98 protein-coding genes and 1 other RNA gene (1 of these 99 running past the window's edge) are annotated in these 114444 nt (G+C 67.3%); 41 read left to right on the top strand and 58 right to left on the bottom strand.

Annotation, left to right across the window (positions count from 1 at the left end; genetic code table 11):
- Positions 1–29: 29 nt before the first annotated feature.
- The 3 genes from ssrA (at position 30) to ETR14_RS10035 (ending at position 1276) form a co-directional block, all read left to right on the top strand.
- Positions 30–437: a transfer-messenger RNA gene (gene ssrA / locus ETR14_RS10045) on the top strand.
- A gap of 55 nt (positions 438–492) precedes the next feature.
- On the top strand, positions 493–960 hold the full coding sequence (locus ETR14_RS10040) for a GreA/GreB family elongation factor (RefSeq protein WP_129384477.1): 468 nt from the start codon (positions 493–495) through the stop codon (positions 958–960).
- A gap of 58 nt (positions 961–1018) precedes the next feature.
- Positions 1019–1276, top strand: a complete 258-nt coding sequence (locus ETR14_RS10035) for a hypothetical protein (protein WP_129384476.1) — start codon at positions 1019–1021, stop codon at positions 1274–1276.
- Positions 1277–1499: 223 nt separating this feature from the next.
- Here the strand turns inward: ETR14_RS10035 and pnp are convergent, their stop codons facing one another.
- The 11 genes from pnp to rimP form a co-directional block, all read right to left on the bottom strand.
- On the bottom strand, positions 1500–3866 hold the full coding sequence (gene pnp / locus ETR14_RS10030; protein WP_129384475.1) for a polyribonucleotide nucleotidyltransferase: 2367 nt from the start codon (positions 3864–3866) through the stop codon (positions 1500–1502).
- Between the two features lie 175 nt (positions 3867–4041).
- Positions 4042–4311, bottom strand: a complete 270-nt coding sequence (gene rpsO / locus ETR14_RS10025; RefSeq protein ID WP_129384474.1) for a 30S ribosomal protein S15 — start codon at positions 4309–4311, stop codon at positions 4042–4044.
- Positions 4312–4327: 16 nt separating this feature from the next.
- Positions 4328–5329, bottom strand: coding sequence for a tRNA pseudouridine(55) synthase TruB (gene truB, locus ETR14_RS10020; RefSeq protein WP_129384473.1), 1002 nt, complete (start codon positions 5327–5329; stop codon positions 4328–4330).
- Between the two features lie 4 nt (positions 5330–5333).
- Positions 5334–5975, bottom strand: coding sequence for a thymidine kinase (locus ETR14_RS10015; RefSeq protein WP_129384472.1), 642 nt, complete (start codon positions 5973–5975; stop codon positions 5334–5336).
- 44 nt (positions 5976–6019) lie between these two features.
- Positions 6020–6700 (bottom strand): site-2 protease family protein, encoded by a 681-nt coding sequence (locus ETR14_RS10010; protein WP_129384471.1) that lies wholly within the window; start codon positions 6698–6700, stop codon positions 6020–6022.
- The gene (locus ETR14_RS10005) at positions 6687–7232 is read right to left on the bottom strand and encodes a GNAT family N-acetyltransferase (protein ID WP_243455843.1); all 546 of its coding nucleotides are present in this window, start codon (positions 7230–7232) and stop codon (positions 6687–6689) included. The genes ETR14_RS10010 and ETR14_RS10005 overlap by 14 nt, the downstream gene beginning before the upstream one ends.
- On the bottom strand, positions 7229–7627 hold the full coding sequence (rbfA, locus tag ETR14_RS10000) for a 30S ribosome-binding factor RbfA (protein WP_129384470.1): 399 nt from the start codon (positions 7625–7627) through the stop codon (positions 7229–7231). The genes ETR14_RS10005 and rbfA overlap by 4 nt, the downstream gene beginning before the upstream one ends.
- Positions 7628–7761: 134 nt before the next feature.
- Positions 7762–10482, bottom strand: a complete 2721-nt coding sequence (infB, locus tag ETR14_RS09995) for a translation initiation factor IF-2 (protein ID WP_129384469.1) — start codon at positions 10480–10482, stop codon at positions 7762–7764.
- Positions 10482–11177 carry a DUF448 domain-containing protein gene (locus tag ETR14_RS09990; protein ID WP_129384468.1) on the bottom strand — a complete coding sequence of 232 codons (696 nt, stop codon included), beginning with the start codon at positions 11175–11177 and terminating at the stop codon, positions 10482–10484. The genes infB and ETR14_RS09990 overlap by 1 nt, the downstream gene beginning before the upstream one ends.
- A 189-nt stretch (positions 11178–11366) precedes the next feature.
- On the bottom strand, positions 11367–12968 hold the full coding sequence (gene nusA / locus ETR14_RS09985) for a transcription termination factor NusA (RefSeq protein WP_129384467.1): 1602 nt from the start codon (positions 12966–12968) through the stop codon (positions 11367–11369).
- 1 nt (position 12969) lies between these two features.
- Positions 12970–13497: a ribosome maturation protein RimP gene (rimP, locus tag ETR14_RS09980; RefSeq protein ID WP_129384466.1), complete on the bottom strand. Its 528-nt coding sequence runs from the start codon at positions 13495–13497 to the stop codon at positions 12970–12972.
- Positions 13498–13815: 318 nt separating this feature from the next.
- On the opposite strand from rimP, the gene ETR14_RS09975 reads away from it, so the two are divergent.
- Entirely contained in the window at positions 13816–14958 is a 1143-nt protein-coding gene (locus tag ETR14_RS09975) for a PQQ-dependent sugar dehydrogenase (RefSeq protein WP_129384465.1), read from the top strand.
- Between the two features lie 77 nt (positions 14959–15035).
- On the opposite strand, the gene ETR14_RS09970 is transcribed toward ETR14_RS09975, so the two are convergent.
- Complete coding sequence (locus ETR14_RS09970; protein WP_129384464.1) at positions 15036–16136, bottom strand: hypothetical protein; 1101 nt, start codon at positions 16134–16136, stop codon at positions 15036–15038.
- 126 nt (positions 16137–16262) lie between these two features.
- Here ETR14_RS09970 and ETR14_RS09965 point away from each other — a divergent pair, with 126 nt between their 5' ends.
- Positions 16263–16784 carry a hypothetical protein gene (locus tag ETR14_RS09965; protein ID WP_129384463.1) on the top strand — a complete coding sequence of 174 codons (522 nt, stop codon included), beginning with the start codon at positions 16263–16265 and terminating at the stop codon, positions 16782–16784.
- 83 nt (positions 16785–16867) lie between these two features.
- Here ETR14_RS09965 and ETR14_RS09960 read toward each other — a convergent pair whose 3' ends face one another.
- Together ETR14_RS09960 and ETR14_RS09955 are read right to left on the bottom strand one after the other, a co-directional pair.
- Entirely contained in the window at positions 16868–17341 is a 474-nt protein-coding gene (locus tag ETR14_RS09960) for an SRPBCC family protein (protein ID WP_129384462.1), read from the bottom strand.
- Between the two features lie 37 nt (positions 17342–17378).
- Entirely contained in the window at positions 17379–18242 is an 864-nt protein-coding gene (locus ETR14_RS09955; protein ID WP_129384461.1) for an SDR family oxidoreductase, read from the bottom strand.
- 104 nt (positions 18243–18346) lie between these two features.
- On the opposite strand from ETR14_RS09955, the gene ETR14_RS09950 reads away from it, so the two are divergent.
- Positions 18347–19246, top strand: a complete 900-nt coding sequence (locus ETR14_RS09950; RefSeq protein ID WP_129384460.1) for a LysR family transcriptional regulator — start codon at positions 18347–18349, stop codon at positions 19244–19246.
- 64 nt (positions 19247–19310) lie between these two features.
- On the opposite strand, the gene ETR14_RS09945 is transcribed toward ETR14_RS09950, so the two are convergent.
- From ETR14_RS09945 to lnt, 10 genes are all read right to left on the bottom strand, one after another.
- The gene (locus ETR14_RS09945) at positions 19311–19634 is read right to left on the bottom strand and encodes a hypothetical protein (protein ID WP_129384459.1); all 324 of its coding nucleotides are present in this window, start codon (positions 19632–19634) and stop codon (positions 19311–19313) included.
- Positions 19631–20770 (bottom strand): PepSY domain-containing protein, encoded by a 1140-nt coding sequence (locus ETR14_RS09940; RefSeq protein ID WP_165356400.1) that lies wholly within the window; start codon positions 20768–20770, stop codon positions 19631–19633. Before ETR14_RS09940 ends, ETR14_RS09945 begins: the two co-directional genes overlap by 4 nt.
- A 4-nt stretch (positions 20771–20774) precedes the next feature.
- Positions 20775–22883, bottom strand: coding sequence for a TonB-dependent receptor (locus ETR14_RS09935; RefSeq protein WP_165356399.1), 2109 nt, complete (start codon positions 22881–22883; stop codon positions 20775–20777).
- Positions 22884–23071: 188 nt separating this feature from the next.
- Positions 23072–23785, bottom strand: coding sequence for an ABC transporter ATP-binding protein (locus ETR14_RS09930; protein ID WP_129384456.1), 714 nt, complete (start codon positions 23783–23785; stop codon positions 23072–23074).
- Positions 23786–23797: 12 nt separating this feature from the next.
- On the bottom strand, positions 23798–25180 hold the full coding sequence (locus ETR14_RS09925; RefSeq protein WP_129384455.1) for a DUF3526 domain-containing protein: 1383 nt from the start codon (positions 25178–25180) through the stop codon (positions 23798–23800).
- Entirely contained in the window at positions 25177–26610 is a 1434-nt protein-coding gene (locus ETR14_RS09920) for a DUF3526 domain-containing protein (RefSeq protein WP_129384454.1), read from the bottom strand. Before ETR14_RS09920 ends, ETR14_RS09925 begins: the two co-directional genes overlap by 4 nt.
- Before the next feature lies 1 nt (position 26611).
- Positions 26612–28759: a TonB-dependent siderophore receptor gene (locus ETR14_RS09915; RefSeq protein ID WP_165356398.1), complete on the bottom strand. Its 2148-nt coding sequence runs from the start codon at positions 28757–28759 to the stop codon at positions 26612–26614.
- A 314-nt stretch (positions 28760–29073) separates the two neighbouring features.
- Positions 29074–29754 carry a tRNA (guanosine(46)-N7)-methyltransferase TrmB gene (gene trmB / locus ETR14_RS09910; protein WP_129384452.1) on the bottom strand — a complete coding sequence of 227 codons (681 nt, stop codon included), beginning with the start codon at positions 29752–29754 and terminating at the stop codon, positions 29074–29076.
- 49 nt (positions 29755–29803) lie between these two features.
- Positions 29804–31009, bottom strand: a complete 1206-nt coding sequence (gene metK / locus ETR14_RS09905; protein ID WP_129384451.1) for a methionine adenosyltransferase — start codon at positions 31007–31009, stop codon at positions 29804–29806.
- Between the two features lie 80 nt (positions 31010–31089).
- Entirely contained in the window at positions 31090–32655 is a 1566-nt protein-coding gene (gene lnt, locus ETR14_RS09900; protein ID WP_129384450.1) for an apolipoprotein N-acyltransferase, read from the bottom strand.
- A gap of 101 nt (positions 32656–32756) precedes the next feature.
- On the opposite strand from lnt, the gene ETR14_RS09895 reads away from it, so the two are divergent.
- A complete protein-coding gene (locus ETR14_RS09895; protein WP_129384449.1) occupies positions 32757–33176 on the top strand; it encodes a VOC family protein in 420 nt (139 codons plus the stop codon).
- Positions 33177–33228: 52 nt separating this feature from the next.
- On the opposite strand, the gene ETR14_RS09890 is transcribed toward ETR14_RS09895, so the two are convergent.
- The 7 genes from ETR14_RS09890 to ETR14_RS09860 all read right to left on the bottom strand — a co-directional run bounded on the left by ETR14_RS09890 (position 33229) and on the right by ETR14_RS09860 (position 41046).
- Entirely contained in the window at positions 33229–34251 is a 1023-nt protein-coding gene (locus tag ETR14_RS09890; protein WP_129384448.1) for a UDP-glucuronic acid decarboxylase family protein, read from the bottom strand.
- A gap of 113 nt (positions 34252–34364) precedes the next feature.
- On the bottom strand, positions 34365–35453 hold the full coding sequence (locus tag ETR14_RS09885) for a glycosyltransferase (RefSeq protein WP_129384447.1): 1089 nt from the start codon (positions 35451–35453) through the stop codon (positions 34365–34367).
- Positions 35453–36541 (bottom strand): glycosyltransferase, encoded by a 1089-nt coding sequence (locus ETR14_RS09880; RefSeq protein WP_129384446.1) that lies wholly within the window; start codon positions 36539–36541, stop codon positions 35453–35455. Before ETR14_RS09880 ends, ETR14_RS09885 begins: the two co-directional genes overlap by 1 nt.
- Positions 36538–37662 carry a glycosyltransferase gene (locus ETR14_RS09875; RefSeq protein WP_129384445.1) on the bottom strand — a complete coding sequence of 375 codons (1125 nt, stop codon included), beginning with the start codon at positions 37660–37662 and terminating at the stop codon, positions 36538–36540. The genes ETR14_RS09880 and ETR14_RS09875 overlap by 4 nt, the downstream gene beginning before the upstream one ends.
- 11 nt (positions 37663–37673) lie before the next feature.
- Complete coding sequence (locus ETR14_RS09870; RefSeq protein ID WP_243455842.1) at positions 37674–38828, bottom strand: glycosyltransferase family 4 protein; 1155 nt, start codon at positions 38826–38828, stop codon at positions 37674–37676.
- A complete protein-coding gene (locus ETR14_RS09865) occupies positions 38825–39934 on the bottom strand; it encodes an SDR family NAD(P)-dependent oxidoreductase (protein WP_129384443.1) in 1110 nt (369 codons plus the stop codon). Before ETR14_RS09865 ends, ETR14_RS09870 begins: the two co-directional genes overlap by 4 nt.
- Positions 39931–41046: an NAD(P)-dependent oxidoreductase gene (locus ETR14_RS09860; protein WP_129384442.1), complete on the bottom strand. Its 1116-nt coding sequence runs from the start codon at positions 41044–41046 to the stop codon at positions 39931–39933. Before ETR14_RS09860 ends, ETR14_RS09865 begins: the two co-directional genes overlap by 4 nt.
- A gap of 312 nt (positions 41047–41358) precedes the next feature.
- Between ETR14_RS09860 and ETR14_RS09855 the strand changes: the two genes are divergently transcribed.
- From ETR14_RS09855 to ETR14_RS09840, 4 genes are read left to right on the top strand one after another with little or no spacing between them, the layout of a single operon-like run.
- A complete protein-coding gene (locus ETR14_RS09855; RefSeq protein WP_129384441.1) occupies positions 41359–41958 on the top strand; it encodes a histidine phosphatase family protein in 600 nt (199 codons plus the stop codon).
- Positions 41955–42737 carry a TIGR04290 family methyltransferase gene (locus ETR14_RS09850; protein ID WP_129384440.1) on the top strand — a complete coding sequence of 261 codons (783 nt, stop codon included), beginning with the start codon at positions 41955–41957 and terminating at the stop codon, positions 42735–42737. Before ETR14_RS09855 ends, ETR14_RS09850 begins: the two co-directional genes overlap by 4 nt.
- Before the next feature lie 21 nt (positions 42738–42758).
- Complete coding sequence (locus tag ETR14_RS09845) at positions 42759–43658, top strand: beta-xylosidase (protein WP_129384439.1); 900 nt, start codon at positions 42759–42761, stop codon at positions 43656–43658.
- A complete protein-coding gene (locus ETR14_RS09840; protein WP_129384438.1) occupies positions 43658–44764 on the top strand; it encodes an inositol-3-phosphate synthase in 1107 nt (368 codons plus the stop codon). Before ETR14_RS09845 ends, ETR14_RS09840 begins: the two co-directional genes overlap by 1 nt.
- Before the next feature lie 333 nt (positions 44765–45097).
- On the opposite strand, the gene ETR14_RS09835 is transcribed toward ETR14_RS09840, so the two are convergent.
- Complete coding sequence (locus ETR14_RS09835; protein ID WP_129384437.1) at positions 45098–46714, bottom strand: lysine--tRNA ligase; 1617 nt, start codon at positions 46712–46714, stop codon at positions 45098–45100.
- 148 nt (positions 46715–46862) lie between these two features.
- Between ETR14_RS09835 and ETR14_RS09830 the strand changes: the two genes are divergently transcribed.
- The 3 genes from ETR14_RS09830 to ETR14_RS09820 all read left to right on the top strand — a co-directional run bounded on the left by ETR14_RS09830 (position 46863) and on the right by ETR14_RS09820 (position 50628).
- Positions 46863–47195: a GFA family protein gene (locus ETR14_RS09830; protein WP_129384436.1), complete on the top strand. Its 333-nt coding sequence runs from the start codon at positions 46863–46865 to the stop codon at positions 47193–47195.
- Between the two features lie 185 nt (positions 47196–47380).
- On the top strand, positions 47381–50095 hold the full coding sequence (locus tag ETR14_RS09825; RefSeq protein ID WP_129384435.1) for an ATP-dependent DNA helicase: 2715 nt from the start codon (positions 47381–47383) through the stop codon (positions 50093–50095).
- Positions 50092–50628: a histidine phosphatase family protein gene (locus ETR14_RS09820; protein WP_129384434.1), complete on the top strand. Its 537-nt coding sequence runs from the start codon at positions 50092–50094 to the stop codon at positions 50626–50628. Before ETR14_RS09825 ends, ETR14_RS09820 begins: the two co-directional genes overlap by 4 nt.
- Before the next feature lie 104 nt (positions 50629–50732).
- On the opposite strand, the gene ETR14_RS09815 is transcribed toward ETR14_RS09820, so the two are convergent.
- From ETR14_RS09815 to rpmF, 5 genes are all read right to left on the bottom strand, one after another.
- The gene (locus tag ETR14_RS09815) at positions 50733–51113 is read right to left on the bottom strand and encodes a MerR family transcriptional regulator (protein ID WP_129384433.1); all 381 of its coding nucleotides are present in this window, start codon (positions 51111–51113) and stop codon (positions 50733–50735) included.
- A 7-nt stretch (positions 51114–51120) separates the two neighbouring features.
- Entirely contained in the window at positions 51121–51426 is a 306-nt protein-coding gene (locus ETR14_RS09810; RefSeq protein ID WP_106515883.1) for an integration host factor subunit alpha, read from the bottom strand.
- Between the two features lie 174 nt (positions 51427–51600).
- On the bottom strand, positions 51601–52563 hold the full coding sequence (locus tag ETR14_RS09805; protein ID WP_129384432.1) for a beta-ketoacyl-ACP synthase III: 963 nt from the start codon (positions 52561–52563) through the stop codon (positions 51601–51603).
- A complete protein-coding gene (gene plsX / locus ETR14_RS09800) occupies positions 52560–53606 on the bottom strand; it encodes a phosphate acyltransferase PlsX (protein ID WP_129384431.1) in 1047 nt (348 codons plus the stop codon). The genes ETR14_RS09805 and plsX overlap by 4 nt, the downstream gene beginning before the upstream one ends.
- A gap of 32 nt (positions 53607–53638) precedes the next feature.
- Positions 53639–53818 carry a 50S ribosomal protein L32 gene (gene rpmF / locus ETR14_RS09795; RefSeq protein ID WP_106515793.1) on the bottom strand — a complete coding sequence of 60 codons (180 nt, stop codon included), beginning with the start codon at positions 53816–53818 and terminating at the stop codon, positions 53639–53641.
- Positions 53819–54017: 199 nt separating this feature from the next.
- On the opposite strand from rpmF, the gene ETR14_RS09790 reads away from it, so the two are divergent.
- Positions 54018–54458, top strand: coding sequence for an MAPEG family protein (locus ETR14_RS09790; protein WP_129391648.1), 441 nt, complete (start codon positions 54018–54020; stop codon positions 54456–54458).
- A gap of 13 nt (positions 54459–54471) precedes the next feature.
- Here the strand turns inward: ETR14_RS09790 and ETR14_RS09785 are convergent, their stop codons facing one another.
- Positions 54472–55134 (bottom strand): MBL fold metallo-hydrolase, encoded by a 663-nt coding sequence (locus ETR14_RS09785; RefSeq protein WP_129384430.1) that lies wholly within the window; start codon positions 55132–55134, stop codon positions 54472–54474.
- Positions 55135–55201: 67 nt separating this feature from the next.
- Here ETR14_RS09785 and cysD point away from each other — a divergent pair, with 67 nt between their 5' ends.
- From cysD to ETR14_RS09770, 3 genes are read left to right on the top strand one after another with little or no spacing between them, the layout of a single operon-like run.
- Positions 55202–56101 (top strand): sulfate adenylyltransferase subunit CysD, encoded by a 900-nt coding sequence (cysD, locus tag ETR14_RS09780; RefSeq protein WP_206186012.1) that lies wholly within the window; start codon positions 55202–55204, stop codon positions 56099–56101.
- On the top strand, positions 56101–57891 hold the full coding sequence (gene cysC / locus ETR14_RS09775; RefSeq protein WP_129384428.1) for an adenylyl-sulfate kinase: 1791 nt from the start codon (positions 56101–56103) through the stop codon (positions 57889–57891). Before cysD ends, cysC begins: the two co-directional genes overlap by 1 nt.
- Positions 57892–57951: 60 nt before the next feature.
- On the top strand, positions 57952–59169 hold the full coding sequence (locus ETR14_RS09770; protein WP_129384427.1) for a serine hydrolase: 1218 nt from the start codon (positions 57952–57954) through the stop codon (positions 59167–59169).
- On the opposite strand, the gene ETR14_RS09765 is transcribed toward ETR14_RS09770, so the two are convergent.
- Both ETR14_RS09765 and ETR14_RS09760 read right to left on the bottom strand, forming a co-directional pair.
- Positions 59109–60044: a cation diffusion facilitator family transporter gene (locus ETR14_RS09765; RefSeq protein WP_129384426.1), complete on the bottom strand. Its 936-nt coding sequence runs from the start codon at positions 60042–60044 to the stop codon at positions 59109–59111. The genes ETR14_RS09770 and ETR14_RS09765 overlap by 61 nt on opposite strands.
- A 255-nt stretch (positions 60045–60299) precedes the next feature.
- Positions 60300–61679 carry an L-serine ammonia-lyase gene (locus ETR14_RS09760; RefSeq protein WP_129384425.1) on the bottom strand — a complete coding sequence of 460 codons (1380 nt, stop codon included), beginning with the start codon at positions 61677–61679 and terminating at the stop codon, positions 60300–60302.
- Position 61680: 1 nt separating this feature from the next.
- Between ETR14_RS09760 and pabB the strand changes: the two genes are divergently transcribed.
- Entirely contained in the window at positions 61681–63426 is a 1746-nt protein-coding gene (pabB, locus tag ETR14_RS09755; RefSeq protein WP_206186075.1) for an aminodeoxychorismate synthase component I, read from the top strand.
- Positions 63427–63436: 10 nt separating this feature from the next.
- A complete protein-coding gene (gene msrB / locus ETR14_RS09750; RefSeq protein WP_129384424.1) occupies positions 63437–63931 on the top strand; it encodes a peptide-methionine (R)-S-oxide reductase MsrB in 495 nt (164 codons plus the stop codon).
- Between the two features lie 7 nt (positions 63932–63938).
- On the opposite strand, the gene pdeM is transcribed toward msrB, so the two are convergent.
- The 5 genes from pdeM to ETR14_RS09730 all read right to left on the bottom strand — a co-directional run bounded on the left by pdeM (position 63939) and on the right by ETR14_RS09730 (position 70131).
- The gene (pdeM, locus tag ETR14_RS09745) at positions 63939–64601 is read right to left on the bottom strand and encodes a ligase-associated DNA damage response endonuclease PdeM (protein WP_129384423.1); all 663 of its coding nucleotides are present in this window, start codon (positions 64599–64601) and stop codon (positions 63939–63941) included.
- Between the two features lie 123 nt (positions 64602–64724).
- Entirely contained in the window at positions 64725–64892 is a 168-nt protein-coding gene (locus ETR14_RS28320; RefSeq protein WP_165356397.1) for a hypothetical protein, read from the bottom strand.
- Between the two features lie 149 nt (positions 64893–65041).
- Positions 65042–67567, bottom strand: a complete 2526-nt coding sequence (locus ETR14_RS09740; RefSeq protein WP_165356396.1) for a PAS domain S-box protein — start codon at positions 67565–67567, stop codon at positions 65042–65044.
- Between the two features lie 159 nt (positions 67568–67726).
- Complete coding sequence (locus ETR14_RS09735) at positions 67727–68890, bottom strand: alpha/beta fold hydrolase (protein WP_129384421.1); 1164 nt, start codon at positions 68888–68890, stop codon at positions 67727–67729.
- A 47-nt stretch (positions 68891–68937) separates the two neighbouring features.
- Entirely contained in the window at positions 68938–70131 is a 1194-nt protein-coding gene (locus ETR14_RS09730) for a dipeptidase (RefSeq protein WP_206186011.1), read from the bottom strand.
- Positions 70132–70688: 557 nt separating this feature from the next.
- On the opposite strand from ETR14_RS09730, the gene ETR14_RS09725 reads away from it, so the two are divergent.
- The 5 genes from ETR14_RS09725 to ETR14_RS09705 all read left to right on the top strand — a co-directional run bounded on the left by ETR14_RS09725 (position 70689) and on the right by ETR14_RS09705 (position 73380).
- Complete coding sequence (locus ETR14_RS09725; RefSeq protein ID WP_129384419.1) at positions 70689–71171, top strand: Hsp20 family protein; 483 nt, start codon at positions 70689–70691, stop codon at positions 71169–71171.
- Between the two features lie 101 nt (positions 71172–71272).
- Positions 71273–72175: a DMT family transporter gene (locus ETR14_RS09720; RefSeq protein WP_129384418.1), complete on the top strand. Its 903-nt coding sequence runs from the start codon at positions 71273–71275 to the stop codon at positions 72173–72175.
- Positions 72172–72501 (top strand): multidrug efflux SMR transporter, encoded by a 330-nt coding sequence (locus ETR14_RS09715; RefSeq protein ID WP_129384417.1) that lies wholly within the window; start codon positions 72172–72174, stop codon positions 72499–72501. The genes ETR14_RS09720 and ETR14_RS09715 overlap by 4 nt, the downstream gene beginning before the upstream one ends.
- A 10-nt stretch (positions 72502–72511) precedes the next feature.
- The gene (locus ETR14_RS09710) at positions 72512–72892 is read left to right on the top strand and encodes a TfoX/Sxy family protein (protein ID WP_129384416.1); all 381 of its coding nucleotides are present in this window, start codon (positions 72512–72514) and stop codon (positions 72890–72892) included.
- Positions 72893–72939: 47 nt separating this feature from the next.
- Positions 72940–73380 (top strand): nuclear transport factor 2 family protein, encoded by a 441-nt coding sequence (locus tag ETR14_RS09705; protein ID WP_165356395.1) that lies wholly within the window; start codon positions 72940–72942, stop codon positions 73378–73380.
- A 140-nt stretch (positions 73381–73520) separates the two neighbouring features.
- Here ETR14_RS09705 and ETR14_RS09700 read toward each other — a convergent pair whose 3' ends face one another.
- From ETR14_RS09700 to ETR14_RS09685, 4 genes are all read right to left on the bottom strand, one after another.
- A complete protein-coding gene (locus tag ETR14_RS09700; protein WP_129384414.1) occupies positions 73521–74858 on the bottom strand; it encodes a PepSY domain-containing protein in 1338 nt (445 codons plus the stop codon).
- The gene (locus ETR14_RS09695; protein ID WP_129384413.1) at positions 74855–75418 is read right to left on the bottom strand and encodes a hypothetical protein; all 564 of its coding nucleotides are present in this window, start codon (positions 75416–75418) and stop codon (positions 74855–74857) included. Before ETR14_RS09695 ends, ETR14_RS09700 begins: the two co-directional genes overlap by 4 nt.
- A gap of 1 nt (position 75419) precedes the next feature.
- Positions 75420–77561, bottom strand: coding sequence for a TonB-dependent siderophore receptor (locus ETR14_RS09690; RefSeq protein WP_129384412.1), 2142 nt, complete (start codon positions 77559–77561; stop codon positions 75420–75422).
- Positions 77562–78390: 829 nt separating this feature from the next.
- Positions 78391–78582: a hypothetical protein gene (locus tag ETR14_RS09685; RefSeq protein ID WP_129384411.1), complete on the bottom strand. Its 192-nt coding sequence runs from the start codon at positions 78580–78582 to the stop codon at positions 78391–78393.
- Positions 78583–78924: 342 nt separating this feature from the next.
- Here ETR14_RS09685 and ETR14_RS09680 point away from each other — a divergent pair, with 342 nt between their 5' ends.
- The 5 genes from ETR14_RS09680 (at position 78925) to ETR14_RS09660 (ending at position 88010) form a co-directional block, all read left to right on the top strand.
- Positions 78925–80400, top strand: a complete 1476-nt coding sequence (locus ETR14_RS09680) for an MHYT domain-containing protein (RefSeq protein WP_129384410.1) — start codon at positions 78925–78927, stop codon at positions 80398–80400.
- 723 nt (positions 80401–81123) lie between these two features.
- Positions 81124–84273 (top strand): PAS domain S-box protein, encoded by a 3150-nt coding sequence (locus ETR14_RS09675; RefSeq protein WP_129384409.1) that lies wholly within the window; start codon positions 81124–81126, stop codon positions 84271–84273.
- 377 nt (positions 84274–84650) lie between these two features.
- Entirely contained in the window at positions 84651–85664 is a 1014-nt protein-coding gene (locus tag ETR14_RS09670) for an ABC-three component system protein (protein ID WP_129384408.1), read from the top strand.
- On the top strand, positions 85655–86149 hold the full coding sequence (locus ETR14_RS09665) for an ABC-three component system middle component 2 (RefSeq protein WP_206186010.1): 495 nt from the start codon (positions 85655–85657) through the stop codon (positions 86147–86149). Before ETR14_RS09670 ends, ETR14_RS09665 begins: the two co-directional genes overlap by 10 nt.
- A complete protein-coding gene (locus ETR14_RS09660) occupies positions 86142–88010 on the top strand; it encodes a hypothetical protein (protein WP_129384407.1) in 1869 nt (622 codons plus the stop codon). The genes ETR14_RS09665 and ETR14_RS09660 overlap by 8 nt, the downstream gene beginning before the upstream one ends.
- A 36-nt stretch (positions 88011–88046) precedes the next feature.
- On the opposite strand, the gene ETR14_RS09655 is transcribed toward ETR14_RS09660, so the two are convergent.
- The 3 genes from ETR14_RS09655 to ETR14_RS09645 all read right to left on the bottom strand — a co-directional run bounded on the left by ETR14_RS09655 (position 88047) and on the right by ETR14_RS09645 (position 95021).
- Positions 88047–91892 carry a hypothetical protein gene (locus ETR14_RS09655; RefSeq protein ID WP_129384406.1) on the bottom strand — a complete coding sequence of 1282 codons (3846 nt, stop codon included), beginning with the start codon at positions 91890–91892 and terminating at the stop codon, positions 88047–88049.
- A 334-nt stretch (positions 91893–92226) separates the two neighbouring features.
- Complete coding sequence (locus tag ETR14_RS09650; protein WP_206186009.1) at positions 92227–94284, bottom strand: serine hydrolase; 2058 nt, start codon at positions 94282–94284, stop codon at positions 92227–92229.
- Between the two features lie 602 nt (positions 94285–94886).
- Positions 94887–95021, bottom strand: a complete 135-nt coding sequence (locus ETR14_RS09645; protein WP_371416776.1) for an SDR family oxidoreductase — start codon at positions 95019–95021, stop codon at positions 94887–94889.
- 222 nt (positions 95022–95243) lie between these two features.
- On the opposite strand from ETR14_RS09645, the gene ETR14_RS09640 reads away from it, so the two are divergent.
- Positions 95244–96446: a DUF5681 domain-containing protein gene (locus tag ETR14_RS09640; RefSeq protein ID WP_129384405.1), complete on the top strand. Its 1203-nt coding sequence runs from the start codon at positions 95244–95246 to the stop codon at positions 96444–96446.
- On the opposite strand, the gene ETR14_RS09635 is transcribed toward ETR14_RS09640, so the two are convergent.
- The 4 genes from ETR14_RS09635 to ppa form a co-directional block, all read right to left on the bottom strand.
- Complete coding sequence (locus ETR14_RS09635; RefSeq protein WP_129384404.1) at positions 96364–97959, bottom strand: amidase; 1596 nt, start codon at positions 97957–97959, stop codon at positions 96364–96366. The two genes, ETR14_RS09640 and ETR14_RS09635, sit on opposite strands and share 83 nt — an antisense overlap.
- An 18-nt stretch (positions 97960–97977) precedes the next feature.
- The gene (locus ETR14_RS09630) at positions 97978–99279 is read right to left on the bottom strand and encodes a hypothetical protein (protein WP_371416775.1); all 1302 of its coding nucleotides are present in this window, start codon (positions 99277–99279) and stop codon (positions 97978–97980) included.
- A complete protein-coding gene (locus tag ETR14_RS29710; protein ID WP_371416774.1) occupies positions 99213–99959 on the bottom strand; it encodes a hypothetical protein in 747 nt (248 codons plus the stop codon). The genes ETR14_RS09630 and ETR14_RS29710 overlap by 67 nt, the downstream gene beginning before the upstream one ends.
- Positions 99960–100485: 526 nt before the next feature.
- Positions 100486–101034 (bottom strand): inorganic diphosphatase, encoded by a 549-nt coding sequence (gene ppa / locus ETR14_RS09625; protein WP_129384403.1) that lies wholly within the window; start codon positions 101032–101034, stop codon positions 100486–100488.
- A gap of 77 nt (positions 101035–101111) precedes the next feature.
- On the opposite strand from ppa, the gene hisS reads away from it, so the two are divergent.
- From hisS to ETR14_RS09580, 9 genes are all read left to right on the top strand, one after another.
- Entirely contained in the window at positions 101112–102356 is a 1245-nt protein-coding gene (gene hisS / locus ETR14_RS09620) for a histidine--tRNA ligase (RefSeq protein WP_129384402.1), read from the top strand.
- Positions 102353–103426 (top strand): peptide chain release factor 1, encoded by a 1074-nt coding sequence (prfA, locus tag ETR14_RS09615; protein ID WP_129384401.1) that lies wholly within the window; start codon positions 102353–102355, stop codon positions 103424–103426. Before hisS ends, prfA begins: the two co-directional genes overlap by 4 nt.
- Complete coding sequence (gene prmC / locus ETR14_RS09610; protein WP_129384400.1) at positions 103416–104270, top strand: peptide chain release factor N(5)-glutamine methyltransferase; 855 nt, start codon at positions 103416–103418, stop codon at positions 104268–104270. Before prfA ends, prmC begins: the two co-directional genes overlap by 11 nt.
- A gap of 260 nt (positions 104271–104530) precedes the next feature.
- Positions 104531–105469, top strand: a complete 939-nt coding sequence (locus ETR14_RS09605; protein ID WP_129384399.1) for a DUF4167 domain-containing protein — start codon at positions 104531–104533, stop codon at positions 105467–105469.
- Between the two features lie 132 nt (positions 105470–105601).
- Entirely contained in the window at positions 105602–107068 is a 1467-nt protein-coding gene (locus ETR14_RS09600; RefSeq protein ID WP_165356394.1) for a DUF4139 domain-containing protein, read from the top strand.
- Between the two features lie 7 nt (positions 107069–107075).
- A complete protein-coding gene (locus ETR14_RS09595; protein ID WP_129384398.1) occupies positions 107076–108707 on the top strand; it encodes a DUF4139 domain-containing protein in 1632 nt (543 codons plus the stop codon).
- Positions 108708–108793: 86 nt separating this feature from the next.
- Positions 108794–110179, top strand: coding sequence for a DUF4139 domain-containing protein (locus ETR14_RS09590; protein ID WP_129384397.1), 1386 nt, complete (start codon positions 108794–108796; stop codon positions 110177–110179).
- A 3-nt stretch (positions 110180–110182) separates the two neighbouring features.
- The gene (locus ETR14_RS09585; RefSeq protein WP_129384396.1) at positions 110183–111736 is read left to right on the top strand and encodes a DUF4139 domain-containing protein; all 1554 of its coding nucleotides are present in this window, start codon (positions 110183–110185) and stop codon (positions 111734–111736) included.
- 27 nt (positions 111737–111763) lie between these two features.
- Positions 111764–113221 (top strand): DUF4139 domain-containing protein, encoded by a 1458-nt coding sequence (locus ETR14_RS09580; protein WP_129384395.1) that lies wholly within the window; start codon positions 111764–111766, stop codon positions 113219–113221.
- A gap of 11 nt (positions 113222–113232) precedes the next feature.
- On the opposite strand, the gene ETR14_RS09575 is transcribed toward ETR14_RS09580, so the two are convergent.
- Together ETR14_RS09575 and ETR14_RS09570 are read right to left on the bottom strand one after the other, a co-directional pair.
- Positions 113233–113610 (bottom strand): acyl-CoA thioesterase, encoded by a 378-nt coding sequence (locus tag ETR14_RS09575; RefSeq protein ID WP_129384394.1) that lies wholly within the window; start codon positions 113608–113610, stop codon positions 113233–113235.
- Positions 113607–113924: a hypothetical protein gene (locus ETR14_RS09570; protein ID WP_243455840.1), complete on the bottom strand. Its 318-nt coding sequence runs from the start codon at positions 113922–113924 to the stop codon at positions 113607–113609. The genes ETR14_RS09575 and ETR14_RS09570 overlap by 4 nt, the downstream gene beginning before the upstream one ends.
- A 213-nt stretch (positions 113925–114137) precedes the next feature.
- Here ETR14_RS09570 and ETR14_RS09565 point away from each other — a divergent pair, with 213 nt between their 5' ends.
- Positions 114138–114444, top strand: the 5' portion of a protein-coding gene (locus ETR14_RS09565; RefSeq protein WP_129384393.1) for a CBS domain-containing protein. Its footprint extends 122 nt past the window's final position; only the first 307 of its 429 coding nucleotides appear in the window; the start codon lies at positions 114138–114140; the stop codon falls past the right edge of the window.

Here is a 114444-nt window from a genome sequence, read left to right as displayed (position 1 = left end):
GGGCTTCGAACCGCCTCCGCAACGGGCGCGGCCTTTAAATCCCTGCGAAAGCGTCTATATGGGTCGTGTCGGCTTCGGCCGACTATGGCGATAAAGTGCAGCGTCGCATAGGCGCAGCGGACCCGGGGGCGGTACCCGGCGGCTCCACCATTTGAGCCGATCGGCCAGCACGCGTGAAGCGTGTCGGCCGAGCGGCTTAGCTGAAGGGGCCGAACTAGGATCGACGTGTGTTGAAAAACGCTGTTTTCGCTCGGGCTGAGTAACCCGTTAAAGGCTCAAAACCACAAGTGCCAACGATAACGAAGCACTCGCGATCGCTGCGTAACTAAGTCCCTCACGGGATAAGGTTACAAAGCTTAGCGCGGCAGGGACCACGCCGGGCAACAGAAGTGGAAACCAGCGGTACGGGGAGCACCGGGCAACAGAAGCTCCCCACTTTCTTTTTCTGAAGAGCGCTGGCCGGTTTCGCCGCTCCTGGCGATGGAGATCCCCATGAGCGTAGCCTTCCGCCGGGAAAGCGACGAGGAGCATAAGGAGCCGAAGTTCGAGCTTCCGCTCCCGCCTGGACCCAATCTCGTCACGGCCCGGGGCCTCGCCCAGATCGAGGCCAGAGTCGCCGAGCGCGAAGCTTTGGTACAGCAGCAATTGGACGAGGATGCGCTGGCCGTCGCCCAGCGCGAGCTCCGCTACTGGCGCACCCGCCTTGCCACCGCCCAGCTTGCCCCGCTGCCGCCGGCCGACGAGGCTGCCTTCGGCTCGCGGGTCACCTTCACCCTCAACGGTCAGCGCAAGAGGGTCGAGATCGTCGGCGACGACGAGGCGGATCCGCACGCCGGCCTGATCTCCTTCTCGGCCCCGCTCGCCCGCGCCCTGATCGGTGCCGGCCCCGGAGACATGGCCGATTTCGGCGGAAGGGCCGACGCGATCGAGATCCTCGAAGTCGGCCCACGCGACGCGTGATTGCGCCGGCCGACGGGGAATGCTGAGAGTGGCGTCACGCCATTGCACGGAGCCCCCGATGACCCGCCGCCTTTCTCTCCTCCTTCTCGCCTGCCTGCCCCTTTCGGCCTGCAGCGACGAGCCCGAAAACCTCCAGGCCAAGGCCGACAATCTCTCGCGCTCGCTCGAGAACAAGGCGGACGTGCTGGAGCGCGATGCCTCCAACGGCGTCGACGCCGCCATCGCCCCGCTCGACAACGAGGCGAATGCCTTGCTGGCTGAGGCGGGGAATGGCGCGGCATCGGCGGACAATGGTGTCGGCAATGCGGCGCAATAATTCGGAGTTCCTCTCCACCAGTCACCGTTCTCGCTGAGCCTGTCGAAGCCCTCTCTTTCCCCTTGCTGTGGGTAAGAAGGAGTGGGCTTCGACGAGCTCAGCCCGAACGGAGCTGAGACGAGAGCAAGCGAAACTGCCGCGACGCACGCGCACCCACCCCCACAAAAACAAAGGGCCGCCGGATCGCTCCGGCGGCCCTTCTTCTTGTCGGTGAGACCCGAACTTAATCGTCGTTGCGGGTCAGGAAGGCCGGCGCGAATTCGGGATCGCCGCCTTCGTTGCTGCCACCTTCGCTGCGCTCGCGACGGGGACCGCGATCACCGCGCTCACCCCCGCGCTCGCCGCCGCGACCACCGCGATCACCGCCGCGTCCGCCACGGCCTTCGCCGTCACGGCGCGGGCCACGGCCGCGATCGCCGCCCCGGTCACCGCGATCACCACGGTCGCTGCGCTCGCCACGGGGACGCTCCTCCCGCGGCGGACGGGTGTCTTCCAGCTCCTCGCCGGTTTCCTGATCGACGACTCGCATCGACAGGCGAACCTTGCCGCGCGGATCGATCTCGAGCACCTTGACCTTGACTTCCTGGCCTTCGGAGAGGGCGTCCGCGACCTTCTCGACCCGCTCGTTCTTGATCTCCGAGACGTGGACGAGACCGTCCTTGCCGCCCATGAAGTTCACGAAGGCGCCGAAATCGACCAGGTTGACGACCTTGCCGGTGTAGACCTTGCCCACTTCCGGCTCTTCGACGATGCCCTGGATCCAGCGGCGTGCCGCTTCGATCTGCGACAGATCGGACGAGCTGATCTTGATGATCCCCTCGTCGTCGATGTCGACCTTGGCGCCGGTGGTTGCGACGATCTCGCGGATCACCTTGCCGCCGGTGCCGATGACGTCACGGATCTTGGTCTTGTCGATCGTCATCGTCTCGATCCGCGGCGCATGCGCCGACAGCTCGGTGCGGGTTTGATCGAGCGCCTTGGCCATCTCGTCGAGGATGTGGGCGCGGCCGGCCTTGGCCTGCTCGAGCGCGGTCTTCATGATCTCCTGGGTGATCCCGGCGATCTTGATGTCCATCTGCAGGCTGGTGATGCCTTCCGACGTGCCGGCGACCTTGAAGTCCATGTCGCCGAGATGATCCTCGTCGCCGAGGATGTCGGACAGAACGGCGAAGTCCTTGCCTTCCAGGATCAGGCCCATGGCGATGCCGGAAACCGGACGCTTAAGCGGAACGCCCGCATCCATCAGCGCCAGCGAACCGCCGCACACCGAGGCCATCGACGACGAGCCGTTCGACTCGGTGATGTCGGAGGTGACCCGGATCGTGTACGGGAATTCCTCGTGGGTCGGCAGCACCGGATTGAGCGCGCGCCAGGCGAGCTTGCCGTGACCGACTTCGCGGCGGCCCGGAGCGCCGAAGCGGCCCACTTCACCGACCGAATAAGGCGGGAAGTTATAGTGGAGCATGAAGCGCTGGTACGACAGCCCGTCGAGGCCGTCGATCATCTGCTCCGCATCCTTGGTGCCAAGGGTGGTGGTGCAGATCGCCTGGGTTTCGCCGCGGGTGAACAGCGACGAACCATGGGTGCGCGGCAGGAAGCCGACCATCGCCTCGATCGGGCGGACGGTCTTGGTGTCGCGACCGTCGATGCGGCGGCCGTCCTTCAGGATGGCGCCGCGGACGATCTCCGCTTCCAGCTTCTTGACCAGCTTCTGCGCAACGAGCTGCTGCTGCGGCTCCGCCTCGGCGAACGCCGCCTTGGCCTTGTCGCGTGCGGCGTTGAGCAGGTTCGAGCGCTCGGACTTGCTGGTGGTGCGATAAGCGGCGGCGATGTCGTCGCCGACGATGTCGCGCAGCTGCTTCTTCAGCGCCGACGGGTCGGCGCCGGTTTCGAGCTCCCACGGATCCTTGGCGGCTTGCTCGGCAAGGCTGATGATCGCGTCGACGACCTTGCGGCTGGCGTCGTGGGCGAACATCACGGCGCCCAGCATCACCTCTTCCGAAAGCTCCTTGGCTTCCGATTCGACCATCATCACCGCCTGGTGGGTGGCGGCGACGATGAGATCGAGATCGCCTTCCTTGACCTGCTCAAGGCTCGGGTTGAGCTGATACTCGCCGTCCTTGTAGCCGACACGGGCGGCGCCGATCGGCCCCATGAAGGGAACGCCGGAGATGGTCAAAGCGGCCGAGGCGGCGATCATCGCGACGATGTCCGGCTCGTTCTCGCCGTCATAGCTCAGCACGTGGGCGATGACGTTGATCTCGTTGTAGAAACCTTCCGGGAAGAGCGGGCGGATCGGCCGGTCGATGAGACGGCTGGTCAGCGTCTCCTTTTCGGTGGCGCCGCGCTCACGCTTGAAGAAGCCGCCCGGGATGCGGCCGGCGGCCGAGAATTTTTCCTGATAGTGAACGGTGAGCGGGAAGAAATCCTGCCCGGCCTTCACATTCTTCGCCGCGGTGACGGCGCAGAGGACGACGGTTTCGCCGATGGTCGCGATCACCGCGCCGTCGGCCTGCCGGGCGACGCGGCCCGTTTCGAGCGTGAGGGTCTTTCCGCCCAGCTCGACTTCCACTTTCTTCGTATCGAACATGTGATTTCCTTCCGTCCGGCCGCCCTATGCGGCCGGGGCCTGTGCGGCCCGGCTTTCCTGCCGGGGCCTTGCGGGCGCTGTCGCCCGGCTTGATGGACCTAAGTTGGTCCGATCGGGCGCTGCCGGATTGCAGGCGCCCGATATGCAAAGCGGCCCCGATCGGGGCCGCTTCGTGTTACTTGCGAAGGCCGAGCTTCGCGATCAGTGCCTGGTAGCGCGCTTCGTCTTCCTTGCGGAGATAATCCAGGAGAGAGCGGCGCTTGTTGACCATCATGAGCAGACCGCGGCGGGAGTGATTGTCCTTGGCGTGGGTCTTGAAATGCTCGGTCAGGTTCGAAATGCGTTCGGTCAGGATCGCGACCTGCACTTCGGGGGAGCCGGTGTCCGTGCTGCCACGGGCGTTGTCGCTGATGATTTCCTGCTTGCGTTCGGCGGTAACCGACATCGTCTATCCTTTCAAATCAGAGGTTGAAGCCGCGCACCACCCGAAGCTCGGAGCGGAGATCGTCTCCGCCGGCTTCCACGAGCGCAACCGGAACAGACTGGTCGGTCGCAAGATGGAGGCCTCGTTGTGCGGCAATCCCGATCAAAACCCGCCCCTGGCGGAGCAGCCTTGCCTGATCGGGGGTGACGGGTAGAGCCGGGATGTCGTCCAGCCCCGCCGTCAGCGGCAAGAGTGTCTGTTCAAGCTCGCGGGCCTTACCGGCTTCGCGCAAATTGTCCAGCGAAATCGCCTGACTAAGGTCGAACGGACCGGCCTTGGTCCGCCGCAACATGGTGACATGGCCGACGCTTTCCAAGGCATGCGCAATGTCCCGCGCGAGCGAGCGGATATACGTGCCCTTCGAAACCTGGGCCCGAAGCGTGACCTCCTGAAGACTCTCCCCGGTACGGGGAGGGGGACCATGCGTAGCATGGTGGAGGGGCTGCTCCGATGTTGGTGCCGGCCCCTCCACCCCGCCGCTACGCGTCGCGATCCCCCTCGCCGTACCGGGGAGGATCTCCAGCGCATGCACCGTCACCGCCCTTGTCTTCATCTCGACGTCCGCACCGGCGCGCGCGAGATCGTAGGCGCGCTTGCCGTCGACCTTGATCGCCGAATAGGCCGGCGGCACCTGCTCGATAGGCCCGATGAACCGGGCAAGCACCGCCTCGACCTGAGCCAGGGTCGGCCGTACCTCCGACGTCGCGACCACCGCTCCTTCGCGGTCGAGCGTATCCGTCTGCGTGCCGAACTCGATCGTGAACTCGTAGACCTTGTCCGAATCGAGCATCCGCCCGCAAAGCTTGGTCGCCTCGCCGAGCGCGATCGGCAGCACGCCGCTTGCCAGCGGATCGAGCGTGCCGCCATGGCCCACCTTCATCTTGCCGTAGCCGCCGTCGCGCAGCGCGCGCTTCGTTGCCGAGACGATGTCGGTCGAGCCGGGCCCCACCGGCTTGTCGATGATCAGCCAGCCATGCATCGCCTCAGCCCGCCCGGACGCTTGCGGCCGCCGGGGCGATCAGCGTGAGGCGGAGCTGGCGTGCGTCGGCCTCCTTGATCCGTTCCATGAAATGGCGCCGGCAGAGCGCGAGGTAACGATCGTTGCCGCCGATCTCGGTCTGCTCGCCGGCCGCGACCGACATCCCGTCGGCGTCGACGCGCAGGTTCATCGTCGCCTTGCGTCCGCACTCGCAGATCGCCTTGAGCTCGACCAATGTATCGGCAAGCGCGAGCAGGTTGGCGCTGCCCTCGAACAGATTGGCCTGGAAATCGGTGCGCAGGCCGTAGGCGAGCACCGGAATGTTGAGTTCGTCGCACACCGAGGCGAGCTGGAAGACCTGGGCTCGGGTCAGGAACTGCGCCTCGTCGACCAGGATGCAGTCGACGCTCCGCTTCTTCAGTTCGGCTTCCACCGCCTGCCGGATGTCGGTCGCCGGCTCGAACGTGTTCGCGTCCGCGCTCAGCCCGATCCGGGACGCGATCGTGCCGAAACCGGCGCGATCGTCGATCCCTGCCGTGTAGAGCATCGGCGCCATCCCCCGCTCGCGATAATTGAACGCGGCCTGCAGCAGCACGGTCGATTTGCCGGCGTTCATCGACGCATAATAGAAATAGAGCTTGGCCATCCTCTCCCTTTAGCGGCTTGGAGACGCGCGGGAAGGGCGAGGGATCAGCCGAGGCCGACGAGCCCGAGCAGGAATCCGGCGATCCCCCGGGCCGGCGGCACCACCAGATGCGCAACGACATTCGCGCGCGGCGACAGCATCGGCAGCACCACCAGCAGGATGACGAGCAGGGGAAAGCCGTAGCGGCCGAGCTTGCGATAGCGGCGCGCCGCGCCCCTCGGCAGCAGGCCTTCGACGACGTGGCCGCCGTCGAAAGGCGGGATCGGCAGCAGGTTGAACACCGCGAGGAAGACGTTGATCAGCAGGAAGTTCTCGAGATTCTCGGCAACGAACCGGCTCACCTGGCTGCCCGCCTGCACGCTCGGCACGATCAGCGGGAGACCGATCGCGGCGAGCAGGGCGAGCGCGAAGTTCATGCCCGGTCCGGCCAGCGCGACGATCATCATGTGGAGGCGTGGATTGCGCATCCGCGCCGCCACGACCGGCACCGGCTTGGCCCAGCCGAACACCGGTGCGCCGGCGACGGCAAGGACGAGCGGCAGCGCGACGGTGCCGATCGGATCGACGTGGCGGATCGGATTGGGGCTGAGCCGGCCGAGATCCCGCGCCGTCGGGTCGCCGAAGGCATTGGCGACCCAGCCATGCGAGATTTCATGAAAGACGATCGCGATGACCAGCGGTATCAGCCAGGTCGCAATCTGAAAGATTAGATTATCCGGCGGCATGGCGGGCGCGATATTCGTCGGCCAGGATAGAGAATAAAACGGTGTCGCGGATGTGGCCGTTCCAGGTGATGCGGTCCTGGCGGATCACGCCTTCGCGCACCCCGCCGATCTTCGCCATCGCCGCCTGCGATCGGCCGTTGCGGGAATCGACCCGAAACTCCACCCGCCGAAAGCCGCAGTCGAACGCGCGGGTCAGCATCAGGTCCTTCACCCGCCGGTTGAACCCGGTGCCACGCATCGCCGGCACATAATAAGTGTTGCCGATTTCCAGCACCATGCGGTCGAGATCGATGCCCAGATAGCAGCTGATCCCGACCAGGGTGTGACCCGAAAAGATCGCGAAGCAGCGCCAGTTCGGCCTTGCCAGGATGCGGTCGAAACTCTCGTCGAAATGCTCCGGATCGTAGGAGGTGGCGTAGATCGGCCAGATCTCCAGGTCCTCGGCACAGGCCGCCTTCAATGCGGCGCGGTGCTCCTCCGCCAGCGGCTCCAGGCGGATCTCTCCGTCCGCCATCGGAGCCCCGAGCGTCACGCCTCGGGATCCCCCAGATCCCGGGCGACCACCGGCGAGCGCAGGATGGAATCGATATGGCTGCCTTCATCGAAGCTCTCGTCGGCGAGGAACTTCAGCTTGGCGGCATATTTGGTGTTCACCCGGGTCGCCACCGAGCGCTGCAGATAGGCGGTGTTGGTGCGCAGCGCCTTCAGCACGGTCGCTTCGTCCTGGCCGAGCAACGGCTTCACGAAGACGGTGGCATGGCGAAGGTCGGGCGACATGCGGACTTCGGTGACCGACACCATGTGGCTGGCAAGCACGTCGTCATGGACGTCGCCGCGCATCAGGATGTCGGACAGCGCGTGGCGTACCTGCTCACCGACGCGGAGCAGGCGGACCGAGCGGCCTTCGGGCGATTCGTTGCGTTTCATCGGTCAGACCATCCACGACAAGCCGAACGCGAGGATCAGGCAGGGGAAGAAGCAGCCGGCGCCTTCCACCAGGCACCCGAGCCCGTCGATACTATCATACCAACGGTCCCTTCGCTTCTTCCCCGCCTTTTTCCTCACAGGGTCCGGGCACGCTCCTCGACCTCGAACACTTCGAGGTGGTCGCCCGCCTTGATGTCGTTCGTGTCGGCGAGCAGCACGCCGCATTCCAGGCCGGCGCGCACTTCGGCGACGTCGTCCTTGAAGCGCCGCAGCGACGAGATCGTCGTCTTGGAGACGATGACGTCCTGCCGCGTGAGGCGGGCGTGGAGCCCCTTGCGAAGCACGCCTTCGAGCACCAGCAGACCGGCCGCCTTGTCCTTCTTGCCGGCCGGGAAGACCTCCTTGACCTCGGCACGGCCGACGACCGTTTCGATGATCTCGGGGCCGAGTTCGCCGGCCATCGCCTGCTTCACCCAGTCGGTGAGATGGTAGATGACGTCGTAATAGCGGAATTCGACGCCGTTGCGCTCGGCGATCTCTCGGGCCTTGGCGTTCGGACGAACGTTGAAGCCGATGATCGGCGCCTTGGACGCGCTGGCGAGGACGACGTCGCTCTCGGTAATGCCGCCGACGCCGGTGTGCAGGATGCGCGCCCGGATGTCTTCGGTCGAGATGCGGTTGATCGCGCTTGCGATCGCTTCCGCCGATCCCTGCACGTCGGCCTTGATGACCAGCGGGAATTCCTTGGTCAGGCTCGCGCGCGAGGCGAACATGTTCTCGAGACTGATCGGCGCCGCGGTGGTCCGCTTGCGGTCGAGCAGGCCCTGGCGGTAGTCGGCGACCTCGCGGGCACGCGCTTCGTTCTCGACGACGGTGAGCACGTCGCCGGCCGACGGAACGCCCGACAGGCCGAGCACTTCCACCGGAACCGAGGGACCCGCTTCCTTCACCTGGCGGCCCTTGTCGTCGATCATCGCGCGAACCTTGCCCGAGATCGCGCCGACGACGAAGATGTCGCCAACCCGCAGGGTGCCGCGCTGAACCAGTACGGTCGCGAGCGGGCCGCGACCCTTGTCGAGCTTGGCCTCCACCACCGCGCCTTCGGCCGGACGGTCGGGGTTGGCGGTAATCTCGAGCAGTTCCGCCTGCAAGGAGATCGCCTCGAGCAAGCCGTCGAGATTGGTCTTCTTCAGCGCCGAGACTTCGACGTCCTGGACGTCGCCGCCCAGATCCTCGACGACGATCTCGTGCTGCAGCAGCTCCTCGCGGACGCGCTGCGGACGGGCGCCGTCCTTGTCGATCTTGTTGATCGCGACGATCATCGGCACGCCGGCCGCCTTGGTGTGGTTGATCGCCTCCACCGTCTGCGGCTTGAGCCCGTCATCGGCCGCCACCACCAGCACGACGATGTCGGTGACGTTGGCACCACGCTGGCGCATCTCGGTAAAGGCTTCGTGGCCCGGCGTATCGAGGAAGGTGATCTTCGATTTGTCGGGCAGCTGGACCTGATAGGCGCCGATATGCTGGGTGATCCCGCCCGCCTCGCCGGAGACGACGTTGGCGCCGCGGATCGCGTCGAGCAGCGAGGTCTTGCCGTGATCGACGTGGCCCATGATGGTGACCACCGGCGGCCGCGGCTGCAGGTTCTCGGCCGCATCGTCTTCGCCGCCAAGGCCGATCTCGACGTCGGATTCGGAGACGCGCTTGATGTTGTGCCCGAATTCGGTGACGAGCAGCTCGGCGGTGTCCTGGTCGATCGTCTGATTGACGGTAACCACCATGCCCATCTTGAACAGCGACTTGACCAGGTCGGCGCCGCGCTCCGCCATTCGGTTGGCGAGCTCGCCGACCGTGATCGTCTCGGGGACGACGACGTCGCGGACTTGCTTGGCCGACGGGCCGGACTGCTGGTGGGCACGCTTTTCCTTCTCGCGGGCGCGGCGAAGCGCAGCGAGCGAGCGAGCGCGATTGTCGTCGTCGCCGCCGGAAAGGGCCCGCGTGACGGTGAGCTTGCCGGCATGGCGGCGATCGTCGCGGCCGCGGCCGGCGCCGGGGCGGGCCGGCTCGGGACGCTTGAGCGCAGGTGCCGGCGCCTTCGGCCGCGGCACGGCGCCGCGGCGTTCTTCCTCGGTCCGCGCGGCGCCCGGCGTGCCCGCGGCGGCGGGTGCCTGGCCGGCAGGAGCGGGAGCGGCGGCTTCCTCGGCGGCGCGGCGCGCAGCCTCCGCAGCCTCTTCCTCGGCCTTGCGGCGCGATTCTTCCTCGGCGCGGCGATTCTCTTCCTGGCGGCGGCGTTCCTCTTCGGTCGCCTGCTGGGCCTGGCGGTCTTCGCGGCGACGCGCCTCCTCGAGCGACATCAGGCGCGCTTCCTCGGCCTCGCGGAGCAGGCGCTCCTGAAGCTCGCGGCGGGCCATCGGATCGTTCGAGGCGGGGCGGACCGGCGCGGCCGGACGCGGAGCGGGCGCGACGGGCTGCGGGGCCCGCGCGGCGGGTGCCGGCGGGGGCGTGACTGGGGCGGAGGCCGCCGGCGCGGGCGCGGCTGGCGCGGCGGGAGCAGCCGCAGCCGCAGCCGCAGGCACAGCCGCAGCCGGAGGCGCCGAGGCCGGTGCCGCCGGTGCAGTGGGTGTCGGCGCCGTTGGAGCGGCGGCGGCCGGTGCGGGTGCCGGCGCCGGCGCTTCCTCGACTCGCGGCGCTTCCTCGCCCGGGCGGCCGAGGATGCGGCGCTTCTTCACTTCGACGACGACGGTGTTCGACCGGCCGTGGCTGAAGCTCTGCTTCACCTTGCCAGTCTCGACGGTGCGTTTCAGGCCCAGCGGCGCGCGCGCTCCCAGCTTCGGCTTATCAGTCGTATCGCTCATTACAATCCTTCGTTCACATCCACAGCCGACGCATCCGACGTACCCGCCGATGCGGCGCTCAGCCCGACCTTCTGACCTATAAAATCGCGCCATCGCTCAAGCGCATGACGCACGCGCTGTGCGGCAGCGCGATCGATGACGGCGACATGTACCACATTCTGGCGTCCGAGGGCCAACGACAATATGGGTCTTTCCGCTGGAAAGACCAGCCCTTGGCGCGCCTCGATCGGACTCTCATCCTCGTCCATGCTGCCGACCCGATAAGCCTGTTCCAGCTTGCGGGTGCCGTCTTCGCCGGCATCGGCGGCGTGGAGCAGCAGATGGACTTCGCCGCGCCGCAGCGCGACGTCGATCTTCTCGCTGCCGGTGATCAGTGTCCCGGCCCTCGCTTCGAGACCGAGCCGATCGAGGGCAGTCTGCCGGAGGGCAGCTTCGATTCGGTCGGCAAGATCCTCCGGCGCCTGAACGGGGCCCTTGAAGGCGCGGGCGAGGGCGCCGCGGAGCTTGCCGTTGGCCTGGGCCTTTTCGAGGGCGGCACGATCGACGCCGATCCAGGCACCGCGGCCCGGCGCTTTCGCCCGCACGTCCGGGGCCACCTGCCCATCCGGACCAAGCGCGAGCCGGATCAGCGCATCACGCGCATCATGCTCTCCGGAAAGGATGCACTTGCGCTCCGCCACATGCTTGTCGCTCATGCGCAGCCCTCCCGAAGGACAAGCCCGCTAAGGCTCCCCTCCCGCCTGCGGGAGGAATAGGGGGTGGGGTGCACGCAAAGCGTGCGCAACGGGCGCAACCGATCACCGCGGCGGCGACTCCGCCCCCGCTGCATCCAATTCGTCGGCAGCCCCGCCCCGAGCAGGGCGGGGGAACGATTCGCTAGGCGTTCATTGGGAGGTTTCCGCAACAGCGTCCTCCCCTTCATCTTCGAACCAATGGGCGCGCGCGGCCATGATGATCTCGTTACCCTGTTCGTCCGAAAGGCCATATTCGGCGAGGATCCCGCCCTTGTCCTCGGAACGGTTGCTCTCGCGCTGGCGGCGCTGCTCGGGCCGCTTCTTCTGGACGAGCTCGTCGGTGGCGAGGTCGGCGAGGTCGTCGAGCGTCTTGATGCCGGCCTTGCCGAGCGTCACCAGCATACCCTCCGTGAGATAAGGCATCTCGGCCAGCGCATCCTCGACGCCCATCGAGCGGCGTTCCTCGCGTGAGGCTTCCTCGCGGCGGTCCAGCGCTTCCTGGGCGCGGCTCTGCAGCTCGGTGGCGAGCTCGTCGTCGAAGCCCTCGATCGAAGCGAGCTCGTCGAGCTCGACATAGGCGACCTCTTCGAGCGCCCCGAAGCCTTCGGCGACCAGCAACTGGGCGAGGGTCTCGTCGACGTCGAGCTCCTCCTGGAACATCGACGAACGCTCGACGAACTCGCGCTGACGCTTCTCGCTGGCGTCGGCCTCGGTCATGATGTCGATCGCCGAGCCGGTGAGCTGGGAGGCGAGGCGGACATTCTGGCCGCGGCGGCCGATCGCCAGGCTCAACTGATCGTCGGGAACGACCACTTCGATGCGGCTCTCTTCTTCGTCGATGACGACGCGGCTGACCGTCGCCGGCTGCAGCGCGTTCACGACGAAGGTCGCGAGATCCTCGGACCAGGGGATGATGTCGATCTTCTCGCCCTGCAGCTCCTGGACGACTGCCTGGACGCGGCTGCCCTTCATGCCGACGCAGGCGCCGACCGGATCGATCGAGCTGTCATGGCTGATCACGCCGATCTTGGCGCGGCTGCCCGGATCGCGGGCGGCGGCCTTGATCTCGATGATCGAGTCGTAGATTTCGGGGACTTCCTGGGCGAACAGCTTCTTCATGAAGTCCGGGTGCGCGCGCGACAGGAAGATCTGCGGTCCGCGGTTTTCGCGGCGGACCGAAAGGATCAGCGCGCGGACGCGGTCGCCGACGCGGACCACTTCACGCGGGATCTGCTGGTCGCGGCGGATGACGCCCTCGGCGCGGCCGAGATCGACGACGACGTGGCCGAATTCCACCCGCTTGACGACGCCGGTGATGATCTCGCCGACGCGATCCTTGAACTCCTCATACTGGCGCTCGCGCTCGGCGTCGCGGACCTTCTGGAAGATCACCTGCTTGGCGGCCTGGGCTGCGATCCGGCCGAACTCGATCGGCGGCAGCGGATCGACGATGAAGTCGCCGAGATCGGCGCCCTTTTGCAGTTTCTGCGCGTCCTTCAGGCTGACCTGCTTGAAATGGTCCTCGACCTCCTCGACCACTTCGACGACGCGCCACAGGCGCAGGTCACCCGAGACGGGATCGAGCTTGGCGCGAATGTCGTTCTCGGCGCCGTAGCGGGCCCGGGCGGCGCGCTGGATCGCGTCTTCCATCGCCTCGATGACGATGCCGCGATCGATCAGCTTCTCGCGCGCGACCGCGTCGGCGATGGCGAGCAGTTCGGCCTTGTTGGCGGAAACGGCAGCAGTGGCCATGTCAGTCTTCCTCTACTTGAATTCTGTCGGCACCGTCCGCGGACAATGGCGCGGTCGCGGCGATGAGTTTGTCGGTCATGACGAGCTTGGCGGAGCGCAGCGATGCGAACGGGAGCCCGGTCGCACCCATGCCCGGCACCTCGATCAGCACGGTGTCGCCTTCGACGCCGAGCAGGTCGCCGGTGAACTGCTTGCGGTTGGCGAACGGCTCCTCGAGCGTGATCCGGGCCTGATGGCCCTTCCAATCCTCGAAATCCTGAAGCCGGGTCAGCGGCCGATCGATTCCGGGCGAGCTGACTTCCAGGCGGTAGGCGCCCTCGATCGGATCGCTCTCGTCCAATATGTCCGAAATCCGGCGCGACAGGCGCTCGCAATCCTCGAGCGTCAGCTGGCGCGTGTCGGGGCGCTCCGCCATCACCTGCAAGGTCGGGTCGGACGTGCCGCCGATCATCTTCACGCGCACCAGCGCCAGCCCCTCGGCCTGCGCCGCGGGTTCGATAAGGCTCTGTACTGCGGTGATGTCCGCCATGCGAAGTCGGTCCCAAAAACAAAGCTGCCTCGTGCCGGCCCCGACCCCGGGACCAGCCTCAACGTCTAACGATGTCGAGGAAGGTGAACGCCATATAGGCCCAAGCCGCAAAGACGACAAGCACGGAATCGGCAGGGGTAGACCATTGATGTTCCGTCATTCTCGTCCTTGCCCTAGCGACTGACACCATGAGGACCTGCCAAGGCGGCGCCTGCGCGAGGCGCAGGGATTGATCGCGCTGGGTCCAGCCACTTGACCATCTTGACGGAGCCGCGGCGGATCAGCAGGACCATGGAGGTAACGACACCGGAGGTCTCGATGCGCGCGTTCAACCTGGCTGCACTCCCGATCCTCATGCTCGCCGCCTCGGCCTGCAACGCGCAGAGCGAGGCGGGCGGCACCGCGCGCTCGGTCGGCGCCGGTGAGCGTCCGTTCAAGGTCGAACCGGTCGCAACGTTCGACGAGCCGTGGGCGATGACCTTCCTGCCCGGCGGCCACGCCTTGATCTCCGAGAAGGCGGGGCGCCTCAAGCTGCTGCCGCCGGGCGGCGGCACGCCGATCGAGGTCGCCGGTGTGCCCAAGGTCGATTATGGCGGACAAGGCGGGCTGGGCGACGTCGTCCTCCACCCCGAATTCAGCGAGAACAATCTTGTCTATCTGAGCTGGGCGGAGGCCGGCGAAGGCAATACCCACGGCGCGGTGGTCGGCCGCGCTAAGTTGGTCCGCGACGGCGGCAGCGCCCGGCTCGACGGGCTGCAGACGATCTGGCGGCAGTCGCCCAAGGTCGAAGGCCAGGGCCATTATTCCCACCGCATTGCCTTCGGTCCGGATCGCAAGCTCTACATCACCAGCGGCGAGCGTCAGAAGTTCACGCCGGCGCAGGACATGAACCAGAATCTGGGCAAGGTCATTCGCTTGAACGACGACGGCTCGGTACCGGCCGACAATCCGTTCGCCGCCCGCGGCGGGGTCGCGGCGCAGGTCTGGAGCCTCGGCCACCGCAACCTGCTCGGCATCGCCTTCGACGGCCAGGGGCAATTGTGGACCAACGAAATGGGGCCGAAGGGCGGAGACGAACTCAACCGGATCGAGCGCGGTTCGAACTACGGCTATCCGCTCGTCTCGAACGGCGATCATTATGACGGCAAGCCGATCCCCGATCACGACACCCGGCCCGATCTCAATGCCCCGGAAGTGTGGTGGACCCCGGTGATCTCGCCCTCCAGCCTGATCTTCTATTCGGGCGCCAAATTCCCGGCCTGGCGCGGCAGCGCCCTGATCGGCGGCTTGTCCAGCGAGGCCCTGATCCGGGTCAGCTTCGACGGCACCAGCGCTCGCGAGGCGGAGCGCTTCCCGATGGGCAAGCGAATCCGCGAAGTGGAACAAGGGGCGGACGGCTCCGTCTACCTGCTGGAAGACGGCGAGGGCGGGCGCCTGCTGCGGCTCGTGCCGGCGGCCTGAGCGGCGCTGAGGCAGAGCCGGATCGGGAGGAAGCGGCTGGACGGCGGCTCCGATCTCCTCACGCTCCACAGCAAGGACTAGGGCCGCTCGCCCCGTGCGAGACTGAGCGCAGACCAGGGGATGATCGCCCAGTCCGGCGCGTCGCAGGCGCGCTGCACGCGCGGAAAATAGGCACCGAGCCACAGGCCCTTGTCGGACAGCATCCAGGCCGGGAAATGCCAGACATCGGGGTCCGAATAGTCGCAAGCGTCGTCGTCTCCGCCGGGCGGTGCCATCTCCGCGGGATGATAGCGCTTCAGCAGCGCGACGACGCCCGGCGCAAAGCTGTTGGCGCGGTAGGCGTACCAGCCGTTGCTCTCTTGCCGAGGAACCGGTGCCGCTCCGAAGTGCAGAAGATCATCCAGGGCTAAGGGGCGGCCGGTGCGAAGGTCGTAGCTGTGCCCCACCGTTCCGAAATCCGGGTGGGCAGTGCCCGCGCAGCTCCAACTGGTCGTCCAGGAATAGCTCATGTGACGGGCGCCGATCCACGGCCTGCTCGCCTCCGCGATTTCCGTGCCGGCCACTCCGTCCGATCCGGTGCAGGCGAACCAGGCCGAGATCGTCCGCCACTGATCGCGGGCGAGAGCATGGTTGATCGCCGTCATCGGCGCGGCCGGAATACCGGACTCCAGGCGGAACAGGCGGATGCCGGACAGCGGCTCGCGGTACCAGCGTATCGTCCGCGCGCCGATGGTTTCGGCCTGCTGCGGCACGAGCCGAAGGCCGGCGAGTTGCCGGCGCTCGTAGAGACTCAATGTGGACGGCACTTCCGCAGGGAAGGCGCCCGGTCCGTCCGCGGGACGCAGGCTTACGGCGAGCTTCCGGGCCTTTGCGGTGGTCAGCGTCCCCGTGAGAGTCGCACCCACCCGCTTCAGGTGCAGCTGGTCGCCGGTCGTTCGCGACATCAGGACAATCGTGTCGCCGTCCGCCTTGCCGGACAGATCGATGTCGAGCCGCGAACGCTGGTAGAAATAACGGCCGAAAATCTCTCCCTCGCTCTCCGTCAGGGCGGCGACGACGCGTGCGTCGCCGACGAAGCCTTCGTAAACCGCTTCCGTCTCCGCTGCGGCCGCGGCCCGGGCCGGCAGGATCAGGCACAAGCAGAGGGCAGCCAGGATGGGGAAGGCGGATCGTTGCATGATCATTGGGTCCAAGCGAGGGAAATGGGGGTTTAGGCGATCGCATCGGCGGCGACGACCTCAAAGGCGGCATCGGCATGTTCAGAGCGGCTTTCCGACCGCCCCTGATCTGATACGGCCCGCCTCATGATGGTTCTTCGTTCGGCATCTCCTCCGCTCTTGCGGCTCGCAGCGATGGCGATGCTGGCGGCGCCGCCAATTGCGGTCGCCGCCGCATCCGCGATCCATACGCCGGCGCCCGGAAGTGCGGAGCGCATCGCCATTCTCAAAATCCTCCACGATGGCGACGACAGACCCGAGGCGCGCTTCCGGATCCGGCAGTTCCGCGTGGTCCGAACGGGTCCGCGCGCGCTTGCCTACGTCCAGGGCGAGGGCGAGGTCGGCGCCTTCCAGGCACTCCTTCAGCAGGAAGGCCGAACCCCGTGGCGCAAGGTGTGGGGCGAGGGTGACGGCGGCAGCAACAGCTGCGAAGCCGGTGCGCGTCACTACGCCTGGGCGCTGGACCTCGTCCGCCGCTACGAGATCGATCCGAACGCGCTGTTTCCGGGCCTCGTCGCGCAGACACGGAAGCTCAAGCGGATGGCCAGGGCCGAGCCCGATGTCGACTGCGTCGGCGATCTCGAGGGCGGGCCGGGGGGATCGCTGTAGCCGTCCAGCGCCGCAAAGAAGGCTTGAGGGGACCCGGACGCCATTGCGCACGCACTGACGTCCGGGTCGGGGGGCGCTATCAATCAGAGCGTTCCCGCTGCGAGCATCTCCCGGGTACGCTTGAGGGTGGACAGGAGCGCCGCCTTGTAGCCACCGTCGCTGTCGAACTGCGCCTCTTCCGCCTGCTCCTCGGGTCCACCGGGTTCGATACCACGCAGTCCGAGGTAGCAGTAGAAACGGAGGTGGAGCGTGCCCGCCTCGTCCTCGATCAGCTCGTTTACGATCGCGCCCTCGCGCGGACCGGCGGCCTGGAAGAAGGTCACTTTGCTTTCCGGTTCGAGCACGATGATCTCGCGCAGGTCGGCGCCGGCAATGGTCGCCTCCCGCACGAAATGGGTGGCGCTCTCCTCGGTGACTTCGCAGCGCGTGCACAGGCCCGGCGGGAGGAAGAGGCGGGCGTCGCGCGCCTTGCGCTCGAGCCCCTTCCAGACCTGGGCACGGGTCAGGTTGGTTCCGCCAACGGGGTTCACCGGAACGGTCGCGGTCGAGTAGATCATGTCGGAACTCCTGGTTTGGGGATTGGGAGAAGAGGGCTCAGGCGGCGATCTCGGCCGCGAAGTCGCGATAGGGGCGCAAGGGGCGCCCGAGCAGGGCGGTCAGCCGGTCGACATCGCCAGCATCGGGAACCATGCCGTCGGTCAGGAAGCGCTCCGCCATCAGCCGCATGTCCAGCGCCATCCAGCCTGGCATGAACTGCCGCAGATTCTGCTCGAAGCCGCCGGTGTCGTCGCCGGGATAGGTGATCGTCCGGCCTAGCACGTCGCTCCAGATCGCGGCCACCTCGGCGCCGGTCAGCGTGTCCGGGCCGACGAGGTTGATTCGGGTCACGGGCAGCGGCGCGTCAGCCTGCTCGCGCCGCATCAACTCGATCGCGGCGACCTCGCCGACATCGCGGGAGTCGATCATGGCGAGGCCCTTGGCGCCGATCGGCATCGGGTAGAGGCCATAGCCGGCAACCACGTCCTTGATCGTCTTGTCGTTGTCCATGAAATAGGCGGGTCGCAGGATGGTCGCATTGAGCCCCATCTGCTCGATCATCCGCTCGACGCCGAACTTGCCGGCGAAATGGGGCACGTTCACGTACAGATCGCTGTGGATCACCGACAGATAGACGATGCGTTCGATCCCGGCCTCCCTGGCGACGGCGAGCGCAACGAGCGCCTGGGTGAATTCATCCGCCACCACGCCGTTCAGCAGGAACAGAGTGGAGACTCCGGCGAAGGCGCTGCGCAGAGCATCGACGTCGAGCAGGTCTCCTTGAACGATGTCGACACCGGCCGGGAAGCGCGCCTTGGCGGGATCGCGCACGAGGGCGCGGACGTCGGCACCGCGGCGGACGAGCTGTTCGACGACGTTGCGGCCGACATTTCCGGTTGCGCCGGTAACGAGGATGGTCATGGGGGGCACTCCTTGGTTGAGCCACTTGGCTCTTCTCCAATTAGTGATCCACATGCGCCCCAATAGACGCTAGATCTGGACGCACCGTCTCACTGGTGGAACACATGGACCTGCTCGCTCTCGCCGACTACACCCTGGTCGCCCGCCACGGCGGGTTCGGCAAGGCGGCGCGCGCCACCGGCCGCCCGAAGGCGACCCTGTCCCGGCGTGTGGCGGACCTGGAGGCGGGCCTCGGCCTGCGCCTGTTCGAACGCGGGGCGCGCGATCTGAAACTCACCGAGGAGGGACGGGCCTTGTTCGCGCGCGCGGGACAGCTTCTCACCGAACTCGAGGAAACGGCCGTGGAAATCGCCTCCGGCGGTTCGCGGCCGCGCGGACGCCTGCGGATCAGCGCCCCGCTGCTCTTCTGCCAGACGGCGATGGGCAAGCTCGCCGGCGACTTCGCGCTCCGCTACCCCGAGGTTCGGCTGGAGGTCACCAGCGAGGATCGCCCGGTCGACATGATCGAGGAGGGGTTCGATCTCGTCATCCGGGTCAATCCGGATCCGGACGAGAGCCTGGTCGGCCGCGCCTTTCTCCACGATCGTCTGGTGGTCGTCGCCAGTCCCGCGCTCCGCCGTCCGAGGGGAGACGATCCAGCCGACGCCGTGGCGGCCGTCGTCCGCGCTTCCGGCGACCAACCGGAATGGCGGGTTCGGACCCGGGAGGGCCGGGAGACGATCCGGACGCGGCCCGTGCTGAGCCTCTCGTCCCTGATCATGGTTCGCGACGCGGTCCGGGCCGGAGTCGGCGCCGCCCGCCTGCCGATCTCACTGGTAAGCCACGATCTCGCCGACGGCACCCTCGTCCATTGGGGCGACGTCGATGCACCGGACATCGCCTTATGGACGCTCTACCCTACGCGGCGTCTGCTCAGCGCACGCGTGTCCGCCTTCATCGACCAGTTGAGACAAGCCTTTCCCAATGGAACGCCGGACGAGCTTGCCGCCTATATTGGAAAGTAGGGCGCGCCCGCTGCGGCGCATGCGCGGCTGAGCGGGCGCCGAGGCGGGCAGGACCGGGCGCCGTTCACGTACGTTCGACTGGACGGCAAGCGATGCCGGCGACCGCGCCATCTTCCGGAGTGACGATCATTGCACCCGAGTCGAAGCCGATCGGCTTGACTGCGGCAAGGACGACGGCCGGGTTTCTCTCCTCCCTCGTCGGGCGCAGGAGGAACGCACCGTCTTCACGGCGTTGGACTCGGAACCGGCTGCCCTCCACCGAGACGATTCCGCATGCGTCGGCCGCGCCCTCGTCGGGGAGCCAGGAAGAATATGCCGCGATCGGAGAAGCGATCAGGAGCAGGCTTGGCCATTTGGCCCATCCTAGCGCGTCGAGCCAGCGCATCATCGAACCGCCTGCGCAGCCCGCGCGGTCCGTTTCGCAAAAATGATCACGCCGGTCGCGCTGAGGCCGGTCAGCAGCAGCCCGAAGAGAACCCAGATCAGCTTGGTTGCGACCCCACCGAAATTGCCGAAATGCAGCGGATCGGCCATGTGCACCCAACGCTCCAAGGGTGACAGACGGCCGGCGTCGCGCACGCCGATCACCCGATCGGTGACCGGGTCGACGAACACGGCGTTGGTGCGCTCCCGCACCAGCCAGGCGCGCCATTGTCCCTGGACGATCACGGGGTCGCTTTCGGCATAAGGCATCTGGATTCCGGTAATTGCGATTTCGGGAAAGCGGGCGCGGGTGGCCGCGATCCAGCCGGCCACGCGTGCAGGCTCCGGCGTCGGCAGGATGTAGCGGGTTCGCGCCTCGGGCAGGGGCGTTTCCAGAGACGGCGCCGCGCGCTCGACGAAATACCAGACCGAGGTAAGGCCGATCAGAGTCACGAACCACAGCGACCAGAGGCCAACCAGCCGGTGCAGATCGCCCGCCCAGGTTCGGGTCGAGCGCCGCCAGCGTGGCGTCCGGAAGAAGCCGCGCCAGAACTTCTTGTAGGTGAGCAGCCCGGTGACCAGCGACAGGATCAGGACGAAACCAAGGCTGGTGACGACGTAGAAGGGCCAGTCGGTCGGCAGCAGCAGATAATAATGAAGCGCTCGCATGACGAAGTGAAAGGTCGGTCCGCTCCCCTCGCCGGTGACGATCATCCGTGACGGATCGATATAGACCCGGCGCGCGGTGCCGTCGGGCAGGACGATGTCGGCCTGGCGCACGAAATAGCCCGTCTCAGCCCGGTCGTAGGTGCCGAGGCTCTGGATATAGGCGTCCGGATGCCGGTCGCGGACCAGCGCCCACATCGCGGCATAATCGTCCGTGCGACCGTTGCTGGTTCCCCGCAACTCCGGCTGCACCAGCCATTCGAGCTCATGACTGATCGTGGCGATCGTTCCTGTCAGGCAGACGAAGCCGAGGAACAGGCTGAGCTTCAGCCCGAACAGGCTGTGCAGGAGAAAGGCAAGCGGCCGCCGCACCGCACGGCCGGGTTCGGCCGGTGCGTCTCGCCGTGGAAGGGGGATCGTCGCCGGCCGGCTCACCGCATCAGAACCGCGCCGCCACGCCCAGCGTGATGCGGCGGCCGGCGCCTCGATAATAAGCGAAGCTGCCGCTTCCCGCCGCCTGGTTGTTGGGGCTGATATAGGTTTCGTCGAGCAGATTGTCGGCCGCGACGTAGATCTCCGCGGGGCCGATGCCATAACGGGCACTGGCGCTGACCAAGGTCACCGCATCGGTGTCGACGAGGCCCAGTCCTTCCTCGGCGGGGCTGAAGAAGGATGATGCGCCGTAATGGGAAACCTGGAGGCCGATCCCGATTTCGTCCGTTGGCGTCCAGTCGGCTCTGGCGGTGATCCGAAGCGGCACCACCACGTCCGTCGCATAGTTGATGTACCGGTCGAGGTCGTCGTCGAAGACTTTGCCCCGTTGCAGCGTCAGGATCCCGGACAGCTCAAGCGCCTGGTCGACCTTCCAGCCGAGTTCCGCTTCGACGCCGTGGAAGCGTTGTGGCGAGCGGAGCGGGATCAGCGGGCAGATCGGAGTCACGCCGGCGCAGCTCGGATCTGCCTGCAGCAAAGCGGCGCTCTTCGATTCGGAATGGTAAGCCGCCGCGCCGAAGCGCACCGGGCCGACCGATCCGCGCACGCCGATCTCATATTGGTCGGAGGTGGCCGGCTCCGGCGTAAGGGTCGCCGGATTGCGGATGTTGCGGGCCGCGCGGCCAAGCTGCGACAATTCCGCGCCCTGGCTGAAGCCCCCGTAAAGCTGGATGTCGGGCGTGATCCTGTAAACCGCGCCGAGGTTGAACAGGGTCAGCGCGGATTTGCCGATATCGCCGGGTGTGCCGCGCCCCGGCAGATCGGGCCGGAAAGCATGCGCGGTGATCTCGCCGCGATACCATTCGTGCCGTGCGCCGCCGGTCAGCGTCACCGCGCCGACAGAGAGCTCGGCCTGTGCGAACGGCGCGTAAGTCCTGAGCACGATTTCGGGGGACAGAGCACTGGTCACCGTCTCATTCTCATCGACCACGAAGCGGTACAGCGCGTTGCGGGTATAATCGAAGCCGTAGCTGGTCTTGAGCGCGACCCCGTCGCCCAGAGCATAGTCCCGCACCGCCGCCGAGCGGATGCCGAACCGCTCGTTGCGACGGTTGGACGAGAAGAAGCTGTCGCCGGTAGCGGCATCGAAGAAATTGTCGCGCTGCTTTATCGACTGATGTTGGTAGAACAGGCTCAGCGTCAGCGCATGGCCGAGCAGGTCGGGATGGCTGTAGCCCAGAGTGGTGGTGACATCGCGGTCGCGACCCTGGCCGACCTGCGGATTGGGCGCGACCTCGATCACCTCGGCAAGGTCGGTGCCGGGGATCAGCATGCCGCTCGGATAGAATTGCCGCCCGACATCCTCATGGTGGAAGGTGGTGATCCACCGAAGCTCGCTTCCGCCGGGCAGCGCAAGTCCGAACGAGCCCAGCAGGTCGATCGCCTCGTAGGCGCCGGACAGCAACGGATCGCCGACGGCGTCGCGAATGCGCCCGCCGTCCGTATAGGCGGTCGCCACATAATAATCGAACGCCCCACTCCGCTGGCCGGCACCGGCATAGACGTCCGTCGTCCAGGTGTCGTCCGCGCGCTCGGTGTTGAAGCTGGTCTGCGCCGTCAGATCGACGGCCAGGTCATCGGTTCGGCCGCGCTTGGTGATCAGATTGATGATCCCGCCCGGCGCGCCTGCGCCGTAAAGCGCGGTGCCGCCCCGGACCACTTCCACCCGCTCCAGCGCGAATGGGCTGATCGTGAATGGACCGGTGCAGGAGCCCTGGCGCAGATCCTCGTTGATCGGCACCCCGTTCAACTGAAACGAAACGGCGCGGCCGCGCACGCGCGTCAGGCAGGAGCCGCGGGTCTCGCTCGGCTGGATGTTGAGGCCGGGCACGACCGCTTCCAGCCCGGACAGGAGGTTCCTGTTTTGCCTGAGCTGCTCGACGATCGCATCCTCGTCCGCGATTGAGACGGAGATGGGAAGCTGCTCGATCGGCGAGCCCGCTCTCGTAGCCGTGACGATGATCTCGCCATCGGCGGTTTCGCCCGTCTCCGCGTGGAGCGGCGCTGCCGCAAGCGCAGCCAGCGCCGACACGAGGCAACCACTTGAATGTCGCAATGCGTTCCTCCCCATTTCCCCGCGGGCCGCAGTAAAACGCTTCAAGCGCTATTGCAACGCATTCGCAGAATGGGGCGCTTGAGAGCCTCGGTGGTGCGCTGCAGGGCTTCACCCCTGATCGGATGCCATTTGTAGCCGCCCCCCGATCATGATCGCGCTCGGATCCGGAGCCCCACCACCGGCGCTTGTCAGGCTGCGATCCGCCCCATCTCTTCCAGGTAGAGGTGCTCCAGTTCGGATGCGGTGATGGCGGCCGTATCAATCATCAGGCGAAGCTGGCCGCCGCGCATAACGCCGATCCGGGTGCCGACCTCGCGTGCGCGGAACAGGTCGTGGGTGACCATCAGCACCGCGGCACCGGCATCGCGTTGCCTGACGATCAGCGTGTGGAACTCGGCCGAAGCCTGCGGATCGAGCCCGGAAGTCGGCTCGTCGAGCAGCAGCGCGCGCGCCTGCTTGGCGATCGCTAGCGCCAGGCCGACCTTCTGCCGCATGCCCTTGGAATAGGCGCTGGCGCGGCGATCCATCGCGTCCCGCGCGAGCCCGGCACGCCCGAGGCACTCCCGCAGACGCGTCGCGGAAACGTCCTCGATTCCTGACAAGGCCGCGAAATAGGCGAGATTCTCGAGGCCGCTGAGCGCGCCGAACAGCGCGATCTGCTCCGGCACATAGAGCAACTTCCGCTTTGATCCGATCGTGTCGGCGCGGACGTCGACGCCGTCGACCCGCGCCTCGCCGGAGGTCGGTTCGAGGAAGCCGAGGAAGAGATTGATCGTCGTCGTCTTGCCTGCGCCGTTGGCGCCGAGAAGGCAGACGATCTCCCCCGGAGGAACCGTGAGGTTCAGCCCGTCGAGCGCCCGGTGCGAGCCGAAATCCTTGGTGAGAGCGACAGCTTCGAGCATGGATGGGATACCTTAGAGAAGCTTGGCCGGTCCGCCCCGCAGGCGAAGTGCAGCCATTGTGAGCAGCAGAAACGTGATCAGCAGAAGAGCGGTGACGTCGCGCGTCAGGGGTTCGGCACGGCTCGGCTCCACAAAGGTGAAGCGCGGCAGGCCCGAGTCATAGTCGGCGAGCGTCAGCAACCGATCCTCGTCCATCCAGTCGAACGCGAGCAGGCGCATCTCGCCGGCGAAGGCGCGCGCCTGTACCTGGAAGGCCAGTGCGCGGGTTGCGTCGGTGCCGGCGATGCGGTCCAGCGCATCCTGGGTGAGGACCGCGGGAGAGAGGAAGCGCAACCTGTCGGCGAGCGTCCGATGCGCGCTCCAGCCCCGGCTGTAGGCCTCGTGCATTTGGCGGAGGCGTGCATCCCGCTGCTGGATCTCGCGCCGGCTGTGCCAGAGCGCGGCGGGATAGGCCCGTCCCGAAGCCGCGGTGGCCGCTGCGCGTGCGGCCCCCGCATTCGCCGCCCGCACCTCGAGCCCTGCGCCGCGCACCGCATTCGTGTAGGCCATGGCCGAGGGTGGCGCCGCAACGAGGTGCGCGGCTGCTGCACTCATGGCAGGGATCAGGATGGTCACCGCCAGCCACGCCGTCCCCATCGCGAGAGCGGCGGTCGTCGAGGCACGAACGAACAGGTTGATCAGGATCGCCAGCACGATCCAGAATGTGCCGTACCCGGATGTCACGAGCGCGAACAGGGCGAGGCTCGCCACATCTCGCGCGCCAGCTGCCAGCAGCGCGGTGACGGCGATTGCCGTCATGGCCGCAAGCAGGCCGCCGCCGCGCACCCCAGCACGTGCGAGAATCAATCCGACAGGCCACACCGGCTGCGCGAGCTGGAAGCGGGCGCTGCCGCTTTCCACGTCGCCGGACCAGAAGTCGTAGGTCGCCGCGATTAACAGAAGCGGCAGCAGCAGCACGATCACGAATGCGAGGTCGAAGCGTCCCGCCGCGAGGACGATGGGGCTCTCCAGGCCGGCTGCGTGCGCATCGAAGATCGTGTACGGATCGATGAACGGCGAGATGCTGGCCGCTGCGGGAAAGCTCTCGGCCTGCCCCGCCGACAGGACTGCGAGCGGCGCATTGGGCAGACCGGCGCGGAAGGGCAGGGCGGTCGCGTAGACGAGGCCGAATTTCGGCTTCTCCCCCTTGGCGAGCAGTGCGGCAAATTCGGCCCGCCGCAGCGCCATGATCTCGTCGCCTTCGGCAACGGCCTGCGTCACCAGCGCCTGGCGCTCGGCTGCCCAGCGCGCGCCGGACAGGACCGAAAACCCCGTGGCAAGCGCAAACAGGAGCAGGATGATCCGCATCACCGGATCTCGCCAGGCACGTATCCATTCGAGTTGGACCAGGCTCATGCGTTGGACCTTCCAAGCCGGTTCCCGGCAGCGAACGCGAACAGCGTGCCGATCGCCGCCCAGGCCGCGAGGATGGCGAGATCGACCCCGTGGCGCGAAACCGCTTCACGCGTGGACGGCGGCTCGGGCGTGAAGCGGGCGTCGCGGGTAATCGCCGCCACATCGGCAAGAAAGGGACCTGCTCCCCCGGTTCGCGGACGGACGATAATGGCGCCGTTGAGGCGTTGGACCAATTCGTAGCGGAAGAGTTCGGCCTGCTCCAGGAAGCGACGGTGGGCATGCTGATCACTGCCCGCCAAGGCGCGCGACCAGGGTCGGATGGCTTGCAACGGCGACAGCAAGGCAAAGCCGCGTTGGATTTCCGCCTGGCGATCGTAGCCCTCGTAAAGCGTAGCAAAGTGGCGCCGGTAGAGGGAGGTGGACAAAGCTTCGCCGTGGAAGAGCGCAACGCCGTTGAAGTCGATCGGCAGATCCTCGATCTTGGACACGCCGTAGCGCCGCATCGTTTCCTCGCGGAGACGTTGCAGCCGAGCGTCCTGGGGATCGTGGCCGCTCGGCCCCTCGCGCATCTGCTTGGTGACCGCGGCTTCGAATGCGGGTCCGGACAGGGTCGGGGCAAGGCTTTCCGCAATGGAGGGCGCGATCCGCGGCACGAACAGGGTCGCCATGGCCCAGAAGGCGAGCAGGAGCACGAGTGCGGTTCGAGCGGAGGTGAAAGCCGCCGACGCGCCGAGCGTTAGCGCTGCAAAGGTGAAGAGATAGAGAGCATGGCCCGCCATGATCCAGAGCAGGGCTGCGAAATCCGATGCGGCGGCACCGGCTAGCGGCAGGGCGGCAGCCGACGCGAGCGCTGCCACCGCCACCAGCCCGACGGCGAGCCCGCCGAACGCCGCAAGTCGCCCCGCCATCAGCATGGTCGGCCCGGTGCCTGCGGCAAGTTCCTGACGCAGCAGTCCGCGGGCATGCTCACCGGCAAAGGCGGCAAAGCCCGACAGGATGATCAGGAGCGGCGCCAGCACCTGCAGCATGGTCGCAGGGCTGAGATCCCCGAAGCGGTCCAATGCCGTGCCGCCGTCGATGGCGCGGTGGCGTGCCGGGTTGTTGGCATGGGCCTCAAGCTTCAGCGACGTGCCGAGCTGCGGGAGGAGGCCAGGATCGAACGCCGCCAGTGGCGATGTCGGCTTGAACAGATAGCGTCCGAAATGGGCCGCACCGTGCGGATTTGCCGCGCCCTGCTGTGCCCAGATCTGCGCCTCGTTCGATTGCGCATCGCGCCGTTCGGCCTCCCGCCCGGCGTGCAGCGCCGCGCCCGTCAATCCCGCAGTGCAGAGCAGCAGCAGGAGCGCGAAACCGAGCAGGAACAGCCGGCGGTCGCGCATCAGCAGCCGCCATTGCTGACCGGCAACCGTCGCTGCGAGCGGGCGACCCATCTCAGTAGCTGGCTCGGAGCGTCAGCAGGACGTTACGCGGCTCGCCGTAAAAGTTATACGTGTTGATCGATCCGACCCGCTGGTAATAGACCTTGTCGAACAGGTTGTTGACCGACACGAAGGCGCGCAGACCGTCGTTGAACCGCCAGCCGAGCTGGGCGCCGGCGATGGCGAACGGAGACTGTTCGCGGATTCCGGCGACGCCGCCTGCGACGACGCCGCTCTGCCCGTTCACGCTGATCGCCGCGAAGGCTCCGCCAAGCGTCGCAGGCTCGTAGCGAGCGTAGAATTTGTACTGATGACGCGGCGTGTTGAGGTCGAAAACGGCACCGTTCTGGGCGGCCGTGCCGACCTCATATTCCGTTTTGACGTTGGTGTAGCTGGCGACGAGGTCCAGCCCCTTGAACGGACTGCCGGTCACCTCGAACTCGAAGCCCTCGATCTTCACCACGCCGGCGGGAACGAAGAAGCCGGGATTCGCGGTGTCGGCAAGTGATCGATTCTTGTCTTTGCTCCGGAACACGGCGCCGCTCGCATTGAGCGCTCCATCGATGAAGCGCCCCTTCAGCCCGGCCTCATATTGCTGCCCAACCCGCGGATCGAGCACGCTGCCGTCGACCTGGAGCGCCGTCTGCGGATTGAAGATATCCGAGTAGCTGCCGTAGAGCGTGATGTCGTCGGTGAGGTACAGCACTGCGCCAAGGCTCGGCGTGAACTTGCCACGCTCGCGTGCGCCGACCGCGAAATCCGTCGCCGGCGAGGGCGCGATGCCTCGCGTCTTGTTGGTATAGTCGCTGATGCGGCCGCCCGCCACGATCGTGAAGCCATCGAACGGGCGCAAGCGAAGTTGCGCGTGAAAGCCGCTCTGCTGCAGGTCGGTCTCGCTGCCCGACGTGAACTGACTCGATGGAAGGGGTATGCGGTCCGCCTCGAAGATCGAGAATCGCCCCTGCGAGGTCTGTGTGCGCTGGAGGAACGAAGTAGTCCGCTTGTCCCAGCTATAGCCGATCGCCAGCTCATGCTCCCGGCCGAACAAGGTGAACGGGCCGGTGGCATAGGCATCCACCGCAGTCTTCCCATTCACGCCACTCGCCCGACGGTTCACGTAAGTGGCGGTGAGAGTCACCGGATCGACGCCGGTGCCGGGCTGGATGAACGCGTCCTGCCACGCTCGCGGGATGTCGCGGTGGAGGGCGCGGACGACGACCTGCCATCCGCCCACTTCCTGCCTCACCTCGCCGGCATATTCAGTCGTCGTCTCGGTGAACCGGTTCCAGCTCGGCAGATGCTGGAAGTCGCGCGGAAAGTTCAGGAACTGGTCGGTCAACGGATGGCGAGTCGACGAATTCCCGTCCACCCGCAATCCATAGGCAGGCTGACCATTCATCGGCGTGTCGGCGACCGTGTCCTGGTAGCTGAGCGACGCACCGAGCGTCGTTGTCGGTGTCAGATCGAAGTCGAGCGCAGCGTAGGCGGTCAGCTTGCGGGTATGGGACTTCTCCTGGAAAAAATCGCGGTCGTGCAGGGCGCCGACCGCCCGTACACGCAGCCGTGCACCAGCATCGATCGGGCCGCCGATGTCGAACTCGCCGCGCAGGTTTTTCCACGATCCGGCGGACAAGGCGGTGGACGCCTGAAAGGCGCTGGAGCCGCGCTTTCGATTGAGGTTGATGGTCCCTCCAGGGGACCCGGAGCCGCGGAACAGGCCGGTCGGTCCACGCTGAACCTCCACCCGCTCGTAGATGACGAGGTCGAATTCCGGAACGCCGGAGGAAAAGGTCGAGGGTACGCCGTCATAAGCGTAATCGAGCACGAAGCCGCGCGCCCGGTAGTCCGGGTTCGTACCGTCGAACGGCATGACCGTGACTCCGGCCACCGTCTGCACCGCCTCGCCGATCGTGAAAAGATTGCGGTCCTCGATCTGCTCCCGGGTGACCACGCTCACGGACTGCGGAATTGCGATGAGCGGTGCCGGACTCTTCCCCGCCACCGCCGCTGCCGTCGGCGCATAGCCGTCGTCCGCCGCGATGCCGGTGACGATAATCTCCTTCGTGTGCGCGTTTTCGTCGTCCACGACAGGCCCGGCCGCCGCCGCGGCGCAGGCAGGGAGGCCGAGCAACAGCCCGGCGCCAATTGTTGCAGACTTCACAGGTCCCCCGTTACGCATGAGATGCTATATCATCTCTTGCGTAACGGGGCAGGCGGATCGTTGCAAGTCCGTCTCGAACAATCGAACACAGCCGGATCGGGGCGGGCACCCGGTGCCCAAGGATCTAAATCGATCCTCCCGGCTGGGGCGATGGAACGGCCACCGCTTCCCCCGTCACACGGCTCGACCGGATAGGGCGCACAACCGCCTTACGCGAACAGTGCAGTCCGGCTGGAGCGCGCAGAGTTGCGGCTCAATGCTATCTTCAACAGATCACCGCGAAGATCGTCATCGACGATTCCCCGCCTGGGCTCTCAGACCCGGCGGTAGCGGAAATACCAGACTTCGTGGCCTTTGCGCCGCGCCTTGGCCTCATACCGGGTCTCCGGCCAGCCGCCGGGCCGGGTGAGGAAATCCCTGGCGCTTTCGGCCAGCCACTGAAAGTCGCGGCGCTGGTTCATCACCATCATCGACCAGCGGCAATAGGTCGGATCATCGGTGCCGAGGCGGAACTCGCCGCCCGGCTTCAGCTTGGCGGCGACCAGGTCGAGCGGGCCGTGGTTGAGCATCCGCCGCTTGGCATGGCGCGCCTTGGGCCAGGGATCGGGATGGAGCAGGTAGACGAAGCTCAGCGCGCCGTCAGGCAGGCGCTCGAGCACCTCCAGGGCATCGCCCATGTGCAGCCGCACATTGGTCAGATGCTTGTCGCGGATGTGGGTCAGCGCGCCGACGACCCCGTTGAGGAACGGCTCGGCGCCGATGAAGGCATGGTCGGGGAGGAGGTCGGCGCGGTAGGCGAGATGCTCGCCCGAGCCGAAGCCGATTTCGAAATGGAGCGGCCGGTCGCTGCCGAACAGACTGGCGGAGTCGAGCGGCCCGTCTTCGGGCACGCTGATCGCGGGCAGCAACTCCTCGAGCAAGGCGGCTTGGCCCTGACGAAGCTTGTGGCCGGAGCGGCGCCCGTAGAGGCGGCGGATGGTGGCGGGATCGTTCACGCGCCGCCCATAACAAGCCCCTCCCCCCGAGGGGAGGGGCTAGATTGGATCAGAGGGCTGCCTTCAGCCTGTCAGCGAGGTCGGTCTTCTCCCAGGGGAAGAAGTCGCCCTCGGGCTTGCGACCGAAATGCCCATAGGCGGCGGTGCGGGCGTAAATCGGCTTGTTGAGGCCGAGATGGGTGCGGATGCCGCGCGGGGTGAGGCCGCCGAGCTCCGAGATGCTCATGATCGCCTTTTCGATCTCGGCATCGCCGACCGTGCCGGTGCCATGCGTGTCGACGTAGAGCGACAGCGGCTCGGACACGCCGATCGCATAAGCGAGCTGGATCGTGCAGCGGCGGGCGAGGCCGGCCGCGACGATGTTCTTGGCGAGATAGCGTGAGATGTAGGCGGCCGAGCGATCGACCTTGGTCGGGTCCTTGCCGGAAAAAGCGCCGCCGCCATGCGGCGCCGCGCCGCCATAGGTGTCGACGATGATCTTGCGGCCGGTGAGGCCGGCATCGCCGTCGGGACCGCCGATCTCGAAGCTGCCGGTCGGATTGATGTGGTAGACGGTCTCGTCCGAAAGCAGCGCCGCGGGAAGGATCTCGGCGACGACCTTCTTCACATAGGCCTTGAGCTCGGCCTCGTTCTCGCCCTGGTCGTAGCCCTTGCCGTGCTGGGTCGAGACGACGATCGCGGTCGCGGCGACCGGCTCGCCATTCTCGAAGCGCAGGGTGACCTGGCTCTTGGCGTCGGGCTCCAGGAACGGCGCCGCGCCGGAGTGACGGTCGGCGGCCATGCGCTCGAGGATCTTGTGGCTGTAATAGAGCGTCGCCGGCATCAGGTCCGGAGTCTCGTCGCAGGCGAAGCCGAACATGATGCCCTGGTCGCCGGCACCCTCGTCCTTGTTGCCGCTGGCGTCGACGCCCTGCGCGATGTGCGCGGACTGGCCGTGGAGATTGTTGTGGAAGGTGAACTTCTCCCAGTGGAAGCCGTCCTGCTCGTAGCCGATCCGCTTCACTGTCTCGCGCACCGTGCGCTCGATCTCGTCCTGGGCGCCGTCGACCCAGGCGTCATTCTCGTAGACGCCCTTGCAGCGGATCTCGCCGGCGAGGACGACAAGCTGGGTGGTGGTCAGCGTCTCGCAGGCGATGCGCGCTTCGGGATCCTTCGACAGGAAGAGATCGACGATCGCGTCCGAAATCTGGTCGGCGACCTTGTCCGGATGGCCTTCGGACACCGACTCGGACGTGAAGAGATAGTTGCTGCGCATGGGAGAGAACCGGCCTTCCTCGTGAGAGCTTTGCTGGATGGAATTGCGGATATAAAGATATCCTTATATGCGGCCGCTCCCTAGCGCGTCTCCGCCCGCTTCGCAATGGTCCGCGCTCGCCGCGAAAGCAGCAGGCCAAGCGCCGCCAGCAGCAGCGCGAAGGCGAGCGGCAGGACGTTGCCGAGCCGCGCGAACGGAGTCGGCGGCTTGGGCAGCGGCAGACGGGAATCGATCACCCCGCGCTCGCGCCAGGGCAGGCTGGCGAGCAGCCGCCCTTCGGCATCGATCACCGCGCTGATCCCGGTCGGGGTCGAGCGCAGGATCGGAAGTCCTTCCTCCAGCGCGCGCAGCCGTGCCTGGGCGAGATGCTGGGGCGGGCCCCAGGCGCCGAACCAGGCATCGTTTGACGGGTTGAACAGGAAGGCGGGACGATTCGCCCGATCGACAACTTCGCCCGAGAAGATGATCTCGTAGCAGAGCTGAAAGCCCGCCTTGCCGATCAGCGGCAGATCGAGCGTGCGGGGGCCCGGCCCCGGATCGAAATCGACGTCGCCGGGCGCGAGACGCGACAGGCCTATCGCGGACAGGATCGGACGCATCGGCAGATATTCGCCATAAGGGACGAGATGCGCCTTGTCGTAGCGGGCGAGAATGCGGCCGCCCGCGCCGATCGCGAACACGCTGTTGGTGGCGCTGGTCAGCTCTTCGCCGGTCGCCGAGCGCCAGGTAATGCCGCCGGTCAGCAGCAAATCGCCGGGTCGCAGCAGCGCGCCGACCTCGCGCCGCAGCAAGGCCGTTTCCCGCTGCAGGGGCAGATAGGCGAGTTCGTTCTCGAGCGGCCGGGTGATCGCGGCCTCGGGCCAGAGCAGCAGCCGCGGCTCGGCCGGCGAGGCCGCCGACATCTGCTCGAGGCGCGCCATATTCTGGTCCTCGAACCCTTCCTCCCATTTGTCCTGCTGGCCGATATTGGGCTGGACGATGCGCAGCGCGACGCGGGCCGCGCCCTCGGGCGGCCGGCTGGCGAGGGCGGCAAGGCCCGACGCGACGGCGACCGCGCCGACCAGCCCGGCCGCCGGCCGCCATTCCCGTCGCCAGAGGATCAGCAGGGCGCCGGCAAGCAGGGCGGCGAAGCCCGACAGGCCGTAGGTGCCGATCCATTGCGCGGTCCATGACGCCGGCGTCGGCAGCAGGGCGACTCCGAGCGGGTTCCAGGCGAAGCCGGTGAACAGGGTCGCGCGCAGCCATTCGGTCACGATCCAGGCCGCGGCGAAGATCAGCACCAGGCGCAGGGTGCTGCGCCCGGCCGGCTGGTCCGGGCGCGCCGCGCCCCAGCGCCAGGCGAGTCCGGTCGCCATCGCCGGATAGACTGCGAGGTACAGCGACAGCAGAACCACTGCGACCCAGCCGAGCCACGCCGGCATTGCCGCCTGATAGGTGAAGGCGGTGGCAATCCAGTTCAGGCCAAGGGTGAAATGGCCGACCCCGAACCACCAGCCGCGCGTCAGCGCGCTGCGCATCCGCGGCGCGTCGGCGACCAGCCAGAGCAGCAGGGCAAAAGCAGCAAGCGTCAGCGGCCAAGCCCCCAGCGGCGCGAAGCCGCAGGCGCCGACGATCCCGGCAACGAGGGCGACCAAATTCTTCTTCATGCGGAAGCAGCGAGGAAAATCATGCTCTCTCCATGCCGAAGTCGGCGGGCGGAGAAAAGCCGAGCCTTGGTCGGCGACGCCACCCGGGGTAAAGAACCGGCATGGCGCTTCCCCCATTCCATCTCGCCTTTCCCGTCCACGATCTCGACGCAGCGCGCGCTTTCTACGGCGGCCTGCTCGGCTGTCCGGAGGGACGAAGCGCCGCGGAATGGATCGACTTCGATTTCTACGGCCATCAGATCGTCGCTCATCTGTCGCCCGACGCAGCGCCTCGCCCCCACCACAATCCGGTCGACGGCCATGACGTGCCGGTGCCGCATTTCGGCGCGGTGCTCGACATGGCGGCGTGGCGGAATCTGGCGGATCGGCTGCAAGCAGCCGGCGTCGATTTCGTCATCCCGCCCACCATCCGCTTCCAGGGCGCGCCCGGCGAGCAGGCGACGATGTTCTTCCTCGATCCGTCCGGCAACGCGATCGAGATCAAGGCGATGGCCGATCCGGACAATCTGTTCGCCAAATGAAAAGCCCCTCCGCACGGGGAGGGGCTCGTCGACAGGATGAAGGAGTCCGGCCCTATTCGGCGGCGACCCCGACGAACAGGTCGTTGGTGGCGTGGCGCTCGGCCGATCGGGTCGCTTTCTGCTCCTCGGCGAACCAGGCGGCGGTCGCCTCCAGGCCCTGCTGCAGCGGCACTTTAGGTTCCCAGCCGAGCCGCGCCTTGGCACGGTCGATATTGGGCTTGCGGCGGCGGGGATCGTCGACCGGCAGCGGCAGGTTGATTACCTCCGCCTTCGATCCGGTCAGCGTCAGCACGCGGTCGACCAGATCCGAGACGGTAAGCTCGACCGGATTGCCGAGGTTAACCGGCTCGTCGACGACGTCGCTGTCCATCAGCCGCATCAATCCGTCGACGAGATCGGAAACGTAGCAGAAGCTGCGCGTCTGCGAACCGTCGCCGTAGATGGTGACGTTCTCGCCGGACAAAGCCTGGCAGATCACGTTGGAAACGACGCGGCCGTCGTCGGGCCGCATGCGCGGTCCATAGGTGTTGAAGATGCGGGCGACGCGGACGTCGGCGCGGCCGAGGCGCTGATAGTCGAAGGTCAGGGTTTCCGCGGCGCGCTTGCCCTCGTCATAGCAGGCGCGCGGGCCGGTGCAGCTGACCCAGCCGCGATAGCCCTCGGGCTGCGGATGCACCTCGGGGTCGCCATAGACCTCGCTGGTCGAGGTGAGCAGGAAGCGCGCATTCTTCTCCTCGGCGAGGCGGAGCAGATTGCGAGTGCCGAGCACGTTGGTCAGCATCGTATGCTCGGGATCAGCCTGGTAATGGGGCGGCGAGGCCGCGCAGGCGAGATTGTAGATGTGGGTGAACTGGGTCCGCTTCACCGATCCGGGCAGGTCGTCGATCACGTCGCCCTGGACGAAGTCGAAACGGGCCTCGCGTTCGAGGTGGCGCAGGTTTTGCGGGCGTCCGGTCAGCAGACTGTCGAGACAGACGACGTTCGCGCCCTCGGCGAGCAGCGAATCGATGAGATGGGAGCCGATGAAGCCGGCGCCGCCCGTCACCAATGCCGTCTTGTTCTTTCCATTTTTCACGCGCCGCTCCCTCTTATCGTCAGCTTATCATGATCTTCAACGTCGACAACTACTTAGCTAAACACCGCGATCCGTATTTGGTTCACCTCTGCAACGATCGCGGTTTCGGCCGGTCATTCTGCCCCGACCAGCTCCGGCTGCGATGTGGCAAAGGCCTCTTCCAGATAGGTTTCGAGCTCGGCGGCGCGATCGGCGGCGGTGTGGCCGTGGAGGACGCGGGCGCGGGCGGCATGGCCCATCTTCGCCGCCGCGGCCGCATCGGTCTTCGACAGCAGGTCGACGACCTCGTCGCTCGTATCCGCGAGAACGATCTCGCGCTCGGGTGCGAACAGTTGGTCCAGCCCTTCCCAGCGGTCGGAGACGATCGGCACCGCCGACGCCGCCGCCTCGAACAGCCGCACCGACGGCGACCAGCCGGCGGCGATCATGTCCGCCCGGGTGACGTTGAGTGTGTACCGTGAGGCCGAATAGAAAGCCGGGTGCTCGGCCGGGGGCAGATGCTCGATCCGCTCGACGTTGCCCGGCCAGTCGATGTCGGCGGGATATTGCGGCCCGGCGACCACGAAGCGCCGCTCCGGCAAACGCCGCGCCGGTTCGATCAGCAGGCGCTCGAGCGTCGGCTGCCGGTCCGGGCTGTAGGTGCCCAGATAGGAGAGATCCCACGTCTTCGGCACATCCAGAGGCGGATAGGCATCCGGATCGACCGAGCAATAGAGCGCTCGTGCCGCCGGCGAGCGATAGGTCTGCTCGATGTGCCGCAGGGTCGGGCCGCCGGTGAACGACAGATAGACGTCGTAGCCCGGGATGATCTCGGGCGAGAGATATTCGAAATCGCCGCGCGCGAGCTTGGCGAGCGTCACCGGCGTGTCGATGTCGTAGAAAGCGGTGACTCCGCGCGCATGCGCCTGGACGAAGCGGCCGACCGCGACGCCGTCTGGCACGTAGGAGCCGACGATCACCGCATCGGCTTCGGCGATCACGTCGCGCCAGGTCTCGAGCGCCGCCAGATCGGCGTAATAACGGAGCGCGCAATACTCGGGATCGGTGACGTCGCGGTTCGATGCGTACCAGGGCACGTCGCGTTCCAGGAACAGGATGTCGTGCCCGCGCGCGGCGAAGGCCTTGAGCAGCGCGCGGAAGGTGGTGGCGTGGCCGTTGCCCCAGCTCGACGACAGGCTGAGGCCGAGGACGACGAGGCGCATCAGGCGGCACTCCGTTCCGGCTGGAGCAGGGTGCGCCAGAGCGCGTCGACCTGCTCGCCGCGGTGGCTGTAGGTGTGCTCGGCAAGCACGCGCTTCAGCGCTGCCTCGCCGGTCGCGCGGGCGCGTTCCGGAGTGAGCCCGGCGACATGATCGGCAACGTCCTGGCCGTCGCGGGCGACCAGCACTTCGCTGTCGGGGGCGAGGAATTGCTCGATCCCTTCCCAGGCGTCGGTGATCAGGCAGGCGGCGGCCCCGGCCGCTTCGAACACGCGGGTGGCCGGCGAGAAGCCGACATCGGCCATGCTGTCGCGGGCGACGTTGAGCACCGCCAGCGGGGTGCAGTTGAACGCATTATGCTGGTGGGTGTAGACGTGGCCGAGATGGCGGACATTGTCCGGCATCGGCTTCGAATCCCAGCCGTTGCCGCCGATCAGAAAGCGCCGCTCGGGCAAGGCGGTGGCGGCGCGCAGGAAGAATTCCTCCACCCGCGCCTCGCGGTCGGGCAGGCGGTTGCCGAGAAAGGCGAGATCCGCGGCGAAGGCCGGATCGGCCTCGGTAGGATGGTGGGTCGTCGGATCGAGCGCATTGTAGATCGGCACGCAGCGGCGCGCGCCGAAGCCCTCATAGGCGGAGACCACCGGCGGGCCGCCGCCATAGGTCAGCACCATGTCGAGTTCGGGGAGGGTGCGGCGTACGACGTGGCTTTCGTCGGCCCGCATCTCTTCCAGGGTGGCGGCGGCGTCGACGTCCCAGAAGATCCGCAGCGCATCGGCACGGCTGTGGGCGACGATGCCCTCCAGCAATTCGGTGTCGAACACGCCGACGCCGTTCGCCTTGACGACGATGTCGGCGGCCCTGGCCTCCTCGAGCACGCTCCGTAGCCCTTCCGGCGTGGCGTCGTAGACCACCGACCGCGCCCATTCCGGCGGATCGATGTCGCGATGCTGCTGGCGGTCGAAGGCATCGGGCTCGTAGAAGGTGATCTGGTAGCCGCGGCCGGCAAGGTCGCGGAGCAGGCCGCGATAATAGGTCGCGGCGCCGTTCCAGTAGGAGGAAAGCAGGCTGGAGCCGTAAAAGGCGATCTTCATGCGGTCAGACTCATGGCAGCGGGCGCGGCAGGGCGCGCCTCGATCGTGGCGAGGATGGCGAGCAGTTCGTCGGCGCGGTGGCCGCAGGTGTGGCGGGCGCGGATCGTCTCCAGCCCGCTGGCGACGAGCGAGCGGCGCAGGTCCGCATCCTCGCTGACGTCGCGCAGGCGCCGGGCCATTTCCTGGCCTGAGCGGGCATAAAGGAAATCCCGGCCGGGCCTGAACAGACCTTCGCTGTCCTCCCACGGCGCCGACAGCAACGGAATGCCGCAGGCGAGCGCCTCGAAGACCCGGATCGTCGGAATGCCGGGCAGGATGGTCGAATAGAAGCGCCGCGGCACGTGCACGGTGGCGAGATGGCCGGCGAAGATCTCCGGCGCCCGGGCATTGGGCAGCCAGCCGCGGTACCGGACTCCGTAACGCTCGAGCAGAGCGAGCGCCTCGGCCGGATAGCGGACGCCGTATATGTCGAGGGAGAGGCCGGTGGTGCGGGCGGGGGCGAGCAGGAAATCCTCGATCTCGCGGGTCCGCTCGCCGTCGCCCCAATTGCCGATCCAGACCAGGCCGGCGCGTTCGCCCTCCTCTTCCGGCGGGTGGAACAGGCGGATGTCGGCGGCCTCGTGCCAGACGAACACGCGGCCCTGCCAGCCCCAGCGCCGATAGACCTCCGCCAGGGTCTCGCCAAAGGCGAGCACGCCGTCATAGCCGGAAAGATCGAAGGCGCGGATCGCCTCCGGGTCGGAGACCGCGCGGTGATGGGTGTCGTGGAACAGCAGGGTGAAGCGGCCGCCGGCGGCGCGCAGCCGACCGATCTCGGCGACCAGCTCCGGCGCGTTCCACTCGTGGACGATGACCGCATCGGCGCCGTCGACCAGGCTTGCGAGGTCCGTGCCCGCGCCGAACGCCTGCGAGCCAAGGTCGGGATAGTTTTCCCGATAGGCGGCGAGCCCCGACTCGCCATGATCGGCAAGCAGATTGTCGAGGCTCCAGGCGCCCTCGGGCTCGTAGGCGACGACCTCGTGGCCGCGGGCGATCAGTTCGCGCAGCACGCCGCGCAGGAAATGGGCGTTGCCATGGTTCCAGCACGAGGCGAGCGAATGGGTGAAGTAGACGATCTTCATTGGCCGTCCCCTCACGCCGCCGCGCGGGCGGAGGCGAGCACCGGCCGCTGGATCGCAGGGAGCAGGCTGCGGTAGAGCGAAGCCATCTGCGCCGCCATCGCGTCGGCGCTGAACCTCTTGGCGCGTTCGCGCGCCGCCCGCCCCATCACCGTGCGCTCGAAATCGTCGCCGACCAGATCGGCGATGGCGCGGGTGAAGCCGCCTTCGTCACGCGCCGGCACGAAGATGGCGACGTCCTTCCAGAGCTCGCGAAACGTGGGGATGTCGGACAGGATCAGGGCGCAGCCGGCGGCGGCGGCCTCCAGCACGCTGAGGCCGAACGGCTCGTACAGAGCCGACGAGACGAACACCGGCCGCGCCGCCAGCCAGCGTGCGATCTCCGCTTCCGACAGGGTGCCCAGGCAGTGGATGTTGTCGAACATCACTTCGGCGCCGTTCGGTCCCTTGAGCGGCCCGGCGGCATGGACGGGAACGCCGATGCCGGCGGCGGCGGCGTCGATCGTGCGGACGTTCTTGCCTTCGTCCCAAAGCCGCCCGGCGGTGAACACGAAATCGTGCGGCGCGCCTTCGGTGACCGGCAGCGGCGTGCGGCCGTTGTGCACGGTGCGCGGCGCTTGCGTGAGGGCGTAGAGGCGTCGCGTCGCTTCGCCGAACGCCGCCGTCGGGGTGACGACCGCATCGGCGGCATGGAGGCCGGCGCGGACCAGCTTCGTCCGCCAGGCAAAGTCGTCCGGCATTTCGCTGCCCTGCACCGCCTCCCACCAGCTCGCGACGCAGCTGTGCTGGACGGCGACGACCGGCGCACCGAATTTGGTCTGGGCGGCGAGTGCCGGCGTGTTGAGATGGATGACGTCGGCCTTGTGCTCGGCGCCGAGTTCGCGAATCGAATCTCCGGCGTCGCGGAGCGCCCGGCCATCCTCGGCCAGCCAATCGAGCGCGAGCCCGGTCTCGATCACGGTGACTCCGGGAATGGCCGCCGCGGCCTCGCGCTGCGCATCGGACGGCGCCGGGCCCATTACCGCCAGGATCGTCTCGATGCCGAGCCGCGACAGACCGGCGGCGAGCTCGTTGCTATATTGCCAGACGCCGCCGACCGCGTCGGCGGTGACGAGGATCCGGGGGCTGCGGGCCGGCACGCCCGTGGCGAGGCTGGAAGCGCGGCTCACGACGCCGCACCGGCCGGCACCACGCCCGTGGCGGAGGCGATGAACTCGGGCGTCGGTGCGCGGGTTTCGCGCAGCCATTCGGCGAGCAGGCTCACCCCCTGCTTCCACGGCACCGCCGGCGCGAGGTCCAGCGCGGCGCGGATCGCGCGCGTGTCGGCGACGAAGTAGCGCTGGTCGCCCGCGCGCCAATCGGAATATTCGACCGCGACTTCGCGCTCGATCAGGGTCGAAATGTGGCCGAGCAGCTCGCGCAGCGACACCGAATTCTGCGGTCCGCCGCCGAGGTTGAAGGCGCGGCCCTGGATCCGGTCGATCCGCTCCCAGGCCTTGAGATAGGCATCGACCGCGTTCGACACGTCGAGGATGTCGCGGACCTGGTGGCCGTCGCCATAGAGGGTGATCGGCTTGCCTTCGAGCGCGCGGATCAGGAAGTGGGCGACCCAACCCTGGTCCTCGGTGCCCATCTGGCGCATGCCGTAGATGCAGCTCATCCGCACCACTGCGCTGCGCAGGCCGAAGCTGCGGGCGTAATCGAGCACATATTGGTCGGCCGCCCCCTTGGAGCAGCCATAGGGCGTGTGGAAATCGAGCGGCCGGCTCTCGCCGATACCGTAATCGGCGACGGCGCGGTCGCCCGGCACGTAGCGCGCTCCGTCGAGGTGGAAATCGATGTCGCCGAGATCGCCATAGACCTTGTTGGTCGAAGCGAAGATCACCGGCGTGCCGTCATTCTTCAGCCGCACCGCGTCGAGCAGGTTGAGCGTGCCGCGGATGTTGATCTCGAAATCCTCGCGCGGATCGACCATGCTGGTCGTTACCGCGACCTGCGCCGCCATGTGGAACACGGCCTTGGCCTCGCGCGCGGCGCGGGCGAGTTCGTCCTCGTCGCGGATGTCGGCGATCACCGGCTGGATCTGCTCGCCGTGGCGTTCCTTCAGCCAGGCGAGGTTGCCTTCCACGCCGGGGCGCGACAGCGCGTCATAGACGATCACGTCGTGGCCGAGTTCGGCCAGGCGATTGGCGATGTTGCAGCCGATGAAGCCTGCGCCGCCCGTCACCAGGACAGGGCGGCCGTCGCTGCGGCCGGCGGGATCCTCGCGGCTCATGCGACGAGGCCCCGCGCCTCGAGCTCCGCCCGGGCCTGCTCGACGCGGTCGTCGGCGGTCTGCACGGCAACCCACTCGGCAAGCTCGGCGAGGCCTTCCTGGAAATCCTTGCGCGCCCGGAAGCCGAGCACGTCGGCGCTCTTGCTGCCGTCGCAGAAGCAGTGGCGGATGTCGCCGATCCGCGATTTGCCGACGATCTGCGGCGAGATGTCGTTCTTGCCCATCGCCCGGGCCAGTTCCTGGGCGACTTCGGTGACCGAGCGGTCGTGGCCGGAGCCGACGTTGAACGTCTGTCCCACCGCCTGCGGGAGTTCGAGCGAGTCGGCGAAGGCGCGGGCGACGTCGCCGACATAGACGAAGTCGCGGCGCTGCTCGCCATCCTCGAAGATCATCGGCTGCTGGCCGTTGAGAAGGCGGGAGGCGAAGATCGCGAGCACGCCGGTATAGGGATTGGAGAGCGCCTGGCCCGGGCCGTAGACGTTGAACAGGCGCAGGCAGACGCCTTCCATTCCATAGGCCTCGGCCATGATCAGGGTGGTGCGCTCCTGCACATATTTGTTGAGCGCGTAGATCGAGGCGAGGTCGGGGCGCTTCCATTCCGGAGTCGCGATCGGTTTCAGCGGCCGGCCCTGGGCGTCGACCGGATCCCAGCCCTGCGACTCGTCGGTGCGCGGCTGGCGCTTGGTTTCCTGAACGGTCTCGCCGTCCTGGTCGACATACAGGCCTTCGCCGTAGATGCTCATCGACGACGCGGTGACCACCCGCCGCACCGGATTGTCGATCAGCTTCTCGAAGAGAACGGCAGTGCCGACGTCGTTGACCGACGTGTAGCGCTCGACCGCATACATGGACTGGCCGACGCCCACTTCGGCGGCGAGGTGGACGACGCTGTCGATCCCCTTCAGCGCCTTGGTGACGGCATCGCCGTTGCGCACGTCGGCGCGGATCAGTTCGACATCCGGAGAAAGATCCTCCGGCCGTTCGCGGTCGCCGTGGACCTGCTCGATCAGGCTGTCGAGGATCCGAACTTCATGCCCGCGTTGCTGGAGTTCCTTGGTGACGGCGCGTCCGATGAAACCAGCGCCGCCGGTGATGAGAATACGTTCCGGCAAATGCGACCCCCGTAGCTTGGAAGGGAACAAAGCTCGCGGCCGCGAGCAATCCCCGTTGGTGATGCTTCTTCTTCTTCCTCCCCAGAACACGGGCAACGAAGCTTTGTTCCGTATCCGCAAAGAACGCGGTTGTTCCGTGAGTCTTCGTGAAAATAGAACGTGCAAACACGCGCTCTGCGCAACTTGATCCAGATCAATTGTTGCTGCGTGCGGCGCGTGTCATGTCGCTCGCGCGGCTCCGCGGGGAACCGCTTTTCCCGAAGTCGGTTGGGCGCCCATGCGAATTTGTTTCATGTCGGTACCGATCCCCGCGTGACGGCGACGATCCTCCTCATCCGCCATGCCGCGCACGTCGAACTCGGCAATCTGCTGACCGGTCGGCGCCGGGACGTCGCGCTCAGCCGCGAAGGGCTCGATCAGGCGCGAATCGTCGGCGATCTGCTCGGCGTCGAACCGATCGCCGCGGTCTATGCGTCACCGCGCGAGCGGGCTTATTATACCGCCCGCGAGATCGCCGAACCGCACGAGCTGAAGGTCGGCGTCATCGACGATCTCGACGAGGTCGATTTCGGGGATTGGACCGGGCGCAGCTTCAGCGCGCTGGAGGGCGATCCGGTGTGGACCGAATGGAACGAGTCGCGCTCCACCGCGCGCCCGCCGAACGGCGAGAGCATGGCGGCGGCGGTGGCGAGAGCCACGGCCGCCCTCGCCGCTCTCGCTGCCGATCATGCCGGCCAGACCATCGCCTGCGTCAGTCATTGCGACATCATCCGCGGCGCGATTGCGCATTATCTCGGGCTGTCGCTCGACAACATGCTGCGCTTCGACGTCGACACCGCCTCCGTTTCCCGGCTCGCCCTGGGCAGCTGGGGCGCCCGAATCATGACCGTGAACGAAAGGCTCTACCAATGAACCTGGCCGCAAGAAGCATCGCTCCGGACGAAAGCGACCTCCGCGCACGCATCGACGCGCTCGGGCCCTGGTTCCACAATATCGATCTCGGCGGCGTCTGGACCGCGCCCGATCATTTCCTGGGCGATTATCCCGGCGACAAGTTCCGGCGCTTCGCGCCGCATCTGCCGACCGATCTCACCGGCAAGACCGTGCTCGACATCGGCTGCAATGCCGGCTTCTACTCGATGGAGATGAAGCGCCGCGGGGCCGAGCGCGTCGTCGGCGTCGACAGCGACGATCGCTATCTCGCCCAGGCGCGCTTCGCCGCGGCCACGCTCGGCTACGACAATATCGAGTTCCGCAAGCTCTCGGTCTACGACGTCGGCGCGCTCGGCGAGACGTTCGATGTCGTCATCTTCATGGGGGTGCTCTACCACCTGCGCCACCCCTTGCTCGCGCTCGATCTCATCCACGAACATGTCGCCGGCGACATGCTGATCTTCCAGTCAATGCAGCGCGGCTCGGACGACGTCACGCCGCTCGAGGGCGACTATCCGTTCGAGCAGACCGACATCTTCGACGAAAGCGGCTATCCCAAGCTCCATTTCGTCGAGCGCGAATATGCCCATGACTGGACCAATTGGTGGGTTCCGAACCGCGCTTGCGCGGAGGCGATGCTGCGCTCCGCCGGGTTCACGATCGAGACTCGCGCCGAGGACGAGGTCTACATTTGCCGCCGCAGCGAAATGCCCTATGCAGCGTACGGTCCGGGGGCGGTCTATCCAATGAAAGGGTGAATTTTGTCCATCGAAGCGGCAATGATCTGGAACGAGCCCAATAACAAATCGCATTGGGATCCGGAGATTGACCCAGATTGGAGCCAGTTCGGGACGACCGTGATCGAGGCCGCCAAGGCGATCCACGCGGTCAATCCGGCGATCAAGAGGGTGCTCGGCGGAATCTCGCCGATCGATCCCTTCTTCATCGAGAAGCTCAAGGGCTTTGGCGTGCTCGATCACCTCGACGTGATCGCCGTGCACGGCTTTCCGCTCGACTGGAATCTGTGGCCGATCAACGATTGGCCGCAGAAGATCGCCGAGATCGAGGCGGTCGCTCCGAACCATGAAATCTGGGCGACCGAGGTCGGAGTCGGCAGCTTCGGTGCCGAGGAAGTCCAGGTGTTCGGAGTCGATCGCACCGCCGAGCTGCTCGTCGGCCGGGTGCCGCGCGTCTTCTGGTATTCGCTCTACGATCTTCCGCAGGCCTGGGGCGCGACCACGCGCCACAAGGAAGCCGAAGGATCGAGCTATTATCGCCATTTCTACATGGGGTTGATCCGCGAAGACGGCACTCCGAAGCTTGCACTCGATCACTTTCGGGCGCACACCCCCGCGATGGGCATCATGCAGTGGTTCCACTTCGAGGATCCTCGGCTGGACGACGCTGTCGCCTGGCTGAAGCGGCTTGGTGTCACCCATTTGCGAACCGGCCTGAGCTGGGCGGACAGCTACCGCCCCGGCTGGGAGGCCTGGTTCGATCGGCAGATGGCGGCGCTCGAGGAGTTCGAGACCACCGTCACCTTCTGCTTCACCCCTGAATCCGAGGGGCTCGCGCCCCACCACACCAGCCCACCGAAGGATCCGATGTATTTCGCTGATTTTTGCGCCCGCATGATCGAGCGCTACGCCCCCGCCCAGCAGCGCAAGGCGGTCGCCTGATGAGCCTCCATGATCCCAAGGCGATCAACGTCGCCGTCATCGGCATCGGCAATTGTGCCAGCTCGCTCGTTCAGGGCATCGCCCATTATCAGAATGGCGGCGCCAACGAGCAGATCGGTCTCATGCATTGGGACCTTGGCGGTTACCGTCCCAAGGACATCAAGATCGTCGCCGCTTGGGACATCGATCGCCGCAAGGTCGGCCGCGATGTCGCCGAGGCGATCTTCGAAAAGCCGAACTGCACCGCCATCTTCTGCGATCACGTGCCCGCTTCGGGCACGATCGTCGAGATGGGCCGCGTCCTCGACGGCTTCTCCGATCACATGGCCGATGCGCCGGATGACCGCACCTTCCTCGTCGCCGACGCGGCCGAGCCGGACAAGGCGGACATCGTTCGCCGGCTCAAGGAAACCAACACCGACGTGCTGATGAACTATCTGCCGGTGGGCAGCCAGGAGGCGACCGAATTCTACGCCGAATGCGCGCTCGAAGCCGGCGTCGCCTTCGTCAACAACATCCCGGTGTTCATCGCGTCCAACGAAGGCTGGGCGAAGCGGTTCGAGGATGCCGGCGTGCCGATCATCGGCGACGACATCAAGGCGCAGCTCGGCGCGACCATCGTCCACCGCGTGCTGACCGATCTGTTCCACAAGCGCGGCGTCAAGCTCGATCGCACCTATCAGCTCAACACCGGCGGCAACACCGACTTCCTCAACATGTCGAACCGCAAGCGGCTCGCCTCGAAGAAGGTGTCGAAGACGGAGGCGGTGCAGTCCGTCGCCGAGCATCGCTTGGACGACGAGAACATCCATGTCGGACCCTCCGACTATGTCGCCTGGCAGAACGACAACAAGGTGTGCTTCCTGCGCATGGAAGGCCAGCTGTTCGGCGGCGTGCCGATGAACATCGAGCTTCGCCTGTCGGTCGAGGACAGCCCCAATTCGGCCGGCGTCGCCATCGACATGATCCGCTGCGCCAAGATCGCCAAGGACCGCGGCTTCGCCGGCCCGATCCACCCGGCGGCGGCCTATTTCTGCAAGCACCCGCCGGTCCAGACCACCGACGACGAAGCCCACGCCGCGCTCGAGGCCTTCATCAAGGGGTGATCTCCGCCAACCCTCCCCGGGCTTGCTCGGGGAGGGGACCGCGTCGCAATGCGCCGGGGTGAGGGTAAACCGAGCGTCCATCGCCAGAACCACCGGTCGGGCTGTGCCGGTCGAAGCCTCTTCCTGCTGTCCCTTCGCCGATCAATCCGCGCCACCCGGGGTTGTTCTCACGCTTTTCCGCAATCCGTCGACGCGATCGCGGTCTCCGCAGAGTCGCACTCCCGTCCGGCCCTGCAGGCCCGCACGATCCCGCTCGATAACTTCGAGGAGGAATGTGCAATGAAGATCGCAGCCGTGGCCCTGCGTCGAGCGAGGGCCTGATCGGCCTCAGCGTCAGGCCCCGGCGGCTTCCAGCGCCTCGGCGATCAGCCGGCGGCTGTTCTCGACGCCGTAAAGCGCGATGAAGCTGCCCATGCGCGGGCCCTGGTCGCTGCCGAGCAGGGTTTCGTACAGCACCTTGAACCAGTCGCGCAGGCCTTCCTTGCCGTAATGGCTCTTGCCGATCTCGTAGACATGGTTCTGCAGCACCGCCGCCGGGTCCTCGTCGGCGCGGCCGGTGCCGTCGTCCTGCGCCAGCAGGGCGTCGAGCTCCCGCAGCGCGGGCACTTCCTGCGCGGTCGGCGGCCGCCGCCGCAGCGACGGCGCGACGAAACGGCTGCCATAGGCCACGGCATAGCCGACGAGCCGGTCGAGCTCGGGGTTCGCTTCCGCGCTGAGCCCCGGATTGTAGCGCTGGAGGAAGCTCCAGATCGTCTCGCGATTGCCGACGCCGGGCAGGCTGGCGATATTGAGCAGCAGCGCGAAGCTCACCGGAGGCCGCACGCCGGGAACCTCGCCGGCGTGGATGTGATGGACCGGGTTGCCGAGCTTCTTGTCGATCGGCTGGTCGGCATAAGCCGCGAGGAATTGATAATATTCGTCCACCGCCTTGGGGATGACCCCGAAGCTCAATTGCTTGGCCTTTTTCGGCTCGCGGTAGATGTAGAAGGCCAGGCTCTCGGGGGGGGCGTAGGTCAGCCACTCGTCGATGGTGACGCCGTTGCCCTTGGTCTTCGAGATCTTCTCGCCATTTTCGTCCAGGAAGAGCTCGTAATTGAAGCCTTCCGGCGGCCGGGCGCCGAGGATCCGGGCGATCTTGGAGCTCTGGATGACCGAGTCGATCAGATCCTTGCCCGCCATTTCGTAGTCGACGCCGAGCGCGGCCCAGCGCATCGCCCAGTCGACCTTCCACTGCAATTTCGCCCCGCCGCCGAAGATCGACTGATCGACGCTCTCGCCCGTCTCCGGCTCGACGTAGCGGACGAGGCCGGCTTCGGCGTCGATCACCTCGATCGCCACCTGCAGCACCTTGCCGGAAATCCGGCTCACCGGCAGCACCGGCGAATAGGTCTTGCGCCGTTCCTCGCGCAGGGTGGGCAGCATGACCCCCATGATCTCGTCATAGGTGCGCAGCACCTGGCGCAGCGCCGCGTCGAACCGGCCGGAGCCGTAGCAATCGGACGAGGACAGGAATTCGTAATCGAAGCCGAACCGATCGAGGAATTCCCGCAGCAGGTTATTGTTGTGCGCGGCGTAGCTCGCATGGTCGCAGCCATAGGGATCCGGCACCCGCGACAGCGGCTCGTCGATATGGGCCAGCATCATTTCTTGGTTCGGCACGCCCGGCGGCACCTTGCGCATGCCGTCCATGTCGTCGGAAAAAGCGATCAGGCGCGTCGGCCAGTCCGCCATCTCGGTGAGCGCATGGCGCACCATCAACGTGCGCGCGACCTCCTGGAAGGTGCCGAGGTGGGGCAGGCCCGACGGACCGTAGCCCGTCTCGAACACGATCTCGCCCTTGTCCGGGCCGTTCGGATAGCGTTTCAGAAGCTTGCGCGCTTCCTCATAGGGCCAGGCCTTGGAGACGAGCGCGGCTTCGCGCACAGCGGCAGGGATTTCACGGCGGGACATGTGCCGCTTCTTCGTCGCTTCTCCCGGTCCGCGCAAGACGGATTGGGCCCCTTCGCTGGCGGGGAGGATGAGAAGCTGAAAAGCAATCGCCCCGCTCACCGGATCGCCGCCGCTTGCAATCGTCGCGCGCCGGCGATTACAAATCCGGATGAGCGTTCAGGGAAGCTGCCACTGCGGCAACGTACGCATCGACGTGCCGAGCCCGCCGACATGGGTGGCCGACTGCAATTGCTCGCTCTGCCGGCGGACCGCCTGGCGAGTCGCTTATTATCCGCCGGACGCCGTGCGCATCACCGGCGAGACGAAGGCCTATGTCTGGGGCGATCGGATGATCGGCATCCACCATTGCCCGGTCTGCGGCTGCGGCACGCACTGGGAGACGCTCGGCGAGGATTTCGGCAAGATGGGCGTCAATGCGCGCCTGCTCGACGGCTTCGACGAAGGCGCGGTCGAGATCCGCAAGTTCGACAATGCGGGGTGACCGGGGCCGCTGACGCTCCCACTGCGCCAGGGCGGTGACTCCCCCGGCGGCGACGAAGGCCCGATCAGCCCGAGTCCGGATTCGCCTTCAGACCTTATTCAGCGCGCGCCTTGCATGGCATCCTCTGCGCCCCACATCCGCATCGCGGCGTTGCCGTTTCGTTCCGAGATCGTCTAAGAGACACCATGGGCCTCACGCTCCCTTATCCGGCGCTTCACGCCACCCATGGCGGGATCTGGCTGGCGACACCGGACGGCGAGGTGCGCGGGCTCGGCCGTGGCGAGGCGATCGCCATTGCCGCCGAGACTCCGGTGATCATGCTCAACGCGCCGTTGATCGGCCAGCGGCTCGGCTATCCGGAGCTGTCCGGCGCCGATCTGCTCGAATTGTTCGCGTTCGTTCATCCCGCCCGCTTCGTCGTGCCGACCCCGAAGGGGATTGCCGCCGCGCTCGACCTCGAGGTGCCGGCGAGCGACGCCGACGCGGCGCCGCTGCTGCGCAGCGCGGCCGAGTCCCTCCTGGCCCAGATGGCGGCCGATTGGCCTGAGCGGGAAGGGGCATGGGCTTCGGCGCAGGCGCTCTGGAAGCTGCGCTGGTCGTGGGCGCCGGCGATCGCGCAGGTGCTGAAGCGGCCGGAGCGCGACGAACGATGGCTGTTCTCGCGGCTCCCCGAATGGGAGGAAAATGCCGGCCGCCCGCAGCCGCGCGCAGTGCGAGTGAGCGAGATCGAGGCGGTCGAGCGGCTCGCCGATCTGGTCGGCAGCGCCGCTGAGGTCCGCCAGGGCCAGCGCGATTATGCGGCCGCCGCCGCCGCCGCCTTCGCGCCGCGAAAGGCGGAGGGCGCGCCGAACATGCTGCTGGCGGAGGCGGGGACCGGGATCGGCAAGACCCTCGGCTATCTCGCGCCGGCGTCCGTCTGGGCGGAGAAGGCCGACGGCGCGGTGTGGGTGTCGACCTACACCAAGGCGCTGCAGCGCCAGCTCGATCGCGAGGGCCTTCGCCTGTTCCCCGACGCGGAGGAGCGGCAGAAAAGGATCGTCGTCCGCAAGGGCCGCGAGAATTACCTCTGCCTGCTCAATCTCGAGGATGCGCTCCAGGGCGGCTTTGCCGGCCGCGCCGCGATCCTCGCCCAGCTCGTCGCCCGCTGGGCCGCCTACAGCAAGGACGGCGACATGGTCGGCGGCGATCTGCCCGGCTGGCTGACCTCCTTGTTCCGCCGCGCCGGATCGACCGCGCTGACCGACCGCCGCGGCGAGTGCGTCTATGCGGGCTGCCCGCATTACCGCAAATGCTTCATCGAACGTGCCGCCCGCGCCAGCCAGGACGCCGATATCGTCATCGCCAATCACGCGCTGGTGATGGTCAATGCGGCACGGGCGCGCGACAATCCCCCGACCCGAATGGTGTTCGACGAGGGCCATCATCTGTTCGACGCGGCCGATTCGACGTTCGCTGCGGCGCTGACCGGCCAGGAGACGATCGAGCTCCGGCGGTGGCTGATCGGCCCAGAGGGCAAGTCGCGCGGCCGGCGGCGGGGATTGGCGGCACGTCTGACAGACGTCGCCTCCTATGACGAAGCCGGCGGCCTTGCTCTCCAGAATGCGATCGAGGCGGCGGGGCTTCTGCCGGGCGACGGCTGGCTCGGCCGGCTCGCCGAAGGCACGGCCTTCGGTCCGCTCGAGAAGCTGCTCGCCGCCGTCCGCGCGACCGCTTATGCCCGCGCCACCGCGCAGGATGCCGGCTATGCCATCGAGACCGAGATCGCCGAGCTCGATGCGGACATCGTCGAAGCGGCGGCGCCGGCGGTCGAAGCGCTGGAATCCCTGCTGCGGCCGCTCATGGCACTCGCCAAGCGGCTGGAGGCGGTGCTCGAAGATGCGCCCGATTGGCTCGACGCGCAGGCACGTGCCCGCATCGAGGGCGCGATCGGCGGCCTCACCTGGCGTTCGCAGATGCTGCAATCCTGGATCGCGCTCGCCGCGCGCCTGGGCGGCCCGGCGGATCCGGATTTCGTCGACTGGCTCGCGGTCGATCGCGTCGACGGGCGCGAATTCGACATCGGTCTGCATCGCCGCTGGCTCGACCCCACGCGGCCCCTGGCGAAGACGGTGCTCGAGCCGGCGCACAGCGTCGTCGTCACCTCCGCCACCCTGCGCGGCGCTGAGGATTGGGGAGCGGCCGATGCCCGCACCGGCGCCTGTCACCTGCCGGTGCCGGTGCAGAGATTCGCCGCCGAGAGCCCGTTCGATTACGCTTCCAACAGCGAAGTGCTGATCGTCACCGATCTGAAGCGCGGCGACGTCGCCCAACTCGCCGGTGCCTATGGGCGTTTGATCGAGGCTGCGGAGGGCGGCACGCTCGGCCTGTTCACCGCCATCCAGCGGCTCAAGGCCGTGCATGCGCGGATCGCCGACCGGCTCGCCCGCGCCGGTCTGCCGCTCTACGCCCAGCACGTCGATCCGATCGACACCGGCACCCTTGTCGACATCTTCCGCGACGATCCGCGCGCCTCCCTGCTCGGCACCGATGCGCTTCGCGACGGCGTCGACGTGCCCGGCCATTCCCTGCGCCTGGTGGTGATGGAAGGCGTGCCGTGGCCCCGGCCGACCGTGCTTCACGCCGCGCGCAAGGCGGCCGGCGGCGGCAGCGCCTATGACGATCGTGTCGTCCGTGCGCGCCTGGCCCAGGCCTTCGGCCGGCTGATCCGGCGCCGGGAGGATCGCGGGGTTTTCGTTCTGCTGTCGTCGGCAATGCCGTCGCGGCTGCTCACCGCGTTCCCGCCCGGCGTGACGATCCGCCGGCTCAGCCTGTCCGATGCGATCGATCGGGTGCGGTTGCTGCTTTCCTCCGATCATCCTTTCGGGCATCAGGCGCAGCGGCAAACCGAAGGGGCCGAATGAAGACGCTGACGCTGCTGCGCCACGCAAAATCGACCTGGAACGATCCGGTTGCGCGTGATTTCGATCGGCCGCTCAATCCGCGCGGACGGCGCGCCGCACGGACTGTGGGCGCAGAAATGCGGGCGCGGGGACTCGGCTTCGATCGGGTGGTCGCGTCTCCGGCCAAACGGGTGATGGAGACGCTTGGCGAGCTCGAGCAGACGTTCGGGCGGCTCGGCACGATTTATGACGAGCGCCTCTACCTTGCCGGCACCGCCGCGTTGCTCGACATCATCCACGAGACCGATGACAATGTCGACCGGTTGCTGCTCGTCGGGCACAATCCCGGCCTCGAGGACCTGGTTCTGCTGCTGGCGCGCGACAATGCGCTGCGCGTCGAAGCGGCGATCAAATATCCCACCGCCACGCTGGCGGAGATTGCGTTCGCAGTCGACCGCTGGGCCGCCATTGAGGGGGATATGGGAGACCTCGACCGGTTCATCCGGCCGCGCGACCTCGATCCCGAACTCGGTCCCGACGAAGACAGTTATTGAGCGGGCGGGGCCGTTTCCGAAGCAGGGACGAGAGCCTGATCTTGGTACGGAGCTGTCGGTATCAGCCTGGGATATGAACCGGGCTGATCCGGTCCGCTGACGCTTCAGGCGGTCGCTTCCAGCGCGTCCGCCAGCATCCGGCGAATCGCAAGCAGGTCCTGATTGGGGAAGCCGTCGTCCTGCTGATTGGCGGGGGTTGGGCCGGTTGCCGCAACCGCCTCCTCGCCATCCCCGGATCGTCCCGCGAGCAGCTGCTGGACGCCGCGGATCGTATAGCCGTCCTCGTTGAGGAGGCGATGGATGCGGTGGGCGAGTGCCACGTCGGCCGGGCGGTAATAGCGCCGGTTGCCCGCGCGCTGCAGGGGGCGCAGCTGCGGGAAACGGGTCTCCCAATAACGAAGGATGTGCTGCGGTACGCCCAGATCGGCGGCGAGCTCGCCGATCGTCCGAAAGGCTTGGTCGCTCTTGCGGGGCGCTTCGCTCATCGCGCGCTCAGCCCGCCCGGGCGATACGCTCGCGCATGATCTGACTGGCGCGGAAGGTAAGCACCCGGCGCGGCGCGATCGGCACTTCGACGCCGGTCTTGGGATTGCGGCCGACCCGCTCACCCTTGTCGCGCAGGATGAAGCTGCCGAAGCCCGAGATCTTCACATTCTGGCCGTCCGAGAGGGCGTGGCACATGTGATGGAGGATTCGCTCGACGATGCCGGCCGATTCGGCGCGGGACAGGCCGATTTCGCGATGGATGACGTCGGCCAGGTCGGCCCTCGTCAATGTGCCGGCCTCGGTGCGTCTCATGATACCTGCGTCGGCCATGGCCTCCCCTTCCCCCGAAGAAAATGTTGAAAAAGCATAGTGCAAAAGGCTTAGATCTGCAAACCGCCGATGCGGCAGGATGCCCTCGCAAGCTGACCATTTGCTGCGAACGGTTCATTTACTTCGACAAAGCACACGGAATTCAGCGCGCGAGGCTCAAAAGCGGGCAACAGCCGCCCCCCAGGTGAAGCCGCCGCCCATCGCTTCGAGGACGATCAGGTCACCCTGTTTGATGCGGCCGTCGCGAACCGCGGTGTCGAGTGCCAGCGGCACCGACGCCGCAGACGTGTTGGCATGCTGATCGACCGTGACGATCACCCGCTCCGGCGCCAGGCCTAGCTTGCGGGCGGTGGCGTCGAGTATCCGCTTGTTGGCCTGATGCGGAACCACCCAGTCGACCTCGTCCGGGGTATGTCCGGCCACCTCCAGAACCTCGTTCAGGACGTCGGCGAGATTGACCACCGCATGCCGAAACACTTCCTTGCCCTTCATGCGAAGCTTGCCGACGGTGCCGGTGGTGGACACGCCGCCGTCGACGTAGAGCAGATCGTTGTGCCGTCCGTCGGCGTGGAGGCGGGTGGCGAGAATGCCGCGATCCTCGGTGTTCTGCGCCTGGAGCACGAGAGCGCCCGCACCGTCTCCGAACAGCACGCAGGTCGTGCGGTCCTCCCAGTCGAGGAGGCGGCTGAACGTCTCGGATCCGATCACGAGCGCGTAATCGGCCATCCCGCCCTTCACCATGTTGTCGGCGACCGACAAGGCATAGAGAAAGCCGGTGCAGACGGCGGCGACGTCGAAGGCGATGCAATCGTTGATGCCGAGTGCCGTCTGTACCCGGGTCGCGCTCGCCGGAAAGGTCTGGTCCGGAGTCGCGGTCGCAAGCACGATCAGGCCGATCTGGTCGGCGGTGATCCCGGCGGCGTCCAGCGCCTTGCGGGCCGCGTCGGTCGCCAGGGTCGCCGTGGTCTCGCCATCGCCGGCGATGTGGCGCGCGTGGATGCCGGTGCGCTCGACGATCCAATCGTGGCTGGTGTCGACTCGTTCGGCGAGTTCGGCGTTGGTGACGCGTCTCGGCGGCAGCGCGGAGCCGGTGCCGATGATGACCGAGCGCCGGCTCATTTGGCGGCCTGCTGCGTACGATGTGCCGAAATGTTGTCGAGATCCTCGATGATCTTGCGGGTCAGATCCTCGCGCACCATCCGCGCCGCGACTCGGATCGCGTTGGCGACGCCTTTTTCGTTGGCGCTGCCATGGCTCTTCACGACCAGGCCGTTGAGGCCGAGGAAGACGGCACCATTATGGTTGTTCGGGTCGAGATGGTGCTTCAGCAGTTCGGTCGCCGGCCGGGAGATCAGGAACCCGATCTTGGAACGGATCGAGCTCGTGAAGGCGCGGCGGAGCAGATCAGTCACGAACCGCGCCGTTCCCTCGAGCGACTTGAGAGCGATATTGCCGGAAAAGCCGTCGGTGACGACCACGTCGACGTTGCCGCGCGAAATCTTGTCGCCTTCGATGAAGCCTTCGAACCGCATGCCGAGATAGTCGGCCTCGCGCAGGATCGCGGCGGCCTCCTTCAACTCGTCCGTGCCCTTCAATTCCTCGGTGCCGATGTTGAGCAGCTGCACGCGCGGATGGTCGAGATCGAGCACGACCCGGGCGTAAGCCGCGCCCATCACCGCGAACTGCACGAGGTTGCGGGCATCCGATTCGGTGTTGGCGCCGAGATCGAGCATGACGAGATCGTTCTCGCCGAGCGTCGGCAACAAGGCGGCCAGAGCGGGCCGGTCGATCCCTTTCATCGTCCGAAAGGTGAGCTTGGCCATCGCCATCAGCGCGCCGGTATTGCCGCCGGAAACGGCGGCATGCGCCTCACCCGCCTTCACCGACGCGATCGCGCGCCCCATCGATGTCGTCTTGGTCCGGCGGATCGCCTGACTGGGCTTGTCCTCCGCCGAGATCGTGTCCGGCGTATGGACGACCTCGGTCACGCCCGCGATCGCAGGATGCGCCGCAAGTTCCGCGCGAATCGCGGATTCGTCGCCGAACATCAGGAAGGACAGATCCGGGCGACGGCTGTGGGCGAGCGCGGCCCCCGCGCACATGACCGCGGGTCCGACATCGCCACCCATCGCGTCAATTGCGATCCGTGGCGCGCTTACCACTGATGCCGTCTCCTGAATCGCCGATTTCGGCCTTAGGCCTCGACCGGCAGGACTTCGCGTCCGTTATAATGGCCGCAGCCGGTGCACAGATTGTGCGGAAGGTGCAGCTCGCCGCAATTCGAGCATTCCTGGAAGTTCACCGGCTTCAGCGAATCGTGGCTGCGACGCATGTTGCGCTTCGAGGGCGAAGTTTTTCTCTTAGGGACGGCCATCCTGGCACCTGTTCCAATCGATCGGGTTCGTTGATGTGGCGAGCGAGCGGCCAATGGTCAACGGCCGGGTGGGCCGCAGGCCATGGCGGCCGGGTGCTCGCGCCTGAGCGGTGTGCCCTATAGCGATTTCGCCGGTTGTTGCAAGCGCGCGCTTCCCATGAGAGAGCGATATGGCATCAGGAGAGAGCATGCCATGACGATTACCCTGCCGATCACGCTTACCATCGCCGCCGGCGCAGCGCTGATCAACATCTGGTTGGGAACCCGGGTCAGCCGCCTCCGGCTGCAGCACAAGGTCTCGGTCGGCGATGCTGGCAACATGGCGATCGTCAACCGCATGCGCGCCCACGCCAATTTCATCGAATATACGCCTTTCGTGCTGATCCTGCTCGCGCTCGTCGAGCTCGCCGCCGGATCGCCCACATGGCTGTGGGTGGTGGGGACGCTCTATATCGTCGGCCGCCTGCTCCACCCGTTCGGGCTCGATCGTCCGGCACCGAATCCGCTGCGGATGATCGGCATCCTGCTGACCTGGCTGACCCTCGCCGGGCTCGCGGGCTATGCCCTGTTCCTCGCCTCGACCTTCCGCCCCCAGGCAGCGATCACCTTCGCCGAGGCGCCGGCTCAGGCGCCGCGCTGAACGGGATGGCCGATCAGGCCTTCGCGAGAACCTGATCGGCGACGAACGGATTGCTTCTGCGCTCCTGCCCAAAGCTGCTCATCGGGCCATGGCCTGGAACGAAGGCGGTGTCGTCGCCGAGCGGCCAAAGCCTGGTCGTGATCGCGTCGATCAGATCCTGATGGTTGCCCATCGGAAAGTCGGTGCGTCCGATCGATCCGCGGAACAGCACGTCGCCGACGATGGCGAGCTTGGACTCTGGGTGGTGGAACACGACGTGGCCGGGCGTGTGGCCCGGGCAGTGATAGACGTCGAGGGTGAGCGCGCCGACGGTTACGGTGTCGCCGTTCACCAGCCAGCGATCCGATTCGAACGGCTTGCCCGGAATGCCGTAGCTGCGGCCGTCATCGTCCAGGCGCGCGATCCAGAACCGGTCGTCCTCGTGCGGCCCTTCGATCGGCACATGGAGCTCCTCGGCGAGGATCTTGGCCGATCCGCAATGGTCGATATGGCCGTGGGTCAACAGGATCTTTTCGATGGTGACCTTGTGCTGCATCGCCGCGGCCTTCAGCCGGTCGAGATCGCCGCCGGGATCGGTGAAGGCGCCGCGCATCGTCTCGGTGCACCAGAGAAGGGTGCAATTCTGCTGCAGCGGCGTGACCGGGATGATCGTCGCCTTCAGGGGAGGGTTGCTCATCCCCGGCGACATGGCCCGGCCGGGGGCAAGTTGCAACATGGGGCCGGGTCGGCCAAATGTGCCCGCAATGGCGCTCACCCATCTTCAACGGCTCGAAGCCGAGGCAATTCACATCTTTCGAGAGGCGGCGGCCGAGGCCGAGCGGCCCGTGATGCTGTTTTCGGCCGGCAAGGATTCCTCGGTCCTGCTTCATCTCGCCCGCAAGGCCTTCGCTCCGCTGCCGCCGCCATTTCCGCTGCTCCACGTCGATACGACCTGGAAGTTCAGGGACATGTATGCGCTGCGGGATCGTGCCGCGGCGGCCGCGGGCATGGAACTGATCGTTCATCGCAATCCCGAAGCCGCCGCGCGCGGCATCAATCCGATCGACCATGGATCGGCCCTGCACACGCGATTGTGGAAGACCGACGGCCTCAAGCAGGCGCTCGACGCCCATCGCTTCGACATCGCGATCGGCGGTGCCCGCCGCGACGAGGAACGGGTTCGCGCCAAGGAGCGGGTGTTTTCGTTCCGCTCGGCCGGGCATGGCTGGGATCCAAAGCGTCAGCGTCCCGAATTGTGGCGGCTCTACAATGCCCGCAAGGCGGAAGCGGAGAGCTTTCGCGTGTTTCCGCTCTCCAACTGGACCGAGGCGGACGTGTGGAACTACGTCGCCGCCGAACGGATCGAAGTGTCTTCGCTCTATTTCGCGGCGCCGCGGCCGACCATCGAGCGCGATGGTGCCATTCTCGTCCTCGACGACGATCGCCTGACGCCCGCGCCCGGCGAGGTCGTGCGCGAGCGATGGGTCCGCTTCCGGACGCTCGGTTGCTATCCGCTCTCGGGCGCCGTTGAAAGCCGGGCCGAGACCCTGCCTGACATCATCGCCGAAATGGAAAGCGCCCGCACGTCCGAACGCGAGGGGCGGCTGATCGACCGCGACGGCGTGGCGTCGATGGAACGCAAGAAACGAGAGGGCTATTTCTAGTGGGGGGACCGGGCGCCAAGGGCCTGCTTCGTTTCATCACCTGCGGCTCGGTCGACGACGGCAAGTCGACCTTGCTCGGACGGCTGCTGGCCGAGACCGGGTCGACCCATGATGGCGAGCTGGCTGCATGCGGAGGCGATCCCGCCCTGCTCGTCGACGGCCTGGAGGCCGAACGGGAGCAGGGGATCACGATCGATCTCGCTTATCGCTTCTTCGCAACGCCGCGCCGCAGCTTCATCGTCGCCGATGCCCCCGGGCACGAGCAATATACCCGCAATCTGGTCACCGGCGCCACCACGGCCGATCTCGCCCTGGTGCTCGTCGACGCCGCCAAAGGGGTTCTGACCCAGACCCGCCGCCACAGTTTCCTGTGCCGGCTCCTGGGCGTCGGCAGTGTCGTGCTGGTCGTCAACAAGATGGATCTGGCGAGCTGGGATCAGGCGGTGTTCGATCGGATCGTCGCCGATTACCGCGCGGTCGCGTCCGATTTCACGGCCATTCCCGTCTCCGCCGCCGCCGGCGACAACGTCGTCCGGCGCTCGGAGGCGATGCCCTGGTATGTCGGCCCCACCTTGATCGAGCATCTGGAAGAGGTGGTGCCGCAGCAGGACAGGTCGGCCGAGGGGCCGTTCCGGATGCCGGTCCAGTGGGTGTCGCGAGCATCGCGGCGAAGCTTCGCAGGGTTCGTCGCGAGCGGCGCGATCCGGCCTGGCGACTCGGTTCGCGTGATGCCGGCGGGCACGCTCGCCGCGATCGACGACATCAGCCTCGGCGATGCGACGATGGACGAGGCGGTGGCTGGGCAGTCGATCGCAATCAGTCTTGCGAGCGAGGTGGATTGTTCCCGCGGCGACGTCCTCGTCGGTGCCGATGCACCGCCGGAAGTCGCAGATCAGTTCGAGGCCACTCTGATCTGGCTCTCGGAAGAGGAACTGACGCCGGGACGCCAATATGATCTGAAGCTCGGCAGCCAGTCGGCGCTCGCGACCATTCAGCCTCCCAAGCATGAGATCGACGTCAACAGCTTCGACGAGCTGCCCGCGCGCACCCTTGGCTTGAACGGCATCGGCGTTGCCGAATTTTGGACCGATCGCCCGATCGTGTTCGCGCCTTACCGCGATTGCCGCGATCTCGGCGGCTTCATCCTGATCGACCGGATCACCAACGATACGGTCGGTGCGGGCCTCATTCATTTCGCGCTGCGGCGCTCGCACAATCTCCATCCTCAGGCGCTCGACATCAGCCGCGAGGCGCGGGCGGCGATGAAGGGGCAGAGACAGCGGCTGCTGTGGTTCACCGGCCTCAGCGGCGCCGGCAAGTCGACCATCGCCAATCTGGTCGAAAAGAAGCTGCACGCCTTGGGCCGCCACAGTTTCCTGCTCGACGGCGACAACGTCCGGCTCGGCCTCAATCGCGATCTCGGCTTCACCGACGCCGATCGGGCGGAGAATATCCGCCGCGTCGGCGAGACTGCCAAGCTCATGCTCGATGCCGGATTGATCGTCCTTGCCGCCTTCATCTCGCCCTTCCGTGCGGAGCGCCGAATGGTGCGGGCGCTGATTCCCGAAGGCGAGTTCGTCGAGATATTCATCGACGCGCCGCTCGCGGAGGCCGAGCGGCGGGACCCCAAGGGTCTCTACGCCAAGGCCCGGCAGGGGCGGCTGCCGAACTTCACCGGAATCGGCTCTCCTTACGAGCCTCCGGAGCAGGCCGAACTCGTCATCGATACCACCAGGCTGACCGCCGAGCAGGCCGCCGACGAGATCATCCGCTACCTGCTGCGATCCTGACCGCCGCTCCGGGCCGGCCAACGCGCTTGCGCTGCGGCGGGGCTGGGTTAGGCTGGAGGCATGAAGCGGCTCTTCCCCCTGCTCGCGGCGATGCTGTCGGCGTGCGTCGCTCCGCAGACGGAAGGGCCGCCGGCCTCTGCCGCGCCGCCCCATGCCGCTTATGCCTGGGTCACGTTCGATGCGGAGCGGATCACCGGCTCCGGAACGGATGGCCTTGCGGATCGCGAGGCCGGTCGGCCGCTGACGATCGACGATCCGGTCCGGGTCGCCTCGATCAGCAAGCTCGTCGTCGCACTCGGCGTGATGCGAATGGTGGAGGCCGGCGAACTCGACCTCGATCGGGACGTGTCGGAATGGCTCGGCTGGTCTCTCCGCAATCCCGCTTTCGCGGATCGGCCGATCACGCTTCGGCTGCTGCTCTCGCATCGCTCCAGCCTTCAGGACGACGTCGATTACGTCATCCCGCTCGATCGTACCGTCGCCGCCACCCTGGCGGATACGAGGGCGTTCGATCGGGAGCATCCGCCCGGCACCTTCTTCCGCTATTCGAACCTCAACTTCCCAATTATCGCAACAGTGATGGAGCGGGCGTCCAACGAGCGTTTCGATCGCCTGATCCAGCGGCGCGTTCTAACGCCGCTGGCGCTCGACGCCTGCTACAATTGGACGACCTGCTCCGATCCGGCGATCGGTCGGGCCGTGGTTCTTTACGGCAGCGACGGTTCGATCCTTCGCGACGATCTTCGCGGCGCACCGCCGCCATGTCCTGTCGCCGTGGGGGCCGATGCCGCCTGCGACTGGACGGCCTATCGCATCGGCACCAACGGCGCTCTGTTCTCGCCGCAGGGCGGACTCAGGATCTCGGCCGCTGGGCTCGCCCGATTGGGCCAGTTGCTGCTGCGCGACGGCCAGCTCCCCGACGGTCGGCCATTTCTCTCCCCTTCGTCGCTTGCCGCCATGACGGATGCGGCCTGGCGGACGAATGGTGCCAACGGGGTGACCGACCCCGGTTTCTACTGCGCTTACGGGCTTGCCGTGCAGATCCTCTCCGCCTGCGCACCGGGTGACGATCCGTTCGGTGACGGGCGGGTCCGGATCGGCCATGCCGGCGACGCCTATCAGCTTCGCTCGGGGCTCTGGGTCGATCCCGCTCGACGCACGGGAATTGCCTATTTCGCGACCGGCGTTGCCGAGGATGCGCCGCGCGGCCGCTCCGCCTACCGGGGCATCGAGGAATGGCTCGCCGCGCGAGAAGCGAAGGCGGTCGGCGCGAGGTAGAGGTGCCGCACATCTGCCTGTGCCTTCTGAACCGCGGCGCAGATGTCCGCGACGCTGCGCTCGACATCGGCGGCGGTCAGGCGGTCGTCGAAGTCGACGGCCGCGGTGACGGCGATGTCGTGCGGCCCCAGATGCACCGAATTGATGTCGCGCACATCATCGACGCCACGTCCGGCGCGGATCAGCCGCTCGATATCGGTCAGCACTGACGGGAAAGCCGCTTCGCCGATGATCAGTCCCATCGTCTCGCGGGCGAGCAGCGAGGAGGCGACGATCAGAATCACGCCGATCACCACCGACGCAACGCCGTCGAGCGCCGGCATGTCGAGCAGATGAGCAAGCGAGAGCCCGATCAGGGCGGCGCCGAGGCCGAGCAGGGCGGCAGTGTCTTCAAACAGCACCACGAACGTCACGGGATCCTTGGCCTCGCGAATCGCCCGCCACCAATTGCAGCCGGGATTGGTCCGCCGGAATTCGCGGCGGGCGACGAGAAACGAACTGAACTCGAGCGCGATCGCGACCCCCAGAATTGCGTAATTGACCAGCGGATCCTCGATCGGCTCGGGCGCGAGGATCTTGTGGACGCCTTCATAAACGGCAACCGCGCCGCCGGCGGCGAACAGCAGCACCGCAACGACGAAGCTCCAGAAATAGATTTCGCGGCTATAGCCGAACGGATGGCGCGCATCGGCCGGCCGCTGCGATCTCTTCATGCCGATCAGCAGCAGGATCTGATTGGCCGTATCGACGAGGCTGTGTATCCCCTCCGAAAGCATCGCCGACGATCCTGTGAGCGCCGCCCCGACGAACTTCGCCGCGGCTATGCCGAGATTGGCACCGAGCGCGGCGAACACGACTGTCTTGGATCCTGCCATCTCGCTCCCCTGCGGTCGAGGCGGGTGAACGGGCGGCAGCGAAAGGCGTTGCGTGTGAGACGCGTAGACCGGCGAAGATCCTCCCCGCAACGGGGAGGGGGACCAGCTGAAAGCTGGTGGAGGGGGTTCCGAAACCCACTTAGGGTCCTGAGTCGGAACGCCGACGCGAGTCTCCGAGCCCCCTCCACCACCGCCTGTCGGCGGCGGTCCCCCTCCCCGTTCCGGGGAGGATCTAGCCTCTCGCCGCCGGTCCCGTCAGCACTCCACCACATTGACCGCGAGGCCGCCCTGTGCGGTCTCCTTGTAGCGCTCGTTCATGTCGAGGCCGGTCTTGCGCATCGTCTCGATCACCTGGTCGAGGCTGACCCTGTGCGATCCGTCGCCGACGAGCGCGAGGCGCGAGGCCTCGATCGCCTTGATCGCGCCGACCGCATTGCGTTCGATACACGGGACTTGGACGAGGCCGCCTACCGGATCGCAGGTGAGGCCGAGATTGTGCTCCATGCCGATTTCGGCGGCATTCTCGATCTGGCTGTTGGTTCCGCCGAGCGCCGCGGTGAGGCCCGCCGCCGCCATCGAGCAGGCGACGCCGACCTCGCCCTGACAGCCGACCTCCGCCCCCGAAATCGAAGCATTCTCCTTGAACAGCGATCCGACCGCCGATGCGGTGAGCAGGAAGGTGCGGACGCCTTCCTCGTTCGAATGGGGCGTGAAACGCTGGTAGTAACGCAGGATCGCCGGGACGATGCCCGCGGCGCCATTGGTCGGCGCGGTCACCACGCGGCCGCCGGCGGCATTCTCCTCGTTCACCGCCAGAGCCCACAAATTCACCCAGTCGATCACCGTCAGCGGATCGGACAAGGTTCGCTCGGCGCGCTCGATCAGCAATTTGTAGAGGCCGGGTGCGCGCCTCTTCACGTTCAGGCCGCCGGGGAGGATGCCCTCCTTGCCGATCCCGCGGTCGATGCAGCGCGACATGGTCTCGGCGATTTCGGCCAGCCGCGAATCGATCTCCGCATCGTCATAGCCCGCGCGCTCGTTGGCGCGGGCGACGTCGGCGATCGTCAGCCCCTCGCGCGCCGCGATCGTGAGCAACTCGGCGGCGCAATGATAATTGTACGGAATGTCCCAGGCGCCGGCTGGCGGGGCATTGCGGGCGATCGCCTCCTCGTCGACGATCGCGCCGCCGCCGACGGAATAGGAGATTGCGGTGTCGAGCGTCGCGCCCTGCTTGTCCATCGCCGCAAAGCGCATACCGTTCGAATGGTGCGGAAGCCGCTCGCGCTGCAGGAAGCGCAGGTCCGCCGCCTCGTCGAACGCGATCTCGCGCAACCCGCCGAGCGGAAGCCGGCCGGTCTGCCGGATTCTGGCGACGAGCGCGTCCGCCTGATCGGGATCGACCCGATCCGGCCGCTCGCCGGCGAGGCCGAGCAGGACGGCGCGGTCGGTGGCGTGGCCCTTGCCGGTCAGGGCCAGGGAGCCGTACAGATCGACTGCGACGCTTTCGGTTGCGTCGAACAACCGTTTGCGCTGGAGCGTCTCGACAAAGCGGCATGCGGCGGTCATCGGGCCCATCGTATGCGAGCTCGACGGTCCAACCCCGATCTTGAAGAGATCAAAGACGCTGGTGACCAAAATATCCTCTCCTGACGCCGCCGCAGATGCGCCCGCTGCCCGCTTCTGGCAAGCCGCGAAGCCGTTCGTTCTGCTTGATTTCCAAGGAGAGACGCGGCTTTACCGCAATCCGCGTTCGATCGTCGAAGCCTCGGATCCGGACGGTGTCGATGCCGCCATCGCGCGGCTGGAGGGTGTCGAGGCGGCCGGATTCATCGCCTATGAAGCCGGCCATGCTCTGGAGCGGAAACTGGGCGATCTCCGCTGCACGCCGGCGGAAGGCGCGCCGCCTCTGGTTTGGTTCGGCCTGTTCGACGGCTACGAAAGCCTGCCGCCGGGTGCGCTTCCGGATCCCGAGGGGGCGTGGGCAGGGGCGCCGCAGCCGTTGATCACCCGGGCGCGCTACGAAGCCTCGGTGGAGGCCGTCCGCGAGCATATCTTCGCCGGCGACATCTACCAGGCGAACTTCACCTTTGCCGCCGACGTGCCCACCGCCGGGCATCCGGTCGCGATCTACGCCGCCTTGAAGCAGCGCGCCCGGGCCGGCTGGGGCGGGATCGTCTTCACGGGCAGACACTGGATCCTGTCGCTTTCGCCGGAGCTCTTCTTCGTCGCCGCCGGCGGACGAGTGACGGCGCGGCCGATGAAGGGCACCGCTGCCGCAGACACCGATCCGGCGCTGCTTCGTGCCGATCCCAAGCAGCAGGCGGAAAATCTGATGATCGTCGATCTGCTGCGCAACGATCTCGCCCGCGTCGCCAAGCCGGGCAGCGTCGCCGTGCCGGAGCTGTTCGCGATCGAAACCTACCCGACCGTGCACCAGATGACCTCCACCGTCGTCGGCGAACTCGAGGAGGGCATCGGCCCGGTCGACCTGCTCCGAGCCACCTTTCCTTGCGGTTCGGTGACCGGCGCACCCAAGATCCGGGCGATGGAGGTAATCGCCGCGCTCGAGGAGGCGCCGCGCGCCATCTATACCGGATCGATCGGCAGGGTTGCACCGGACGGCGAAGCCGCGTTCAATGTCGCCATTCGGACCTTGACCCTTCGTGCGGGCGAAAGCGTTGCGCGCATGGGCCTCGGTTCGGGCATCGTCGCGGACAGCCGGCCTGCGGACGAATGGCAAGAATGTCTGGCGAAGGGAGAGTTTGTGGAGACGGGCCGACGCTTCGATCTGATCGAAACGATGCGCTTCGATCCCGAGGAGGGCCTTGCGCATCTGGAGCTCCATCTCACCCGGATCAAGCGCAGCGCCGATGCGCTCGGCTTCGCCTTCGATCGCCACGGGGTCCGCAACGAGCTCCAGGCGGCGACCTTCACCCTGCGCGTCGGCCGCAAGGTTCGCCTGCGTCTGTCGCGGAGCGGCGCGATCGCGATCGAGGTGCGGCCGCTGCCTGCCGATGCGGAGCAACCCGTCGATGTCGCGCTCGTCGCCCTCCCCGTCGATCCCGACGATTTCCGCCTGCGTCACAAGACCAGCGACCGTGCTTTCTACGACGACGCGCGCCTTGCCGCCGGCTGCTTCGAAACCCTGTTCGTCGATCCCGACGGGTTCGTGACCGAAGGCAGCTTCACCAATGTCTTCGTCCGCCGCGACGGTCGTCTGGCGACGCCGCCGCGCACGCGCGGGCTGATGCCCGGAATATTGCGCGAAACCCTGCTGGAGCAGGGCGAGGCGGTTGAAAGGGAGCTTCGCGCCGCCGATCTTCAGGGTGGATTTTACGTCGGCAATGCGGTGCGGGGGCTGATCGCGGCGCGACTCATCTGAAGGCGATGCGATGAAGATCGACAGACGGACGGCCTTGACCATCGGCGGCGCCGGAGCGCTGGCCGCAGGCGGATTCTGGTTCGGCGGTCGCGCCGGCAATGCCGCGGCGCCCGGCAGTTTTCCGGTTCATTATACCGACGCCGAGTGGCGCAAGCGGCTGCCGTTCGAATCCTACAAGGTGCTTCGGCAGGCCGCCACCGAGCGCGCCGGATCGAGCCCGCTCGACAAGGAAAAGCGTTCCGGCACCTTCGTCTGCGCCGGATGCGGCCTGCCCCTGTTCGCCTCGCGCGCGAAGTTCGAGAGCGGTACCGGCTGGCCGAGCTTCACCGCGCCGCTGCGCGGGGCGGTCGGCACGCGGTCCGACGACAGCCTGTTCATGAAGCGTACCGAAGTCCATTGCCGCCGCTGCGGCGGGCATCTCGGCCATGTGTTCGACGACGGTCCGAAGCCGACCGGCATGCGCTATTGCATGAACGGTGCGGCGATGCGCTTCGTGCCTGCGTAACAACGAGTCAGGCGGCGAGCGGAAAGCGCAGCAACCGGTCGGCAACGGGCACCAGCGCTTCGGCGCCGGCCCCGACGGCCCGGACGATCTCCGGATGGGCGGCATCGAGCCCGCCGGTCAGAGCGCCGAACGCCGGCAGGATCAGCTTGCGCGTGGTGCCGATGAAGCACCGCCGCGAGACGTTCCGGCCGCGCAGCGTGATCCGTAACTTGGGATGAAAGTGACCCGACAATTCCGGCCGCGGCTCCTCGGGATCGGCCTCGTGCCGGAGCAGCAGTCCGTCGACGAGCGCTTCTTCCACCACGGCACCGCCGCAATGGTCGGCGATGCCCGGATCGTGATTGCCGGTGATCCAGGTCCAGCGCACCCGCGCGGTCAGCGCGGTCAGCAACAAGCGGGCCTGAGTGGGCAGGCGGTCGCAGCCGTGGCGATCGTGGAAGCTGTCGCCCAGGCACCAGATCTCCTCGGCCCCGGTCTGGTCGGCCAGGCCGGTGAGATCGGTCAAGGTCGCGATCGAATCATAGGGCGGCAGCATCTGCCCGAGCCGGGCGAACCAGCTCGCTTTCTCGAGGTGAAGATCGGCCACGAGCAGCGCCTTGCGCGCCGGCCAGAACAAAGCGCCTTGCGGCAGCGCGATCAGCTCGGTGCCTGCGAACGAAAAGGGAACCATCGCCGCCAGCTATAGCCCGCCGCGGCTGCGGTTCAAGCGTTCTGGACCGTTGATGCTTGACCGATCGTTGTCGCGACGATCCGCCCTGAGTTCGAGTCCGGCTGCTTCAGTTCGACGCTTGGATCACGCGCCGTTGATCTGGTGGGCCAGGTGCGCAGCCTGCTTATCGGTGCCGGTCTTGGCGATGCTGTCCGCCGCCCCTGGGTGCGTGGCAAAGAACAACACCGCACCGGCCAGGAAGCCGTTCAGGCCCAGCACGAATGGATTGTTGAACTTCTTAAGCCACGACATGATTGCACCTTCGACTTCAGACCACCGCTACGCTGCCCCGGGGCAGAGCGCCGGAGCGAGCGGGCCATTACGCTCCCGAAAGGAGGAATGCCAGCACCTTTTTGCGGTGCACAAATCGATATGGTAATTCAGTCGCTCTTCGCAACCCGCTAATCTGGATCAGCGGGCGCCAGATTGTCGTCGACGGCGTTCGCCAGTGCCGCGATCGTGAACGGCTTGCGCAGCACCGGTGCGTTCGGGCCCAGCACCGCCTCGAGCTGGTCGGTCTCGGCATAGCCGGTGACGAACACGATCGGCAGATTGGGGATCAGCGCGCGGGCGGCGGCGGCGACGTCGGCGCCGTGCATTCCGGGCATCGCATAATCGATCAGCGCGATTTCGGGGCGCCACTCCTTCAGCACGGCCAGAGCCGCTTCGCCGCCGTCGGCAGTACGGACATCGTGGTCGAGGCCGCGCAGCGACTCCGCCAGGAAGGTGCGAACGTCGGGATCGTCGTCGACCAGCAGGATTCGGGCGGTCCGCGCGCTCCGGCGCGGTACCTGCTCGGTGTCGCGCTCGCCCGCTTTCGCCTCGGGCGGGGCGATCGCGGGCAACAGGATGTCGACGCGAGTTCCCGTCCCGATTGCGCTGTCGATCCGCAAGGTGCCGCCGGATTGCCGGGCGATGCCGTAGACCTGGGCGAGGCCGAGGCCGGTGCCCTTGCCGACCGCCTTGGTCGAGTAGAAGGGCTCGGTCGCCCGGGCGAGCACCTCGGCGCTCATGCCTTGCCCGGTGTCCGCAACCCGAATCCGGACGAAATCGCCCGCTTCGTGGTCAGCGTCTTTGTCGAGCGAGACGCGGGCGGTAGCGATCGTCAGGGCGCCGCCGCTCGGCATCGCGTCGCGGGCGTTGATCGCGAGGTTGAGCACCGCATTTTCGAGCTGGTTGGCATCGCACAGCGCATGGCCGGTGCCGGCATCGAGTTCGGTATGGATGATGACGGCACTGCCGATCGTGTGGCGGAGCAACGTCTGCATGTTGGCGATGACGTCGTTGACCAGCACCGGCGCCATGGAAATGCGCTGGATTCGCGAGAACGCGAGCAACTGGCTGGTCAGCTTGGCGCCGCGGCGGCTCGATTCCAGCGCACCTTGCGCGATACGCTGGAGCTTCGGATCCTCGATCCTGCGCGCGATCAGCTCGAGCCCGCCCATGATCGGGGTCAGCAGATTGTTGAAGTCGTGCGCGATGCCGCCGGTGAGCTGGCCGACCGCCTCCATCTTCTGCGCCTGGCGCAGCGCGTCTTCGGCCTTGATCCGCTCGCCGACCTCGGTCTGCAGCCGGTCGAGCGCGGTGCTGAGATCCGCGGTACGCTCCGCCACCCGCCGCTCGAGCGTCTCGTTGACCTCGCGCAGGGCGGCTTCCGCCTGTTTCGCGTCGGTAATGTCGGTGGCGATGCCGATGAAGCCGACATGCTCGCCGTGCGAGCCCCAGCGCGGCTGCGAGATCGAGCGCAGCCACCGCCACGCGCCGTCGGCGCGAAGATAGCGCGCTTCCAGCTCGAACGGCTTCAGGGTCGCTTCGCCGGCCAGGCTCTCGGTTACCACCCGCGCCGCATCCTCCGGGTGGATCCGCTCGCGCCAGTCGAAGTGCAGCGCCTCGTCATAGGGTACGCCGAGGAAGCCGGCGTACGCTGCGTTGACGAAGCCGCGGGAGCGGTCGAGCTTCGTCACCCACATCGGCACCGGCGCCGAATCGGCGATCAGACGAAACCGTTCCTCGCTCTCGCGCAGCGCCTGCTCGGCGAGGTGGCGTTCGGTGACGTCATAGCCTTCCGCGAAGATGCCAGTGGTCTTGCCCGACGAATCGACGATCGGCGCGAACACGAAATCAAGCAGCCGCTCCTCGCTGGGCGCGCCGGGCGCCCGCTGCAGGGCGATCAGCATCGAGCGGCCGGCATAAGCGCGGCCCGTGCGGTAGACCTCGTCGAGCAACTCGAAAAAGCCCTGGCCCTCGACTTCGGGCAAGGCTTCCCGCACCGGCTTGCCGACCAGGTCGCGATGGCCGACGAGCTGGAGGAAGGAAGCGTTGATCAGCTCGTAGACATGGTTGGGGCCGCGCAGCACCGACATGAAGCCCGGCGCCTGGTCGAACAATCGGCGCAGCCGTTCCGCCTCGTCGACCCGCTCGCGCTCGGCGAGCACCATGTTGGTGGTCTCGACGCAGGTACAGAACATGCCGCCGACGGCGCCGCTCTCGTCGCGGATCGGGCTGTAGGAGAAGGTGAACCAGGTCTGCTCGGGCGATCCGCGCCGGGTCATCAGCAGCGGCAGATTCTCGTGATAGGAGGAATCCCCGGCAAGGGCCCGGGCGGCGATCGGTCCGACGTCCTCCCACAATTCGGCCCAGACCTGCTCGAACGGCGCACCCAGCGCGTCGGGGTGCTTGCCGCCGAGGATGTCGACATAGCCGTCATTGTAGAGGAAACGGAGCTCCGGTCCCCAGGCGACGAACATCGGAAAGGCCGTGCTGAGCAGCAGCCCGACGACGGTCTTCAGCGCCTGCGGCCACGCCGCGGGCGGGCCGAGGGGCGTAGCCGCCCAGTCGAAGCCGCGCATGCGCGCACCCATTTCGCCGCCGTCGGAGAGGAAGGAGAGGGGGGCGGACGATACTGGCGGCACTGGCGAAGACGTCATAGGCGCGAACACTGGCTCCTGAGACCCCCGCGTCGTCCTATCGACCGGGGCAGCCTTGAAAACCATATAGAAAAGGCTCGGAAACGCTTCAGACTGTTTGGCCCGGAACGGAGGAAGGCGAGAAGCACGGGATCGAAACGCCGGTGGCCGGCTTCCGTTTCAGCGGGCGGGGACGGCGGCATTGCCCTTTACCGCCCAGGGGCGCACCGTCTCGACGAGGCCGATCAGGAACTTGCCGGGCTCTTCGTGCGGTGCGAGATGGGCGGAATTCTCGAACCAGACGATCTCCTTGTGCGGTGCCCGGAGCTTTGCAAACCAGGGTTCGATCACCGACGCCGGCGTGGTGATGTCGTGACGGCCGAGGAACATGAACATCGGGAATTTGCTGGCGGCGATGCTGCGATGATCCGTCGCGATCATGTCGGGGAGCAGCGCCGGCACCGAGAGTTGTCCGCCCTGATCGATCGCCTGGCGGTCGGCGAGATCGTAATAAGGCGACAGCCGTGCCGCCCGAAAGTAGAAGTCGGCATTGTCGCGATAGGCGGCGAGGCCGCCATAGGCCATCACCCACTTTCGCACCACATTGATCTTGTCGAACGGGATGTCGCCCTCGCCAGGATAGGGCGCGATCGCGCGCAGCTCGGCGAGCGCGGCATCGTCCTTGCGCTCGGTCGCTATCGTCAGCAGCGCCCGATATTGCGCCGCCTCATTCGGGCGCAGCGAGAAAAGCGGCCCCACGCCCACATAGGCGCTGATCAGGTCCGGCCGCCGCATCGCCGCGTCGAGTCCGATCAGATTTCCCCAGGAATGGCCAAGCAGGACGACCTTTCTCGCACCCAGTCGCGCGCTTACCCTTTCGATCAGCGCGACGAGATCCTCCGCCATGCGGGCGCGCGACAGATGCGCCCGGTTGGCGGCCTCGCCGCCGGAGCGAAGCGTCTTGCCGCTGCCGGGCTGATCCCATTGAACGACGGTGAAATAGTCTTCCCAGCCGCGCTGATACGGCCAGCTGCGCCCCATCTCGGTCGCGCCCGGCCCGCCATGAACATAGATCAGGATCGGGTTCCGCCGATCCGCGCCGCGGATGCTGATCCACTGCGGCAGGCCGTTCAGCGTGACGGCCTCGTTCACCTCGATCCCGTTCGGAGTCACCACTTTCTGCATGTCGGCGATCATCGGCCGAACCGCGGAATAATGCGCTTCGCTGGTTCCCGGCGCCTGGGCCTGAGCCGGCGCCCCCAGAGCACCCGCCACCCACAGGGCGAGCGCGAGCCGCAACGCACGCAGGCGATCGGGCCTGGAGGTCCGTGTCGGAGTGGACATGGTCTGCGCGCCTCCCGTGGCCGGTGCGATGTCCCGTCGTCGTCGCCTCAGCGTCCCGCCTGCTTCTCCACCGCCCGCATCACCCGCAGCAGATTGCCGCCCATGATCTTGGCGATATCGCTCTCGCTGAAGCCCTCCTTGCGCAGCCGCGCGGTGACCTTGGGCAAAGAGGCGATGTCCTCCATGCCGATCACGCCGCCGCCGCCGTCCCAGTCGGCGCCGATCCCGACATGGTCGACTCCCATCACGCCGATGCTGTGCAGCAGGCTCTTGATGAACATCTCGAACGTCGCGTTGGTGTAGGGCTGGCGCGCATCGAGCGCGGCCTTGTCGGCGACCAGCTTGCGGCGCTCGCTGGCGTTCAAACTCTCCCATTTCTGCTGGCGGGCGTCGATCGCGTCGCGCTCCTCCGACGTGTCGTGCTTCACCAGGAAGACCGAGTTCACGAACATCACGCCGCCGGCTTTGGCGAGCCTGCGCATGCGCTCGTCGTCGATGTTGCGCGGGTGGTTGAAGATCGCCCGCGGACCCGAATGGGAGAGGATCATCGGCGCCTTCGACAGGGCGAGGAGCTGGTCGAACACCGCGTCCGACGAATGGCTGCCGTCGACGATCATGCCGAGCCGGTTCATCTCGGCCACCCATTGCCGGCCGAGCGGGCTGAGCCCGTTCCACCGCGGCGTGTCGGTGGTCGAATCGGCAAACTGGTTGTTCTTCGAATGGACCGGCCCCGCCATCCGGACGCCGAGCCGGTAGTAGAGGCCGAGCAGCGAGACGTCGTCACCGAGCGGATAGCTGTTCTCGATGCTCTGGAAGACGATGCGCTTGCCCTCGCGGTGGATCCGCTCGGCATCGTCGGCCGTGGTCGCGAAGGCGAGCTTGTCCGGATTGGCGGCGACGACGCGCTGGATAGCGGTGGCGCGCATCAGCGCATCGTCCCGCGCCTTGATCATCGCCGCTTCGTCGAGCCCGCCTTGCGGCGTGTAGATGACGAAAAAGCCGCCATCGAGCCCGCCCGCCTCCATCCGCGGAATGTCGAGCTGGCTGACGTCCCAGGCATATTCGTGCCAGCGGGTGAAGTCCCAGCCCGGCCGCTCGAACAGCACCGGCGTGTCGAGATGGGTGTCGAGCACCAGCATCTGCTCGTGGACGAGCCGGTCGGCCGGTGACACCGTGTCGTGGGCGGCGACCGGGCCGGCGGCAACGGCCAGGCCGAGCGCGGCGAAAGCGGCGAAACGCATCAACATCCTCCCTTTTGCGGCGACGATGGAAGGCGGCGGGGCAGAAGGCAAGTGCGCCGGAGCTAGATCCTTCCCGCCGCGGAGAGAGGGCAGGCGGGTAGAGACGCCGGGGGCGTCCCTGGAACCGGAACCGGCCGACGAGCCGCCGTCATGCGCAGCATGGTGGAAGGGGATCAGGGCCGACAAGATCCTCCCCGATGAGCAGGTGCCCCGCGCCCCGCGCGGCGCAGCCATCTCCGGGGGAGATGGCGACCTGCTCATGGGAGGGGGACCATGCGCAGCATGGTGGAGGGGGTGTCGAGACCCACGCGGACTAGCTTCTCCAGCTCCCAGGCGGGTCTCCGCACCCCCTCCACCCCGGCCTGTCGGCGGCGGTCCCCCTCCCCGAGCAAGCGTGGGGAGGCTCGGAAAAAACCTCAACCCCATTCCTTGAAAAGAACCCATCTGGTTCTAAATCACTCTTGCCGGGCGCCAGATGGGCCCGGTTTTCCGGAGGGCGCCCGCGCCTGTCGCGGTCGCCCCTCACGAACCACGTTGCTCACAGGAGGACTTGGACAATGAGGACCAACTACGATTTCGCCCCGCTGCGCCGCTCGGCGATCGGCTTCGATCGCCTGTTCGATCTGCTCGAAAATGCCGGCCAGGCCGCGGAGAATTACCCGCCCTTCGATCTCGAGAAGCTCGACGAGGACAGCTACCGCATCACGGTCGCGGTCGCCGGCTTCCGCTCGGACGAGATCGAGATCACCGCGCAGCAGAACCAGCTGCTCGTCTCCGGCCGCAGGAGCGGCAATGACGAGGGCCAGTATATCCACCGCGGCATCGCCACCCGTGCGTTCGAGCGTCGCTTCGCGCTCGGCGACTACGTCCAGGTGCGCGGCGCCGATCTGCGCGACGGCCTGCTCTCGATCGAGCTCGTCCGCGAGATCCCGGAAGCGATGAAGCCCCGCAAGGTCGCGATCGGCGGCGCCCAACCGCAGACCACGATCGAGGGGCAGAGCTCCGAAAACGACAATCACGGCGACGTTCGCGCCGCCTGATCTCCTTCAAACGGCCCCGGAGCACCCGCTCCGGGGCCGCTTTGCGTCGGGCTCGCGCCGGTTCACGTGACGAACCCGGCGTGCTTCGCTAACGGCTGAGCATGGCCGCCCCCGCCCGCACTGACACCGTCCTGGTTCCCTTCCTGGTGGGAACGCTCGGCATCGCTCTGTTCTCGGCGATGGACGCGGTGATGAAGGGTCTGGCGCTCGGCATTGGCGCGTTCAACGCCGTCTTCTGGCGGATGCTGGTCGGCCTCGCTTTGTCCACGATCCTCTACGCCGCCTCGCGCCCGGCCCGGCCGACCCGCGCCGCGATGCGCTTTCACGTCATCCGCGGCATCGTCGGCGCGTTCATGGCCTTGACCTTTTTCTGGGGAATCGCCCGCATGCCGCTCGCCGAAGCGGTCGCGCTCACCTTCGTCGCGCCGCTCGTCTCGCTCTACCTCGCCGCCGCGATCCTGGACGAGCCGGTCGGCAAACAGGCGGTGCTCGCCTCCTTGGTCGGCTTCGCCGGCGTCCTGCTGATCGTCGCCACCCGCACGGGCGACGCCGGCGGCCGCGACTGGTGGGGCGTCGCCTCGGTGCTCACGTCGGCGATGCTCTATGCCTACAACATCATCCTGATGCGCCAGCAGGCCCTGGTCGCGAAGCCGCTCGAAATCGCCTTCTACCAATATGTCGTGGTGGTGGCGACGCTCGCGGTCGCGGCGCCCTTCCTCGCGACGCCGCCCGCCGCCGGCCACTGGCCGAACCTGTTCGTCGCCGCGATACTGGCTTTGATCTCGCTGATGCTGCTCGCCTGGGCCTATGCCCGCGCCGAGGCGCACCGGCTGGCCCCGGTCGAATATACCGCCCTCGTCTGGGCGGCGATCTTCGGCTTCCTGGTCTTCGCCGAGCCGGTGCGGCTGGCGACCCTCGCCGGCGCCGCCCTGATCGTCGCCGGCTGCATCCTCGCCGCCCGCACCTCCGCCCATCCCGAACCCGCCATCGAGGCCATGCCATGACCCCCCTCCTCGCCTGGATACTGCTCTGCGTCGGCGGCCTGTTCGAGGTCGGCTTCACCACCTGCCTGCGCAATGCCGAGGGCTTCCGCAACATCCCCTGGACCTTGGGCTTCCTCGCCTCGGTCACCTTGTCGATGGGCCTGCTCGAGCTCGCCGCCCGCACCATTCCGATGGGCACGGCCTATGCGGTGTGGACCGGTATCGGCGCCGCCGGCACGGTGATCGTCGGCATCTGGTGGTTCGGCGAGCCGGCCACCACCATCCGCCTGCTGCTGCTGCTCGGCCTGGTCGGCTGCATCGCCGGCCTCAGGATCACGGCCGCATGAGTATTGCCGCATGAGCATCGACGAGGGCCTCTATTCCTGGATCCAGGAAGCGCTGGCGCCGCTCGGATCGGTGTCGCTGCGCCGCATGATGGGCGGCGCGACGCTCTATCTCGACGGCATCATCTTCGCGATCCTCCACGACGATACGCTCTGGCTCAAGGCCGATGCCGAAACCGACGCGCTCTGGGACGAGGCAGGCTGCGAGCGGTTCAGCATGACCTTCAAGGACGGCCGCGTCGGCACAATGGATTATCGCCGCGCGCCCGCCGACGTCTATGACGATGCCGACGCCCTGCAGCATTGGTCCCGCCTCGCCGTCGAAGCCGGCACCCGCGGCACCGCCAAACGCAAACCGCGCAAGCGCAAGGGCGGCGTTGCCGGGCAAGTCTGACGTTCCGTTCGGCGCGCCGAACGCTTAGGATGGCCGGGGAGGATAGGATGCTCGGCACGATCGCTTTGCTGCTCACGTCTCTCGCGCCCGCTCCGGCGGCGCAGCACCCCCATGTCGACCAGGTGCTCGCGCGCAACCGCAGGCTGGAGGCCGCGATCGCCGCAGGCGACGTCGCCACCTTGCGCAGCCTGTTCGCGCCCGAGTTCAGGCTTCAGAATTCGGCCAACGAGATCCTCACCGCGGAGCAGGTTCTCGAACAATTCCGCTCCGGTGCGACCCGCTTCGCCGGCTACGAACGGGAGGTGCAGGCCGCTTACCCCTCAGGCGAGTCGATCGTCGTGTTGATGGGCGAGGAGAAGGTCACCCGCGCCGGCGCGCCATCGGCGCCGATCCGCCGCCGCTTCACCAGCATCTGGCGCAAGACCCCCGACGGCTGGCGCCAGATTGCGCGCCAATCGACCAACGTCGCGGCTCCCGAGCCGCGCTGAGCCGCCATCCCGAAAGCTCCTCCGCAAGCTCGCTCGGGGAGGGGGACCACCCTAAGAATGGTGGAGGAGCATCACCCGCGGTCACGATCACCGTGTCAAAGGGGGGCACTATACGTGTTAGCGTCCGCCCCGCCGCACGATCAGACGATCGCCGCAACCGCGTCGGCGCCGATCGCCGCGACCAGCCCGCCCTGCAACAGGCGCGGGAGCGGCCGCCACCTGGCCAGCGCCACCGCCGCCACGACGACCAGCACCGCCCCGCCCCAGAAGATCGGAACGAGCGGCGCGTCGTTGCCGATCGCGATCCGCGCGACGAAGCTCGCCGCCAGCGCGATCGGCCAGCCCCAGACGACGCCGCGCCACGCCGCCAGCAGCCGCGGTTCGTCGAAGCCGCGCCGCCGGCGCTTGCCGAGCCAGAGGAAGGTGCCGGTCGCGCAGATCGCCGTCAGCGCCGCCCCGAACACGAAATAGGCGATCTTGACCGGCAGCCCGCCGAACGTGCCGAAATGGAGGCGGTAGAGCGAGGCCGCTGCCTGCTGCCCCACCGCGCCGTCGGCAAGCCCGGCCCTGTGCTGGAATTGCCCGGCCGCGTCGAAGCCGTAATATTCGCCGAAGATCAGCCGCCGCTGATGCTCGCCGACGATCTGGATATGCTGCCCCTTCGTCCCCGGATCGTGGAGGATCGCATAGCTCACCACCACGTCGGGATGGTGCGCGGCCATGTGCCGCAGCGCCGCAGCGACGTCGGGCAGCGGCGCCGGCGCCGGATCGGGCTTCGCCTCGGCGCCGTAGATCGGCGCATAGACCTTCTCGAGATCGCCGCCATGATCGGCCGAGGCGATCGCATAGCCGGTGAGCGTAGCGGTGCCGATGATCGCCCCGGTCAGCGCGATCGCGACCGAGAAAGGCAGGGTCCAGACGCTCAGGCGATTGTGCCAGTCGGCGAGCGCATTGGCGTCCCGCGCCCGCAGGCGGAAGGCGTCGCGGAAGATGCGCGGATGCGCGACGACGCCCGACACCGCCAGCGCCAGCATCGCCACGCCGAGCGCGCCGACCAGGAGGATCCCGAACAGCGCCGGCAGATTGAGCAGGTAATGGAGCTGGAGCAGGAAGTCGGACCAGGCGATCTCCTCCTTCTGCGCGAGGCTGCCGTCGGCGCGCAGATGAAAGGCCTGGTTGTCGGTGGTGATCGTCGCCCGCGGCAGATCCTCCACCGGCATGTGCACGTAGAGATGAGTGGTCTTGGGCTTGCCCGCCTCGGTCGCGACCATTGCGGCGACACCGCGCGCCACCGCCTCCGGCGCGATCGCCGTCATCTCCGGCACGCCTTGTTGCTCCACCCGCTGGAACTCGGCGTAGAACACCGCCAGCGTGCCGGTCAGCGACACCAGATAGAGCAAAGCGCCGGCGAGCAGCCCGATCGCGGCATGGGCCGACAGCGCCCGTTTGACGGTTCCCGGATCCGGCGCCGCGCTCATCCACTTGCTCCCGTCACGAAGGCCGGCAGCCCGGCCAGGGCGAACGCCGCCAGCACCAGCAGCGGCCGCAGCCGCCTTTGCTCCATCAGCACATAGAAACCGAGCATCGCCCAGGCGAGCGGCATCGCGAAGAAGGCGAGCGCGGTCGAATCGGCCTCGCCCGCGCCGAGCAGCCCGGCAAGGCTGCGCAGCCCGAGCGCCAGGCCGACGCCGGCCGCCGCCGCGAGCAGCACGCTGATCGCAAAGGTCGCCACCCGCCGCCCGAGCCCGAGCGGCTCGCCGCCCTGCGGAAGCATGCCCGCGCGCCGGTTCGACGCCCGCTCGGTCCCCGCCGGCGCGGTCAGCGCGGCGTAAGCGAGCAGCAGGCAGGCGGCGGCCATGCCGGCGAGGCAGGCGACGCTCGTCCCCCACGCCCCTGCTTCCTGCCAGCCGAGCCCCGCGGCGAGCGCCATCAGCGCCCAGCCGGCGCCGTTCAGCGCATGCGAACGGGTCCGCCGCGCCCACGCCGCCCGCAGCACCAGCACGGAGGCGATCGCCGCCAGGCTCGCCGGCCAGACCATGTCAGAAGCGGTAGCTCAGGGTGCCGAAGACGTTGCGCGCCTGCCCCTGGAAGCAGTCGCCGCGCGCAAGGCACGCGCTGTAGAAGCGCTTGTCGAACAGATTGACCGCGTTGATGCCGAGGCTCCATTGCTTCCAGCCGATCTCGGCAACCGCGTCCACCAGAGTGTAGCTCGGCGTGCGGATGCCGTCGGGGAAGGCGGCGCCGAACGAGCGGTTGGCGCCGACATAGCGGACGCCGCCGCCGATCCGGAGCGTCATGCCGCTGGCGAGAGTCGCCTGCTTCAGCGCCCACAAGGAGGCATTGGTTTTCGGCACGTTCTCCAGCTGCCGGCCGGTATCCTTCAGCTTGGCGTCGTTGCGGCTCACATTGGCGATCAGCTGCAGGTCGCCGGGCAGGGTGGCGCGCCCCTCGATCTCGAAGCCCTTGGAGGTCAGCGATCCCGCCTGAATCTGGTCGAACGGATCGGGCGTGCCGGCATCGTCGATCGGCGTGTTGCTTTCCTTGATGTGGAAGGCGGTCACCGTCACCAGCGCGTTCGGCGCCGGCTGGAACTTGATCCCCGCTTCATATTGGCGGCCGCTCTTGGGCTTGAACGGGCTGCCGTCGCTCGCCGCGCCGGCGATCGGCTCGAAGCTCTCGGTATAGCTGACGAAGGGCGACACGCCCGCCACGATCTCGCCGATCACGCCGGCGCGGAAGGTGGTCGCGCTCTCGTCATAGCTGCCGCCGCCGAGCGCATCCTTGGCCTCGGCCTGGTCGTGGCGCACGCCGAGAGTCACGGAGACGCGGTCGGCGATCCGGATCTGGTCCTGCAGGTAGAAGCCGAGCTGAGTCTGCCTGATGTCCTCGGACGGGGCGGAGGGCTCGGGCAGGCCGCCGCCATAATCGGACAGGCTCGCATAATCGGGATCGTAGATGTCGATCGATTCATAGCCGAAGCCGGCAACCTTGCGAACGTGGTTCCAGCTGTAGTCCACGCCGGCGAGCAGAGCATGCTCGATCTGTGCACCCGTATCGAAGGTCACCCTCAGATTGTTGTCGGTCGAGAAGATCTCCATCCGCGCCCGGTTCGCGTCGGCATAGAGGCCGATGATGCGCTGGTCGGCGTCGAGATAGGGCGCGGCCGGGTTGGAATAGCTGTCGGGATAATGGGTGAAATAATCGAGGTCGCTGTCGATGTAGCGTGCCTTGAGGCTGAGCCGCACCTGGTCGCTGAACCGGTGGTCGAGGATTGCCGTCCCCTGCAGCAGGCGGCCGTCATAGCGGTCCCAGCCCGGCTTGCCGATGAACAGGTCGCGGTCGAGCTTGCCGTTCGGGTTGGGCAGCAGGGTGCCGACCAGAGGCAGGAATTGCGCGGTCGAGCCGCCGTCATCCTCCTGGTAGAGGCCGAGCAGGGTGAGGCTGGTGTCGCTGCTCGGCGCGAAGGTGAGCGAGGGCGCGATCAGCACCCGGTCGTCGGCGACATGATCGGTCTGCGTGCCCGAATCGCGGACCCGGGCGACGATCCGGCCGGCAAGCTCGTCGGTGATCGGCCCGGTCAGATCGGCGAGCACCTCCTTGCGGTCGAACGAGCCGTAGCGCAGCGCGATCTCGCCGCCGGCCTCGAACTGCGGCAGCTTCGAGCTGAGATTGAACAGCCCGCCCAGCGCCCCCGCGCCGAACAAAGCCGAGGCCGGCCCGCGCACCAGCTCGACCTGCGAGAAGGTGTAGGGGTCGGCACGGATGCTCGCATAATAAGAGAAGACGTCGCGCATCCCGTCGCGAAACTGGAGCGCGTCCAGCCCGCGCACCTTGACCCCGTCGACCCGGCTGTCGGGCCCGTACGGATTGGCGGTCGCGCCCGCGACATAGTTGAGCGTGTCGCTGACCGACACCGCGCCCTGGGCGAGGAAGACGTCGTCCGTTACCACAGTGATCGGCTGCGGCGTCTCCAGCGGCGGCGTATCGCTCTTGCTCAACACCCGCCGCGCATCGCGCTCGCCGGTGACGACGATCTCGTCCGGCGCGCCCGCCTCGCTCTCTGCCGCCGCGGCCGCCGCGGCATCGCCCGCCGCGACGACCTCGTCGGACGCAGCGGCCGCAAGGGCCGGAGCGCCGTTGAAGGCGGCGCAAGAGAGCAGCAGGCAAGAAGCAAGGCGCATGGTCGATCCTGATCCGTAACAGTCGCCGGTCGTCTAATGCGACGCATTCTCAATTGCAACAAGGATCATAGTCCTTCCCGAGCTGGCTTTGGTGGGGCGATAAGCTCTCGGTGAGGACCCAGCTTGGTCATGGCGCCGGATGATGCAGCCGGCCCCAACGATTCTGGTGAGGGAATTCCGCCCACACCCCGGTCTCCTGAAGCTCTTCTGAGCGAAGTCGAAGCATGCCCTGAGCGTAGCCGAAGGGGGGCCGCCCTGAGACGAGCCGAAAGGCCTGTCGTGATCGCAGTCGAAGGGAGCTGGTCGAGGCCTTTTCCATTTTTGCTGCTGAAGCGGCAGGCCCCGGACCCGAAGAGTTCCTCCGCGGACGCACGTTGGTGGTAAAGAAGGTATCCGCCCCTTTTCCCCGTTCGCGCTGAGCCTGTCGAAGCGCTTTCCTTCTTCTGCCCAAGCGACATTCGTGAAGGGCCGAGGCAGCCGCCGCGCGCTGCAGGCCCCCGTGGAGCGCTCCCTCGCCCCGCTTTCCGCTCACCCGCCCATCTTCAACGCGAAGATCGCGAAGGACGCGATGCCGCGAAGAGGCAGACCGCTTTTGTCCCCGCACCGGGATCGGAGGTGGGGCGGCCCGTCCGCCACCAACCCTCAGCGTCATAACCAGCCCCCACGCTCTCGAACGGCGGCCTCTTCGGACGCTCCATATGACAACGGACTGCCGCGAACGCGCAGGCGTCACCCCTCAGTCCATCGGCGACCGCGTCACACCAGCCACCTGTGGCGCACCAGGATGCCACCAACCCCCGCCTCTCCCGCACATCGCGGCTGGCGCGTGCTAGGCGAATCCCCGCGCCAGTTCCGGCTTGCCGCCGTCCGGCATGCGCCGCTGCAGCTCTTCCTCCGCCCGTTCGAGCCGCGCGAGGATCGCGCCGACGACCACGGCGGGGATCGAACGCCCTTCGGCGACGAGCTCCGCGACGGCGCGGATGTCGGCGTTGCTGATGTGGCGCTCGGTGGTCGTTTGCATCCCGCGACAACCCGCAACCCGCTGAACGGACCATGCCGCATCGCCGACCCGTGCATTCGGCGCGACAATCTGCGCCCGAGCCACCATCATGGGACACGAATGAAGTATCGCAACGGTCCGTTGCGCTGGCCAAGCAAGCCTCGACTCACCCATTTCGCCGACCCTGCGCCCGTCCCGCGCATCGGTGCAGCCGATCCCGCCCCTAGGAGTTTCAACAGGTTGACCGGGTCGAGGCCCGTCCGCATCGCGGGCGAGGGCCGCGGCCCGGCGGGTGGCGGCCGGCGCTTCGGCACCGCCCGCCGCCTGCGGGCGAGCGCATGAGGAGAGGGTGCCGCGTGACCGATGCAGGGTGAACATCAGCTGGCCTTCGTGATGCTGGCGCTGGCCGCGGCTCTGCTCGGCGCCTGGGTGGCGCTCGATCTGCAGGAACAGGCGCGGGCGCGGGAAGGCCGGGCACGAGCACCCCTGCTCGCCGCCGCCGGTCTCGCCCTCGGAATGAGCATCTTCGTCACGCATTTTATGGCGATGCTCGGCTTCTCGATCGCGGCGGGCTTCGGCTATGACGCCGCCTGGACGGCGCTCTCGCTGCTGCTCGCGCTGGTGGGAAGCACCGCCGCAGTCGCCATCGCCCAGCGCCGCCCGGCCCGCCCCTGGAAGACCTCCGGTGCCGCCCTCGTCATGGGCGCGGCGATTTGCGCCATGCATTATGTCGGCATGGCCGCGATCACCGGCGTCGCGATCGTCTACGATCCCGCCTTCGTCGCTTTGTCCTTCCTGATCGCGATCGCCGCTTCGTGGACGGCCCTGCAGTTCGGAACCCGGCGGCGCGCGATCTCGGCGCGCGCGGCGGGCGCGCTGCTGCTCGCGCTCGCCATCTGCGGGATGCATTTCGCCGGCATGGCCGCCGCCACCTTCCGAGTGGTCCCCGCCGCCGTCCGGGCCGAAGCAAGCCTCGACGGCACCGCGCTGTCGCTGTTCGTCGGCGGCGGATCCTTCGTCCTCTTGTTCCTTGCCCTGATCGCCTCGGGCGCCGCCCGCGCCCACGAACGACAGCGGCTGACGAGGCTGCAGGGCGAGCTCAACCGCGCCGCCCGCATCGCCGGCATGGGCGCCGTCGCCACCACCCTCGCGCACGAGCTCAACCAGCCGCTCACCGCGGCGGCCAATTACACCTTCCTGGTCAAGCACGGCCTCGCCAAGGGATCGGGCGTCGCCGAGATGCGCGAATGGGTCGACAAGGCGGAGGAACAGATCCGCCGCGCCGGCGAGATCATCCGCAAGGCGCGGGCGATGATCAGCGAAAGCGGCGTGTCGCGCAGCCGCGTCGATCTGCGCGCCAGCATCGATCGCTGCCTCGAGCTGCTGCGCGCCGACGCCGGCCTGAAGGAGCCCGATCTGCGCATCGAGTTCGATCGCGGCGAACGCCTGGTCCACGGCGATCCGGTCCAGGTGGAGCAGGTGCTGGTCAACATTCTCCGCAACGCCTGGCAGGCGCTCGCCCAGCAGCGGCAGCCGCGGCTCACCGTGCGTGCCCAGCCGGCGAAGGACGATTTCATCCTGCTCACCCTCGCCGACAACGGCCCCGGCCTTCCCCAGGAGGATCCGGAGGAATTGTTCTCGGCGCTGAAGGGCTCGGGCACCGGCCTCGGCGTCGGCCTCAGCATCGCCCGCACGATCATCGAGGCCCATGGCGGCAAGCTCTGGGCGGAGAACAATATCGGCCAGGGCGCCACCTTCTTCCTCACCCTGCCGGCGGCGCTGCCCGTCGCGGAGGATCGCGACGAATCCGTCCCGCCCCGCCTGGCGGCCGCCGGGTAACCGGCACGCGCCCAATATCTGCCCTCACCGCTGCCCCCCTATTCCCGTTCCCGCTGGGGCTCTCCCGAGCGAGGTCCAAGCATGCCCTGAGCGAAGTCGAAGCGAGCCTGTCGAAGCGCTCTCCTGTTTCTCGCGGACGCCGGCCAGATTTCAACGCGAAGATCGCGAAGGACGCGATGACGCGAAGGGCGGATGCCGCTTCCGCGCAGGAGCAGATCGATCCCCTTCCTTGGAGGGGCGCCGCCGACCTGCCATGATCGTTGGCGGCCTGACCTGTCCTGGGGCCGTCGAAGAGGTGGTCCTTTGTGCCCGGCGTGCGAACATGGGGCTTGAAGGCCCGGGCACAGGCGTCGGCCGAAAGGCACCGGCAGCCTTCTCCTTCGCGGGCTTCGCGGCCCTTCGCGATCTTCGCGCGAAACAGCGGCTTCGGTCGAGGGTGTCGCCGTCACCCCGCTCTTGCGCGTGCCGCCGCCGCCCACGGCCCCGGTCCCGGCCCAATGCCCCGTGCGGCCCCCGCACTGTGTGGAGGCGCCGTTGCGTGACGGAGGATGAAGGGTCCAAGCCGTAAAGCGGGGACGTCGTAAAGCGGGGACATCATACACAATTCGCCTGCCGCCGGCCGCCGAGCCACCCTCCACGCCCGGTCACCCCCTCCTCGAAAACCATTGTGCCGCATGGCGCCACCGTGTTTAGACCGCAGTCCAAGCGCAGGGGACGCCACGCATGCCGCAGGACGGGAACGAAGCACCGGCTGCGAGCCCGGAAAACGCGGTCGCCGCCCTGCAGGAGCAGCTCGCAATCTCGCGGCTGGTCATGGAACATGCCGCCGACGCCATCTTCCTGCTCAACGCTTCGGGGGAAACCGTCTACGCCAACCCCGCCGCCGAGGCGATGTTCGGCTGGAGCAAGGCGGAGCTCACCGGGCGCAAGCTCCACGAGCGCGTCCACGATCGCCATCCCGACGGCCGGCCCTATCCGATGGAGGACTGCCCGCTCGGCCGTGTCTTCTTCAACGGCCGAAGCCTCCGCGCGCACCAGGACGTCTTCTTCCACCGGGACGGCCGCCCCGTTTTCGTCGAATGTTCGAACGCGCCGGTGCTGCGCGACGGCGCCGTCGAAGGCGGCGTGCTCATCGTCCGCGACGTCTCCGACACCCGGCGCGCCCAGCAGGCGCTGGCCGAGAGCGAGGCGCGCTTCCGGACCATGGCCGACAGCGCCCCCGTGATGATGTGGGTCACCGATCCGGACGGGCACTGCACCTATCTCAACCGGCGCTGGTACGAATATACCGGACAGGCGCCCGGCGCCGGCGAGGGGCTCGGCTGGACCGATGCGATCCATCCCGACGACCGCAACATCGCGCGAGACGCCTTCCTCGGCGCCAATGCCGATCGCCGCGAATATCGCGTCGATTTCCGCCTGCGCCGCGCCGACGGCGCCTATCGCTGGACGCTCGACGCCGCCGCGCCGCGCTTCGGCGCCGACGGTGCCTATCTCGGCTATGTCGGCTCCGTCATCGACATCGACGATCGCCGCGAGGCCGCGGAACGGCTGGCGCTGAACGAGGAACGGCTGCGCCTCGCCCTCGACGTCGCCGAGATCGGCCAGTGGGACGTCGACGTCGCCACCAGCGCGATCTTCTGGTCGCCGCGCGTGCGGGCGATGTTCGGCGTCTCGGCCGACCTGCCGGTCACGCTCGACATCTTCTACGAAGGCGTCCACCCCGAGGATCGGGAAAAGACCCGCGCCGCCTTCGAAGCCGCCGCCGATCCGACACGCCGCCTGCTCTACGACGTCGAATATCGCACGGTCGGCCGCGACGACAACATCATCAGATGGGTCGCCGCCAAGGGCCGCGGCCTGTTCGACGATGCCGGCCGCTGCGTCCGCGTGATCGGCACCGCGATCGACATCACCGCCCGCAAGGCGGCGCAAGTCGCGCTCGCCGAAAGCCGGGCCCGCTACCAGATTCTGTTCGAATCGATCGAATCCGGCTTCTGCGTCGTCCAGGTAGACCTCCAATCGCCGGGCGGCCGCGTCGATTACCGCGTGCTGGAGGCCAACCCCGCTTTCTACCGCCAGACCGGCTTTCCCACCGAGATTCTCGGCCGTTGGCTGCGCGACGCCGCACCCGCGCTCGAGGAGAAATGGTTCGAGACCTACGGCCGGGTCGCCCGCACCGGCGTTCCGGAACGGTTCGAGCAGGCGTCGGACTCGCTCGGCCGCTGGTTCGACGTCTACGCCTTCCGCCTCGGCGATGCCGGCGACGGCCGGGTCGCCATCCTGTTCAACGACATCTCCGCCCGCCGCGATGCCGAGGAACGGCTGCGTGCGCTCAACGAGAGCCTCGAAAGCCAGGTCGCCGAGCGCACCGCCGATCGCGATCGCATCTGGCGGCTGACCACCGACGTCATCCTCGTCGCCCGCATGGACGGCATCGTCACCGCGGTGAATCCCGCCTGGACGGCGCTGCTCGGCTGGCGCGAGGACGAACTGGTCGGACAATGCTTTCTCGACCTCATCCATCCGGACGATCGCCCCGCCACGCGCGCCGGCGCCCAGCTTCTGGCCCAGGGCGACACCCTCCACCGCTTCGAAAACCGCTACCGGGCCAAGGACGGCGCCTATCACTGGATCTCGTGGAGCGCGGTGCCGTTCGAAGGCCTGGTCCACGCCGTCGGCCGCGACGTCACTGCCGAGAAAGCGGCCGCGGCCGAGCTCGATGCGGCGCAGGAGGCGCTCCGCCAGGCCCAGAAGATGGAGGCGATGGGCCAGCTCACCGGCGGCGTCGCCCACGATTTCAACAATCTGCTCACGCCCATCGTCGGCGGCCTCGACATGCTCCAGCGCAAGGCCCTGGGCGGCGAGCGCGAGCAGCGCCTGATCGCCGGCGCGATGCAATCGGCCGAGCGCGCCAAGACTCTGGTCCAGCGCCTGCTCGCCTTCGCCCGCCGCCAGCCGCTCCAGGCCAGCGCCGTCGACGTCGGCGCACTGGTCACCGGCATGGCCGATCTGGTCGCGAGCACGTCGGGTCCGCAGATCCGCGTCGCGGTCGAGACCGCCGACGCCATGCCGCCCGCCAGGGCGGACGCCAACCAGCTCGAAATGGCCCTCCTCAATCTCGGCGTCAACGCGCGCGATGCGATGCCGGATGGCGGCACCCTGCGCATCACCGCCGATTGCGAATCGGTCGCGCCCGGCCACCGCACCAACCTCGCGGCCGGCCGCTACATCCGCCTGTCGGTCGCCGACACCGGCATCGGCATGGACGAGGCGACCCTCAAGCGCGCGGTCGAGCCCTTCTTCTCCACCAAGGGCGTCGGCAAGGGCACCGGCCTCGGCCTCTCCAGCGCCCACGGCCTCGCCTCCCAATTGGGCGGCGCCCTCACCATCGACAGCCGCCCGAATGTGGGCACCAATGTCACCCTCTGGCTCCCGGTCAGCGCCGACGGCAGTGCCGCCGATGCCGCCGCGAAGCCGCCGTCGTCATCCACCGCCGACGCCCCGCAACCGGCCGCGGCGACGACCGGCACCGCTTTGCTCGTCGACGACGAGGATCTGGTGCGGATCAGCACCGCCGACATGCTCGCCGAGCTCGGCTATGCGGTCGTCGAGGCGGCCTCCGCCGAGGAAGCCTTCCGCCTGCTCGAAGACGGCCTCGCCCCCGATCTGCTGGTCACCGACCATCTCATGCCCGGCATCAACGGCACCGATCTCGCCCGCAGCGTCCGCGCCGAGCGGCCGCAGACGAGCGTGCTGGTGATTTCCGGCTATGCCGAGAATGACGGCATCGACGTCGATCTGCCGCGGTTGACCAAGCCGTTTCGCAAGGCGGAGCTGGCGGCGAAGCTGGGGGAATTGGGGGAGGGGTAGGAGCGGCGCGGCGGCTGCGCTCCGTCCCATTCCCCCGTAAGAGCGCACTTCTGCCTACTGGAACAGGCTTAAAGTAAGTCGCCGCCGACACAGGTTCGCGCACCGCATTACAAGAGCGGCCGACTTTGGGACAATGCTGCCTTTGATGACCACCATGCCGAACGGCGGGTTTCGTCAGAAGCCGACGTCCACTGGTTGCCCGACCTCCTATCGGAGGGCGACCAGAAGTGGCCGTGAGCTGCTTGGCAGCTTTCAGTCAGAATTGCAGGATAGCTGCCGTGCGCGCCAGATCGGAGCGGACACGATCGAATAAGGTTTGATCACAAAAGCAATTTCCGTCAGGTCGCTGGCGAGCGCAAGGGGAGGAAAGCGCAAAAATGGCATTCAACGAAGATCGCCAGATCCTGAATTTATCGGACAGCGAGCTCGAAGATCTGATCAAGAAGTGGCTCGCGAAGCTTGCGGACACCTATGTCGGATTCGAACGTCCAACCGCATCGGCGGACATGGGTCGCGACGCCGTTGGCTTTCTTTCGGCGCGCCGATACGATGGTAACTGGCACAACTACCAGTGCAAGCATCTCAAGGCGCCCTTGGGCAAGGCCGAGTTTGTCACTGAACTCGGCAAAATCTTCTATTACGCCGACAAGGGCGAATTTACGCTGCCCACCAAATACATCTTCGTCTGCCCCAATTCGGCAGTTCGGGACGTCAAGAAGGTGATCGACCGACCGTCGCTCATCGCGGACTTCGTGGTCGACAACTGGGACGCCTATTGCCTCAATCGCATATCGACGACGCCATGTCCGCTCACCCCGGCGATCACGACGGCGATCCGCGCATACGCGTTCGAGAACGTGGAACTCTGGAAGGCGAGCGAGCTCGTCGAGAAACCCCAAATGCGGGCCGTCCTTCATGAGCTCCTCGACATCGATCCAGGCGAAGCCCCGCGGGTGCGGGTCGCTGACGTGCCGGAGGACGTTGCTGACGAAGAGTCCGCATATGTAACCCAGCTTGTGGCGGTGTTCGCCGCAGCCAGTGGCGCGGCCTTCGCAACCTATTCGGAGGTCGTTGCCAACGCGACCTACGGCCCCCAAATCGTCAACGCCCGTCGACGGTACCTCGAACGCCAGGCGTTTCGACGCCATTTTCGTGACAACCTGCCGGCCAGCCAGATCGACAATGTCGACGAGGACGTGCACGAGACCGTGATCGATCGGTACCACGCGCTGGGCACGGCGCCCCCTTACGAGAGGCTTACGCAGATCATGGAAGTCGCCTCCTTCGCCCAGATTACCGGCGCGCTCGGGCGGCACAATCGCGTCACCCCAAGCGTCAAACAGGGCGCGTGCCACCACTTCGCGAATGTCGGACGCATGCCGTGGGCCTGACCTTGCCCATCGCCCAGCCGCAACTCTTCAACACTCCGCTCGAAGCAGGCGTGCGGGCGCTTATCATTCTCGACGCCTTTGCGCCCCAGGCCTTCGACCTCGCGACCATGTCGCTACTGGACTATTACATTGTCCACACCGGCGACGTTGGCGGCCCACCCAGTCTTCACCCCGAGATCAATGCCCGTGCCGGCGAGTATTTCGTGCGCCGACACCTGGTTGAAGAGGGCCTGCTGCTGATGGCCCGCGCATCGCTTGTCGAACAGGTCTTTACGGGCAGCGGCATCGCGTTTCGGGCGCACGAAACGGCAACAGCGATGATCGATCTTTTCGGTAGCGCCTATAATCGCCGCCTCGCCAAAGCGGCCCAATGGCTCGCACGGGAGGCTGCTGATCAAGGTGTCGACGTCTTCATCCAAGGTCTGAAGGACGGTCTGGAGCGCTGGTCTCACGAGATCGTCGGCAGGGCTCCGGATAATGTCTGACCGGCGCAGGATCATCATCGACCGGCTGATGTTCACCGGCCCCGAGCGAATACCGGTTTCGGTTCAATTCAAGTCGGGCGTGAACATCATCTGGGGTGCTTCGAACACGGGCAAATCGTTTGTGCGCAAGTCGATCGACTACCTCCTTGGCGGAGAGCTTCCGACCCTGCCTCCGGAAGGCAAGGGCGTGGACAATTATCTCCTGTGGCTCACCCTCCCTGGCGATCATCAAGTCACCTTGCGCTCATCCGCTTTGGGCGGTGACATCTACAAGGCCGACGGACATCTCCAAACCGTTGGTGAAGGCTCGCCTGGGTACGAGGTGTTCTCACGAAAGCACGTCAGCTCGCCCAACGTCTCGCGATTTCTGCTCTCGAGCGTTGGCTACCGTGAAGCGCAGCTTTTGAAGAACGAACGAGCGGAAAAGACGCCGTTCTCGTTGCGCGTCATCATGCGCTACCTGCTCATCGACGAAACGAGGATGATCGACGAAAAGAGCTTGCTGCTCGCGCACAACACCACTGTTACCTCGGAAGACAAGGGGCTCCTCAAGTTCCTCCTCACCGGTGTGGACGGCTCCTCGATCGCGCAGGTGCGGTCCGGAGATCAGCTCAAGGCTGCAAAGGAGGGGCAAATCGAACTCCTCTCTCAGATGGCCGAGCAATTGCGAAAAGTGATCGATGATACCGTCGAAACCACTGCGGTCATTGCCGATCTTGCGACCGCCGAGCGAGAAAAGGCCGATCTTCTCGAAGCAGTGGAAGAGCGCCAGAACAGTCTGGACGCGCTAGCGCTCGAGGAGCGCCGCTTCTCCGATGATATTCAAGGCTACCAGGCGCGGATCGCGGAGCTGAATGCGCTAAAGGTGCGTTTCGATGAGCTCGCGCGCGTCTACGCCTCCGATATCGACCGTCTGGAAGGCCTAGAGGAAGGCGGCTTTCTCCTGCAACGCTTTGCCACGATCAATTGCCCGCTGTGCGGCGCATCTCCCGACCATCAAAAGCACGACCATGGCCTTGGTGACATCGAGGAGCAGCGACACGCCGTGGAGCTGGAGATGGAGAAGATTCGGGCCGAGGCCCGTGACCTCGCCGCCGCGGCCGCCGATGCCGATGCCGAAATCGTCGAGGTTGAACGGCTCATCGTCGTCGCCACTGAAAGCCTCAACAAAGCGCGTCTCGCCCGAGTCCAAGCTGCACAGAGCGAGGTGTCGGCGCGGTCCATCTTCCTTGGCGCCAGCGAGCGTTGCGAAAAGCTCGAATCCGAGTTGGAGAACAGGCGCCGGGTTTCCGACCTTGAGGCGCAGATCTCGCGGATCAAGGCAACGGCCGTGCAGTCGCGACAACGCGCCGACGGCATCGACGTGAATCTCGATCTATCAAACAGCGAGGCACACGAACTATCGACGGTGGTGAAGCAGGTCCTGAAGGCGTGGAACTATCCCGGCGCCGACGCGGTGCATTTCGAGAAGGGTGACCAAGACATCGTCGTCGACGGCAAGCGCCGCCGCGACAACGGCGCTGGCGTTCGAGCGCTCCTCCATGCCGCGTTCAAGATCGGCGTGCTCGTCTATTGCATCGAGAAGGGACGACCGCATCCGGGTTTCGTCATCCTCGATTCGCCCCTCTTCGCTTATCGTCCCGCGGAAGAGGATCGCTTCGAGGATCTAACCGACGACGAGCTGGAATTGCGCAAAGCCGATGTGGCGACGCACTTCTACCGGTACCTGCAGGCCATGACCCACCAGGCCCAGTTCATCGTGATCGAGAATCACAAGTCCGATCAGGATGTCGTTAGGCCGTACGCGAATTATCAGTTCACCAAGAACCCAAGTATCGGACGCGCCGGGCTCTTTGTTTGATCCGCACGCAGGTAGGGCGCGCGCGGCGAAAGTCAGTCACGGCTTGGTCAGCAGTCCGTCGCCATAGGTCGTCATCGCGAGCCCCCGCGCAGGGTCGAGAGCGAACCGCTTGTCCACGGCCTGATTGGCCGCAAAAGCTGCGTCCATCAGCCGGTCGCCTGCCTCCCACCGAGCTAGGAAGGCATCGAGCCAGTGCGGCGGCACCTGCGAGTCCAGCGGCCAGGGCGAGGCGATAACCGCGCTGCAGCCGCGGTCGAGAACCTGCTTGGCGAGCCCGAGCGTCGTGTTGGCCATGGGATGCTTGTCGGTGCGCCCCCCGCTGCAGATGAAGAGGATGACGACGCCGACGTTTCGCACGGCCGCGGCTAGGTCGGCGGCCGAGACCTTCAGGACGCCCTCGTCGGAGACCAGCTGGAAGAAGCGACCCTCGGGGTTGACGCCGCCATGCGCCGTCAGCACCGCGATCGAAGCTCCGGCGAAGCGCTCCGGCAAGGTCCCGCCATGGTCGACCTCGAAGCCATGGTCCATGAACGGGCCATCGAGCCGCTGCGCGAGCAGGGTCAGGGTCGAGCGACCGTCATCGCCCTCGGCCGTGGAGATCCATGCGACGCGGCGGCCATCGCCCTTGTGATTGCGTTCGAGGGCGCCGCTCAACCAGGAAAGCGATGGCACGGCCGCCACTGGCGCCTTGCGACCCAGGAACTCGGTTCCGTCGTAGAAGATGTTGGGCGGGAAGGACTGAAGCTCGCTCGACGCCGAGATGATGGTCGGGCGCTCTGCGGACCAGCTCAGCTGCAGGGGTTCGGTCGTGCGGTAGAAGAGGTTCGGGCTTTCATCGACCCCGTAGCGGTAAGGGAAGGCCTGCGACCAGACATGGAAGGCGGCACGCGAGAATTTGTCGCCGTCTTCCGCGACAGGCTTTGCCAGCGCGCCGCCGCTGGCAGCAAGCCGGATCAGGCGCCCTCTGGCATCGAAGCCAAGTTGAAGGACATCGACGCCGTCCGTCGAAATCGCTCGCGCGATGGCTGCCGGCTCATCCTGCTGTGGCACCGCTGGCGGCGCGGCCGCCTCGTCCCAGTTGGGCAGCGCGGTGCCGCGATCGGCGAGAAGTTCGAGCGCGAAGCTTACATCCTCCGGCGCGGCCAGAATGTCGGCGCTGGCAAGGGTCCGCTGCGCAAGGAAAGCGATGTTCCCCATGTCGAAGCCGACATCTTCGGCGTAACGTGCAGTTGGTATCGCGGCGGCGAGCCCTGCCAGGTGGGTGGGTGTCGGCAGCGGCGCAGAGGTTGCCGCGATCATCGTCGCGAGCGTGCCGCCGGCCCATCTGTTGAGTTCGGCAAAAATCTCCTCGGACTCACCCGGCACCTCTACACCGCGTTCGCGAGCGTCGCGAATGAGCTGTCCCAGGATGATGCCGGACGGCGCTGTCTGGTCCCGATGATCGAGGACGGTCCTCCCGATCGCCGTTGCCTCGGCGAGCAGCGCTGCAAGCTCGTCTGGATCCTCACGGTCGCGCCGGGCCAGGCGAACCTGCAAGGCGAGAAGATCGAGGCGGTGACCATAGGTTTTGGTGAGCTTCATCCGCTCGAGCAGTTCGCGCCCCTTGTCGACCATGGCGAGCGCGGTGTCGAACAGGCCGATGTCACGCAGGAGGCGGGTCAGCCCGTAAACCTCCTGCCAGAGTTCCTCCTCGTCCGCCCGATCGTCCGCGGCAAAGGCGCAGGCGAGCGCCACCAGACCAGTCAGATGGTCGCCGGTCCGGTGATAGGTGTCGGCCACGGCGAACCAGGCAAGGCGACGGCGCCGCGACGTTGCGGTCCCGGCCTGGACGGCCGCTTCGACGAGGTCGCGGCCTGTCTGGGCGAAGCCACTGCTCGCAATCTTGCCGGCTGCCAGCCGGTAAAGCCTGAGGTCGATGTCGGGGTCGGCCGCGTGCGGTGCGATCGCGGCGGCGAGCGCAAGGTGCAGCTGGACCGATTGGATGTCGCTGTCATCCGAGATGGGAGCTCGCTCGACATAGGATGAGAGCGCTGAGATGGCTTCGTCCGGGCTCTCGGTCAGGAGTTCCAGAGGCAGGGCCAGCTTGCCGATGATGATTGGCTGCTCGGCCTGAAGCCAGTTGAGCGCACGCTGGAGAAATGGCTTGTGCTCCATCATCCACCCCGCGTTCGCCGAGCCTTCCTTCGCACCCTTGTCGACCGCAACGGGCCGGCCTGCCAGGTCGAGGACATGCTTTGCAATCAAGGCGAGCCCCGTCGTACCAGCCACATCGGGCTTGAGCAGGTTGACGATGCCGCTTCTCAGGCGCGCGTTCATCGGTTCGCCAGCCAGCCGCTCGATGAGCTTGCCGAGCAGCGCCTCGGTCGCCTCGATCCCAGCAGCAGGCCCGCCCTCCGGCCCGGCCTGGAGAAAGCCGCGTTCGAGGACCTCGAGCGCAAGCCCTTCCCAGCGTTCGGCCTGTGCCAGTCCTTTGGGGACATCGCCGACGAGATCGAACGCATGCCAGATGAGGCCGCGCGCAAGGGCATCCACGATGCTCGCCAGCCGATAGCCGTCGGAGATCTCTGCCGTGTCACTTGACTGGATAAGGCCAACATAGTCCGGAACGGCGGTGCCGGCGAATGCCTCGGCAAGGCGGGCATGAAAGTCGGCCCGGGCCGCATCGCTCTCGCGAAGGAGCTCAGCGAGACCCGAATGGTCGCGGGCACGCAGCAGCAGCTGGCGCCGGTGCCGGCGCACGCCTTGGGCGTTGGGAAAGCGGGCCTCGAGCCGGGTCGCGATGCGCGCCGCAAGTGCCTCGTCCCGATGCTCAAGCGTCCCGAGCGCAGACTCTAGGTCCTCGCGGCTCTCGAGGGCATCGATACAGGGCGCGATGAGTTCGGCTGCGAGCTGTGCCGCGCCGGCATCCTCAGCGATACGTCCAAGCCGGACCCGGGTGGACGGGTCGAGTTCGTCGCGAGCCAGGAACTCGCTCCGGATAAGCGCCAGGGCCTCGAGACGAAGCCCTGCCTTGTGCAGCAGTTGTACCCTGATAAAAGGCTTCTTTGGGTCTGTCACCGGGGGCAGCGCATCGACGTCCGCCAGCGCGCGCCCAGCCTGACCGAGGGCGATCCACCGATCCCAGGCATCGACGCGTCGGGCGAGAATGCTTTCGGCGCTTTCGTCCGCGGTCGATCCCATCACCCCAAAGCCATCGACCGATAGGATGAGGTCGCCAAGCGCCGGCCGGATCGGCGAACTCTCGTTGACGTCGAGGGCGACGTAGAGATGCCGCTCCCGAGCAATTGGCGCGGCTGCGACTGCAAGAGCGTGAACCTGAGGCGCCCAGACGTCCTCCGGGATCAGCGGGGTCTGGGCACCCTCGGCGACAAAGGGCGCGATCGCGTCGTCCCGGTATCCCGCCGCCTCGACTACGATGATGGCGGTTCGTTCGGGCTGCTCGGCCATCAGCGCCAGAAGACTGGCAGGCCGGCCATCGGTCGCCGCCTGGACGGTCAGGCGATCTCGGAACCACGCGGCCTCATCTGCTTCGAGCGGGCGGCGGGCGAGCATCTCGAAGGACTTCCCGAAGCTTTCCCAGGCGCGACTGTCGGCCTCCGTGACGTCATCGCCGGGCGGTATCACGATTATAATCCGCTGCATCGCCGGCTCCCCGCCCTCGACCGCGAGACCGGCGAGGGACGCGGCGACCATGCCCGCCCGCGTGGCTGGCTTGCCTCCGGTGACGGTCAGTATATCGCCGCTCCCGATGACATGCGGGTTCCGGGCATAAAAGTCCGAGATCGCCGCGAGCAGTTCCTTGTCGCTGCTGATCCTGCGCTCCGGTGGCGCTGCGATGTCGCCTTCTACGCCTAGTTCCTGATTTTCTCTCTCTCCGTGCATTTAGAAACGATAGGTGCGCGGCAGGAGAACCTCCAGCGCAATGAGCGACATCAACCGTGTTTCTCCGTCGAGCTTGGAATGTCCGCTCTTGGGGAGGACGGGCGTCTGACGGAACATCCGATTATGCGCGGAGCCGTCGGGCGGGTTCCCGAGGCGCGAACGGCAGCTCGCTCAAGAACCGGTCGTTCGGCTTGTTGAGCAGGAAGGACCGGGTTTGGTCGCAAGCTGCCGATGCTCCAGGCGCGGGGAAACGGTCCGGCTCGTGCGACGGCAGATCTCTTCGTCCGACCCAATATAGTAAGATATGCCGCGCCGCGCCGCGCCACCCCACCCATCACTCCCCCTCAAACACATATTCATGCTGCCCATCCCGCGCGATCAGCCTCCGCTTGCCGCCCTCGTTCGCCACCACCAGCGGGAAGCCGAGGAAGGTCGGATCGATGACGACCAGCGAGGTCGTGCCGTCGTCATTGGCGCGGGTGCCGATCGCCATCGGCGATCCGGCCAGCGTCAGGGTCGCGCCGTCGGCGGTGCGGGTGAGGGCGAGGCGGCCGAGCTCGGGGCTTACATAGGCCGGGGCGAGGGCGGCGATCACCTTGGGATCGGGCGGCACGGTCAGCCGCTCGCGCTCCTTGGCGACCTCGGCCTTGATCCGCGCCGCGGCGGCGGCGACGTCGCCGGCCGCTTCCGGCTTGCCGTCATAGACGAGCTCGAGCAGCCGGCGCATGAACGGGCGCAGCAGCGCCTGGCCGTCGTCCGAATTGGTGAGGATGACGGCACCGAGATTGGCGCCGGGTACGATCACGATGTCGCTCTTGTAGCCGCCCATGCTGCCGCCATGGTGGACGACCGGCACGCCCCAGTATGTGTTGGTCTCCAGGCCCATGCCGTAGACGATATCCTCGCCGACCGGCACGTTCGCCACCCGCCGCTCGAGCAGATTCTTGGCCGACACCCATTGCCGCCCGTCGTCGGTCTTGCCCTCGTTGAGCTCGAAGCGGACATATTTGATCAGGTCGTTGGCGCTCGACCAGGCGCCGCCGGCTGGTCGGAACGGCGCGATCGCGCGGTTGAACGCCATGCCCGCCTCCAGGATCGGGGTCGGCTTGCTGTCCATGCCGTCGCTGTGCGGGCGCGCCCAATTGCCGGCGGTCGCGCGGCCGAAGTCGAACGTCGTGTCGCGCATGCCGAGCGGCCCGAACACCTTCTCCTCCATCGCCCGGTCGAACGCCGCGCCGAGCTCAAGCTCCGGATGGACGATATGGCCGCCGACATAGCCCGCCGCCGAGGCCATCAGATTGTTGTACTGGAACACCTCGCCGAAGCCGCTGGTCGGCTGCGTCGCCGCGAGCTGGCGGAAGGTGTCGGAAGCCGGCGTTTTGGCGTTGGTGTTGAAGATCCACTCGAAATCCTTGCGCGGCAGGCCGGTGCAGGCGCACACCAGGTGCCGGATCAGCACCTTCGACGTGGTCTCCGGGCTGCCGAGCTTGAAGGCAGGATAGACGTCGGTGACCTTCTGGTCCCAGCGCAATTTGCCCTCGTCGACCAATTTGGCGAGCAGCAGGGTCGCCATGCCCTTGGTGTTGGACGCGATCATGAATGTGCTGTCGGCATCGACCTTGGTCGGCTTGCCGAGCTCGCGGACGCCGATCCCTTCCGCATGGAAAGTGTGGGTGCGGTCGGTCAGCGCGAAGGCGACGCCGGGTACGCCGAGCTCCTTCATCCCCTGCTCGAGGAAGGCGCGAAGCTGCGCGATCCGCGCGGCGTCCATCGGCTTGGCGGCGCGGCCGGCGAAGCTCTCGCGCGTATAGCCCGCCGGGCGCAGGCTGGAGGCGACGAGGCCGAGCGCGGCGCCGCGCTTCTCGGCGGTCGCTTCCGATCCGGCGATGATTCCGACCGTCCATTCCGTGCCCTTGCGAAAGGCGATCGACTGCATGACTCTTTTCTCGTTGGGCGAGACTTCGTAATCCACCACCTGGCGTTCGTCCCAGCCATTGCGCGCAGCGCGTGCGGTGACGAGCTTGGCCGGCCGCGCCTCCGCCGCCGCGAACCGCGCCCAGGCCGCGGCCGCCGCCGCCTTGGCATCCGCGGCAGCGCCGACCTCGACGATCGCCATCCGGAAATCGCCCTCGGGCGCGATCAGCTCGACGATGCTCGGCGCGGTCCGCATCGACCAGCCCTTGGGCGCGGTGAAGGTGAGGCCGGAGGCCGTCTTGCTTGGCAGGTCCTCCGAGATTGCGAGGGGGGTCGCCGGCGCCTCCAGCGCAGCGGGCGGAGTGGGCGAAGAGGCCCCTGCGGGCGCCGTTGGCGCCTCTCCTGTCGGAGTCGCCGCCGTCTGGGCGAGCGCGGAGGTCCCGCAAAGCAACATCAAGGCCGTGAACGCAACGCGCATCTTCAATCCCCTCATTTGCCCCAGCGCGGCTGCAGCGCAGCGCCGGCTGGAATAAAGCATGGCCGGCGCCGGCGGTCGACGCCGGATCTCCGCGCTGATTTTCTGGATGCGGCGGGTGTCAGCGCCGTGTCGTGCGGCCGGCGAATTGGTGTCGATTGTTGCGGTGCCTTGCCCGGCATTCGCACTGCGCAGGCGCGTCGCGCATTGGCGACGCCGAAGAAACAGCGTCCGGGACCCGGCTCCTGGAACGCTCGCGATTCCGCCGGCCGCTGCCGATCGGGTCCAGGCGAGATCAGGATGAGTCTCCGCGCCTCCCTGGTCGCGGCGGGCGACTTGGAGCGATGCCGTGGCGTGCCTGCCCTCGGCCGAGGGCGAAGCGCATGTGGTCACCATGCACCTGGGCATCTTCCCCTCCCTGTCCAGGGAGGGGCTAGGGGTGGGTTGCGGCCGACGCCCCTCGATGGGGCAGAGCGCGCTTCGTCACGCGTGATCGGCCGAAGCCTCTTCGCCCACGCCTGTCACCCCCGTGGCATGAGAGATCTGGGATGCGCTCACCAGGATCGCTCGGCCGCTCCGCCAAAGCGGAGGGGCCGATCGCGCGTCTACGCCGCGGCGCCGCCGTCGATGTTGAGCGGCGTGCCGATAATGTAGCTCGCTTCCGGGCCGGCGAGGAAGGACACCGCGCCTGCGATCTCCTCGACCTTGCCGTAGCGGCCGAGCGGGATGGCGCCCATCATCTGCTGCGCGAACTCGCTGTCGGCGGGGTTCTGTCGGTGTCGATCATCCGGCGATCAGCATCCTGCGGCCGATTGCCGTGCTCGCTCGCGACATTGCCGAAATCGCAACTCTCCCTTGAGCTTCCACGCATTTCGTGCTAAAGAACAAAACACGAACACTGCTGAAGCTCCGACGTCGCGCGCCGACCTTGCGGCGGCACCGCCTCAGGAAGGGAGATCGAAATGCCCGATCCAGCCACCCGCACCTCCGCCGGCCAGTTCCTGCCCGGCCAGAGCGGCAACCCCGCCGGCCGTCCCCGCGGCGCCCGCAACAAGGCATCCGTGCTGCGCGACATCATCGACGACGCCGAGGCGACGGCGATCGCGCGGGCGGTGGTCGATCGGGCGGTGGCCGGTGAGTGGCCGGCGCTGCGGATCTGCTTCACCCGCCTCTGCCCGCCGGCCAAGGATACGCCGGTCGAGATGGAGCTGCCGGAGATCCTCTCGGTTGCCGACGCGATCGCCGCCGGGTCCGCCGTGATCGCGGCGATGGCGGCCGGCGAGATCACGCCCTGCGAGGCGCAGAAGGTGATGGCCGTGCTCGCCGCGCAGACCCGGATGATCGAAACCGGATTGCACAAGCGGCACGGTGAAGCGACGGCCGCGGCCGAGGGCGCCGCTGCCGAAGGCGCCGCAGAGACGCCCGCCACGGCGAAGCCGAACGCTCGGCCAAACGCCGCCCGCCCGCGTGAAACTCCGACGACTGCGGAGGCTGCAGCCTGTATTTCGCCTGTTATTGCGGTCCGCAACGGACCCGATGCTTTCCCGCCCGAAGGCATCAATCAGCCTGATAGGAGCGAGAACGGCGATCCGTCGAGGCAGGTGGCCGCCACTGAGCGCCAATCGGACCGCAGCCACCCCGGCGAGCCGGCCGATTCAGTGCTCCGCTCGGAGAACGCCGATGCCGTCGCACTCCCGCAGGAGGGGGAAGGCGCCTGTAAATCACCTGTTCTTTCGGCCGCAACCGCCACGGCTGCGTGCCCGACGATCACGCCTGCTGCCGAGAAACCGCAAACGAGCGCCGCTCTCCGCCAGGCGTCCGCCCGCATCACCGCCCGTGCGCTCGCCTCCGCCGCTCCCGTCTCCGGCGACGTTCCGCCGATGCTCGACGGCCGCGAGGCCCGGTTCTGCGCCAGCCCCGAAGGCAGTCGAAGCCTGGGCAGAGCGCAGTCGAAGAGGGCCTGTATTTCGCCTGTTATCGGCGGCGATCGACGCAGGCCCGGCACACGCCAGAGCCCGTCGAGTCGCAAGGCTCTCGCCGCCCGCCGCACCCGGATCGGGCGCGAGCCGGATCCGAGCGCTTTCAGCGCCGCGCGGCCGCCGGCCGCAAGTGCGGGGCGATCTCGGGGCTCTCTTCGATCGACGGCAGCAGGCGCGGCGTCATGATCTTGTGGGAGGCCTGCTCGTAATCATAGCCGAGCGAGAGAATGGTCGCGTCGCTCCACTTCGCCCCGATGAAGCTGAGGCCGACCGGCAGGCCCTTCACTTGGCCCATCGGCACGGTGAGGTGCGGATAGCCGGCCACCGCGGCAAGGCCGCCGGCGCCGCCGCCCGAAATCTGGTCGCCATGGACGGCATCGATCGGCCAGGAAGCCGGCATGGTCGGGCCGACCAGAGCGACGAGATCATTGTCCCGCAGCAGCTTGTCGATGCCCTCCGGCCCGGCGAGCCGGAACGACGTGGCCCGCGCCTTTCTATACTCCGGGTCGTCGAGCCCCTTGGTCGCCTCCGCCTGGACGAACGTCTCCTGTCCGAACAGAGCGAGCTCGGTCGCGGCGTTCGCCTGGTTGAACGCGATCACGTCGGCCAAATTCCGGGTGCGGACGCTCGGCGGGGTGGTGGCGAGATAGGCGTTGAGATCGGCCTTGAGCTCGGTCAGCAGCACCTTGAACTCGTTGCCGCCGATCTCGTCGCGGCCTTCCATCTTGGCGATGTCGACGAGCACGGCGCCCTCGCGCTTCAGGGTGGCGAGCGCCTCCTCGAACGCCGCGTCGGTGCCGAAACCGCTGGCGAAGCGCATCACGCCGATCCTCTTGCCCCGGAGCGAGTCGGCCGAGAGCGCCGCGGCGAAATCCCCGCGGTGACGGTCGGCCTCCGCCGTCGCGGGATCGGTGGGATCGCTGCCGGCGATCGCAGTGAGGACGAGCGCTGCGTCGCGCACGCTCCGGGTCATCGGCCCGGCCGTATCCTGGCTGTGGCTGATCGGCACGATGCGGCTCCGGCTGACCAGGCCGACCGTCGGCTTGAAGCCGACGATGCCGTTGATTGCGGCGGGACAGGTGATCGAACCGTCGGTCTCGGTACCGATCGCCGCCGGCACCATCCCCGCCGCCACCGCCGCGCCGCTGCCGCTGCTGGAGCCGCACGGATTGCGGTTGAGCGCGAACGGGTTGCGCGTCTGCCCGCCGACCGCGCTCCAGCCGGAGATCGAGGCGTTGGAACGAATGTTCGCCCATTCCGAAAGGTTGGTCTTGCCGACGATCACCGCCCCCGCCCCGCGCAGCCGCGCGACCAGAGGGGCGTCGCGGTTGGTGACATTGTCCTTGAGCGCCAGGCTGCCCGCCGTCGTCGGCAGCGGCCCCGAAGCCTCGATATTGTCCTTGAGCAGCACCGGCATCCCGAACAGCGGCTGAGCCGCTGCGACGTTTGCCGCCCCGCTCTCGCTCCCGCTCTTGCGGCTTCGGTCGAGCGCTCGCGCCTGCGCGATCGCGGTGGGATCCACCGCGATCACCGCATTCACTTTCGGGTTCAGTTTCTTGATCCGCTGCAGCGCCGCCTTGGTATTCGCCTCCGCCCGCGCCGCCGAGCTGAAGGCGGGGGTTTCAGCGGCCGCGGTCGCCGCCCCAGTGACGGGGATTGCGGCGGCAAGCACGGTCGAAAGCAGCAGGGCCTGGCGCATCAACGTCTCTCCGAAGGATCAGCTACGGGGCGCGAGCAGGGCGTCGAGACTGCCCTTGCCCCCGGAAGTCGGCTCGAGGCGAGGGTAGCGAAGCCCCTGATGCCAGTCGAGATCGATGGTGCGGAAGGCATCGCCCGACTTGATCAGCAACTGCACCGGCGTGGTCGTGCCCTTGGCCGCCTTGATCGCGTTTTTGAGCGCGTCGGGCGAGAAGCTCCGCCCGTTCACCGCCATCACCTGCGCGCCGACGCTGAGGCCCGCGTCGAACGCCTTGCTGTCCCAGATCACGCTGGTCACCTTGCCGTCGCCGCTGGCGACGACGAACCCGCCGGAGTAAGTGAGGTCGACCGCCTTGCGCTTGGTCTCGCCGGTCTTGAACCAATCGGTCGGCGTGTCGGTGTAGGTGAGCCGGTAGCCGCCCTGCTCGATCCCCTCCAGCGGCGCGCGTTCGGTGTAGCTGTTGGTGCGGCGGTCGAGATAGCCGGCCCAGTCCCAGGGCACGAGCCGGTTGAGGATCGCGACCACGTCCTCCCTTGTGTAGGTGAGCTCGCCATAATCGCGATCGCGCACGCCGAAGAAGGCCTTGGCGAAATCGTCGATCGAGCGCTTGCCGTTGGAGCGCTGGCGCAGGATCCGGTCGACGTCGAGCCAGATCAGCAGCCCTTCATTGTAATAATCCTCCGAGCGCTGCCAGCTCCGCCACGGCTGCGGCGCGCGCTGGGCGATGATCGGATCGTTGGTGGTGTCGATCAGCGGCCGCCAGCTCCGTCCCGGCGTCGAATCATAGGTCGCGGCGATCGAGGCGAGCGCGTCGAGCGTCTCCTGCTTCGACAGCAGCCCCGAGCGCGCGTCGAGCACATAGCCCCAAAATTGGGTCTGGCCCTCATAGACCCAGAGCAGGCTGTTCTGCATCGGCGTGCGGTAGTCCGGCGTCCACAGATCGGCGCCCCGGCGATACTTGCCGTTCCAGCTGTGGGTATATTCGTGCGGCAGCAGGTTGCGGTCGCCCCCGGCAGACTTCCAGTCGGTGAAATAGCCCGGATCGACGCCATTCTCCGAGCTGCGGTGATGCTCGAGGCCGATGCCGCCGAGATTGTCGGAAATCGACAGCAGGAAGTCGTAATGGTCGTAATGCTGGGCGCCGAACGTCTTCACCGCCTGATCGACCAGCTTGCGGTGGAGCCCGATCAGCGCCTCGCTTGCTTCCAGCTCGCCCGGCGTGTCGGCGGCGACGTTGAGAGTGACGTCGGGGCTCAACTCCCATTTGCGGAAATAGCGGCCGGCAAGCGCCGGCGAATCGACCAGGATGTCGTAGGGCACGGTCTTGTAAGTGATCGTCGATCCCCCCCGGTCGGCGACCCATTGGGCGCCGATCCGGTAGCCGGCCGCAGCGAGGTCGCCGCGGTCCAGCCCTGGGGCATCGTCAGCGTCGCCTCGACCGGGATGTTCCGAACATAATAGCCGGCCGGATAGAGCGAGGTTGCGATCCACTGGATGCTGGCCATGTCCGGCGTGATCACCGTCCGTCCCTGTCCCTCTGCGGTCGGCGAGACGAACTGGAATTCGACGTCGAGGCTGGTCGCCCCGGCCGGCACGTCGACATGGAAGGCATAGACGTCGAGCGTGTCGCGCACCCAGTCCAGCCGCTTGCCGCCCGCGTGGATCGTCAGCCCCGCCACCTTGTTGATCGCCCCGCTCGGCGAATGCGCCCCCGGCAGCCACTTCGGATAGAGCAGCACCATGTGCCCCGCCTCAGCGACCGGGATCGTCTCCTTCACCCGGATGATTCGCCGGTCGAGATCGGTGACGTCGACATGGAGCCTGATCGTCCCCGGAAAGGCGACGTCGCGCGCCGCCGGGATGGTGTCGACCTTGGCCAGCGGCTCGGCGCGGGTGAAATTTGCCGGCACGGACGCCGCGGGCTGGCCGGACTGGGCAGCCGCGGCGGCGGCGATCGGAGCGGTGGACAGGAGCAGCAGGGCAAGAACGGCTTGGCGCATCGACACGAACCTCGGTTGCATATGCGCACCGATTGGCCGGTTCGAGCCCGCCTGTCCAGACTAAGGCGAAAACAAAGGCTTAGCGTGTCAGCCGGCTCTATCCTCCCCGTCCGCGAAGCGGGTGGGGAGGGGGATGGCCAGGTGCGATCGCCAGATCGCAGCCACGCCGGGGGGATGGCGGGCCTGGAAGGGAGGCGGAGAGGCAACCAGCACCATCGCCCTTCCTCATCCTCCCTGTCCGCGAAGCGGATGGGGAGGGGGACCACCCGAAGGGTGGTGGAGGGGCCTGCAGCTTTGGTCGAGGGGGATAAAGGCTTGGTCAGATTGCAACCGCCGCAGCAAGGAACGGCGGGAGCCGGATCTTCAAAGCTGGGGCGTGCCCAACGGCCGCCAGCCCCTCCACCGCACTACGTGCGGTCCCCCTCCCCATGAGCTGCGCTCACAGGGAGGAAAAGGAACGCGCGGCCGCGCACCGAGCGCGCCGCACAACGTCGGCAGGCGCAGCCCCAAGGCTGCGCCTCCAGGCTCAGGCGGCGCCGCCTTCCTTGACGCGCTTGGCGCGGTCGATCGATTCCTTGACGATGCGGAAGGCTTCGTCGCGGTCGCCCCAGGTGCCGACGCGGACCCACTTCTGCTCTTCGAGGTCCTTGTAGTGGGTGAAGAAATGCTCGACCTGCTGGCGCACGATGGTCGGCAGATCCTCGGCCGTCTCGACCTTTTCGTAATAAGGGAAGGTCGCGTCGACCGGCACGGTGAGGAGCTTCTCGTCGCCGCCGGCTTCGTCTTCCAGGAACAGGATGGCGATCGGACGGACCCGGACGACCGAGCCCGGGATGAAGGGCGAACGCGCGACGACCAAAGCGTCGAGCGGGTCGCCGTCTTCGGACAGAGTGTGCGGCACGAAGCCGTAATTGGCGGGATAACGCATCGGGGTGTGGAGGATGCGGTCGACCCACATCGCGCCCGACACCTTGTCGAACTCGTACTTGACCGGCTCGCCGCCGACCGGAACTTCGATGATGACGTTGAGCGAATGGGGCGGATCGTCGCCGACGGGGATGAGATCGATGTTCATAGCGGGAGGGCCCTTACCCACTTTGCTGCACTGCGTCACGCACTTCCCACCGCCGACAAAAATGCTAAGGCGCCGCGATGAGCAAAGGGCCCCAAAGGATCCGTGGCACCCAGGACATCTGGGGCGAGGAAGCCGACCGCTTTCAATCGGTTGTCGCCGCATTCGAGCGCATCCGGCGCCTCTACGGGTTCCAACGGGTCGAAATGCCGGTGTTCGAGGCGACGGCCGTGTTCAGCCGCTCGATCGGCGAAACCACCGACGTCGTCTCCAAGGAAATGTACACGTTCGCGGATCGCGGCGGCGATTCGCTGACCCTGCGCCCCGAATTCACGGCCGGCCTCTGTCGCGCCTTCATCTCCGAAGGCTGGCAGCAACTGGCCCCGCTCAAGGTCGCCACCCACGGCGCGGTGTTCCGCTACGAGCGCCCGCAAAAGGGCCGCTACCGCCAGTTCCACCAATTGGATGCCGAGATCCTCGGGAGCGATTCGCCGGCGGCCGACGTCGAACTGCTCGTCCTCGCCGATCAGCTCCTCAAGGAACTGGGCATCGCCGAGGGCGTCACCCTGCAGCTCAACACGCTTGGCGACGCCGAGACCCGCGACGCGTGGCGCGCGGCGCTGGTCGCCCATTTCGAAGCCCACCGCGCGGATCTCTCCGAAGACAGCCTTGCCCGGCTCGACAAGAATCCGCTGCGCATCCTCGACAGCAAGGACCCGAAGGACCGGCCCGCCGCGGATAGCGCACCCGATATCGACGCCTTCCTCACCCCGGAGGCACGCGCCTTCTTCGATCGGGTCACGGCCGGGCTCGATGCCGCCGGAGTCGCCTGGGAGCGCAATCCGCGCCTTGTCCGCGGCCTTGATTATTACCGCCACACGGCCTTCGAATTCGTCACCGATCGCCTTGGCGCGCAGGGCACCGTCCTCGCCGGCGGCCGCTATGACGGCCTGGTCGAGGCGCTCGGCGGGCCGCACACGCCCGCGGTCGGCTGGGCGGCGGGGATCGAGCGCCTCGCCATGCTCGCCGCCGCGCCTGCGCCCGCCGGCATCGACGCCGCGCTGGTGCCGATGGGCGAGGCGGCCGAGAATGCCGCGATCGGCCTTCTCGCCGACCTCCGCCGCGCCGGCATCGCCTGCGACATGGGCTATAAGGGCAATATGAAGAAGCGCATGCAGCGCGCCAATGCCAGCGGCGCCCGCTTCGCGATCATCCTCGGCGACGACGAGCTCGCCCGCGGCGAGGCGGCGGTCAAGGATCTCGTCTCGGGCGACCAGATCGCCGTGCCGTTCGCCGCGCTTGCCGAGGCGGTTCGCGCCCGATGACCCGGATCTCGGACGCACGGATCGCCGCGATCGAGATGCGGCGGGACGAGCTGCAGAGCGCGATGTCCTCGCCGAGCCTCGCGCCCGAAGAGTTCGTCCGCTTCTCCAAGGATTATGCCGAGGTCGAGCCGGTCGCCGCGGCGGCCCGCGAGGTGCGGCGGATCCGCGGCGAGATCGACGCCCTGAAGGAAATGGTCGCCGACCCCGAAATGCGCGAAATGGCCGAGGAGGAATTGGCGGCGCTCGAGCGCAGCCTGCCCGAGGCCGAGCGCGCGCTCGCCGTCAAGCTGCTGCCGCGCGACGCCGCCGACGAGCGCGCGGCGATGCTCGAGATCCGCGCCGGCACCGGCGGCGACGAGGCGGCTTTGTTCGCCGGCGATCTGTTTCGCATGTACCAGCGTTACGCCGAGAGCCAGGGGTGGCGCGTCGAATTGATCTCGGCCAGCGCGTCCGACGTCGGCGGCTTCAAGGAAGTGGTCGCCTCGGTGACCGGCCAGGGCGTGTTCGCGAAATTGAAGTTCGAGAGCGGGGTCCACCGCGTCCAGCGCGTGCCCGCGACCGAGAGCGGCGGCCGCATCCATACCTCCGCCGCCACCGTCGCGGTGCTGCCGGAGGCGGAGGATGTCGACGTCCAGATCGACGACAAGGATCTCAGGATCGACGTCTACCGCTCGTCCGGTCCCGGGGGACAGTCGGTCAACACCACCGACAGCGCGGTCCGCATCACCCACTTGCCGAGCGGTCTCGTCGTCATCCAGCAGGACGAGAAGTCGCAGCACAAGAACAAGGCCAAGGCGCTGAAGGTGCTCCGCACCCGCCTCTACGAGCTCGAGCGCGAGCGGCTCGCCTCCGAACGTGCCGGCGCCCGCAAGTCGATGGTCGGCTCCGGCGACCGCTCCGAGCGCATCCGGACCTACAATTTCCCGCAGGGGCGGGTCACCGATCACCGCATCAACCTGACCCTCCACCGCCTGCCCGAGATCCTCGAAGGCCCCGGGCTGGACGAACTCGTCTCCGCTCTGCTCGCCGAAGACCAGGCCCAGCGCCTCGCCACCCTCGATGAATCCTGAACCGGCGCCGGCCGATCCGACCGCCGAAACGATCCGCGCCGCCCTTGTCGCGGCGACCAACCGCATCGCGGGGCACAGCGACACGCCCCGGCTCGATGCCGAGATGCTGATGGCGCACGCGCTCCACGTCGATCGCGGCCAGCTGCTGCTCGCCGATCTCGACGTGCCGGTGCCGGGCGGCTTCGAAGCCCTGGTCGCGCGCCGCGAGGCCGACGAGCCGATCGCCTACATCGTCGGCCATCGCGCCTTCTGGACGATCGATCTCGAGGTCGGCCCCGGCGTGCTGGTGCCGCGCCCCGACAGCGAGACGTTGATCGACGCCGCCGTCGACCATTTCGGCGCCCGGGTGCCGCGATCCATCCTCGATCTCGGCACCGGGCCGGGCACGTTGCTGCTCGCCGCGCTCGACAATTGGTGGCAGGCCCACGGCCTCGGCATCGATGCATCGGAGGAGGCGCTGGCTTATGCCCGGCGCAATGCGGAGCGCCTCGGCATGGCGGCGCGCGCCGACTTCCGGCTCGGCAATTGGGCGGAAGGGGTGGAGGGCCCGTTCGATCTGATCCTCTGCAACCCGCCTTATGTCGAGACCGGCGCGGTGCTTCCGGCCGACGTCCGCCGCTGGGAGCCGTCCCGCGCTCTGTTCGCCGGCGCCGACGGCCTCGACGATTATCGCCGGCTCGCGCCGGAGATCGTCCGCCTGCTGGCGCCGGACGGGCTCGCCTGCATCGAGCTCGGCGCCGGCCAGGCCGATGCGGTCGCCGCCTTGTTCGAGGCTGCGGGCGCCGCCACCGAGACCCGTGCCGACCTTGGCGGACACCGCCGCTGCCTGCTCGTTCGGCCTTGATTCAAATAACCATCTTTCCCCTTGGATTTCGCCGTCGCCATGTTTACATAGGTCCAAGGGACGGGGCCTTTCACAGCATCAAGAGCGTGAGGCTGACCGTCGCCGACCCCCGATTGCTTGGACGTCCTTGGACGGTCGTAGCGTGAGGTGGCGGGAGCCGCGCAAGAGCGGCCGCCTGCCTTCCGGGTCGTGCAAGAGAATGCGGCCGGGAGGGGCCTGGCCGTCGAGAGTGGCAGGACCACGCAGACGAGGACCTACTTTTGATCAACAATCGTCAAAACGGCCGCCGTCGCGGTCGCGGCGGAAGCGGACCACGCCCGAACCAGCCCCAGCAGGGCAATCGGCAGGACAACCGCTCCCGCGGAAATGCGGCGCAGCTCCTCGAGAAATACAAGTCGCTCGCGCGCGATGCGCAGCTGCAGGGCGACCGCGTTCAGTCCGAATATTATCTCCAGTTCGCGGACCATTATTTCCGCGTGTTGAATGAGAACCGCGCCCGCTTCGAAGAGCAGCGCCCGCGCCGCGACGATTTCTACGCCGACGACGAGGACGATCAGGACGAGGTCAACGCCTCCGGCGAGGACCAGGACGGCGATGAGGGCGGCGACGACGAACGCCAGGATCGCGGCGAACGCTATGCCCGCAACGATCGCGGCGACCGCCAGGACCGTGGTGACCGTCAGGATCGCGGCGACCGCCAGGACCGTGGCGACCGTCAGGACCGTGCCCCGCGCGAGGCGCGCGGCGACCGGCAGGGCGACGACCGCCCCCGTCGCGGCGAGCGTCCGGAGCGTGTCGAGCGGAGCGATCGTTCCGAGCGCGGCGACCGCCAGGAGCGGGCCGAGCGTCCGGATCGCGCCGAGCGTGCCGACCGCCAGGACCGTCCGGAGCGCGCCGAACGCCCGGAACGTGCCGAGCGTCCGGCCCGGGCCGAGCGGCCGGAGCGTACGGAACGCCCTGAGCGCGTCGAAGCGGCCGAGCCGGGCGAGGCCGCCGAGCGCAAGCCGGAACGGCGCCCGCGCCGCACCGCACGCAGCGCCGAGCCGGTCGCCGAAGCCGAGGGCAACGGCCAAATCTCGCTCGACGTGCTGCCGCCGGCAATCTCGGTGGTGGACGGCGAGGCTCCGGCCAAGCCGCGTGCGCGCCGCACCCGCCGGCCCCGGGCCGAGGGCGACGCGGACATCGCGCCGGCCGCCTGAGCGCCAGCACGTAGTGACACCATGAACAGGCGGCGGTCTTCGGATCGCCGCCTTTTTCATGCCCCGCGCCAATGCCGTTGACAGCGGCCCGAAACCGGCATCTCCTGTGTTCGGGAGAAGGGGGGCAATGCGATGAATCGGATGGTCTTGCTGGCGGCCTGTCTCGCCGCGACGGGAACGGCCCGGGCGCAAGGCGGCGGGCACGGCGACGTATCGGTCACCATCTATAACGACGATCTCGCCTTGGTGCAGGACATACGCAGCGTCGCACTGCCGGCCGGCCTCTCGCGCCAGGAATTCCCCGACGTCTCAACCAGCATCCGCCCGGAGACGGTGAGCCTCGCCGGCGATGGCTTCGACGTCGTCGAGCAGAATTTCGACTTCGATCTGCTCTCGCCGACCGCCTTGATGCAGAAGGCGATCGGCCAGACCATCACCCTGCTGCGCACCAACCCCGCCACCGGTGCCGAGACCCGCGAGCGCGCCACAGTGCTCGCGGTCAATGGGGGCGCGGTGCTTCGCATCGGCGATCGTATCGAGGTGCTGCGCGACGACGGCCTGCCGGTGCGGGTGATTTTCGACACCATCCCGCCCAATCTTCGCGCACGGCCGACGCTCAGCATCACCGTCGATGCGGCGCGCGCCGGAACCCGCTTGCTCACCCTCTCTTACCTTTCGACCGGGCTTAGCTGGAAAGCCGATTATGTCGCTCTGTTCGACGAGCGCGCAGGCAAGATCGACGTCGAAGGCTGGATCACGCTGACCAATTCCAGCGGCACCGCCTTCGCCAATGCCGCGACCCTGCTCGTCGCCGGCGAGGTTGCCCAGGTCAACCGTCCCCGCGCCCGGATCGAGGCCGAGGAGCGCCGCAGCGGCAACATGCCCGGGATCGAGCCGGCGGCGCGGCCGCGGATCGGCGACTTCTACGCCTATCCGCTCGCGGGACGAACGACGATCGCCAGCGCCCAGACCAAGCAGGTGAGCTTCCTCGACGCGGCCGGCGCCCCGGCTGCACGCGGCTATGAATATCGCAACGCCTGGCTCGGCCGCAGCCGCGACGCGCAAAGCGCCGCGACCATGCTCAAATTCTCGTCGGCCAAGGAGGGTGGGCTTGGCGACGCGCTGCCGGCAGGGATCGTCCGCGTCTACATGCGCGACGGCAGCGGCCAGCCGCAATTCGTCGGCGAAAGCGAGATCCCGCACACGCCGATGGGATCGTCGCTCAACCTGCGCACCGGCAATGCCTTCGACGTCAAGGTGCGGCCGACCGTCGAGAAGAGGGAGCGGGTCACTCCGGAAGAATGGGAAACCACCGCCCGCTACCGGGTCACCGGCCCCGACGGGGTCGTCACCACCAGCCAGGTCGACAATCAGCGCGAGCGCTGGCGCACCACGATGCGCTATGTGGTCAGCAATGCGCGCTCCCAGCCGGTGACGGTGGATCTCTTTCAGGACGGGCTCGGCGACTGGTGGGATGTTCGTGTCGTCAGCGAGAGCCTCGCCGGCCGACAGGTCTCGGCCTATTCCCGCCTGTGGGAGGTGCCGGTGCCGGCCAATGGCGAGACGGTGGTGACCGCCGTGTTCGAAACCCGCTACTGAGCGAACGATGCGCGGCGCGGCCCGGCGGCTCCTGCTCCTGCTCCTGCTCGCGGCTTTGCTGCCGGCTGCGGCGGCGCCCGCGCAGATCCCGGCCCGGACACTGGTCAGCTCGGCTGGGCCCGATCGGGTGGCGCTGACCGTCTATCGCGATCCGGCGCGCGACAAGGACGCGTTCATCGACGACGATGCGGACGAGCCGCTCAAGGGCTATGCGCTGATCACCGAAACCCGCATCGTCGACCTGCCGCCGGGCCCGGTCACCATACGCTTCGAAGGGGTGGCGAGCGGCATCCAGCCCGAAACCGCGATCCTGGTCGGCGGCGATCCGGCCGAAAAGAACCAGGACCGGCTGCTGCTCTCCGAACGCGGGCTGATCGATGCGTTCACCGGACAGCACGTCACCCTCCGCCGCGCCGACGCCGCCACCGGCAAGGTGATCGAGGAGCGTGCCCGGATCCGCTCGTCGAGCGACGGCATCATCCTCGAGACCGCGCGCGGGTTCGAAGCCGTGCACTGCACCGGCCTGTCGCAGACGCTCCTCTACCCGGGCGTGCCGCCGGGCCTGTCGGCAAAGCCGGTCCTGTCGATGACGCTCGACGCGGGCAGCGGCGGACGGCGCACCCTCACTCTCTCCTATCTCGCCGCCGATTTCGACTGGCAGGCCAATTATGTCGGCCACCTTTCCGCCGACACCGGCAAGGTCGATCTCTTCGCCTGGATCACGCTGGCGAGCCGGGACGACGTCAGCTTCGCGAACGCGCAGACGGCAGCGGTCGCCGGCCAGGTCCAGCGGGTGACTCCGGACGGCCAGGGCATTTCCGATTATGGCGACGAGGAGGAGGCCTATTATTCGACCACCTGCTGGCCGCAGGACACGACTGGAAGCCCGCCCTACACCCGGCCGTTGGGACCCGATTCCTATCCCGAACTGCTTGCGCGCGCGGCGGAGCGGGACGGCGATTATGGCTATGGCTGGGGCGGCGGCGAGGGCGGCGATGAGATCGTCGTCACCGGCGCGCGGATCGCACGACAGGAGGATCTCGGCGACCTCAAGCTCTATCGCGTTCCTTTCCCGGTCACCGTCGCCGCCAATGCTCAGAAGCAGGTGGCGCTGCTGTCGGCGAAGAAAGTGGAGACCGAACTCGTCTACCGCACCAAGGTTCACGAGAACGATGAGACCGTCGAATGGCTGTTGCGCGTCCACAACCGCAAGGGTGACGGGCTCGGCATGCCCTTGCCGATGGGGCAGATCGCCTTGTTCCAGCAGGGTTTCGGCCGGCCGATGCTGCTCGGAGAAACTGCGATCGAGGACAAGGCGGTCGGCGAGGAGGTCGAGTTCGTCTTCGCCGACGCGCAGAATGTCGAGGTAGATGCCGAGTATCTGGGCGAGGTGGGCGCCAGCGAACGCCATCGTCTCGACGTCGCCAATGCCAATCCGTTCCCGATCCGCTTCGAAGCCGAGTTCCAGGACAGGTCATATACGCGCTACGATCATTTCAGCGGGCGCATCGTGCGACGCGAGGGCATGAACGTGTGGCGCGTCGAAATCGCCGCCGGCGGGAGAGCACGGCTCGACTATCGCGAGACCGATATCGAGGAGGAGGAAGAGGACGAGCTGGACGAAGTGACCGGCTCTTAGAGCCCGCCGAAGCCCGTCTCCAAACGCCGGTTGACAGCCAAGGTGATAATGTAACACACTTCGTCGAAAAGAGGGGGATGTCGTTGATGCGCCAGCTGTTCCTGTTGTCCGCGCTCGTTGCTGCGCCGCTTGCCGCCCAGCCGCCGGGATCGGCGTCCGCTCCGGGTCAGGGCAATGTCTCGGTCACCGTCTACAATCAGAACCTCGCCCTGGTGCAGGACACCCGGCAGATCGACATTCCAAGCGGCCGCTCGCGCCAGGAATTCCCCAACGTCTCCGGCCAGATCAGCCCCGAGACGGTGACTCTCTCGGCCCGCGACGTCGCCATCGTCGAGCAGAATTTCGATTTCGACCTGCTCTCTCCCTCCAAGCTGATGGAGAAAGCGGTCGGCGAGGAGATCACCCTCGTCCGCACCAATCCGGCCACCGGCGCCGAGGAGCGCGAGCGCGCCCGGGTGCTCGCCGTCAATGGCGGCGTCGTCCTCCAGATCGGCCCCCGCATCGAAGTGCTGCGCGACGACGGCCTGCCGGTGCGTGTCATCTTCGACAAGGTGCCCGAGAATCTGCGCGCCCGCCCGACCCTGTCGGTCACGCTCGACAGCAGCCGCGGCGGCGCCCGGCCGGTGACCTTGAGCTATCTCACCCCCGGCATGAGCTGGAAGGCCGATTACGTCACCCTGTTCGACGAGGCGGCGGGCAAGATCGACGTCCAGGGCTGGGTCACCCTCACCAACACGACCGGCACCACCTTCACCAATGCGGACACGCTGCTGGTCGCCGGCACCGTCGGCGGCGGCAACGACTATGACGGCGGCTATCGTCCCTCCCGCCCCAACGTTCGTCCGGGTACCCAGACGCCGGGGCGCGAGAGGCTCGGCGATTTCTACCTCTATCCGCTGAAAGAGCGCACGACGATCGCCAACCAGCAGACCAAGCAGGTCAGCTTCCTCGACGTCACCGGCGCCGCGGCCCAGCGCGCCTATGTCTACCGCAACGACTGGCTCGGCACCGTCGACGATGCCCAGAGCGCCGACACGGTGCTGCGCTTCTCGAGCGCCCGCGACACCGGCCTCGGCGACGCGCTGCCGGCCGGCACCGTCCGCGTCTACCAGAAGGATTCGCGTGGCAATGCCCAGTTCGTCGGCGAGAGCCGGATCGGCCACACGCCGATGGGCTCCGACATCGGTCTCACCACCGGCCAAGCGTTCGACGTCAAGGTGAAGCCGGTCGTCGAAAAGCGCGAGAAGATGTCGAACAGCCGCTGGCGGACGTCGATGCGCTACACGCTGAGCAATGCCAAGCCGCAGCCGGTCACGGTGGAATTGATCCAGTCGGGCCTGTGGGGCGACGTCCGGATCGTCGACGAAAGCCAGAAGAGCGTCCGCAGCTCCGCCGACGAGACCGCATGGCGGGTGACGGTGCCCGCCAATGGCGAGAGTGCCGTCACCGCAATCTTCGACACGCGCTACTGAGCCATGCGCCGCTTGCCTCTGGCCGGCGCCCTGGCGATGGCGGGCGCCGCTATCGCGCCCGCGCTTGCGCAGCAGGTCACGCGCTCGCCCGGCCCGTCTTCGGTCGACGTCACCGTCTACCGCGCGCCGGGTCGCAGCGGCAGCGAGCCGATCGACCTCAAATGGCTGAACGGCTATGCGCTGATCAGCGAAACCCGGCGGGTGAAGATCCCGGCCGGCGAGAGCGACATCCGCTTCGAGGGCGTTGCCGGCGGCATCCTGCCGGAAAGCGCGATCGTCACCGGCCTCCCCGTGGGCGTCGTCGAGAAGAATCAGGATGCGATGCTGCTCTCGCCGGGCAGCCTGCTCGACGCGTCGCTCGGCCGGCGGGTCCACCTCCGCCGCACGTCGCGCGCGACCGGCAAGGTACGGGCGATGGACGCGATCGTGCGGTCGGCGGAAAATGGCGCGGTCGTGCTCCAGACTGAAGCCGGGGTCGAGACGCTGCGCTGCACCGGCCTTCCGGAGACCCTGGTCTACGATCAGGTGCCCGCCGGTCTCTCGGCCAAGCCGACTCTGTCGGTGAAGCTGCGATCCCAGCGATCGACCAGCGCGACCGTGACCCTGTCCTACCTCGCCAGCGACTTCGACTGGCAGGCGAGCTATGTCGCACAGCTCTCGGCCGACGGCACCAAGCTCGATCTGTTCGCCTGGCTGACTCTCGCCAATGGCGACGAGACCGGCTTCCGCAATGCCGACACGCAGGCCGTCGCCGGGCGGCTCAACCGCAACTCCGTCCGGGCATCGAAGCCCCGGGCGCAGCCGTTGACGCTCGAATGCTGGCCGCAGGGAACGACGACCAGCGATCTTCGCGAGCAGGTGTTCGAACGCGAAGAGCTGGAGGTGATGGCGTTCGACCTTGCCATGCCTGCGCTCGAGAGCCCGCCGCCGCCACCGCCGCCGCCGCCGCCACCCCCTCCCGCGCCGGTCATGGCGCAGCGGGAGGATCTCGGCGATCTCAAGCTCTATCGGATTCCGCTGCCGGTCACCGTCGCGGCCAAGAGCCAGAAGCAGGTCGCCCTGCTCGATCGCAAGCAGATCGCCGTCGAGCCGGTCTACCGCCAGCGTTTCTACCAGCTCGAAGGCGCCGGCCGGAATCCGGTCCGCACTTTGGTGACGCGTAACGATCGTGCCGCCGGGCTCGGCGTCCCGCTGCCCGCCGGCCGCATCGCTTATTACACGATGGCCGGCGACAAGCCGGTCCTGATCGGCCGCGGCGCGCTCGCCGACAAGGCGGTGGGTGAGAAGCTCGAGCTTGGTATTTCGGCCGCGAGCGCGGTCACCGTCACCGTGACGCCGCTGTCCTCGGCGGACGCGCCGCTGCGCGAATGGGAGATTGCCGTCACCAACGCCTTTGCGACGCCGGTGCGCTACGAAGCCGAATTCGCCATGTTCGCCGACAAGATGCAGTGGGAAACGCCGCTCGCCACCCGCGACGGCTGGCGTCTCTGGTCCGTGACCGTGCCGGCCAACGGACGCGCAACGATGCGGGTGACGAGCACGAAGTCGAAATCGTGACGCGCCGCCGCGGCTGCGGCGCCGACCGTGGCCGCTTCGGCCGGCCCACAAAGCGTGTCGGTCACCATCTACCGCGATCCCGAGCGCAGCCCGGCGGCGGCGTTCCGGCTCGACTCGCTCGACGGCTATGCCCTCGTCTCCGAGCGACGCATGGTCGACATTCCGGCGGGCGACGCCGAGCTGCGCTTCGAAGGAGTGGCGGGCGGCATCTTTCCGGAGACCGCCATCGTCACCGGCGTGCCGGATGGGGTCATCGAGAAGAAGCGCGATGCCTGGCTGCTCTCGCCCGGCAGTCTGCTCGATGCCGCGCTCGGCAAACGAGTGCATCTTCGCCGCACGTCCCGCGACACCGGCGCGGTGCGGGAGCTCGAAGCGGTGGTGCGTTCGGGCGCGGGCGGAGCGGTGATCCTCCAGACCGGCGATGGGATCGAGACGCTGCGCTGCACCGGCCTTGCCGAGACGGTCGGTTACCGCGCCGTACCGGAGGGTCTGTCGGCAAAACCAACCCTTTCGATCCGGACGCGGAGCCGGGCGGCGGTGCGTGTTCCGATCACGCTCTCCTACCTCGCCGCCGGGTTCGACTGGCAGGCCAATTACGTCGCCGAGGTGGATGAGCGCCGCAAGCGGATGGACCTGTTCGCCTGGCTGACCCTCGCCAATGGCGAGGAGACCGGCTTCGTCGGCGCCGACGCGCAGGCGGTCGCCGGCCGGGTAAACCGCGATCCGAATCGGCCGGATTCGCCCGAAGGCACCCCGCTCACCCTGCGATGCTGGCCCGCCGGCACCACGACGAGCGATCTTCGCGAGATACGCCCGGAGAGGGGCCGGCTGGTTTCTCGCCTGGGCGGTGAGGACATCGTCGTCACCGGCTCACGACTGCGGGAGGAATCTCTCTCGGCGCTTCCTGCGGTGATGGCGGTGCGGGAAGAGCTCGGCGACCTCAAGCTCTACCGGATCCCGGAGCCGGTCACGGTCGCGGCGCGTAGCCAGAAGCAGGTCGCGCTATTGCACCAGGCGCGCATCCCGATCGAGATCGTCTACCGCAGTCGCTTTCTCTACGCGCCCTGGCAAGGTGGCGCGACCCGCACGATCGTCGCCCGCAACCGCAGCGAGACCAATCTCGGCCTGCCGCTGCCGGGCGGCGCCGTCCATCTGTTCGACATGCGCGGCTCCCGCCGGCTCCTCACCGGCAGAGGGGAGATCGGCGACCGCGCGGTTGGCGAGGATGTGGAGATCACCGCCGCCGAATCGGGTGCCGTCCGTGTCGATATCGTCCGGATCTCGGAAACGACGACGCAGATCATCAACCGGATGGTCGTCAGCAACGCCAGGCCCCATCCCGTTCGCTTCGAGGCCGACACGGGCGGGGTGACGATCGACGCGCCCGCCGCCGCGCGCGCCGCAGGCGACGATGCTCGACCCTGGGCGGTGACGATCCCAGCCAACGGCCGGCGCGAGGCGATCTACCGTTACGCCAAACGATAGACCCGGCGCGATCAGCTCGGCTTGACCGGGCGTGGGCGGTGGTTCTCGTCCAGGGCGACGAAGGTGAACAGGCCTTCGGTCACCTTGACCTGCTCCTTGCCGCGATCGCGGCTGGCGACGACTTCGATCCGGATCCCGATCGAGGTGCGGCCGACCCGTTCGATGTCGGCATAGACCGATATCAGATCGTGGAGGAGGATCGGGGCGACGAACTCCATCGCCTCGATCGCCACCGTTGCGACGGCGCCGTCCGCTTCCCTCGAGGCGACGATGCCGGCGGCGATGTCCATCTGCGACAACACCCAACCCCCGAAGATGTGGCCATTGGCGTTGATATCGGCCGGGCGGGGCACGACGCGGAGAATGGGTTCACGATTGGAGATGTTCATCGAGGATCCTCGCGGCCCGACGCAGCATCGTCATGGCCGCTGCGATTGGAGAGAAAGACCAGCCCCATCAGTCCGGTTCCGACCAGCACCGACAGGCCGACTCCGGCAATGGTGGCGATGATCATGTGGATGGTGAGCGGGCTGCCGTCGCTGCGCAGCCACGCCAACGCCAGCAGCACGGCCACGGCTGCGGCCAGCACCATCCACTTCATCATCCTTTTGTAGCGCGTCCAGGCGTCGGCGGCGCGCTGCAGCTGCGCGAGATCCGGCTGGCGGCCGGGCACGCGTGGGGGGATGGGATCGTGCTGGGGCATGAGCGGCATGTGGCGGGGAGAGGAAGGATCATCAAGGCGCTTCTGCACATCCGGTCCATTGCAGGTCTGGCGTGATAGCGGGAGTGCCGACGCTGTGCGGTCGGCGGCTCGGCGTGGGCGCCTTGGCGCCTTTCACCGAGTCGGGCGCTTCCATTCGCGGCAGCCGCATGGGAATATGAAAGGCTGAGTCGGTGTGCAGCAGGGAGCCCAAGCATGACGATAGCCGCAATCCTCGAGAAGAAGGGTCATGATGTCGTGACGATCGGGTCGGATGCGCGGGTCCGCGACGCGGTTGCTTTGCTCGCCGAGCGCCGGATCGGCGCACTCGCGGTGGTCGACGAGGGGCAGGTCAGTGGGATCATGTCCGAACGCGATGTCGTCTATTGCCTCAAGGAGCATGGCGACGACATCCTCGATCGTCCGGTCAGGGACGTCATGACCACTCCGGCCATCACCATCGAACCCGGCGTGACCGTTCTCTCGGCCCTCTCCGATATGAGCCGCCGCCGGATCCGGCATT

This window comes from Sphingosinicella sp. BN140058 (assembly GCF_004135585.1).
Lineage (GTDB): Bacteria > Pseudomonadota > Alphaproteobacteria > Sphingomonadales > Sphingomonadaceae > Allosphingosinicella.
The sequence above is the reverse complement of the archived record's forward strand: the minus strand, read 5'-3'. Positions and strand labels throughout refer to the sequence as shown.

What these genes read in the sequence shown, in the direction of transcription:
- ETR14_RS10040 (WP_129384477.1), top strand. Translation starts at nt 493, where the DNA reads ATGAGCGTAGCCTTCCGCCGGGAAAGCGACGAGGAGCATAAGGAGCCG.
- ETR14_RS10035 (WP_129384476.1), top strand. Translation starts at nt 1,019, where the DNA reads ATGACCCGCCGCCTTTCTCTCCTCCTTCTCGCCTGCCTGCCCCTTTCG.
- pnp (WP_129384475.1), bottom strand. Translation starts at nt 3,866, where the DNA reads ATGTTCGATACGAAGAAAGTGGAAGTCGAGCTGGGCGGAAAGACCCTC.
- rpsO (WP_129384474.1), bottom strand. Translation starts at nt 4,311, where the DNA reads ATGTCGGTTACCGCCGAACGCAAGCAGGAAATCATCAGCGACAACGCC.
- truB (WP_129384473.1), bottom strand. Translation starts at nt 5,329, where the DNA reads ATGCATGGCTGGCTGATCATCGACAAGCCGGTGGGGCCCGGCTCGACC.
- ETR14_RS10015 (WP_129384472.1), bottom strand. Translation starts at nt 5,975, where the DNA reads ATGGCCAAGCTCTATTTCTATTATGCGTCGATGAACGCCGGCAAATCG.
- ETR14_RS10010 (WP_129384471.1), bottom strand. Translation starts at nt 6,700, where the DNA reads ATGCCGCCGGATAATCTAATCTTTCAGATTGCGACCTGGCTGATACCG.
- rbfA (WP_129384470.1), bottom strand. Translation starts at nt 7,627, where the DNA reads ATGAAACGCAACGAATCGCCCGAAGGCCGCTCGGTCCGCCTGCTCCGC.
- infB (WP_129384469.1), bottom strand. Translation starts at nt 10,482, where the DNA reads ATGAGCGATACGACTGATAAGCCGAAGCTGGGAGCGCGCGCGCCGCTG.
- ETR14_RS09990 (WP_129384468.1), bottom strand. Translation starts at nt 11,177, where the DNA reads ATGAGCGACAAGCATGTGGCGGAGCGCAAGTGCATCCTTTCCGGAGAG.
- nusA (WP_129384467.1), bottom strand. Translation starts at nt 12,968, where the DNA reads ATGGCCACTGCTGCCGTTTCCGCCAACAAGGCCGAACTGCTCGCCATC.
- rimP (WP_129384466.1), bottom strand. Translation starts at nt 13,497, where the DNA reads ATGGCGGACATCACCGCAGTACAGAGCCTTATCGAACCCGCGGCGCAG.
- ETR14_RS09975 (WP_129384465.1), top strand. Translation starts at nt 13,816, where the DNA reads ATGCGCGCGTTCAACCTGGCTGCACTCCCGATCCTCATGCTCGCCGCC.
- ETR14_RS09970 (WP_129384464.1), bottom strand. Translation starts at nt 16,136, where the DNA reads ATGCAACGATCCGCCTTCCCCATCCTGGCTGCCCTCTGCTTGTGCCTG.
- ETR14_RS09965 (WP_129384463.1), top strand. Translation starts at nt 16,263, where the DNA reads ATGATGGTTCTTCGTTCGGCATCTCCTCCGCTCTTGCGGCTCGCAGCG.
- ETR14_RS09960 (WP_129384462.1), bottom strand. Translation starts at nt 17,341, where the DNA reads ATGATCTACTCGACCGCGACCGTTCCGGTGAACCCCGTTGGCGGAACC.
- ETR14_RS09955 (WP_129384461.1), bottom strand. Translation starts at nt 18,242, where the DNA reads ATGACCATCCTCGTTACCGGCGCAACCGGAAATGTCGGCCGCAACGTC.
- ETR14_RS09950 (WP_129384460.1), top strand. Translation starts at nt 18,347, where the DNA reads ATGGACCTGCTCGCTCTCGCCGACTACACCCTGGTCGCCCGCCACGGC.
- ETR14_RS09945 (WP_129384459.1), bottom strand. Translation starts at nt 19,634, where the DNA reads ATGATGCGCTGGCTCGACGCGCTAGGATGGGCCAAATGGCCAAGCCTG.
- ETR14_RS09930 (WP_129384456.1), bottom strand. Translation starts at nt 23,785, where the DNA reads ATGCTCGAAGCTGTCGCTCTCACCAAGGATTTCGGCTCGCACCGGGCG.
- ETR14_RS09925 (WP_129384455.1), bottom strand. Translation starts at nt 25,180, where the DNA reads ATGAGCCTGGTCCAACTCGAATGGATACGTGCCTGGCGAGATCCGGTG.
- ETR14_RS09920 (WP_129384454.1), bottom strand. Translation starts at nt 26,610, where the DNA reads ATGGGTCGCCCGCTCGCAGCGACGGTTGCCGGTCAGCAATGGCGGCTG.
- metK (WP_129384451.1), bottom strand. Translation starts at nt 31,009, where the DNA reads ATGCGCAGCAACTATCTCTTCACGTCCGAGTCGGTGTCCGAAGGCCAT.
- lnt (WP_129384450.1), bottom strand. Translation starts at nt 32,655, where the DNA reads ATGAAGAAGAATTTGGTCGCCCTCGTTGCCGGGATCGTCGGCGCCTGC.
- ETR14_RS09895 (WP_129384449.1), top strand. Translation starts at nt 32,757, where the DNA reads ATGGCGCTTCCCCCATTCCATCTCGCCTTTCCCGTCCACGATCTCGAC.
- ETR14_RS09885 (WP_129384447.1), bottom strand. Translation starts at nt 35,453, where the DNA reads ATGCGCCTCGTCGTCCTCGGCCTCAGCCTGTCGTCGAGCTGGGGCAAC.
- ETR14_RS09880 (WP_129384446.1), bottom strand. Translation starts at nt 36,541, where the DNA reads ATGAAGATCGCCTTTTACGGCTCCAGCCTGCTTTCCTCCTACTGGAAC.
- ETR14_RS09875 (WP_129384445.1), bottom strand. Translation starts at nt 37,662, where the DNA reads ATGAAGATCGTCTACTTCACCCATTCGCTCGCCTCGTGCTGGAACCAT.
- ETR14_RS09865 (WP_129384443.1), bottom strand. Translation starts at nt 39,934, where the DNA reads ATGAGCCGCGAGGATCCCGCCGGCCGCAGCGACGGCCGCCCTGTCCTG.
- ETR14_RS09850 (WP_129384440.1), top strand. Translation starts at nt 41,955, where the DNA reads ATGAACCTGGCCGCAAGAAGCATCGCTCCGGACGAAAGCGACCTCCGC.
- ETR14_RS09845 (WP_129384439.1), top strand. Translation starts at nt 42,759, where the DNA reads ATGATCTGGAACGAGCCCAATAACAAATCGCATTGGGATCCGGAGATT.
- ETR14_RS09840 (WP_129384438.1), top strand. Translation starts at nt 43,658, where the DNA reads ATGAGCCTCCATGATCCCAAGGCGATCAACGTCGCCGTCATCGGCATC.
- ETR14_RS09835 (WP_129384437.1), bottom strand. Translation starts at nt 46,714, where the DNA reads ATGTCCCGCCGTGAAATCCCTGCCGCTGTGCGCGAAGCCGCGCTCGTC.
- ETR14_RS09830 (WP_129384436.1), top strand. Translation starts at nt 46,863, where the DNA reads ATGAGCGTTCAGGGAAGCTGCCACTGCGGCAACGTACGCATCGACGTG.
- ETR14_RS09825 (WP_129384435.1), top strand. Translation starts at nt 47,381, where the DNA reads ATGGGCCTCACGCTCCCTTATCCGGCGCTTCACGCCACCCATGGCGGG.
- ETR14_RS09820 (WP_129384434.1), top strand. Translation starts at nt 50,092, where the DNA reads ATGAAGACGCTGACGCTGCTGCGCCACGCAAAATCGACCTGGAACGAT.
- ETR14_RS09815 (WP_129384433.1), bottom strand. Translation starts at nt 51,113, where the DNA reads ATGAGCGAAGCGCCCCGCAAGAGCGACCAAGCCTTTCGGACGATCGGC.
- ETR14_RS09810 (WP_106515883.1), bottom strand. Translation starts at nt 51,426, where the DNA reads ATGAGACGCACCGAGGCCGGCACATTGACGAGGGCCGACCTGGCCGAC.
- ETR14_RS09805 (WP_129384432.1), bottom strand. Translation starts at nt 52,563, where the DNA reads ATGAGCCGGCGCTCGGTCATCATCGGCACCGGCTCCGCGCTGCCGCCG.
- rpmF (WP_106515793.1), bottom strand. Translation starts at nt 53,818, where the DNA reads ATGGCCGTCCCTAAGAGAAAAACTTCGCCCTCGAAGCGCAACATGCGT.
- ETR14_RS09785 (WP_129384430.1), bottom strand. Translation starts at nt 55,134, where the DNA reads ATGAGCAACCCTCCCCTGAAGGCGACGATCATCCCGGTCACGCCGCTG.
- cysD (WP_206186012.1), top strand. Translation starts at nt 55,202, where the DNA reads ATGGCGCTCACCCATCTTCAACGGCTCGAAGCCGAGGCAATTCACATC.
- ETR14_RS09770 (WP_129384427.1), top strand. Translation starts at nt 57,952, where the DNA reads ATGAAGCGGCTCTTCCCCCTGCTCGCGGCGATGCTGTCGGCGTGCGTC.
- ETR14_RS09765 (WP_129384426.1), bottom strand. Translation starts at nt 60,044, where the DNA reads ATGGCAGGATCCAAGACAGTCGTGTTCGCCGCGCTCGGTGCCAATCTC.
- msrB (WP_129384424.1), top strand. Translation starts at nt 63,437, where the DNA reads ATGAAGATCGACAGACGGACGGCCTTGACCATCGGCGGCGCCGGAGCG.
- pdeM (WP_129384423.1), bottom strand. Translation starts at nt 64,601, where the DNA reads ATGGTTCCCTTTTCGTTCGCAGGCACCGAGCTGATCGCGCTGCCGCAA.
- ETR14_RS28320 (WP_165356397.1), bottom strand. Translation starts at nt 64,892, where the DNA reads ATGTCGTGGCTTAAGAAGTTCAACAATCCATTCGTGCTGGGCCTGAAC.
- ETR14_RS09740 (WP_165356396.1), bottom strand. Translation starts at nt 67,567, where the DNA reads ATGACGTCTTCGCCAGTGCCGCCAGTATCGTCCGCCCCCCTCTCCTTC.
- ETR14_RS09735 (WP_129384421.1), bottom strand. Translation starts at nt 68,890, where the DNA reads ATGTCCACTCCGACACGGACCTCCAGGCCCGATCGCCTGCGTGCGTTG.
- ETR14_RS09730 (WP_206186011.1), bottom strand. Translation starts at nt 70,131, where the DNA reads ATGCGTTTCGCCGCTTTCGCCGCGCTCGGCCTGGCCGTTGCCGCCGGC.
- ETR14_RS09725 (WP_129384419.1), top strand. Translation starts at nt 70,689, where the DNA reads ATGAGGACCAACTACGATTTCGCCCCGCTGCGCCGCTCGGCGATCGGC.
- ETR14_RS09720 (WP_129384418.1), top strand. Translation starts at nt 71,273, where the DNA reads ATGGCCGCCCCCGCCCGCACTGACACCGTCCTGGTTCCCTTCCTGGTG.
- ETR14_RS09715 (WP_129384417.1), top strand. Translation starts at nt 72,172, where the DNA reads ATGACCCCCCTCCTCGCCTGGATACTGCTCTGCGTCGGCGGCCTGTTC.
- ETR14_RS09710 (WP_129384416.1), top strand. Translation starts at nt 72,512, where the DNA reads ATGAGCATCGACGAGGGCCTCTATTCCTGGATCCAGGAAGCGCTGGCG.
- ETR14_RS09705 (WP_165356395.1), top strand. Translation starts at nt 72,940, where the DNA reads ATGCTCGGCACGATCGCTTTGCTGCTCACGTCTCTCGCGCCCGCTCCG.
- ETR14_RS09700 (WP_129384414.1), bottom strand. Translation starts at nt 74,858, where the DNA reads ATGAGCGCGGCGCCGGATCCGGGAACCGTCAAACGGGCGCTGTCGGCC.
- ETR14_RS09695 (WP_129384413.1), bottom strand. Translation starts at nt 75,418, where the DNA reads ATGGTCTGGCCGGCGAGCCTGGCGGCGATCGCCTCCGTGCTGGTGCTG.
- ETR14_RS09690 (WP_129384412.1), bottom strand. Translation starts at nt 77,561, where the DNA reads ATGCGCCTTGCTTCTTGCCTGCTGCTCTCTTGCGCCGCCTTCAACGGC.
- ETR14_RS09685 (WP_129384411.1), bottom strand. Translation starts at nt 78,582, where the DNA reads ATGCAAACGACCACCGAGCGCCACATCAGCAACGCCGACATCCGCGCC.
- ETR14_RS09680 (WP_129384410.1), top strand. Translation starts at nt 78,925, where the DNA reads ATGCAGGGTGAACATCAGCTGGCCTTCGTGATGCTGGCGCTGGCCGCG.
- ETR14_RS09675 (WP_129384409.1), top strand. Translation starts at nt 81,124, where the DNA reads ATGCCGCAGGACGGGAACGAAGCACCGGCTGCGAGCCCGGAAAACGCG.
- ETR14_RS09670 (WP_129384408.1), top strand. Translation starts at nt 84,651, where the DNA reads ATGGCATTCAACGAAGATCGCCAGATCCTGAATTTATCGGACAGCGAG.
- ETR14_RS09660 (WP_129384407.1), top strand. Translation starts at nt 86,142, where the DNA reads ATGTCTGACCGGCGCAGGATCATCATCGACCGGCTGATGTTCACCGGC.
- ETR14_RS09655 (WP_129384406.1), bottom strand. Translation starts at nt 91,892, where the DNA reads ATGCACGGAGAGAGAGAAAATCAGGAACTAGGCGTAGAAGGCGACATC.
- ETR14_RS09650 (WP_206186009.1), bottom strand. Translation starts at nt 94,284, where the DNA reads ATGCGCGTTGCGTTCACGGCCTTGATGTTGCTTTGCGGGACCTCCGCG.
- ETR14_RS09645 (WP_371416776.1), bottom strand. Translation starts at nt 95,021, where the DNA reads ATGATGGGCGCCATCCCGCTCGGCCGCTACGGCAAGGTCGAGGAGATC.
- ETR14_RS09640 (WP_129384405.1), top strand. Translation starts at nt 95,244, where the DNA reads ATGCCCGATCCAGCCACCCGCACCTCCGCCGGCCAGTTCCTGCCCGGC.
- ETR14_RS09635 (WP_129384404.1), bottom strand. Translation starts at nt 97,959, where the DNA reads ATGCGCCAGGCCCTGCTGCTTTCGACCGTGCTTGCCGCCGCAATCCCC.
- ETR14_RS29710 (WP_371416774.1), bottom strand. Translation starts at nt 99,959, where the DNA reads ATGCGCCAAGCCGTTCTTGCCCTGCTGCTCCTGTCCACCGCTCCGATC.
- ppa (WP_129384403.1), bottom strand. Translation starts at nt 101,034, where the DNA reads ATGAACATCGATCTCATCCCCGTCGGCGACGATCCGCCCCATTCGCTC.
- hisS (WP_129384402.1), top strand. Translation starts at nt 101,112, where the DNA reads ATGAGCAAAGGGCCCCAAAGGATCCGTGGCACCCAGGACATCTGGGGC.
- prfA (WP_129384401.1), top strand. Translation starts at nt 102,353, where the DNA reads ATGACCCGGATCTCGGACGCACGGATCGCCGCGATCGAGATGCGGCGG.
- prmC (WP_129384400.1), top strand. Translation starts at nt 103,416, where the DNA reads ATGAATCCTGAACCGGCGCCGGCCGATCCGACCGCCGAAACGATCCGC.
- ETR14_RS09600 (WP_165356394.1), top strand. Translation starts at nt 105,602, where the DNA reads ATGAATCGGATGGTCTTGCTGGCGGCCTGTCTCGCCGCGACGGGAACG.
- ETR14_RS09595 (WP_129384398.1), top strand. Translation starts at nt 107,076, where the DNA reads ATGCGCGGCGCGGCCCGGCGGCTCCTGCTCCTGCTCCTGCTCGCGGCT.
- ETR14_RS09590 (WP_129384397.1), top strand. Translation starts at nt 108,794, where the DNA reads ATGCGCCAGCTGTTCCTGTTGTCCGCGCTCGTTGCTGCGCCGCTTGCC.
- ETR14_RS09585 (WP_129384396.1), top strand. Translation starts at nt 110,183, where the DNA reads ATGCGCCGCTTGCCTCTGGCCGGCGCCCTGGCGATGGCGGGCGCCGCT.
- ETR14_RS09575 (WP_129384394.1), bottom strand. Translation starts at nt 113,610, where the DNA reads ATGAACATCTCCAATCGTGAACCCATTCTCCGCGTCGTGCCCCGCCCG.
- ETR14_RS09570 (WP_243455840.1), bottom strand. Translation starts at nt 113,924, where the DNA reads ATGCCCCAGCACGATCCCATCCCCCCACGCGTGCCCGGCCGCCAGCCG.